This is a genomic window from uncultured Bacteroides sp. (assembly GCF_937912035.1).
In the GTDB taxonomy this organism is placed as follows: domain Bacteria; phylum Bacteroidota; class Bacteroidia; order Bacteroidales; family Bacteroidaceae; genus Phocaeicola.
This window is the reverse complement of the sequence record NZ_CALDPF010000039.1, coordinates 1-115,343: the sequence shown is the minus strand read 5'-3', so window position 1 is coordinate 115,343 and position 115,343 is coordinate 1. Positions and strand designations below refer to the sequence as shown.

At 39.4% G+C, this 115,343-nt stretch carries 77 protein-coding genes, 2 tRNA genes, 1 other RNA gene and 1 pseudogene (1 of these 81 running past the window's edge); 32 read left to right on the top strand and 49 right to left on the bottom strand.

Translation table 11 applies throughout. The annotated features are described in order from the left end of the window. The 10 genes from nuoH to Q0486_RS11435 all read left to right on the top strand — a co-directional run. Positions 1-390, top strand: the final stretch of a protein-coding gene (gene nuoH, locus Q0486_RS11480; RefSeq protein ID WP_299233336.1) for an NADH-quinone oxidoreductase subunit NuoH. It extends 699 nt beyond the left edge of the window; 390 of the gene's 1,089 nt are visible here — the last part of the coding sequence; its start codon lies off the left edge, out of view; it ends in the stop codon at positions 388-390. A 19-nt stretch (positions 391-409) separates the two neighbouring features. After that, complete coding sequence (locus Q0486_RS11475; RefSeq protein ID WP_299233333.1) at positions 410-910, top strand: NADH-quinone oxidoreductase subunit I; 501 nt, start codon at positions 410-412, stop codon at positions 908-910. 93 nt (positions 911-1,003) lie between these two features. Further along, positions 1,004-1,516: an NADH-quinone oxidoreductase subunit J gene (locus Q0486_RS11470; protein WP_299233332.1), complete on the top strand. Its 513-nt coding sequence runs from the start codon at positions 1,004-1,006 to the stop codon at positions 1,514-1,516. A gap of 12 nt (positions 1,517-1,528) precedes the next feature. Then, a complete protein-coding gene (gene nuoK, locus Q0486_RS11465) occupies positions 1,529-1,846 on the top strand; it encodes an NADH-quinone oxidoreductase subunit NuoK (RefSeq protein ID WP_235339033.1) in 318 nt (105 codons plus the stop codon). A gap of 13 nt (positions 1,847-1,859) precedes the next feature. Next, on the top strand, positions 1,860-3,749 hold the full coding sequence (gene nuoL, locus Q0486_RS11460; protein ID WP_299233326.1) for an NADH-quinone oxidoreductase subunit L: 1,890 nt from the start codon (positions 1,860-1,862) through the stop codon (positions 3,747-3,749). Positions 3,750-3,891: 142 nt separating this feature from the next. After that, positions 3,892-5,373 (top strand): NADH-quinone oxidoreductase subunit M, encoded by a 1,482-nt coding sequence (locus tag Q0486_RS11455; RefSeq protein WP_299233323.1) that lies wholly within the window; start codon positions 3,892-3,894, stop codon positions 5,371-5,373. Positions 5,374-5,547: 174 nt separating this feature from the next. Further along, complete coding sequence (locus Q0486_RS11450; RefSeq protein WP_299233548.1) at positions 5,548-6,999, top strand: NADH-quinone oxidoreductase subunit N; 1,452 nt, start codon at positions 5,548-5,550, stop codon at positions 6,997-6,999. Positions 7,000-7,252: 253 nt separating this feature from the next. Further along, positions 7,253-9,910 carry a TonB-dependent receptor gene (locus tag Q0486_RS11445; RefSeq protein WP_299233545.1) on the top strand — a complete coding sequence of 886 codons (2,658 nt, stop codon included), beginning with the start codon at positions 7,253-7,255 and terminating at the stop codon, positions 9,908-9,910. Between the two features lie 1,229 nt (positions 9,911-11,139). Next, positions 11,140-12,363, top strand: coding sequence for a hypothetical protein (locus tag Q0486_RS11440; protein ID WP_299233542.1), 1,224 nt, complete (start codon positions 11,140-11,142; stop codon positions 12,361-12,363). A 176-nt stretch (positions 12,364-12,539) separates the two neighbouring features. Beyond that, positions 12,540-13,511, top strand: a complete 972-nt coding sequence (locus Q0486_RS11435; RefSeq protein ID WP_299233316.1) for a type I phosphomannose isomerase catalytic subunit — start codon at positions 12,540-12,542, stop codon at positions 13,509-13,511. A 43-nt stretch (positions 13,512-13,554) separates the two neighbouring features. On the opposite strand, the gene Q0486_RS11430 is transcribed toward Q0486_RS11435, so the two are convergent. Continuing rightward, positions 13,555-14,688 (bottom strand): lactonase family protein, encoded by a 1,134-nt coding sequence (locus tag Q0486_RS11430; RefSeq protein ID WP_299233314.1) that lies wholly within the window; start codon positions 14,686-14,688, stop codon positions 13,555-13,557. A 113-nt stretch (positions 14,689-14,801) separates the two neighbouring features. On the opposite strand from Q0486_RS11430, the gene ssrA reads away from it, so the two are divergent. Then, positions 14,802-15,197: a transfer-messenger RNA gene (gene ssrA / locus Q0486_RS11425) on the top strand. 202 nt (positions 15,198-15,399) lie between these two features. Here the strand turns inward: ssrA and Q0486_RS11420 are convergent. Next, on the bottom strand, positions 15,400-16,857 hold the full coding sequence (locus Q0486_RS11420; protein WP_299233312.1) for an aminoacyl-histidine dipeptidase: 1,458 nt from the start codon (positions 16,855-16,857) through the stop codon (positions 15,400-15,402). Between the two features lie 16 nt (positions 16,858-16,873). Then, positions 16,874-17,887, bottom strand: a complete 1,014-nt coding sequence (locus tag Q0486_RS11415) for a lysylphosphatidylglycerol synthase transmembrane domain-containing protein (protein WP_299233311.1) — start codon at positions 17,885-17,887, stop codon at positions 16,874-16,876. A 105-nt stretch (positions 17,888-17,992) separates the two neighbouring features. On the opposite strand from Q0486_RS11415, the gene rsmA reads away from it, so the two are divergent. The 3 genes from rsmA to Q0486_RS11400 all read left to right on the top strand — a co-directional run bounded on the left by rsmA (position 17,993) and on the right by Q0486_RS11400 (position 22,136). After that, positions 17,993-18,802 (top strand): 16S rRNA (adenine(1518)-N(6)/adenine(1519)-N(6))-dimethyltransferase RsmA, encoded by an 810-nt coding sequence (rsmA, locus tag Q0486_RS11410; RefSeq protein WP_299233309.1) that lies wholly within the window; start codon positions 17,993-17,995, stop codon positions 18,800-18,802. Positions 18,803-18,842: 40 nt separating this feature from the next. Continuing rightward, positions 18,843-20,183 (top strand): magnesium transporter, encoded by a 1,341-nt coding sequence (mgtE, locus tag Q0486_RS11405; RefSeq protein ID WP_235327161.1) that lies wholly within the window; start codon positions 18,843-18,845, stop codon positions 20,181-20,183. Positions 20,184-20,336: 153 nt separating this feature from the next. Continuing rightward, positions 20,337-22,136, top strand: a complete 1,800-nt coding sequence (locus Q0486_RS11400) for a DUF349 domain-containing protein (RefSeq protein WP_299233303.1) — start codon at positions 20,337-20,339, stop codon at positions 22,134-22,136. 85 nt (positions 22,137-22,221) lie between these two features. Here Q0486_RS11400 and Q0486_RS11395 read toward each other — a convergent pair. Continuing rightward, positions 22,222-22,292: transfer RNA gene (locus tag Q0486_RS11395), tRNA-Gln, on the bottom strand. A gap of 263 nt (positions 22,293-22,555) precedes the next feature. Between Q0486_RS11395 and rsfS the strand changes: the two genes are divergently transcribed. The 5 genes from rsfS to Q0486_RS11370 all read left to right on the top strand — a co-directional run bounded on the left by rsfS (position 22,556) and on the right by Q0486_RS11370 (position 27,395). Then, entirely contained in the window at positions 22,556-22,915 is a 360-nt protein-coding gene (gene rsfS / locus Q0486_RS11390; protein ID WP_299233300.1) for a ribosome silencing factor, read from the top strand. Positions 22,916-22,983: 68 nt separating this feature from the next. Continuing rightward, entirely contained in the window at positions 22,984-24,954 is a 1,971-nt protein-coding gene (gene ftsH / locus Q0486_RS11385) for an ATP-dependent zinc metalloprotease FtsH (RefSeq protein ID WP_299233297.1), read from the top strand. Between the two features lie 69 nt (positions 24,955-25,023). Then, positions 25,024-25,863 carry a phosphatidate cytidylyltransferase gene (locus Q0486_RS11380; RefSeq protein ID WP_299233294.1) on the top strand — a complete coding sequence of 280 codons (840 nt, stop codon included), beginning with the start codon at positions 25,024-25,026 and terminating at the stop codon, positions 25,861-25,863. 80 nt (positions 25,864-25,943) lie between these two features. Then, positions 25,944-26,951 (top strand): M28 family peptidase, encoded by a 1,008-nt coding sequence (locus tag Q0486_RS11375; RefSeq protein ID WP_299233291.1) that lies wholly within the window; start codon positions 25,944-25,946, stop codon positions 26,949-26,951. Positions 26,952-26,969: 18 nt separating this feature from the next. Then, positions 26,970-27,395 (top strand): SufE family protein, encoded by a 426-nt coding sequence (locus Q0486_RS11370; protein WP_299233288.1) that lies wholly within the window; start codon positions 26,970-26,972, stop codon positions 27,393-27,395. A 130-nt stretch (positions 27,396-27,525) separates the two neighbouring features. Here the strand turns inward: Q0486_RS11370 and uxaC are convergent, their stop codons facing one another. From uxaC to Q0486_RS11345, 5 genes are all read right to left on the bottom strand, one after another. Beyond that, positions 27,526-28,932 carry a glucuronate isomerase gene (gene uxaC / locus Q0486_RS11365; RefSeq protein WP_299233284.1) on the bottom strand — a complete coding sequence of 469 codons (1,407 nt, stop codon included), beginning with the start codon at positions 28,930-28,932 and terminating at the stop codon, positions 27,526-27,528. A 2-nt stretch (positions 28,933-28,934) separates the two neighbouring features. Next, the gene (locus Q0486_RS11360) at positions 28,935-29,738 is read right to left on the bottom strand and encodes a sialate O-acetylesterase (protein ID WP_299233281.1); all 804 of its coding nucleotides are present in this window, start codon (positions 29,736-29,738) and stop codon (positions 28,935-28,937) included. A 21-nt stretch (positions 29,739-29,759) separates the two neighbouring features. Then, positions 29,760-31,235 (bottom strand): MFS transporter, encoded by a 1,476-nt coding sequence (locus Q0486_RS11355; RefSeq protein WP_299233278.1) that lies wholly within the window; start codon positions 31,233-31,235, stop codon positions 29,760-29,762. Between the two features lie 93 nt (positions 31,236-31,328). Continuing rightward, positions 31,329-32,513: a mannonate dehydratase gene (gene uxuA / locus Q0486_RS11350; protein WP_299233275.1), complete on the bottom strand. Its 1,185-nt coding sequence runs from the start codon at positions 32,511-32,513 to the stop codon at positions 31,329-31,331. A gap of 21 nt (positions 32,514-32,534) precedes the next feature. After that, positions 32,535-33,350 (bottom strand): SDR family oxidoreductase, encoded by an 816-nt coding sequence (locus tag Q0486_RS11345; RefSeq protein WP_299233272.1) that lies wholly within the window; start codon positions 33,348-33,350, stop codon positions 32,535-32,537. A 121-nt stretch (positions 33,351-33,471) separates the two neighbouring features. Between Q0486_RS11345 and Q0486_RS11340 the strand changes: the two genes are divergently transcribed. Next, positions 33,472-34,341, top strand: a complete 870-nt coding sequence (locus Q0486_RS11340; RefSeq protein ID WP_299233269.1) for an AraC family transcriptional regulator — start codon at positions 33,472-33,474, stop codon at positions 34,339-34,341. Here Q0486_RS11340 and Q0486_RS11335 read toward each other — a convergent pair. The 16 genes and pseudogenes from Q0486_RS11335 to Q0486_RS11260 all read right to left on the bottom strand — a co-directional run bounded on the left by Q0486_RS11335 (position 34,336) and on the right by Q0486_RS11260 (position 64,117). After that, entirely contained in the window at positions 34,336-35,898 is a 1,563-nt protein-coding gene (locus Q0486_RS11335) for an ATP-binding protein (protein WP_299233266.1), read from the bottom strand. The genes Q0486_RS11340 and Q0486_RS11335 overlap by 6 nt on opposite strands. A 315-nt stretch (positions 35,899-36,213) precedes the next feature. Beyond that, positions 36,214-41,823, bottom strand: a complete 5,610-nt coding sequence (locus Q0486_RS11330) for an alpha-2-macroglobulin family protein (protein WP_299233263.1) — start codon at positions 41,821-41,823, stop codon at positions 36,214-36,216. Positions 41,824-41,951: 128 nt separating this feature from the next. Then, a complete protein-coding gene (locus Q0486_RS11325) occupies positions 41,952-43,520 on the bottom strand; it encodes an ATP-binding protein (RefSeq protein ID WP_299233260.1) in 1,569 nt (522 codons plus the stop codon). Positions 43,521-43,740: 220 nt separating this feature from the next. Continuing rightward, positions 43,741-46,932, bottom strand: a complete 3,192-nt coding sequence (locus tag Q0486_RS11320) for an efflux RND transporter permease subunit (RefSeq protein ID WP_299233257.1) — start codon at positions 46,930-46,932, stop codon at positions 43,741-43,743. 13 nt (positions 46,933-46,945) lie between these two features. Then, entirely contained in the window at positions 46,946-48,433 is a 1,488-nt protein-coding gene (locus Q0486_RS11315; protein ID WP_299233254.1) for a TolC family protein, read from the bottom strand. Next, positions 48,414-51,494, bottom strand: coding sequence for an efflux RND transporter permease subunit (locus tag Q0486_RS11310; protein ID WP_299233251.1), 3,081 nt, complete (start codon positions 51,492-51,494; stop codon positions 48,414-48,416). Before Q0486_RS11310 ends, Q0486_RS11315 begins: the two co-directional genes overlap by 20 nt. A 15-nt stretch (positions 51,495-51,509) precedes the next feature. After that, the gene (locus Q0486_RS11305; protein ID WP_299233248.1) at positions 51,510-52,577 is read right to left on the bottom strand and encodes an efflux RND transporter periplasmic adaptor subunit; all 1,068 of its coding nucleotides are present in this window, start codon (positions 52,575-52,577) and stop codon (positions 51,510-51,512) included. A 110-nt stretch (positions 52,578-52,687) separates the two neighbouring features. Beyond that, positions 52,688-53,842: a 6-bladed beta-propeller gene (locus Q0486_RS11300; RefSeq protein ID WP_299233245.1), complete on the bottom strand. Its 1,155-nt coding sequence runs from the start codon at positions 53,840-53,842 to the stop codon at positions 52,688-52,690. A gap of 177 nt (positions 53,843-54,019) precedes the next feature. After that, a complete protein-coding gene (locus Q0486_RS11295; RefSeq protein WP_299233242.1) occupies positions 54,020-55,054 on the bottom strand; it encodes a 6-bladed beta-propeller in 1,035 nt (344 codons plus the stop codon). 185 nt (positions 55,055-55,239) lie between these two features. Then, a complete protein-coding gene (locus Q0486_RS11290; RefSeq protein WP_299233239.1) occupies positions 55,240-56,343 on the bottom strand; it encodes a DUF4221 family protein in 1,104 nt (367 codons plus the stop codon). A 117-nt stretch (positions 56,344-56,460) separates the two neighbouring features. After that, the gene (locus Q0486_RS11285) at positions 56,461-57,975 is read right to left on the bottom strand and encodes a 6-bladed beta-propeller (RefSeq protein ID WP_299233236.1); all 1,515 of its coding nucleotides are present in this window, start codon (positions 57,973-57,975) and stop codon (positions 56,461-56,463) included. A 4-nt stretch (positions 57,976-57,979) separates the two neighbouring features. Next, positions 57,980-59,116 (bottom strand): DUF4221 family protein, encoded by a 1,137-nt coding sequence (locus Q0486_RS11280; protein ID WP_299233233.1) that lies wholly within the window; start codon positions 59,114-59,116, stop codon positions 57,980-57,982. 175 nt (positions 59,117-59,291) lie between these two features. Beyond that, positions 59,292-60,476 carry a 6-bladed beta-propeller gene (locus Q0486_RS11275; RefSeq protein ID WP_299233230.1) on the bottom strand — a complete coding sequence of 395 codons (1,185 nt, stop codon included), beginning with the start codon at positions 60,474-60,476 and terminating at the stop codon, positions 59,292-59,294. Positions 60,477-60,793: 317 nt separating this feature from the next. Then, a pseudogene (locus Q0486_RS11270) lies at positions 60,794-60,967 on the bottom strand (efflux RND transporter periplasmic adaptor subunit); the annotation flags it as partial. 61 nt (positions 60,968-61,028) lie between these two features. After that, the gene (locus tag Q0486_RS11265) at positions 61,029-62,237 is read right to left on the bottom strand and encodes a 6-bladed beta-propeller (protein WP_299233228.1); all 1,209 of its coding nucleotides are present in this window, start codon (positions 62,235-62,237) and stop codon (positions 61,029-61,031) included. Positions 62,238-62,467: 230 nt separating this feature from the next. Further along, positions 62,468-64,117, bottom strand: coding sequence for a hypothetical protein (locus Q0486_RS11260; RefSeq protein WP_299233225.1), 1,650 nt, complete (start codon positions 64,115-64,117; stop codon positions 62,468-62,470). 408 nt (positions 64,118-64,525) lie between these two features. Here Q0486_RS11260 and Q0486_RS11255 point away from each other — a divergent pair, with 408 nt between their 5' ends. Continuing rightward, on the top strand, positions 64,526-65,767 hold the full coding sequence (locus Q0486_RS11255; protein WP_299233223.1) for a 6-bladed beta-propeller: 1,242 nt from the start codon (positions 64,526-64,528) through the stop codon (positions 65,765-65,767). A gap of 196 nt (positions 65,768-65,963) precedes the next feature. Here the strand turns inward: Q0486_RS11255 and Q0486_RS11250 are convergent, their stop codons facing one another. The 5 genes from Q0486_RS11250 to Q0486_RS11230 all read right to left on the bottom strand — a co-directional run bounded on the left by Q0486_RS11250 (position 65,964) and on the right by Q0486_RS11230 (position 79,920). Continuing rightward, positions 65,964-67,070, bottom strand: coding sequence for a 6-bladed beta-propeller (locus Q0486_RS11250; protein ID WP_299233220.1), 1,107 nt, complete (start codon positions 67,068-67,070; stop codon positions 65,964-65,966). 485 nt (positions 67,071-67,555) lie between these two features. Next, complete coding sequence (locus Q0486_RS11245; protein ID WP_299233218.1) at positions 67,556-69,367, bottom strand: silent information regulator protein Sir2; 1,812 nt, start codon at positions 69,365-69,367, stop codon at positions 67,556-67,558. Positions 69,368-69,387: 20 nt separating this feature from the next. Further along, on the bottom strand, positions 69,388-72,897 hold the full coding sequence (locus Q0486_RS11240; RefSeq protein WP_299233215.1) for a glycosyl hydrolase: 3,510 nt from the start codon (positions 72,895-72,897) through the stop codon (positions 69,388-69,390). A 23-nt stretch (positions 72,898-72,920) separates the two neighbouring features. Next, positions 72,921-76,106 (bottom strand): glycosyl hydrolase, encoded by a 3,186-nt coding sequence (locus Q0486_RS11235; RefSeq protein ID WP_299233213.1) that lies wholly within the window; start codon positions 76,104-76,106, stop codon positions 72,921-72,923. 103 nt (positions 76,107-76,209) lie between these two features. Continuing rightward, positions 76,210-79,920, bottom strand: a complete 3,711-nt coding sequence (locus Q0486_RS11230) for a DUF4450 domain-containing protein (protein ID WP_299233210.1) — start codon at positions 79,918-79,920, stop codon at positions 76,210-76,212. Positions 79,921-80,537: 617 nt separating this feature from the next. Here Q0486_RS11230 and Q0486_RS11225 point away from each other — a divergent pair. Together Q0486_RS11225 and Q0486_RS11220 are read left to right on the top strand one after the other, a co-directional pair. Further along, complete coding sequence (locus tag Q0486_RS11225; RefSeq protein ID WP_299233209.1) at positions 80,538-84,800, top strand: two-component regulator propeller domain-containing protein; 4,263 nt, start codon at positions 80,538-80,540, stop codon at positions 84,798-84,800. A 124-nt stretch (positions 84,801-84,924) separates the two neighbouring features. Further along, positions 84,925-85,368: a hypothetical protein gene (locus Q0486_RS11220; protein ID WP_299233206.1), complete on the top strand. Its 444-nt coding sequence runs from the start codon at positions 84,925-84,927 to the stop codon at positions 85,366-85,368. Here Q0486_RS11220 and Q0486_RS11215 read toward each other — a convergent pair. The 6 genes from Q0486_RS11215 to Q0486_RS11190 form a co-directional block, all read right to left on the bottom strand. Next, entirely contained in the window at positions 85,343-88,171 is a 2,829-nt protein-coding gene (locus Q0486_RS11215) for a TonB-dependent receptor (protein ID WP_299233201.1), read from the bottom strand. The genes Q0486_RS11220 and Q0486_RS11215 overlap by 26 nt on opposite strands. 147 nt (positions 88,172-88,318) lie before the next feature. Next, the gene (locus tag Q0486_RS11210) at positions 88,319-88,654 is read right to left on the bottom strand and encodes a hypothetical protein (protein WP_154045101.1); all 336 of its coding nucleotides are present in this window, start codon (positions 88,652-88,654) and stop codon (positions 88,319-88,321) included. Between the two features lie 39 nt (positions 88,655-88,693). Then, positions 88,694-89,008, bottom strand: a complete 315-nt coding sequence (trxA, locus tag Q0486_RS11205) for a thioredoxin (RefSeq protein ID WP_299233198.1) — start codon at positions 89,006-89,008, stop codon at positions 88,694-88,696. Positions 89,009-89,070: 62 nt separating this feature from the next. Continuing rightward, positions 89,071-92,868, bottom strand: coding sequence for a DNA polymerase III subunit alpha (dnaE, locus tag Q0486_RS11200; protein WP_299233195.1), 3,798 nt, complete (start codon positions 92,866-92,868; stop codon positions 89,071-89,073). A gap of 19 nt (positions 92,869-92,887) precedes the next feature. Further along, a complete protein-coding gene (meaB, locus tag Q0486_RS11195) occupies positions 92,888-93,991 on the bottom strand; it encodes a methylmalonyl Co-A mutase-associated GTPase MeaB (RefSeq protein WP_299233192.1) in 1,104 nt (367 codons plus the stop codon). A 49-nt stretch (positions 93,992-94,040) separates the two neighbouring features. After that, the gene (locus Q0486_RS11190) at positions 94,041-95,117 is read right to left on the bottom strand and encodes a DUF1573 domain-containing protein (RefSeq protein WP_299233189.1); all 1,077 of its coding nucleotides are present in this window, start codon (positions 95,115-95,117) and stop codon (positions 94,041-94,043) included. A 273-nt stretch (positions 95,118-95,390) separates the two neighbouring features. On the opposite strand from Q0486_RS11190, the gene Q0486_RS11185 reads away from it, so the two are divergent. Continuing rightward, the gene (locus Q0486_RS11185) at positions 95,391-96,755 is read left to right on the top strand and encodes a sigma-54 dependent transcriptional regulator (RefSeq protein ID WP_299233186.1); all 1,365 of its coding nucleotides are present in this window, start codon (positions 95,391-95,393) and stop codon (positions 96,753-96,755) included. A 318-nt stretch (positions 96,756-97,073) separates the two neighbouring features. Here the strand turns inward: Q0486_RS11185 and Q0486_RS11180 are convergent, their stop codons facing one another. The 9 genes from Q0486_RS11180 to Q0486_RS11140 all read right to left on the bottom strand — a co-directional run bounded on the left by Q0486_RS11180 (position 97,074) and on the right by Q0486_RS11140 (position 102,588). Beyond that, positions 97,074-97,742, bottom strand: a complete 669-nt coding sequence (locus tag Q0486_RS11180; RefSeq protein ID WP_299233184.1) for an RNA pseudouridine synthase — start codon at positions 97,740-97,742, stop codon at positions 97,074-97,076. An 80-nt stretch (positions 97,743-97,822) separates the two neighbouring features. Beyond that, positions 97,823-98,569, bottom strand: a complete 747-nt coding sequence (fabG, locus tag Q0486_RS11175; RefSeq protein WP_154045094.1) for a 3-oxoacyl-[acyl-carrier-protein] reductase — start codon at positions 98,567-98,569, stop codon at positions 97,823-97,825. Positions 98,570-98,605: 36 nt separating this feature from the next. Further along, positions 98,606-99,199 (bottom strand): TetR/AcrR family transcriptional regulator, encoded by a 594-nt coding sequence (locus Q0486_RS11170; protein ID WP_299233179.1) that lies wholly within the window; start codon positions 99,197-99,199, stop codon positions 98,606-98,608. Between the two features lie 310 nt (positions 99,200-99,509). Beyond that, entirely contained in the window at positions 99,510-99,716 is a 207-nt protein-coding gene (locus Q0486_RS11165) for a winged helix-turn-helix domain-containing protein (protein WP_299233176.1), read from the bottom strand. Between the two features lie 18 nt (positions 99,717-99,734). After that, a complete protein-coding gene (locus Q0486_RS11160) occupies positions 99,735-100,355 on the bottom strand; it encodes an outer membrane beta-barrel protein (protein ID WP_299233173.1) in 621 nt (206 codons plus the stop codon). A gap of 25 nt (positions 100,356-100,380) precedes the next feature. Further along, positions 100,381-101,004, bottom strand: a complete 624-nt coding sequence (locus tag Q0486_RS11155; RefSeq protein WP_299233170.1) for a DUF4136 domain-containing protein — start codon at positions 101,002-101,004, stop codon at positions 100,381-100,383. Positions 101,005-101,026: 22 nt separating this feature from the next. Continuing rightward, the gene (locus Q0486_RS11150) at positions 101,027-101,623 is read right to left on the bottom strand and encodes a DUF4251 domain-containing protein (protein WP_299233167.1); all 597 of its coding nucleotides are present in this window, start codon (positions 101,621-101,623) and stop codon (positions 101,027-101,029) included. A gap of 293 nt (positions 101,624-101,916) precedes the next feature. Then, positions 101,917-102,351, bottom strand: a complete 435-nt coding sequence (locus Q0486_RS11145; protein WP_299233164.1) for a nucleoside deaminase — start codon at positions 102,349-102,351, stop codon at positions 101,917-101,919. A 3-nt stretch (positions 102,352-102,354) separates the two neighbouring features. Further along, positions 102,355-102,588 (bottom strand): hypothetical protein, encoded by a 234-nt coding sequence (locus tag Q0486_RS11140; RefSeq protein ID WP_235328628.1) that lies wholly within the window; start codon positions 102,586-102,588, stop codon positions 102,355-102,357. A 73-nt stretch (positions 102,589-102,661) separates the two neighbouring features. Between Q0486_RS11140 and Q0486_RS11135 the strand changes: the two genes are divergently transcribed. Genes Q0486_RS11135 through Q0486_RS11125 form a run of 3 tightly spaced genes read left to right on the top strand, consistent with a single transcriptional unit; the run spans position 102,662 to position 105,123 of the window. After that, positions 102,662-103,027, top strand: coding sequence for a YraN family protein (locus tag Q0486_RS11135; protein WP_299233159.1), 366 nt, complete (start codon positions 102,662-102,664; stop codon positions 103,025-103,027). Positions 103,028-103,053: 26 nt separating this feature from the next. Further along, positions 103,054-103,791: a biotin--[acetyl-CoA-carboxylase] ligase gene (locus Q0486_RS11130; protein WP_299233156.1), complete on the top strand. Its 738-nt coding sequence runs from the start codon at positions 103,054-103,056 to the stop codon at positions 103,789-103,791. A gap of 18 nt (positions 103,792-103,809) precedes the next feature. After that, positions 103,810-105,123: an MATE family efflux transporter gene (locus Q0486_RS11125; RefSeq protein ID WP_299233153.1), complete on the top strand. Its 1,314-nt coding sequence runs from the start codon at positions 103,810-103,812 to the stop codon at positions 105,121-105,123. Here Q0486_RS11125 and Q0486_RS11120 read toward each other — a convergent pair. Beyond that, entirely contained in the window at positions 105,095-106,513 is a 1,419-nt protein-coding gene (locus Q0486_RS11120) for an AAA family ATPase (protein ID WP_299233150.1), read from the bottom strand. The two genes, Q0486_RS11125 and Q0486_RS11120, sit on opposite strands and share 29 nt — an antisense overlap. A 94-nt stretch (positions 106,514-106,607) precedes the next feature. Between Q0486_RS11120 and Q0486_RS11115 the strand changes: the two genes are divergently transcribed. The 3 genes from Q0486_RS11115 to Q0486_RS11105 are packed head-to-tail and all read left to right on the top strand — an operon-like array spanning position 106,608 to position 108,703. Continuing rightward, complete coding sequence (locus Q0486_RS11115) at positions 106,608-107,294, top strand: hypothetical protein (RefSeq protein WP_299233147.1); 687 nt, start codon at positions 106,608-106,610, stop codon at positions 107,292-107,294. Between the two features lie 15 nt (positions 107,295-107,309). Then, positions 107,310-108,128: a DUF3822 family protein gene (locus tag Q0486_RS11110; RefSeq protein WP_299233144.1), complete on the top strand. Its 819-nt coding sequence runs from the start codon at positions 107,310-107,312 to the stop codon at positions 108,126-108,128. Continuing rightward, positions 108,119-108,703 carry an RsmD family RNA methyltransferase gene (locus tag Q0486_RS11105; protein WP_299233141.1) on the top strand — a complete coding sequence of 195 codons (585 nt, stop codon included), beginning with the start codon at positions 108,119-108,121 and terminating at the stop codon, positions 108,701-108,703. The genes Q0486_RS11110 and Q0486_RS11105 overlap by 10 nt, the downstream gene beginning before the upstream one ends. On the opposite strand, the gene cls is transcribed toward Q0486_RS11105, so the two are convergent. The 3 genes from cls to Q0486_RS11090 all read right to left on the bottom strand — a co-directional run bounded on the left by cls (position 108,675) and on the right by Q0486_RS11090 (position 113,644). Then, entirely contained in the window at positions 108,675-110,120 is a 1,446-nt protein-coding gene (gene cls, locus Q0486_RS11100; protein WP_299233138.1) for a cardiolipin synthase, read from the bottom strand. The genes Q0486_RS11105 and cls overlap by 29 nt on opposite strands. 136 nt (positions 110,121-110,256) lie before the next feature. Further along, positions 110,257-113,136 (bottom strand): TonB-dependent receptor, encoded by a 2,880-nt coding sequence (locus Q0486_RS11095; protein WP_299233135.1) that lies wholly within the window; start codon positions 113,134-113,136, stop codon positions 110,257-110,259. Between the two features lie 94 nt (positions 113,137-113,230). Further along, positions 113,231-113,644, bottom strand: coding sequence for a hypothetical protein (locus Q0486_RS11090; RefSeq protein ID WP_299233133.1), 414 nt, complete (start codon positions 113,642-113,644; stop codon positions 113,231-113,233). Between the two features lie 110 nt (positions 113,645-113,754). Between Q0486_RS11090 and aroB the strand changes: the two genes are divergently transcribed. After that, complete coding sequence (gene aroB / locus Q0486_RS11085; protein WP_299233131.1) at positions 113,755-114,819, top strand: 3-dehydroquinate synthase; 1,065 nt, start codon at positions 113,755-113,757, stop codon at positions 114,817-114,819. 91 nt (positions 114,820-114,910) lie between these two features. Continuing rightward, positions 114,911-114,985 (top strand) — tRNA-Pro (locus Q0486_RS11080). The last annotated feature ends 358 nt before the right edge of the window (positions 114,986-115,343 follow it).

Here is a 115,343-nt window from a genome sequence, read left to right as displayed (position 1 = left end):
CCGTTCGACCTGGCCGAGGCGGAACAGGAACTGACGGCGGGCTACCACACCGAATACTCGGGTATGCACTTCGGATTCTTCTATCTGGCCGAATATCTTAACCTCTTCATTACGGCGGGCATCGCGGTGACACTTTTCTTCGGAGGCTGGATGCCGCTGCACATCGCCGGGCTGGACGGATTCAACACCGTGATGGACTACATACCCGGAGTGATATGGTTCGTGGGAAAGACTTTCTTCGTGGTGTTCCTCCTGATGTGGATCAGATGGACTTTCCCACGCTTGAGAATTGACCAGGTGCTTATCCTGGAGTGGAAGTATCTGATGCCTCTGTCGCTGCTGGTGCTGCTGGTGATGACTGTGATGAAGGTGTTCGGACTGGTATTTTAATAATCTAAAAACTGAAAAAATGAGTACTTTTAAAGATTATATAAGCGGATATGTATCCGGTGTGAAAAGCCTGCTCGTGGGTATGCGTACGTCGATGAAGGTGTTCATACAGAAAAATGTGACAGAACGCTATCCCGAGAACAGACATACCACTCTGTACATCCCGGAACGTCACCGCGCCATGCTGGTGATGCCCAAGGACGAAAACGGGAATAACAGATGTGTGGCGTGCGGATTGTGTCAGATGGCATGCCCTAACGGCACTATAAACATAACAAGCGAGACCCGCGAAACTGAAGACGGAAAGAAAAAGAAGGTCCTGCTGAAATATGAATACGATCTGGGGGCGTGCATGTTCTGCCAATTGTGCGTGAACGCGTGTCCGCACGACGCGATCCGTTTCAGCAACCATTTCGAAAACGCCGTGTTCGAAAGAGAAAAGCTGGTGATGACTCTTAATGAGCCATCGGTCAGCGAAGCTAACCAACGGTCAGCGAAGCTAATAATTAATAATGAATAATTAATAATGGGTGGATGATATTCTGACTAATAGTGAGGAACAATGACATCAACCAATTATTAATTATTAACTTTTAATTTTTAATTTACAAACATGTTTTCACTTTTTGAAATAGCATTCTATGTAGTGGCACTGTGCATAATTGTTTTCTCCGTACTTGCCGTCACTACCAACAGTATCCTGCGTTCGGCCACTTATCTGCTGTTCGTGCTGCTTGCCACCGGAGGCATATACGCCATTTTGGGCTACACCTTCCTGAGTGCCGTACAGCTAATGGTATATGCCGGGGGTATCATCGTATTGTATGTGTTCTCAATACTGCTGACACGTTCGTCGGGAACAATGAAGTATAAAATAGGCCGTGGCAAGATGATAAGCGTACTGCTTACTACTCTTGTGGGCATGGCACTGGTGATGTTCCTTATCGCCACAAACGGATTCGCCCTGAACATCATTCCCCAGGGAGTGGAGCTGCCGGTGGAGAAAATCGGCGAAGCGCTCATCGGAACAGAAAAATATCAGTTCGTACTGCCTTTCGAGGTAATGAGCGTACTGCTGCTGGCATGTATGATAGGCGCGATTATGATAGCCAGAAAAAGAAACTAAAAACAAAGGATTATGGAAATAGAAGTACACGTTATACATTATCTGGTGATAAGCACCGTGATGCTGTTCTGCGGAATATACGGTTTCTTCACAAGAAAAAACCTGCTGGCTCTGCTTATCTCGGCCGAACTTATGCTTAATGCCACAAACATCAACTTTGCCGTATTCAACAGATATCTCTTTCCGGGACAGCTGGAAGGACATTTCTTCAGTCTGTTCGGCATTGCAATCGCCGCCGCGGAAACAGCTGTGGCAATAGCTATAATAATCAATGTATATAGAAATATCAATAAGATTCTGACTGATGATATTTCTGAAATGAAGGGATAAAAACAAGAGAAATATGGAATATACAATACTTATACTGGCTCTGCCGGTACTGAGCTTTCTGGTCCTGGCCCTGGCAGGTATGAAAATGCCTCACAAAGTGGCAGGAGCAATAGGAACACTCTCGCTGGCAGCTATAACAGTTCTGAGCTATATCACAGCTATCGGCTATTTCGGCGCGCCACGTACTGACGAAGGATTGCTGCCTGTCTCCACTCCCTGGAACTTCCGGTGGCTGCCGTTCACTGAATCGCTGCACATCGATATGGGTATCATGCTGGACCCTATCTCGGTAATGATGCTGGTTGTCATAACTACAGTATCTCTCATGGTGCACATCTACTCTTTCGGGTACATGAAAGGAGAACGCGGATTCCAGCGTTACTACGCATTCCTGTCGCTGTTCACATTCTCTATGCTCGGACTGGTGGTTGCGACAAATATCTTCCAGATGTACGTATTCTGGGAATTGGTGGGAGTTTCATCCTATCTGTTGATAGGTTTCTATTATACCAAGCCTGAGGCTATAGCTGCCTCCAAGAAAGCTTTCATCGTTACACGTTTTGCCGATCTGGGATTCCTCATCGGTATCCTTATTTACGGCTATTACATGCAGACTTTCACTTTCACTCCTTCCGAAGAGCAACTCATGAAGGCAGGCATGGTGTTGCCTTGTGCACTGGGACTGATGTTCGTGGGTGGCGCAGGAAAGAGTGCCATGTTCCCGCTACACATCTGGCTGCCGGATGCAATGGAAGGCCCTACTCCTGTATCTGCACTGATTCATGCGGCTACAATGGTTGTGGCAGGTGTGTATCTTGTGGCCAGAATGTTCCCTCTGTTTATAGGATTTGCTCCACAAACTCTACATTGGATAGCTTACATCGGAATGTTTACCGCTTTCTATGCGGCTACAGTGGCATGTGTGCAGAGCGATATCAAGCGTGTGCTTGCGTTCTCGACAATATCACAAATAGGTTTCATGATGGTGGCTCTGGGTGTATGTACCGGTCTTGACCCGCACGAAGGCGGATTGGGATATATGGCATCAATGTTCCATTTGTTCACTCACGCCATGTTCAAGGCACTACTCTTCCTTGGTGCAGGCTGTGTGATTCATGCTGTTCACAGCAATGAGATGAGCTATATGGGAGGATTGAGGAAATATATGCCTGTCACTCATATTACATTTCTGATAGCTTGTCTTGCCATTGCCGGCATTCCTCCATTCTCAGGATTCTTCTCGAAGGATGAGATTCTTGCGGCATGTTTCCGTTTCAGTCCAGTAGCCGGATGGATAATGACAATAATCGCCGGAATGACGGCTTTCTATATGTTCCGTCTGTATTATTGCATTTTCTGGGGAAAAACAAATGACAACTATGCTCACCATACTCCGCACGAAAGTCCTGTGGTAATGACCTTGCCTCTGATGATTCTTGCGGCTATCACCATTGTTGCGGGCTGGATAATGCCTTTCGGACATTTTGTTTCAAGCAACGGACACGCATACGACATCCACATTGATACAACTGTAGCGGCTACAAGCATTATCATAGCTGTTATTGCCATACTGATTGCTACATGGATGTACGCCGGACAGACTCAGCCTGTGGCAGACATGCTCCAGAAGAGGTTCAGCCGTCTGCATTACGCAGCATACCGCCGTTTCTTCATGGACGAGCTTTGGCTGTTTGTCACAAAGAAAATTATATTCCGCTGCATCTCTACTCCGCTTGCGTGGTTCGACCGACACGTAATCGACCAGTTCATGAACTTCATGGCTTGGGGAACAAACGCGGCCGGAGAAACCGCACAACCTATACAAAGCGGAAAAATTCAGACTTACACAATGTGGTTCCTGGGAGGTATCATCATCCTTACAGCAGCACTGATAATGTTATAGGAGACAAGACTTCTTTTCTGTTACAAGACTTCTGTTACAAGGTTTAAGTTACAAGGGGACAAGCTTCTCCAGCCGGACTGCGACCTCATCAACTAAAAAGATCTTGTCAACTCGTCAACTAAAAACTAAAAAACTAAAAAAAATGAATATATTAAGTTTATTTGTAATCATCCCTCTGGTAATGCTGCTGGGCCTGTGGCTGGCGAAAGGCATAAATCAGGTAAGAGCGGTTATGGTGGCGGGTTCCACCATGTTGCTGGGATTGTCAGTATGGCTCACTGTAGCATATATAGGCCTGAGAAACGGAGGAGCTACAGAAGAAATGCTGTTTACAGCAAGCACACCATGGTATGAGCCACTGAATATATGCTATTCGGTAGGAGTAGACGGTATCTCTGTAGTAATGCTACTGCTAAGCTCCATAATAGTATTCACCGGCACGTTTGCTTCGTGGCGTCTGCAGCCGATGACAAAAGAATATTTCCTATGGTTCACTCTCCTCAGTACCGGAGTTTTCGGTTTCTTCATTTCTACAGACCTCTTCACCATGTTCATGTTCTACGAGGTGGCGCTCATCCCAATGTACCTGCTCATCGGAGTGTGGGGAAGCGGAAAGAAGGAATATGCAGCCATGAAGCTTACCCTGATGCTCATGGGTGGCTCGGCATTCCTGCTTATAGGTATTCTGGGCATATACTATGGTGCCGGAGCCGAAACAATGAATATTCTTGAGATAGTAAATCACAAGATACCAACAGAATTCCAGCGTATCTTCTTCCCGCTGATATTTATCGGTTTCGGTGTGCTGGGAGCTCTTTTCCCGTTCCACACATGGAGCCCTGACGGTCACGCGTCGGCCCCTACCGCCGTATCTATGCTTCATGCCGGTGTATTGATGAAACTTGGCGGTTACGGATGTTTCCGCATTGCTATGTATCTCATGCCTACAGGTGCCGCCATTTGGGGAGATTTCTTCCTCGTGCTTACTACTATCTCAGTAGTGTACGGAGCATTCAGCGCCGTGGTTCAGACAGACCTGAAATATATCAATGCCTATTCATCAGTGAGCCACTGCGGTCTGGTTCTTTTCGCGCTTCTGATGATGACCAAAGTAAGCGCTACAGGAGCAATCCTTCAGATGCTCAGCCACGGACTTATGACAGCACTGTTCTTCGCCCTTATCGGTATGATTTACGGCAGAACACACACACGTGACATCCGCCAGCTGAGAGGTCTGATGAAGATTATGCCTTTCCTTGCAGTGGGATACGTCATTGCCGGCCTTGCCAACCTCGGTCTTCCCGGATTGAGCGGTTTCATTGCCGAAATGACAGTATTTGTAGGTTCTTTCCAGAATCCGGACAACTTCCACCGTGTATGCACTGTAATCGCCACAATGAGTATTGTGATTACAGCAGTGTATATCCTCCGTGTGGTAGGAAAGATTCTTTACGGAACTTGCGAGAATCCGGAACATCTTAAACTTACAGACGCCACATGGGACGAACGCTTCACCGTGATATGCCTTATAGCCGCTGTAGCCGGACTGGGACTTGCGCCGTTCTGGGTAAGCGACGTAATAAGCCACAGTGTTGAACCTATTATTTCGGCAATAGTGAGATAATTAACAATGAATAATTAATAATTAAAAATGGGTGGATGCTATCAATTTTAATTATAAACTCTTAATTATTAATTGAGCAACATTCTTAATTATTAGTTTTTAACTTTTAATTCATAACTGATAAACATGTTTCAATTTATACCAATGCAGGCAGAAATCGGTCTGGCAGTCTTTATGGCAATAATCCTTCTGGCTGACCTGATCATGAAAGAGCCGCATCACAAGACATTGCAGACAATGGCTTGTACACTGCTGGTGATACAAATCATTCTGAACATACAGCCGTCGGCCGGAGAATATTTCGGCGGAATGTACCACTGCACCCCGATAGCATCTATAGTAAAGACAATACTCACAGCAGGAACACTGCTCGTGTTCATGCAGGCAGGCGAATGGATATCCTCGCCGGATTCGCGCCACAAGGCAGGCGAGTTCTACGTCATAACAATGAGCACTCTGCTGGGAATGTACTTCATGGTAAGCGCGGGAAGCTTCATAATGTTCTATGTAGGCCTTGAGCTTGCCAGCATCCCAATGGCATGCCTTATATCGTTCGACAAGTGGAAACACCACAGTGCCGAGGCAGGAGCAAAGTTCATACTGAACTCTATGTTCTCGTCAGGACTCATGCTGTACGGACTCTCGCTGATTTACGGCACATGCGGAACAACCTATTTTGCCGACATGACTGCCAGCATCACCGGCACACCACTGCAGATACTGGCCATGGTATTCTTCTTCGCGGGGCTGGGATTCAAGCTGAGCCTCGTCCCGTTCCACAACTGGACTCCGGACACATACCAGGGAGCGCCTACTGCAGTTGCCGGATATCTGTCGGTAATATCTAAAGGCGCCGCCGCCTTCGCCCTCATGAGCATACTGACGAAAGTATTCGCACCAATGTCCGACCGCTGGGAGCTGATGCTCAGCATAGTGATTGTCATCACGATAACACTGGCAAATATCTTTGCCATACTTCAGGACAACATGAAGCGTTTCATGGCCTACAGTAGTATCTCGCAGGCCGGCTACATCATGCTGGCAGTAATGGCAGGCAACACCCAGGGAACAACTTCGATGATATACTACATCACAGTATATATTGTAGCCAATCTGGCCGTGTTCGGTGTGATAGGAGCAATAGAGAGACACACCCTGGGCGAGAACTATGACAATGCGAACAATGTAGAAGGCGAACATCCCGAGAATGCGCTTTCACGTTCGGAAGAGACAGTGAAATCGGAATATGCCGTAAGCCGCGGTGCATACGCAGGACTCTACCGCACAAATCCCGGACTTACCCTGATAATGACTCTTGCCATGTTTTCCCTTGCCGGAATACCGCCGTTCGCCGGATTCTTCAGCAAGTTCTTCGTATTCGCGTCCGCTTTCAATGCCGGCCACTGGCTGGTAGTGTTCCTGGCGCTTGTCAACACCGTGATTTCACTCTACTACTATCTTCTTGTAGTAAAAGCCATGTACATCACTCCTAACGACAATCCGCTGCCATACTTCCGCAGCCCGCTGGCTACACGCATATCACTGGTAGTATGCCTGGCCGGAATAGTCCTGCTCGGACTGCTGAGCAGCGTATACGGAGGAATCGAAAAGATAGCCGGAATCTGATCCGCCGCATCCCGTACTCCGGGGAAACAATAATCAAACCATATCATACGGCCACAAACCGGATGAATGATAAAACGCCGAAGGAACTCTGATATCCTCCGGCGTTTTATGCTTAGACAAAAACCAATGTAACCGATATGTAACCGATACGTAAACACATTATAAACAAATGGAAACATCCAAGTAACACCGCTGCCATAATTTTGCCCTCGAAAACAAAAGGGTAAAAAGAATGAATGACATTAAGAAACTGATGCTTATATCTCCGGTGTTGATGACAGCAGTGACAGCACAGGCCATTGATTTCAAGGGAGTGATAATTGACAAAGCTACGGGCGAGCCGCTAATCGGGGCGACAGTACAGATAGAAGGAACCACAACCGGCGTGGTGACAGACATCGACGGTAAGTTCGAGATTAAAAACGTCGCAGACAAAGATGTACTGATAATCCAATACGTAGCCTACGAGACCCGAAGAATAACAGTCGACAAAAATGTAAAGGGGGAAACAGTAATAGCATTGAACACCGACAACCAGCAACTGGACGAGGTGACAGTGGTGGCAAAGAAAAACCTTGAGGGAGAACGCGCACTGATGATGGAGAGACAGAAATCGAGCGTGGCGATAGAGAACCTCGGTGCAAAGGAGATGAGCACAAAAGGTATTTCGAACGTGGCCGAAGGCGTGAAAAAGATATCAGGAATATCAATCGCATCGGCAGGACAGATAATAGTGCGCGGTCTGGGCGACAGATACAGCACCACCACACTGAACGGACTTCCGATAGCATCGCCTAATCCGGACAACAAACTTATCCAGCTCGACATATTCCCTACATCCACAGTAAAGAACATCACAGTGAGCAAGGTATATGAGGCAAACACTTTCGCCGACTATTCCGGAGCGCACATCGATATAGGTACAAAAGAACAGACAGGCGAAAATTTCTTCAACATTTCATTCAATACAGGCGGCAAATTCAATACTCTGGGCCAGGATATGTACCGCATGGATCACGAAGGCACTCTCTTCAGAACTCCAAAGCTGAACAGCACATATACAGAAATGGATCTGACAGATTTCGAAGATTATGCCCGCCACAACAAGCTTTTCAACACCACATTCGACGTATCGAAAAGAAAAGCCCTGCCTGAGTTCGGAGGAAACATAGGCTTCGGAAAGAACTTCGACCTGGCAGGAAACAACCTGAGCGTGCTGGCATCCATAGGCGTGAGCAACGGACAGCAGCTGATGAAGGACGCATACGTACGCACACTTGAAGCCACAGGAAACACACTGAACAACTTCTCGTACGACAGCTATACCAACGAACTGAAGCTGGCCTCACTTGCCAGCATAGGCTACTCGTTCAGAAAGCAGGACCTGCTGAGCTACACATTCTTCTACGCCCGCAACGCCTCGGACACATACATGCGCCGCGAGGGTGTGGACTACGAAGACCACAATCTGATAGGCAGCAACAGCGTGTCGCACATCTACAGCCTGCAGAACCACCAGCTTAGCGGAAAGCACTACATAAAGGACGCATGGAGCATCAACTGGAGCGGCTCGTACAGCAAGACATCGAGCGCCGAACCGGACAGACGCCAGGTGATGTTCGAAGTGCAGGACGACAACTCGCTGGAGCTCTTCAAGCTGAACCGCCAGGAGACGATGAGATACTTCGGATCGCTGGACGAAAACGAATGGGTGGCAAACCTCATGAGCGACTATAAATTCGGCGACAGCAACAAGATACAGGCCGGAGTGACCTATAAGGACAAACAGCGCGACTACAAGGCCACACGCTTCTACTACAACCTGAACAAACTGAACCCTACAATCACAGACATTTATAATCCGAGCGACTATATCAATCAGGAGAACATCGAGAACGAACTGCTCACCATCAATCTGGTGAACCAGCCGAAAGACCAGTACCGTGCAGGCAACAGCATCATTGCCGGATACCTCCTTGCCGACTACTATCCGATAGAGTCTCTTCTTCTAAACCTCGGAGTGAGATATGAATACTCACGCCAGTGGGTTGACTACCACACCGACGGCGGACGCCCCGAGAGAAGCGAGCTGAACACAGGTGACCTCTTCCCGGCAGCCAACTTCCGCTATCAGATGAACAGCGACAACAGCCTGCGCTTCTCATTCTCGCGCACAGTGACCCGCCCGTCGTTCATCGAGATGGCCCCGTTCCTCTATCAGGAATCATACGGCGCGTCGCAGATACGTGGTAACGCTGACCTGCAGAACGGCTACAACTACAACTTTGACCTCCGCTACGAGCTCTTCCGCCAGAACGGCGACATGCTTTCCGTAACCGCCTACTACAAGCACCTTGAGAGCCCGATAGAAAGAATCCAGGAACTCTCAGGAGGAGCCACAGTACAGTCGTTCCGAAATGCCGACAACGGTATGGCAGCAGGAGTGGAAGTGGAATTCCGCAAGGAGATAGTCAAAGACCTGCGCCTGGGAGCAAACGCATCATATATGTACACCAACGTGAAACTGCCCGAAGGCGGAGTCTACACCAACGCCCAGCGCGCCTTGCAGGGAGCATCGCCATATCTGGTCAATGCCGACCTGACCTACAGCCCGCGCATAGACGATGACAGACAGATATCAGCCGCCCTACTCTACAACCTTCAGGGCCCCCGCATACACACAGTAGGTATCTCAGGCCTTGGCGACGTAAAGCAGCAAGCCGTCCACACACTGAACTTTGCCGGAAGCATGAAGCTGAACAGCCGCGTATCGGTAAAACTCCAGGTCAACGACCTGCTCAACCAACCGGTAATCTTCCGTCAGGAGGTACCGAAGACAGGCGAGACACTGGAAGTGGAAAAATTCAAACGTGGAAGCAGCTTCGAAATAGGAGTTTCGTACACACTATAAGAGAAAAACCTGACTAAGGCGATAAGAAACAAACCTGACTAAGGTAAATTGAATAAGATAACATCAAAAACATTTCAAAATTAAAACTGTTTATGAAAAAGAATTGGAAACTTGCCACTCTTGCACTGGCAACCACAGGAATGATGCTCACAACAGCATGTACCGACGACACTATCGGCGACGACGGCAACGGCGACATCGCCAACAATATCCTGAACGCCGACATCACAGAAGACGTGACTCTGAAAGCAGGCGAAACCTACACCCTCGACGGAGGTATCCACGTAAAGAACGGAGCCACCCTGAAGATTGAGCCGGGAGTAAAGATCGAGGCAAAACACGACAATAAAGTAGACTATATCCTCGTAGAGCAGGGAGCCAAAATCGATGCGCAGGGTACAGCCTCACAGCCCATTGTAATGACATCCGAGAAGAAAGAAGCCGGAGCATGGGGCGGACTTCACATCTGCGGATACGCACCCACAAACGTAGGAACAGGCACATCAGAAATCGGTGACGCCACATACGGAGGCGACCGTGCCGACGACAACTCCGGCGTTCTGAAATATGTCCGCATGGAATACACCGGCTATGCCTTCAGCGAAGACAAGGAATCGAACGGTATCACATTCTACGGTGTGGGCAGCGGCACCACAGTAGACTACGTCCAGGCCTTCATGGGTTCCGACGACGGTTTCGAGTTCTTCGGCGGTTCGGTAAATATCCGCCATGCGGTAGTGACCGACTGCAGCGACGACTCCTTCGACTGGACAGAAGGCTGGAACGGCAAAGGCCAGTACCTCGTGGCATACCAGGGCAGCAAGGACGAGATAGGCTACGACTGCGACTGCCTGATGGAATGCGACAACCACAGCACCAACTTCGAAGCCACCCCGACGTCATTCCCTACACTGGCCAACGTAACCCTTGTGGGAAACGGCGGAGAGAAACAGGGCGTACGCCTTCGTGCCGGAACAAAGGTCAATCTCTATAACACCATCATCACAGGCAAGGGACAATGCCTCACAGTAGAAACCGCACCTACAGAAAACGCCCTGAAGAACGGCGAGTCAAAGCTCAACTACGTCACTATAGGTTCAGGTTTCACAAGCAAGGAAAACATCTACACACAGAGTGACTTCCTCTCTGAAGGAAATAACAACGAAGTGAAAGATCTTGGCCCAACGCTTAAATCATTCTACGTCGGTACCGCCGAAGGAGGCCGGAATATGAGCACAGCAGATTCATTCTTCGATGCCGCAGAATATCGCGGAGCCGTTCCGTCGGACAACGACTGGACAGCAGGCTGGACTGCGGCCAGCGGTTCCAAACCACAGGAGATAGAAGAACTTAAAGGGGTAGTGACATCAGATGTCACATTGGCTGCAGGAAAGACATATTATCTGACAGGCGACTACACAGTGAAAAGCCCTGCCACACTCACCATAGAAGAAGGAGTGACAATCATTGCCAAACATGACAACATTGTAGACTACATCCTCGTGGAACAGGGAGCCAAAATCAATGCTACAGGTACTGCCGAAAAACCTATCGTAATGACTTCGGAAAAGAAGGAAGCCGGAGCATGGGGCGGACTTCACATCTGCGGAAAAGCGCCAATCAACGTACAGGGCGGCAAGGGAACATCCGAGATAGGTGACGCGGCATACGGTGGCGACGACGCGGCCGACAACTCAGGAAAATTGAGCTACATCCGTCTGGAATACACCGGCTATGCCTTCAGCGAAGACAAGGAAGCCAACGGAGTGACATTCTACGGAGTGGGCAGCGGAACCACAGTAGATCATCTGCAGGCATACCGCGGTTCTGACGACGGTTTCGAATTCTTCGGAGGAACAGTCTGCGTGAAATACATGATAGCCACAAGCTGCAGCGACGACTCGTTCGACTGGACAGAAGGATGGTGCGGCAAAGGCCAGTTCATGGTGGCATACCAGGAAAACGAAAAGTCATTGGGCTATGACTGCGACTGCCTGATGGAATGCGACAGCAACGACAAGGACAACTCGCTTACACCTGTCTCACATCCAAAATTGTCGAACCTGACACTTGTGGGCAACGGCAGCGACAGCCGTGGAGTACGCCTGCGTGCCGGCACCGAAGTAGAACTCTACAATGCCATAATCACAGGCAAGGAGCAGCCTCTCACTGTGGAAACCGTAAACACTGAAAACGCGCTGAAAAACGGAATATCCCGATTGAACTACGTAGAGATATCAGGAGTATTGTCATCAAAACAGAACATCTATACCAACGAACTTTTCGTGAAAGCCGAAGGCAACAAGACAAACGCCACTTTCACTCTTGAAAACAAGTTCATCGGCACAACAGACGGAGGAAAAGACATGTCGGCCGACTCATTCTTCACAAAAACCAATTACAAGGGAGCCGTTCCGTCCGGCGACAACTGGACCGCAGGATGGACTCTCTGATCCTCCAGAAACACGGAAATACACATATCCCCACGGGAAAACACACACCGGGACCGCCACCACACTGTGCGACGGTCCCGGTTCTTTTGTCAGAAAATTCTCCAAACCTAGGTCACGGTAAAGAATTTTGACGTATCTTTACGTCCGTAATCATAACCTGATAAAACCATATAATTATGTATCCACTCAAATTCAATCCCATCCTGAAATCAACAATATGGGGTGGCGACAAAATCATTCCATTCAAGCACCTTGACTGCACACAGCAGAACGTAGGCGAAAGTTGGGAAATATCCGATGTCCCCGGCGACGAATCGGTAGTAGCAAACGGGACTGATGCCGGAAAGAACCTGACCCAAATGGTTCAGGAATATAAAGGAGCCCTGGTTGGTGAATCAAACTACACACGCTTTGGTGGCAAGTTTCCGCTTCTGATAAAATTCATCGATGCTCAGGACGATCTTTCCATTCAGGTTCACCCTGACGACGAGCTCGCCATGCAGCGACACAACTCCATGGGCAAGACCGAGATGTGGTACGTGATAGACAATGCCGGAGGCCGCGCACACCTGCGCTCAGGCCTGAGCCGCAGCATCACACCGGAACAGTACGAACAGATGATAGCCGACAATACCATTTGCGACGCGCTGGCAGACTATGCCGTCCGTCCCGGCGATGTGTTCTTCCTCCCTGCAGGACGAATCCACAGCATCGGAGCCGGATGTTTCATAGCTGAAATACAGCAGACTTCCAACATCACTTACCGGATATACGACTTCAACCGTAAGGACAAGAACGGCCGCACACGCGAGCTGCACACCGAACTCTCAAAAGAGGCAATCGATTACAGTGTGGAACAAGACTACCGTACCGCTTACACTCCATGCAAGGACCGTCCTGTAGACCTGGTTTCATGCCCATATTTCACTACATCAGTATATCATCTTTCGCAGCAGATGACCGTGGATTATTCAGAACTCGATTCATTTGTCATCTATATCTGCATGGAAGGATCATGTTCCATAAAAGACGATGAAGGAAACAGCATCCGCATGCAGGCAGGCGAATCAGTTCTTTTCCCGGCCACAACCAAGAATCTTGAAGTGATGCCCGAAGGCGAAGTCAAGTTCCTTGAGACTTACGTATAACATATCATAACAGGAAACAATCCCCCCACGAGGGGATTGTTTCTTATTCTATCCACCTGACACAAACCGGAGCTTTGGCCGGTATCCTTTTTCCTGTATCGACAGGCATTCCCGTATCCTTATCCACTTCGTATATTTCTATAGCATTCTCATCGCGACATGCCACAAGAATATACCTCCCGTTTGGAGTAATGGCGAAATTGCGCGGATGCTTTCCCGTCGGGCAATAACCTGTACGTTCTATTTTGCCTGTCTCGGCAGAAACTCTGAACACTGCCAGTCCGTCCCCCTTTATACGGCAGGATGCATAAAGGAATCTTCCGTCGGGCGACAAATGTATATCAGCACTTCCCTCTCCTCCCGCCGTATCGGCCTTTACTGTCTGGATTATCTCTGCCATACCGCCGTCTTCCGTATCAAGCACCACAACATCGCCGCTCAGCTCGGTTATCACGTATGCACGCTTCCCGTCCGGATGAAAACACATATGCCGCGGTCCGCTACCGCCAGGCAACACTATATCTTCCTCACCCGCATATGTATAATCGTCCGCACGAATCACCCTTATTCTGTCAGTGCCCAAATCGCATGCCCAGAGGCGTGTACTGTCAGGCGAATAATACACCGAATGAATGTGTGGCTTCTCCTGTCTGGAAGGATGTACGCCCCTACCCCGGAAATTCAGGACTTTCCGCCGCGCCACATTTCCACTGCCGTCGGCACCAAACACCGTCAGGCTTCCGCCGGAATAATTCGCAGTGAAAGCCACGCCCCTCTTCCCGTCAGCCATAACGAAACACGGCGAAGAGCCAAGAGTCTTGTCATGCCCTGCCACGGCCAGCGTCATGCTGCCGGGACTATACTTCAGCGCATAGATATAAGAATCGTCACCTCCACCTTCAGCCACTGAGTATATGATATTGCCGGCGGTCAGTCCGGAAAGAAACGAAGGATTAGATATTCCGCTGATACCTCCCTTGCAGGCATAGCCGGCATCATCCTGCGAGAATGTGAATATCCTGACGCCTTCCTCATTCTGCGGGGAATAGCTGCCGGTAACGAACACCAGCGAATCCTGATTTGCGGAGTCCGCCCCCCTTCCTTTGTTATTTACCGGTGTACATCCCATAAACAGCAACGAAGCGGATAAGAAAAAAATTTGGTTCCTTTTATTCATGATATTAAGGGTTAAGAAATATGTTGAGTGGGCAAAAATATATATTTTATCTATAGGAATTGGTACTTAGAGAGTTTTTTATTATTTTTGCAGACAAATTAATACTAACGTCTGGGCTTGTTTGGTTTTGACAGCGAGAGATGTGGTATGTAAGCATGCAGTGCGTCAGTGATTTGCACTATAATCTCAGTTACTGAACAATTATCTGGCAACGAAAACTATGCTCTCGCTGCTTAATCGAAGTACAGTAGATTAGCTTTATTTCTGTCACAGTGACAGAAACGAGACATCGCTCAAAAGCTCTTGTTCCGAAGCGTTTGATATAGCGGTGCAGCAAAATCGGGAATAGCTTGAGTCTTGTCCTGCGGCTCCGGTGAAATTTAAGGACTAAGGTATAAGTGGGTGGCTCTGGTCTTGCTTATGCACGAAAACCGAAGGCAGAGATAAGCATGTAGAAAGCATATGGCTTCCTTGTTTGGACGAGGGTTCGACTCCCTCCAGGTCCACGAAGTAATCACCCGATTTTTACTAAAAGTAAAGGTCGGGTGATTTTTTTATCAAGACATAGTTAGCGTAACACGTTCGTGTTACGCGCGTTGCACGAACGTGTAACGCCAATTAAGACAAAGCGTAATATATCATAAAACAAGCCAGCCAATTCATAATGCACTGACTATGAATTGGCTGGCTAATTTTATTTGAAATTTCAGCTTATTTTACCGGAGTATTCTCTAAAGTAGCTATAAGGAAATCATAGAATTTCTTTACTGAAGGGATATGGCAACGTTCTTCCGGAGTGTGAGGACACTGCAGTGTAGGCCCAAATGAAATCATATCCAAACCTGGCATTACAGCACCGATGATACCGCATTCCAGTCCGGCATGTATAACCTTCACTTCCGGTTCCTCTCCAAATTGTGCCTTATATGAAGCCTTCATCGCATGAAGGATTGGAGAATTGACATTAGGTTCCCAACCTGAATAACCTCCTGAACGGACTACATGCATACCTGCCATTGAGAAACAGCTTTCAATAGCCGTATTACGATAGTCCTTCATCGATTCACGTGAACTACGTGTCAGAACTTTTACAGCAGCTTTACCTCCACCAATTTCTACAATAGCAAGATTTGATGAAGTTTCAACTGTATCAGGTATAGTAGGGATAAAACGTTCCACACCATTAGGGCAAGCAAATATAGCATCAACAAGATTATCTCTGATTTCATCAGGAACCATGAACTTAGGAAGTTCCACACGTTCAGCTGTGAAAGTGATGCCATCCTCGATAGTAGCATACTCATCACGCCATACCTGCTCACATTCGCCAACGAATGCCAATACGTCTTCAACCTCTGTTTCCGGAACAGTTATAACTACTTCACATTCGCGAGGAATTGCGTTACGCATGTTTCCGCCTTCCCATGACACCAGGCATGCCTCATCGTATGTGATAACCTGATTGAGGAAACGCGCCATCAGTTTGTTGGCATTTGCATGTCCCCATCCGATCTGGATACCTGAGTGTCCGCCGCGCAAACCTTTCAGTGTAACCTTAAGTGCTACATCTTCAGGATCAGTTTCCTCTTCTTTATATTCCAATGTAGCAGTAAGGTCTTCGCCACCTGCACAGCCTATGTAAAGTTCTCCTTCGTCTTCAGAATCAAGATTGAGCAGAATATCTCCTTCTATAGTGCCCGGTTTAAGTCCGAAAGCTCCATACATACCTGTTTCCTCGTCTGATGTGATAAGAGCTACCAATGGACCATGTTTCAGAGTCTTATCCTCCATAATAGCCATTATGGCTGCTACACCCATACCGTTATCAGAGCCCAACGTTGTACCTTTGGCCTTAACCCATTCGCCGTCAATATATGTCTGAATAGGGTCTTTTTCAAAATCGTGGTTTGTCTCTTTATTCTTTTGTGGCACCATATCCATGTGTGCCTGAAGAATTACTGTCTTAAGATTTTCCATTCCAGGAGTGGCAGGCTTACGATAGATAATATTTCCAGCCTCATCCTGAAATGTTTCAACACCTGCATTCTTGCCAAAATCAAGCAAGAAAGCCTGAATTTTTTCCAGATGTCCTGATGGGTGTGGAATCTGAGTTATAGAATGAAAATGTTTCCACACATTCTGTGGAGCTAAAGAAAGAATTTCGCTCATAGAGTTAGTTTTTTGATTATGAGTTTTTTGTTTTATATTGTTTGTTGGTAAGCGGCAAAGCCACTAATCCATATATTCCTAACAAAATTAGTAAAAAAGTTTGGATTCCATGCACTAATAATGCAAATATTCCTGCATCGTCCTTACTTATGCCATACATCATCATCATTGTTATTATAGCAAAATGCCATGGACCGGCTCCGTTCGGAGTAGGAACAATAACCGCAATGCTACCTACAACAAACATTACAAGACCTGCCATAAGCCCTAAATCGGACGAAAAATCAAAGCTGAAAAATGTGACATAAAACTGAAGAAAATAGCATAACCATATCCCCAAAGTATAAAAAATAAACAATGACATATTTTCGACATGTCTGAGGGACATACAGCCCATCCATATATCATTCAGAATACCTTTGACCCTTACAAAAATGGACAACTTGCTGAACATGAAAAACGCAAGGACAACAAGCGCTATGATACATATAATAGTGATATAAAAATTAGTCGACGTGAAAAGATGAAAAACAAAAGACGAGTCAGTGCCTGTTTCCTTTATAAATCTGGCAAACACCCCGGACTGCAAAAGTAAAGTGAAACCTGTTATAGCCACCACACACAAAGAATCAATGATACGTTCCGTAACTACTGTACCAAGAGATTTTGAAAACGAAACCCCATCATATTTTGCAAGTATTCCACAGCGTGACACCTCACCTACACGAGGAATGACGAGATTTGCCGCATACGAGACAAAAATGGCATATACACTATTCGACAATTTGGGATGTTCGCCAAGCGGTGCCAAAGACAAGTTCCACCGCCATCCACGGAACAAATGTCCAAGGACTCCGAAAACCAGTGAAAAAAGCATCCACCAGTAATTTACACCACCGGAAAGGACAGAATATACCCGCTCGAAATCAAATCCTTTATATGTCCATACAAGGATTGCTGCCCCAAGAATGAGAGGCAAAACAATCTTCCATATTTTATTTAATAGTTTTTTTGACTCACTTCGTTCCAAAATCTGAATTTATTTAGATATTATTATGTAACTTTGCACAATGCAAATATACAATGCTTAACTGAATATACACCATATAATCATAAAGAAATATTTTAATACGGAATGAAATTAGTTAAACCAAAGAAATTTCTAGGACAGCACTTTCTGAAAGATTTACAAGTTGCTAAAGATATAGCGGACACAATTGACACGTGTCCTGATATTCCTGTATTGGAAGTAGGTCCGGGAATGGGCGTGCTCACACAGTTCCTGATTCCTAAAAACAGGCCCTTGAAAGTAGTGGAACTGGACTTCGAATCAGTAGCTTTCCTAAAAGAAAACTTTGGAGAGTTGGGCGAAAACATAATAGAAAAAGATTTCCTGAAAATGGATCTTTCAACATTGTTCGACGGAAAGCCTTTCGTACTGACCGGCAACTATCCGTATAACATTTCAAGCCAGATATTCTTCAAAATGCTTGACAATAAGGAAATAATTCCTTGCTGTACTGGTATGATACAGAAAGAAGTGGCCGAGCGTATAGCTGCTAAACCGGGAAACAAGACATACGGAATACTCAGCGTAATGATTCAGGCATGGTATGATGTAGAATATCTTTTCACTGTACACGAACATGTGTTCAACCCTCCTCCTAAAGTGAAAAGCGCGGTAATAAGAATGACCCGAAACGACACAAAGGAGTTGGGATGCGACGAAAAACTTTTCAAGCAAATAGTTAAAACCACGTTCAATCAAAGAAGAAAGACTCTGAGGAATTCCATATCACCTATACTTGACAAGGGAAATCCTTTGAGCGCTGATCCAATTTTCAACAAAAGGCCTGAACAGCTTTCTGTTGAAGAATTCATAGACTTGACTAACAGAGTAGAAAAAGCCTTGGCTGAAAATGCGCTTATAAGCACAACCGAGTAAGAAAACTTTTATTCACCAAACCATTAAAAGTTAAAACAGGATGAACAGCGAAGAAATCAAAAAAATCACGGAACTAATAGAGAACAAGGAGCCAGACAAGGTAAAAGAGCTTCTTAATGATTTACATCCTGCCGATATAGCAGAACTCTGCAATGAGTTGAACGCAGAGAATGCAAGATTTGTCTATCTTCTGCTTGACAATGAAACCGCAGCAGACGTTCTCGTTGAAATGGACGAGGATGCACGTAAGGAATTTCTTGACATACTGCCATCGGAAACAATCGCTAAACGTTTTGTAGATTACATGGACTCGGACGATGCCGTAGACATTATCCGAGAAATGGACGAAGACAAGCAGGAAGAAGTCCTTTCACACATCGAAGACATTGAACAGGCCGGAGACATCGTAGACCTTCTGAAGTATGATGAAGATACAGCCGGTGGTCTCATGGGTACGGAAATGGTGATAGTGAAAGAGAACTGGAGTATGCCCGAGTGTCTTCGTGAAATGCGTATTCAGGCAGAAGAAATGGACGAAATCTACTATGTATATGTAGTGGATGACGACGAACGTCTCAGAGGTGTCTTCCCACTAAAGAAGATGATAACCAGCCCATCAGTATCGAAGGTGAAGCATGTAATGAAAAAAGATCCCGTATCAGTACACGTAGATACACCGGTGGAGGAAGTTGTACAAATCATTGAAAAATACGACCTTGTAGCCGTGCCAGTAGTAGACAGCATAGGACGCCTTGTAGGACGAATAACCGTAGACGACGTAATGGACGAAGTACGTGAGCAGGCTGAACGTGATTATCAGTTGGCATCAGGTCTCTCGCAAGACGTTGAATCAGATGATAATGTATTCAGACAAACCACAGCACGACTGCCGTGGCTGCTCATAGGTATGCTGGGAGGTATCGGCAACTCTATGATTTTGGGTAATTTCGACACCACATTTGCAGCTCATCCGGAAATGGCTTTGTATATCCCGTTGATTGGTGGTACCGGAGGAAACGTAGGTACACAGTCTTCAGCCCTTGTAGTACAGGGATTGGCCAACAGTTCACTGGATTCGGCAAACACATTCAAACAAGTTGGTAAAGAAGCTGTTGTAGCGCTGATTAACGCTTCGATTATATCATTATTAGTATATATATATAATTTTGTCAGATTCGGCGCAAGCGCAACAGTAAGCTATTCCGTATCAATAAGTCTGTTTGCAGTAGTTATGTTTGCTTCCATATTCGGGACACTGGTTCCCATGACATTGGAAAAGCTTAAAATAGACCCGGCAATAGCTACAGGACCGTTTATTTCCATTACTAACGATATTATAGGTATGATGCTATATATGGGAATTACAGTTCTACTGTCGTAGAATGATTTACTAATATCCGTTCCTACAGTTAAAAGGTTATTTTGACTATCCAAAGTAAAATAACACAAATAAAATTATGTTTTTTAAATATTATTTCTTTAATTTGTATTTATAACATTTTAAAAAGAAATTTTCTTAAATATCTATATACGCATGGAAGTAAATGAAACAAACCGTCCGCTAACCGAAGAACAGACTAATACAGCTGAGACTTTGGTTCCTACTGTTGAACAACCAACAGAAAACGTTAAGTATGAACCTAAAGAAACAAAAGAAGAGGTAATACAACGTTTAAAAGAAATAAATGAAAATGCTTGCGAAGCAGACAAACAGGAAATAGACTTGCTGAAACAAACATTCTACAAATTGCATAAGTCAGAGCAAGAAGCCAACCGCAAGACTTTCATCGAAGCCGGCGGAGATGCCAATTCATTTATTCCTCAATCAGATCCGTTAGAACCTGAACTCAAATCCATATTGTCGGAAATAAAGGAAAAAAGGAATTCCATGATTGCAGCTATAGAAAAAGAGAAAGAAGAGAATCTTCAGAAAAAGCTTGATATCCTTGAAAAAATGAAAAGTATCACAGAATCATCAGAGGATGCCGGCAAGAACTATAGCGAATTCAAAAACCTTCAGCAGGAATGGAACGAAATAAAACTTATTCCAGCAAATAAAGTCAATGAAATCTGGAAAACATATCAGCTCTACAACGAGAAATTCTATGACATGCTCAAACTAAACAATGAGTTTAGAGAATACGATTTCAAAAAGAACCTTGAGCTCAAGACCCGCATTTGCGAAGCCGCTGAAAAACTGGCTGACGAGCCTGACGTAATTTCTGCATTTCATCAGTTACAGAAACTGCATCAGGAATTCCGCGAAATTGGTCCTGTAGCAAAAGAAATGCGTGAAAGCATCTGGAACAGATTCAAAGCAGCCTCTACAGCTGTAAACAGACGCCACCAGAAGCATTTCGAAGATCTGAAGGAACAAGAACAGAACAACCTTGACCAGAAGACTGTCATTTGCGAAATAGCAGAATCTATGGAGTACGACAAGTTTACGACATTTACAGACTGGGAAGACAAGACACAAGAAATACTTGCACTGCAGGCTAAATGGAAAACCATTGGCTATGCTCCTCAAAAGATGAACCTGAAAATATTTGAAAGATTCCGCGCGGCATGCGACGATTTTTTCAAACGCAAAGCTGAATTCTTCAAGTCAGCCAAGGAAAACATGGCTTTGAATCTGGAGAAGAAAAAAGAACTTTGTGAAAAGGCTGAAGCTCTTAAAGACAGCACAGCATGGAAAGAGACTGCAGAGGTACTTGCCAAATTACAGAAAGAATGGAAGACAATCGGTCCTGTACCTAAGAAATACTCTGATGCCGTATGGAAGAGATTTATCGGTGCTTGTGATTATTTCTTTGAACAAAAATCAAAAGCAACATCGTCACAGCGTTCAGAAGAGCTTGAAAACCTCAACAAGAAAGAGGCTATCATTAAACAAGTAGCAGAACTTGAAAAATCTGAAGTTTATGATGAAACTATTGGAGAAAAACTAAAATCCATAATAGCAGAATGGAACAGTATCGGCTTTGTTCCTTTCAAAGAAAAAGACAGATTATACAAGGAGTTTCGCAATCTTGTAAACAGCATTTTCGACAAGGCCAACATATCCGCAACAGAAAAGAAACTGAACAGCTATAAATCGGGATTAAGCAAAGAAAACAACCTTTATAAAGAAAGAGAAAAACTGGTAAGAATTTACGAAAGAATCAAGAATGAGATAAAGACTTACGAAAACAATCTTGGTTTCCTGAATTCATCATCAAAGAAAGGAAACTCCCTGGTGAATGATATTGCCAGAAAGATAGAAAAGCTTAAAAACGATTTAAATCTGACATTGAAGAAAATCGAAGCAATTGATGAAACAATGAATAATTGATATATAAAAATAGCGAGTAGGAATACTCGCTATTTTTGTTATGGTCATAATACAAAAAAAGAGCAACCGAAGCTGCTCCTTTAAGTTGGGTTACTAGGATTCGAACCTAGAAAAACAGGACCAGAATCTGTTGTGTTACCATTACACCATAGCCCAAAATCATTTATATTTGTCAACCTTTTTTGTTTGACGCTGCAAAGGTACAACTTTTTTATTATCTACAAACGTTTTCATCCTTTTTTTTCAAAAAAAATCATCTTTTTTCATTTTTCTCCTCTTTAAAGAATGATTAAAAGCGTAATTCACTCTAAAAAATCCAAAAACAAGAAGAAAACTTCATCTATATTTCGTGGAATACGGAAAAGCAAGTATATTTGCCATATATTATGTATTAAACAAAATATTTATATATTAGAATAATGAACGAAACAAAAGAATTACTTGATAGAATAAAAGAAGGAATACAAGAGAAAAAAGGCAAAAACATCGTTATAGCCGATCTTACAGATATCGAAGATACAATATGCAATTATTTTATAATATGTAATGGTAACTCACCAAGCCAGGTAATGGCAATCACAGAATCCATAAAAGATTATGTAAGAGAAACAACCGGAGTAAAACCATCAGCAATTGACGGAACAAAAAATGCACAATGGATAGCAATGGATTATAATGATATTATCGCTCACATATTTTTACCGGAACAAAGAGACTTCTACAATTTAGAACATTTATGGGCTGATGCCAAACTGACAAGAATTCCAGATTTAGATTAAACAATTACAACTAACTAAAGAATAGGTAAATTTACATGAACAACAATCAAAATAAACCAAAAATCAATATGCCAAGACCAAACTTAAGCTGGCTATATATAATAATTGCTATGACTATGGCCTTTTTATATATCACCAGTGATGAAGGAAGTATGAGTAAGGAAATTACTTATACCGAATTCAAAGATATGGTTAAAAAAGGATATGCAGACAAAATCATTGCATACGACAATAACTCCGTAGAAATGTACATAAAGCCTGAAAACATAGTTGATGTTTTCAAGAAAGATGCACCTAAAGTTGGAAAAAGTCCATCTGTAAAGATACAAGTAGGTTCTATGGAGTCATTAGACAAGTTCTTGGATGAAGAACAAAAAAATGGAAACTTTACAGGTTCTATAAGATATGAAAAAGAGAACGAATATTTCGGAGTTATATTCTGGAATCTGTTGCCAATAATTTTTTTCATAGGATTATGGATTTTCATAATGCGAAGAATGGGAGGAGCCGGTAACGGCGGTGGAGCCGGTAACGTATTCAATGTTGGCAAAAGCAAGGCACAGTTATTCGAAAAAGGAGCAAACAGAGTAACATTCAAGGATGTTGCAGGTCAGACTGCTGCAAAACAAGAGGTTCAGGAAATTGTAGAATTCCTGAAACAGCCACAAAAATACACAGAATTGGGAGGTAAGATACCTAAAGGAGCACTGCTTGTAGGCCCTCCGGGAACAGGTAAAACACTTTTGGCAAAGGCTGTTGCAGGTGAGGCTGATGTACCGTTCTTCTCAATGTCAGGTTCCGATTTCGTCGAAATGTTTGTCGGTGTAGGAGCATCAAGAGTACGCGACCTGTTCAGACAGGCTAAGGAAAAAGCGCCATGTATTATATTTATAGATGAAATAGACGCTGTAGGACGTGCCAGAGGAAAGAATCCAAGTATGGGAGGTAATGATGAAAGAGAAAACACTCTTAACCAGCTTCTTACAGAAATGGATGGTTTCGGCACAAACAGTGGTGTTATCATTCTTGCAGCTACAAACCGTGCCGACATATTGGATAAGGCATTGCTTAGAGCCGGTCGTTTCGACAGACAGATACATGTGGATCTGCCTGACCTGAACGAAAGAAAAGAAGTATTTGGAGTGCATATACGTCCTCTTAAACTTGATGAGACAGTAGATATAGATTTATTGGCACGACAGACCCCTGGATTTAGTGGAGCCGATATTGCCAATGTATGTAACGAGGCTGCTCTTATTGCCGCAAGACACAACAAACCTTCTGTGAGCAAAGATGATTTCATGGCTGCAATAGACAGAATTGTCGGAGGTCTTGAGAAAAAGACAAAGGTCATGACTGCTGCTGAAAAGAGGTCAATAGCACTGCACGAAGCAGGTCATGCCACAATATCATGGTTCCTTGAATATGCAAACCCACTTATAAAAGTAACTATAGTACCTCGTGGAAGAGCATTGGGTGCAGCATGGTATCTGCCGGAAGAAAGACAGATTACCACAAAAGAACAGATGCTTGATGAAATGTGTGCGACACTAGGCGGACGTGCTGCAGAAGAATTGTTTATAAAACAGATTTCTACTGGTGCAATGAACGATTTGGAAAGAGTAACCAAACAGGCATACGGAATGATTGCTTACGCCGGTATGAGTGATAAACTTCCAAATCTATGTTATTACAACAATGATGAATACAGTTTCAACAAGCCTTATAGCGAACATACAGCAGAGCTTATTGATAATGAAGTAAAGCTGATGATTGCAGAGCAGTATCAACGCGCAAAAGATATTCTTACACAGCATAAAGAAGGTCATAACCGTCTAGCTGAGCTTCTTATAGAAAAAGAAGTTATTTTCGCCGAAGATGTTGAAGCAATATTCGGAAAACGTCCATGGGCGTCACGTTCAGAAGAGATAATGGCAGAAAATGAAAAGAATGATACAAAAAGTATCGAAGATAAAAGTAATGACGAAACAAAAGGGCTGCCATCAAATAATGAGAGTGATACTCAAAAGGATGAATAACCTTTATATAAATAGTATAATATATTCAGTTGATTAATATTTTAAGGCAATAATAATATTCCCAAAGCCATGAAAGGTAATTTTATAACAAGAGCATTAACAGGTGCTGTCTTCGTAGCTGTATTAGTAGGATGTATATTAGGAGGTCCAATCACTTTTTCCATCCTATTTGCTTTAATATGCGCCTTAACCGTAAATGAGTTTGGGAATATTATACAAAAAAACGGATTTGCGGAAATAAACAAACCTATTTCCATGCTTGCATCAGTATTTATGTTTTTTGGATTTGCTTATCTGGGAACATCACCTGGAAGCAACGAAATCCTCATTCCATACCTGTTTCTGATAATGTATATTTTAATAAGCGAACTATACTATAAGAAAGAAAATCCGGTAAACAATATTGCATACTCGCTAATGACGCAAATGTATATTGCCTTGCCGTTCGCTTTATTGAATGTATTGGCTTTCCAGACATCAGAAGAGACTAGCATGTCTGTCTATAATCCGATACTTCCTCTATCTATATTCATTTTTACATGGGTTAATGACAGCGGAGCATACTGCACAGGTGTACTTTTCGGAAAACATAGACTGTTTGAACGCATATCTCCAAAAAAATCATGGGAAGGATCATTTGGTGGAGGAATTTTCAGTATTATTGCCGCTATCATAATTGCTCAATATTTCCCCATACTGTCATTGGCAAAGTGGATAGGACTGGCATTGACAGTTGTGGTTTTCGGAACATGGGGCGACCTTGTAGAATCATTGATTAAGCGAAGAATCGGCATTAAGGACTCGGGAAACATACTTCCTGGACATGGCGGTTTGCTAGACCGTTTTGACAGTACACTAATGGCTGTACCTGCAGCTGTTTTATATCTCTACATAATATCATTATTATAACATGATAATTAATCAACAATCATTAATTAGCTGTAACGGTTGATTAATGATTTTTTTATAACATATAAAATCAATTTCCAATGAACATATTCGGAAAAGTATTATCAGGTTCGCTTATTCTAATTTATGCTGCATCCGTTACGGCATGCGGCAGCAGCAAGAAAAGCGATTCAACCATAAGCAAGGAAGAAACAGCATCCAATGTTCAAGTACCTGCTTTTAATGCCGACAGTGCATACAGCTATGTTAAGGCCCAAGTAGACTTCGGACCACGTGTTCCAAATACTAAAGCTCACTTAGAATGTGGAGAATATCTGGCATCAGAACTCAAACGTTTCGGCGCAAAGGTATACAACCAATATGCTGATCTGGTAGCATACGACGGTACATTGCTCAAAGCACGCAATATAATAGGCGAATATAATCCTGAAGCAAAGAAAAGAGTCATACTTTTTGCTCATTGGGACTGCCGTCCATACGCAGACAGTGACGAAGAAAAATATCATCATACAGCCATAGACGGGGCAAACGACGGTGCCAGCGGTGTAGGAGTATTACTTGAAATCGCCAGACAAATTCAAAAACAGTCTCCCGCAATAGGTATTGACATAGCTTTCTTTGACGCAGAAGACTATGGTATACCTGAATTCTATCAAGGTAACTATAAGGCAGATACATGGTGTCTTGGTTCCCAGTATTGGGGCAGGATTCCTCACGTTCCAAACTACAAAGCCCGCTATGGAATACTTCTGGATATGGTAGGAGGAAAAAATGCTACTTTCTATTATGAAGGATATTCACAGCGTACAGCCAACAGTGTAATGAAGAAAATCTGGAATGCCGCACACGAACTTGGCTACGGAAATACATTTATAAAAGAAAAAGGTGGAGAAATAACAGACGACCATATCTATGTAAACCGATACAGGCAGATACCTTGTGTGGACATTATTCATTATGACACAAGTACCAATACAGGATTCAATCCTACATGGCATACCATAGGTGATACAATGGAGAATATAGACCGCTCCACCCTACAGGCTGTAGGCCAGACAGTTCTCCAGGTAATTTACAATGAGAAATAACATAAAAACAAGATAACGATGAAAACAATAAACGAACTTCAGGACGAAGTAATAGAAGAGTTTAGCGATTTCGATGATTGGATGGACAAGTACCAGCTATTAATAGATTTGGGAAACGAACAGGAACCGCTCAATCCGGAATACAAGACAGACCAGAACCTTATCGACGGTTGCCAAAGCCGTGTATGGCTTCAGGCTGATATGGAAAACGGAAAGATAATATTCCAGGCAGAAAGTGACGCCTTGATTGTAAAAGGAATCATAGCTCTCCTCATAAAGGTCGTATCAGGTCACACCCCTGACGAGATTCTTGAATCTGATTTGTACTTCATTGAGAAAATTGGATTGAAAGAACATCTTTCTCCAACAAGGAGCAACGGACTTCTTGCTATGGTGAAACAGATGCGTATGTACGCACTGGCTTTCAAGGCTAAGAATGCTTGAAAATAATGGGATATAAACAAAATAGAAATCTTTAATAAAAAGAGAGTATTAATAACAATAGTTCATAAAACAGCCGCCGCATTATCCGGAATTTCCGGTAATACGGCGGCTGTAGTTTTTATATTATCTCTTAAAGATTCAGATAACTTTTGGCATTGCAATAGCAGATATCTTCTATCATACCTTTTATTCTTCCCATTTCGGATTCAGGAAGTATTCCGTTCACAACGTCATTACCAATCATATTACACAAGATCCTGCGGAAATATTCATGACGAGGATATGAAAGGAACGAACGAGAGTCTGTAAGCATACCTACAAAACGGCTCAACAGTCCCTGCTCGGACAAGGCATTCATCTGGCGGAGCATTCCTCCCATTTGGTCGTTGAACCACCAGCCTGAACCAAACTGCATTTTTCCAGGTACACTACCATCCTGATAGTTAGCTATCATCGCCGCCACCATATCATTCTCAGCAGGATTAATATTATATATAATTGTCTTTGCCAACTTACCTTCTGAGTTCAGACGGTCGAAAATCTTAACCATAGCCTCAGCACATCTGAAATCACCGATAGTATCAAACCCTGTATCAGGACCAAGCTTGGCCATCATTCTTGAATTGGTGTTACGCAACGGTCCGTAATGATACTGCTGCGTCCATCCTGCCTCAGCATTCATCTCCGAGAGGATAATCAAAAGAGCTGTCTGATATTTTGTTTTTTCCTCCTTAGTCAGCTCGTTACCTCCATATACTTTGTCGAATATTGCCGATATTTCTGCCATAGTATAATCAGCCGCAGGTATATCCGCAAGACCGTGGTCAGCAAGTTTACATCCGTGGTCAGCAAAATACTGATGACGTATTTTCAACGCCTCAATCAAATCATCAAATCTGGAAATTGTCACACCGCTAGCCTGTGAAAGTTTTTCCAAATATGCTCTGTATTCAGAAGCCGTAGTAACATTCATAGCCTTATCCGGTCTCCAGGCAGGCAAAACCTTAACTTCAAAACCTGAATCAGCAATAGACTTATGATACTCCAGTGTGTCAATCGGATCGTCGGTTGTACATACCGACTCTACATTATATCTCCTCATCAATCCGCGAGCCGAATATTCAGGTGTGGCAAGTAGTTCGTTACATCTCTCGTAAATTCTTCTTGCCGAAGCAGGATTGAGAGTCTCGCCTATTCCGAAAGCTGTCTTCAGTTCCAGATGAGTCCAGTGGTAAAGCGGATTGCGCAATGTATATGGAACTGTTTCAGCCCATTTCTCGAATTTCTCCCAGTCGGAAGTTTCCTTACCGGTTATGTACTTTTCGTCTACACCATTCGCACGCATTGCACGCCATTTATAATGGTCGCCACCAAGCCATATCTCTGTAATGGAACTGAACTTATAATCATCTGCAATCATCTTCGGATTGAGATGACAGTGATAGTCTATGATAGGCATCTTTTCCGCATGTTCATGATAAAGCATCTTCGCCACATCACTCTGCAGAAGAAAATCCTCATTTATAAAATCTTTCATATTTACTTCAATAAATCTATAACTTTATATGCATATCTCTTTCCTAAAAGCAACTGTCCTCCGGTATCAAAATGAGGATCAAACTCATCCTTATAAGGCTTTATTCCTTCAGAAGTGACAAAGCCTGAATTCGGAATAAAATCCGGGACAGTAGTTATCATTTCATTAAAAGCCTTTGTCCCTTCCGGACGTTTGGTCCAACCATCCCATCTGGATATCTGACCTACCACTACTGGCAAATTTTCCATTCCCAAATCTGTTCTTAAATCTGTGATAAGTTTCTGTAGCTTAGCCATATACTTATCTGAAGAAGCACAGTCCGTCTCGCCCTGATGCCATAAAATAGCTTTTACTACACCATACTTCATCGCTTCACGGATTCTTGAGAGAGTCTTTTCGTAATATCCGTCTTTACTGCCTTTAATCCAGGAATTGATAGACGAACCTCCGCGTGCATTGACCACCAGGCCTACATCACTTTTAGTCAGTCTTGAAATCGTTATACCGAATTCATAGGCAGGACTTAATCTTTGCATTGAGATGTCTTTACGAATATTTGAATATCGGTTTAACGGATTAACTGCTTTCTCAAAAACTCCATCAGAATTCAGTAGAAAAACATTATCCAAAGTGTCTGTAAGTTCAGGCGGCAGTACAGCACGACCAGCCATATTCGATTGTCCTATACAGACATATATATCCAGATTCTCCTGTTTATTATTACTTGCATTGAGAATCAATACATTCAATCCAAAACACAACAGGCAGAATTTTGCAAGATCAATTCTTTTAATAAAAGAGAACATTCAATTATACGTTTTTTATTACTATACTTCAATTATCTTATACTTCGGAACAAGTATCTTTATCATTATCCAGCTGAACAGATAAGCTACGGAAGCTATAAGGAATACTATCATATAACCGGCATGAATACCTTCAAATCCCATGAAAGCCATATTTGTTTCCTTTGAGTAAGTAAACAGGATACCGGAACCCTGATTGAACAGCAAGCTACCGATACCACCTGCCATACCACCGATACCTGTAACTGTTGCTACAGCCGATTTTGGGAACATATCGCTCACCACCGTATATGTGTTGGCACTCCAGCTCTGATGCGCAGCACCTATTATACCTATTATGATGATTGGGAACCAACATGATATATTTCCGAGCGGTTGAGCAAAAAGTCCCAGCAATGGGAACAGCGAGAAGATAAACATAGCGCGCATACGTCCTGCAAACGGATTCATGCCAAGGCGCGTGATAAATACCGTAGGCAGATAACCGCCAATGATAGAAAGCATTGAAATCAGATAGAGAGTAAAGATAAGCAGCATACCCATAGTAGAGTCTGAACTGTAGCCGTAAACGTCCTTCACGTATGCAGGTGCCCAGAAAAGGAAGAACCACCACACACCATCAGGAAGACAGCGTCCGAATATAACAGCCCAAGTCTGACGGAAAGTGAAACATTTCCAAAGACTGATACCTTTCTCCTTTTTCTCTTCTGATGCAGGACTGGAAGCCTCGGATGCTTCAGCCAGACGATCCTGCTCGATATATTCCAACTCAGCCTTGTTCACTTTCTTATGTTTAGACGGAGCATCATACATTTTCACCCAAAATCCCATCCAGAAGAAACCTAAAGCACCGATGATAAGGAATGACATTTCCCAACCCATATAACGTGCTATGACAGGAATAGTGAAAGGTGCAAGCAAGGCTCCAAGCTGAGCTCCGGCATTGAACACACTGGTTGCGAAAGCACGGTCTTTCTTAGGGAAATATTCTGCAGTCACCTTTATGGCGCACGGAAAGTTACCTGACTCTCCTACTGCCAAAATCGAACGTGCTGCAAGGAATAGCCATATACTTACAGTCGATACACTCCATATCACCGTACCTGCCTTTTCAGCAGCCTCTATAGCCTCACGCGCACCTTCGAAAGTGAAAGCCCAAGTGCCTGTAGATATTCCGGCAGTAAGAATTCCGCAGAAAGTGTGAAGACAGGCACCTACAGACCATATACCTATAGCCCACAAATAACCTTTCTTTGTTCCAATCTTATCAACAAATTTTCCAACGAAAAGCATACTGATAGAATACAGTATAGAGAAGAAACCTGCTATTGTTCCGTAATTTGCGTCAGTCCAGTTAAATTCCGGAGCAATGAAATCCTTCCATGTCAGAGAAAGAACCTGTCGGTCCATATAGTTTATCGTTGTGGCGATAAACAGCATCAGGCATATCGTCCAGCGATAATTTGTCATTTTCATTCTATTATCTTGTGAATTCATGGTATTATTAAATTAAGAATTAAAAATTAAGAATTAATAATGGGGTGGATACGACATTATTAATTCTTAATTTTTAATTAGTCATTATCTATTTTAAACTAATCCGTTTTTCAGTTCATCATCTACCACAGCCATCATACCTTCAACCTGTCCAAGGGCAAGCATACGTCCGTGGAATGAATATCCAGCATTGTAACCCTTGTCTTCGTCGCCAAGCATCATACGTCCATGGTCAACACGCATAGGCAATCCCGGATTTTCCTTTTCAAATATTCTGATAAGGTCAACCAGATGTCCGCGTCCGGTCAGATGAGTACTTTCGATGAAGTTACCGCCAGGCATAGCCGCTGTACTGCGCAAATGTACGAAGTGTGTACGTTTGGCAAATTTCTTTGCAAGTTCGCGTGTATCGTTATGCTCGCCTGCACTCAACGAACCTGCACAGAAAGTCAGTCCGTTGTGAGGATTGTCAACTGCATTAAGGAACCAGGCTATATCCTCTTCGTTTGTAACGATACGAGGCAATCCGAGAATCTGGAAAGGAGGATCGTCCGGATGTACACACATGTTAACACCATATTCCTCGCAAACAGGCATAATTGCAGCAAGGAAGTAACGCATGTTTTCACGCAATGCATCACGGTCTATACCTTCATAAAGTGAAAGCAGACGCTTGAATATAGCTACAGGGTTCTTATCTCCTTCGCGGATATTTCCGTTTACGAATCCCTGAGTCTTAACGATGATAGCGTCGATAAGCTCATCTTTTTCAGCTTCTGTGATAACCTTGTCAAGTTCTTCTACCTTGCGGAGCTCTTCTTCAGAATAATCTTTCTCAGCTCCTTCACGCTGAAGAATCTTTACGTCGAAATATGCGAAACGCACCCTGTCGTAGTACAATGAGCTTGTACCGTCCGCCCAAGGATGCTGCAAGTCAGTTCTCACCCAGTCGATTACCGGCATGAAATTGTAGCATACTGTCTTTACACCACATTTTCCAAGATTGGCAAGGCTGACTTTATAGTTTTCAATAAGCTGGTCGCGTTCAGGACCTGCATATTTTATAGCTTCGCATACAGGAAGACTTTCCACTACCGACCATCTCAATCCGTATGATTCGATATACGATTTCAAATCGTTGATAGCTTCAACAGTCCAAATCTCGCCGTTTGGAACATCATGCAAAGCTGTTACTATTCCTTCTACTCCTATCTGACGCAGCATGGAAAGAGTAATCTTATCCTTCTTTCCAAACCATCTCCAAGTTTTTTCCATCATAATCGTATGAATTTTAAAGATTTATACTCCACTGAATGCACTGAAGCCACCGTCGATAGCCAACGTAGCACCAGTAATAAAGCTGGCGGCATCACTGCAAAGGAACTGAACAGAGCCGTTAAGTTCAGAAATATCACCGAAACGTCTCATCGGAGTCTTTGCTATAACCTTCTGGCTGCGTTCTGTAAGCGAGCCGTCAGGATTAATAAGAACAGCACGGTTCTGGTTGCCGATAAAGAATCCCGGAGCAATAGCATTCACACGAATCTTATCACTGAACTTGATTGCCATTTCCTGTGCCAGCCAACGTGTGAAGTTTTCAACTGCACTCTTGGCCATTGAATATCCCGGTACACGTGTCAACGATTCGTATGCAGCCATTGAAGACACGTTTACAATAGCACCGCTCTGCTGTTTAGCCATGATTTCGCCGAATACCAGACATGGATAAACTGTTCCATAAAGGTTAAGGTCCACCACTTTATTAAGGTCTTCCACCTTCATGTCGAATATATTCTGGTCAACAGTCAACGTACCTCCAGGAATATTACCACCGGCAGCATTGATAAGGAAATCCACACGTCCCCATTTTGAAAGAACGGTATCTTTTACAGAACGAAGACTCTCGATGTCAAGCACATTACATACAGTACCTGCCACATCATCACTAACTGCTTTCAGACGTTCCAATGCAGCATCTACCCTGTCCTGATGAGCACCGATAATTATAACTTTAGCTCCGGCTTTCAATAGACCTTCAGCTATATTACTACCCAAAACACCGGAACCGCCGGTTACAACGGCTACCTTACCGGTAATGTCAAACATGTTATTCATATACGTATAAGTTTTAAATTCTTCTTAATGCAAAATTACTACAGAAAGAATTAAGTATATATACATATTTTTGCAAGATATTTACTTATATTTGCACCTAAAGCAAATCTCAATACATGCGATGAAAAAGATAGTAAACGAGCAATTACACATTTCGGATTCGAATCCCATAAAGGCTAGGGCATACGATTACAAGTCGTTCACTTATCCATGGCATTTCCATGGAGAATACGAAATTCTTTACGTAGAAAAAGGCTACGGACAGTGTATTATAGGTGACAATTTTATAGACTATTCGGACGAAACCGTACTTTTGTTCGGCTCTACACTTCCACACTGTATGCATAACCCGCCTGAATATGCACAAGACGATAATTTAAGGGTGAACGGCACGATTATACAGTTTGAGAAAGATTTCATGCAATACTCCTTTACACACTACATACAGTTTATCAATATCAACAATCTTCTTAACGAATCGAACAGAGGTGTGAAGATTTCCGTAAAGAACAAGCCTGAGATTTCATCATTACTTAAACAGATTCCCGAAGCAGAAGGTATGGAACAGATAATTCTTTTTCTCCAACTGCTGCAATCGCTGTCGATGATAAAAAAGAGGGAATTTGCCGCATCGCCAAACTATAATCCTGTACCTGCCGAATTCAAGAACAAGAAAATAGAAAAGGTTGTGGCATACATAAACAAGAAATATACCGATAACATAACTCTAGATGAAATAGCTTCATACACAGCCATGAATCCATCTGCTTTTTGCAGATACTTCAAGGACAACACGGGAAAGACACTGAAACAATACATCACCGACATGAGGATAGGATATGCCTGCAAACTTCTATCCGATGATCGTCTTAACATTTCAGAAATCAGTATGGAGTGCGGTTTCGAGTCGGCTGTCCATTTCAACAGATGTTTTAAAGGGGTTACAGGAGTTACTCCGACAGAATACAGAAGGAAGATATTGGAGTTATAATATTTTCCAGTCCTCTATTGTTCCCGTCTCGGAAGAAAACACGGCACCTATCTTATATAGTTTGCGGCTGTCCGATTCATATTCGCGTGCGTAGCCTTTTTCTTCTATCTGGCGCATAGCCTCATCTGCCGTACCGTCAAGCTTGAACTCAAAGATATATACATAATCCGGAGTTTCTACTATACAGTCCACACGACCTTGGTTCTGCACCTTTTCCGTATAAACTGTATAAACACTTATAAGGCGCATTATCAGATAGAAGGTATAGTGGAAATAACGTTCCCTCTCACGTTCGTTCTCCTTACGGCGCATGGTATAAGGAATACTTGCTAGAAAAGATGTCAAGCCGGTACGGAATCCTTCCGTGTCACCTTTCCGCAAAAAAACTGCTGCTTCCCTTATCCAAGGATATATCATATCACCATTATTAAAATACTTTGAGGCTATCAATGAAAGAAACCCTTCTTTTACCTCTTTGTTAGGATAATCCAGAAGGAACAAGCCAAAATCTATATCAAACTCCTTTATTGTGAGATATCCACTCTGATAAATCATCGGGAGAGGCTGTTCCACGTCAGCCTTGTAGTCGATGAATTCCTTCGGGGCATAATACTTTCCCGTGATGTCGTTCATGTTCTCATTAGAGTGGGACAGCAGACGGATAAGATATGAAGGTGTGCCGCTCTTGAACCAGTAGTCCGAAATTCTTTCCGCATCAAAAGCGTTAAGCAGGCTGAACGGATTGTATATGTCTGTCATGAGGTCACTGAAGTGATATCCGTCATACTGTGCTTTCAGCCGTTCACGCATCTCTTCGTATGAGCATCTGTAAACCTTGGCCATATTCTCTATAGGTTCCCTGAAGGTAGCGTCCAGCTCCTCTTGCGTTATACCGCAAAGGGCCTCATACTTGCCATGCATACTGATATCCTTAGGCTGATTGAAACCGCTGAACACGCTTACCTGCGAGAATTTTGTCACTCCCGTCAGGAACACAAACTGCAGATGTTCGTCAGCCCTCTTAAACACTGAATAGAAACCTTTCAGAATATTGCGGTGCTCCTCCTCAAGATTCCTGTCAACGTCCAGAACGTCCAATATCGGTTTGTCGTATTCATCTACAAGCACCACTGCGCGGTTTCCACTCTGCTCGTGGACATATTTCAGAATCTCAATGAAACGCATGCCCAACGGCTGTTCACTGTCTGTTTTAAAACCCGTCTCACGTTCCCACGAACTGATATATCCGCCTATCCATTTTTCCAATATGCCTTTTTGGGTAAAGTTTCCTCCGTTGAAATCCAAATGGAACACAGGATAAACCTTCCACTCCTTTTCCAGACCGTCTATTTTCAACCCCTTGAAAAGTTCTTTCCTTCCTAGAAAATAGTTCTTAAGTGTTGATAAAAGCAAGCTCTTTCCGAAACGGCGAGGACGGCTCAGAATGTATATCTTTCCTTCATGCGCCAGACTATAAACCATATCCGTCTTGTCTATATAGACATAACCGTCTTCGATTATCTGGTCGAAACTCTGCATTCCGATTGGGTATTTCATATTATTCAATTAAAAATTAATAATAAAAAATTAAGAGCTAAGGTAACTGGTTGATAGGTATCGGTTGTTGGTTATTGGTTCCTAACCAAGATTCTCATATACTTTTACAAAAATAAAGAAAATATCCGAAAGCCTGTATTTATCTTCCGTTATTTATTTCCACGTAAATTCCTTTAATAAACAAACATACGAGAATCTGGTATAATAAATCTGTCGAAGGCTCTATTATGAGCAAAAGAATTAATCTCCACACGGCCGTGTGGAGTACTCGACACGAACGTGTGGAGATCTCCGCACGACCGTGTCGAGGTAAACTTATTTTATCGTAATAACTGAAGATTCCCCATGTGAACCGAATTGCGGCGCATAAACTGATATGACAGATACCGGACCTGAAACATATTTCCCTGAACGTGCCACGTATGCATCATAACGTATAGTATAGGAACCTTTACGCATACGGTCGATAAAAAATTCTACAGACGCATCTTTATTTACACGATAGAATGAAAGACCTTCTGCCCAAGAATAAGAAGAGAGCTGGGATGCAACCTCAAGACATGAAGGTTTCTCGTCCTTTATCCGTACAAAATCCATATCACGGTCTGCACTTACTGTTATGCATACCGTAACTTTATCGCCTATAGACAAAAAGGAAGACGATGAAACTTCTTTTCCATCGCATAAATACTTGCGTTCTATTCTCAAACCTTCACCATTGTATGATTTCACTTTTTCGATGTTTTCAAGACATTGTGAACAGACAGAAGCCCATCCGGCACCTGTACCTTTTCTTGAGAATTCAATATTCTCTGTTTTCCTGATATCAGAATCCTGCAATGATACAGAAACATGTCCTATCGCATCATCCGGTGTGGTATAAGTTTTACCCGTAACCTCTGCTGTAATAGCAGAGCCTGAATCAAGCACATCACTTCCACTTGCCAGAAACGCATAAATGGCATTTACAGATGCAACCGGAGTATCCCAAACCTGTACCTGTTTCTGCTTCAGCAACCACAGACGCATATCGTCAAGCAAAATTTCTTTATTATCTCCCAAACGCATGATGGCTTCCATTGCAGACACATGAACCGGTATTCTGTAATCGAACGAAGAATATCCGGCCTTGTATGTATCAAAATATGAACCCATCTCATCATTGCTTACCATATATTCCATAACAGACTGTAGAAGGACTTTCGCTTCGTCTTTCTTTCCTGCCGCGTCCATAATGGTGGCCAATACCGATTTTTCATTTATGTCGAGCGATGCAGACTTTCCAACAAAATAGTCAATGAAATAATTGTTTATCCTGGCATCTGCAGAAGTTACAGCCTCATCGTCTATAGCACATATATACAGATAGCTCATAATCATATTCTGAGGCACGTAAGCGTTCTTGTTTTCAAGCATACTGTCATGACACCCGGCAGCTTTGGAAACCAGATATCCAAGAGCTTTCTTATACATATCGTTCATCTGATAATTGAATGATACTCCCAAAGCCTTGAGTCTGGCCAACGACTCCATTATCCGAAGAGTGATGTAAGAACTTGAAGTCATACCCTTGAACCATGGCCACGAACCGTCAGCCAACTGTAACTTGGCAAGACTGGCAACAGCCGTAGAGAGTCTGTCGTTCATTGCGTTTACATCGAAAAGCATTGCAATACGCTGTTTTTTCGAAGCGTCATCCTCAGCATCAGCCAACCATGGGGTTTCTTCGATGATGATATTTTTAAGTTGTTCATTCTTTGACAGTTCCGACCATAAATCCTTTTCATTTTTTCCCTGTGCCATCCATGAATCGAACACTTGCCTGATTTTAGGATTGGATTTCACAATATGCAAAGACAATGAATTGGCATAAAGAGCCGTAGCCCACGATATTGCATCATCAGACGAAGGTGTTCCAAGCACAGGCAAGGCCTGAATGACATACCACTGTGGATTTGCCGTCATTTCTATGGTCAGTTTCCTGTTTGTAGCAGTATTGCTACCACCGTTGAACAAGCCACCCGTAGAAACTGTTTTGTTTTCATCGCCTCTCAACTGAACAGGAATATTCTCTACAATTATCTGTTTGTCAGACAATACCGGAAGGTAATGACGCTCCCCGTCGCTGAATTCGCCAGCCTCAGCCATGACAGTACAAACCAGAACATCCACACCTTCGGAAACCTTATAGTTAAATGTCACAACTCCTGTCTCCCCTTCACGTACACTGAAAGTATCTGTCTTGGTATAGACAACCTGTCCGTTGACCGGATTGGAAAGAGTCATAGTGACTTTTCCGTTGATATCCTCATCGGACATATTGATGAGAGATGATGAAATGGACGATTCATCACCTACCCTGACAAAGCGAGGCATATTAGGCTGCACCATAAATGGCTTGGAAGTGGTAAACGACGCCTTTACAAATCCGTAATCCATGTTCTGCGTATGTACAAAACCATTGAAAGTCCATTCGGTCAATGCATCAGGCATTACGAACGACATAGTCACTGTTCCGGCAGAATCTGTACGCAGACGCGGGTAGTAGAAAGCGGTCTCAGAGAAATTCTCACGAAGGGCATGAGACACATTTCCGTCAGTTGCCTCTACGGCATCTTCAACAGGCAGATTCATATCCGCTTCCTCCACTGATGCTTTCCTGTTATAACTCTGTCCAGCCATATCAAATGAAGCTTCTTTTGCCTGGAATATATTATTTGACGGTGCCTTGGCTATAATCATTCCGCGCGAAGCATAATATCCCCATGAGAAAGGTATAAACTGTGTAAATCCGTCACCATAGATAAGATCGATTCCATTGCTGCCGTTTACATAAGCGTAAGCCACACGCATATAAGGATTGTCATACACATTCAGACTCTGCATCCATACACGCGGTATCTTTCTTCCAAAATACAATCCGAAATGCCAACCGTGGGAATAAAGTTCGTCAAGAGAAGCATCGTAAGCAGACGCCAACATAGAAGCATTGACAGGCTCCCCGTCTTTATTCCTTACCGTGAGTTTCCATTCCTCCTTCTGTCCGGGAACAAGCTTGTCTCTGAATGTTTCCCATGAGACGTTGAGCTTCTTCTCAGGTTCAGGCTTTACAAGACTTACCACCTTCTTATACAATACTCCCTGACGCATAAAAGAGAAACATACAGTTATACCGTCACCATATTCTTCCTTATATCTGTAGCTGAACTTCTGTATTGAATTAGAGAATGTTATCCTACGGCTTTCAAGTCTTTTTCCAGCCGTAAACACATCAAGCATCATATAGACATCACTCTCGGAGCTGCCTATATAGAAATTGACAGACCTACCTTCATCAAACGAATCACCGTCCTGATAGAACCACTCTACAGTCCGGTAAGGAGGAATACTGTCTGCAAGGGAGAACAAAACGAAATCCTGAGTTTTTGTAACCTCACGTCCCTTGGAATCTGAAGCGGAAATCCTGATACGGTATTTCCCTGAAGAAAGAGAATTGAATGAGTAAGGCACAAATGAATTCTGAGCCTTTTCCTCACCACTGAACACAGCCTTGCCTGATATCTTGCCTTCTTCATCAAGCTTGAAAACAGAATATCTGACAGTTGTTTCTACCGGCATCCTTTCGCAATTGAAAGCATCAAAACGGATCTTACCGATTCTTTCTTTTGCCACTTTGGAAGGCAAATCAGAAATACTCAAATCGAGCGATTTATCACCGACAGATACGGAATACTCTCCTACCTGAGTTTCACCGGAAAGGCTTGTTACCGTAGCCTTTACATTAAATCTGTAATACGCATAATCTGCAGTCTGCAAATCGCCGTCAGGCTTATCAAGACAGAAATCTATATGGAACTTGCCGTCGGCATCAGTCATTGTTTCGCCTATGGAAATTTCCGTTTCAGTACCGTTATATCTCCACCAAGTATTCTCCATACGGACTACCCTATATTCCACCTTTGCCATGCGCAGAGGAGCACCGGCAAATGATGCAGCCCTGGCCTCAGTATGTACCGAATCGCCAAGCGAATATTCACTGCTATTTTTCTCGAAAACCACATCGAAAGTAGGACGCTTATACTCTTCCACTCTTATACCGCTATATGCATTGTCGGCCTTTACTCCAAAGTATCCCGGCAAAACATTCTGTTTAAGCACAAACTCTGCACTGTAAACTCCAAAGTCGTCAGTTACAACCTTTTTCTTCTCCACCTCCTTACCATTGGTATCGGTCAGACTTACAGTCACTTCTTCCACCTTAAGTACAGAAACGGAATCACCTTTTTGTACATATTTAACTCCTGACACATATACCATCTGTCCCGGACGATAAATCGAGCGGTCCGTGAATATAGTTGTCTGCTTTCTTGTTTCTTCGTTTGTGCTCAGGAAATGCTCTCCGGAATAGAAGCTTGAGATATTCATAAAATCATTACCGGAAGTACGGACACTGAAATATTCAAGTTTATCCTTGGCGGTACTTACCACTACGCAGCCTTTTTCATCAGTGGGATAAACATTCTTCAGTTCGTATTTACCATCGTTCAATGCGTATGAAAGTATCTCCGCTTCGGGAACCGGATGACCAGTCATACGATCGACGGCAACTAGTTCTTTTCTGTCGCCCGGCAATGGAATTACAATACACTGATAAGGAGATACATATACTACCTCATAGCAGACTGCCTCTGGCTTCTGCTTTGAGAAGAGCTTCATCATATATATACCGTCCTCAGGCAATTTATACTTCAATCTGGTAGTTCTTGATTTATAATCAGCGGTTGCCGGAAGGGTATAATTATTAACAGCCACACGGTCACCATGTTTTCTGATCAACTGCTCATAGTTCTTTCTATCACGCAGTCTTTCCGATACCGGCGACAAACCTAGCCTGTAAGCTTCTATCGTCACACTGGTCAGGTTTCTGTATGAAACTTCTATATCCGACCGATATCCGGGATATACAAACGGAATACGTATCTCCAGGCTTGGAGACTCTATCTCCTTAATCGTATTATTCAGTTCGTCAGTCCATTCCGTATTTGGATATAAAGCAAGAGCTTTTTTCAATTCAGACATAGCCTCAACCTTTTTCCCTTGAGAACTATACTTATTGGCAAGCTTCAGCATAATATCACAATAGACTTCCACATCCTTATATTCAGATGCCAGACTATCTAACATTCTCACAGCCTCATCCGGAGAAACTTTATCCTTCGAATAAACACAATTGTCAGAAAGATAGACAAGACGTGCCTCACGTGTCAGCGCTTCAGCCGCTCTGTCACGATAAGGGCTTTCGGCAAAAGAATACAAATCTATCAGCGAATCATAAACACCTAATATCTCATTGTGGATTTTCTGTTCATTTCCTCTAGCCGGAAGTGACAACAGTGTACGTACAGCCTGACGGGCCAGGAAATCATACATATTGTCATCAAAATATTCCTTGCTCAATTCTTTAGAAACAACCACAGGATAATATAAAGCCGCAGAACGTGATGCCAACAAATCCTTTTCCCTCAAAGACAGTTGCAAACATGAAATGACAGAATCAACCTCAGAAGGTGATACCGCTGCATAATTCATAGCCATAACGCTGTTAAGCACAGCTTTTCCCACTGCATCCTGTTCCGATGCAGCCCACTTCTTCAGCATGTCTTTCTGTTTATGGATACTGTCGGAACTCAACCTTACCTTATATTCTGAACATACCATAAAAGCCTTTATCATCTGAGGTATGTTCTTCTTAGCTAATGCCAATGAGAAAATGTTTTCAGATTTTTCTATTACGGAACGAGGGAGATCCTTTTTCTGAAGCGCTTCCACTTCCCTCCACATTTTGTCATAATTCTGAGCTTTAACCGATACCGGGAGGACGATGCCTATCATCATCAGTCCCACAAAAAAACAAATCTTCTTCATATAATTTGATTTGGTTTCACCTATATGTCTATATAAAGAAACAATTTATAAACCTAAATGCTGCATTTTTAATGCTAAAAGATGTATAAATCATGTTTTTTCTTTACAACTCAGAAAATAGAATTGACTTACATTATAACCGTTTTCCATTCTCCGATAGTCCCCGTTTCTGACGAGAATACAGCACCTATTCTGAATAGTTTCCGTGAATCAGCAGCATATTCTCGGGCATAACCTTTGCTCTCAATCTGTTGCAAAGCTTCATCTGCTGTACCGTCCAGTTTGAACTCAAAGATGTAGATATGTTGAGGTGTTTCTACAATACAGTCCACACGTCCCTGGCTCTGTACCTTTTCCACATATACTGTATATACACTTATTAGCCTCAAGATGAGGTAAAAGGTGTACTGAAAATAACGCTCCTTTTCTGTTTCATCCTCTTTTCGTCGCATGGTATAAGGTATACTGGCCAAAAAAGAGGTAAAGAGTGTACATAATGTGTCCGATTCCCCAGCCTCCAACGCATCCACTACATCGTCTATCCAGTTGGACAGTTGTTTCTTAGGTTGCAGATACGATGCGACCAATGCGGTCAGAAAACCATTCTTGACCTCGTTGTTCGGAAAATCCAGCAGAAACCTGTTCCTTCGCATGTCGTAGTCTTTAATAGTCAAGTAACCGCTCTGGTAAATCATCGGCAATGGACGTTCCACATCTGCCTTATAATCGATGAATTCTTCCGGTGGATAATATTTTCCTGTAAGTTCATTCATGTTCTCCTTGAAGTGGGCAAGCAGGCGTATCAGATAAGTCGGTGTACCTGAACTGAACCAGTAATTGCGAAGCTGAAGACTATCCAAAGCATTTAACAGGCTGAACGGATTATATATATCGGTCATGGATTCGCTGAAATGATATCCATCGTACTTCTGTTGCAGGAGGGATTTCATCTCTTCTGTAGAGCAACGGCATTTGGTAGCCATGGCAGCTATCGGTTCGGCAAAATAACTGTCAAGTTCTTCTTGCGTAATTCCGCAGAGTGTTTCGTAGCGGGTATCCATGCTTATGTCCTTGGGTTGATTGAACCCGCTGAATACGCTTACCTGCGAGAACTTGGTAACTCCTGTCAGCAATACGAACTGTAGATGAGTATCAGCTACCTTAAATACGGAATAGAAAGCCTTTAGGACATTCCGGTGACGGTCTTCCAATGTGTTATCTGTGTCCAGCACATCAAGTATCGGCTTATCATACTCGTCAATAAGTACAACAGCTCTATGTCCAGTCTGCTCATGTGCAGCCTCCAGTATATCCCGAAAACGGAACCCGATTCCTAACTCTTCATTAGCGGCCAACCCATATTGTTTCTCCCATCTTTCCATATATTCTTTTAAAACGCCTTCCAGTTCGCCTGGATTCATGAAGTTTCCTCCGTTGAAATCCACGTGGAATACCGGATGTACATTCCATTCCTTCTCCATCTTCTCCATAGCCAACCCTTTGAACAGTTCCTTTCTTCCAAGATAGTAATTCTCCAGAGTAGATACCAACAGGCTCTTTCCAAACCGGCGCGGACGACTCAGAAAATAGATACTCCCTGAATGGGTAAGGTCATAAATCAAGTGGGTCTTGTCAACATAGACATATCCGTCTTCAATAATGCGTTCAAAACTCTGTATTCCGATAGGATATTTCATGGCACTTCAAATTGAATTGTTCATAATTTGCGCAAGGACATTTCCTGTGAAATATGTCTCAGTATCTGCAAATATAAGTCTTTTAATCTTTCATACAATAAAAATCGGTACTTTTGTGGTATTTCAATAGGTACTTTAGTGGTGTTTAAATCGGCAATTTAAATAAAATGAAAGACAACGTTTCTTCATAAGAGTAAGATAGTTGAATAATTTTAATGCCCTATCTCTTTATCGCCTTCCTTATTGTCCCAGACACGCTCAGTACCGGCAGGTAGATAAAGATACCTATTACCGACATCACCAGTCCGCCTATTGTTCCGGCAGCCAGAGGGAACCAGAACGGAGTCTTGTCACCTATCATAAACGGCACGAATCCGAGTATGGTTGACATCACTGTCAGGAAGATTGGGATGACCTTCACATTCCATGCCTTGGTATAGGCCCTGAGCGGAGAGAGTTTCGGAAAGTTCCTTCTTATGGAATTATACTCGTTCAGGATATAGATACTTGCGTTCACCGTAATACCGCATAGCAGCACGAAGGATGCGAAGCCTCCCTGGTCGAAGTTCAGGCCGAACAGATAGAACGTGAGGAATACCCCAATATACGATACCGGTATCACGAAGATGATGGCAAGCGGCTGGCTCAGCGAATCGAACAGAATAGCCGATATGAAAAAGATGATGGAGATGACTATCAACAGAAGCCAGTATTGGCTGTTGTCATCCTTGCCCCAGCTCCAGTAGGCGCTGTCACTTTCCACGGTATAGCCCATAGGCAGACGTTTCTTCAAGAGTTCAACATCCTTCTCCAACAGCTTCCTTCCCTGTTCCGACGAGCCGATATACTCATATTGCAGACACAGACGGTACTGCTGGTTCTCCTTCGCCACCTGTTTGGGTGCCTGGCTTTTGGCAAGCACGGCAAGGTCGGACAGCTTGTACTGTTTCCCATTCACCACAAACGGAACGGCCATGAACGCCCATACGTCATAGTCACTGCTCTGTCTGGATGAAAGACGCAGATACTCCAGACTGTTGTCATAGATGATACTTCCAGCCAACTGGTCGCGCATGAATACTGGGCGCAACACGGCAAACAAGTCGTATGAGGTAAGGTTCTCCTCCGCCATCCTGCGCTTGTCGAACTCAAGATAGAACTCCGTATAGTCGTCCTTCCACCATGAGAACTCGGAGTTTATGGTCACTTCCTTTATACGGCGGTGGGTAAGCAGCTGTTTCTTCATCTCCTCTGCCCAGTAGCTAAGCTCATCATAGTTGTAGCCGTACATCTTCACGCGGAAACTTCCTGCCGATTCGCGCACGTCGTTGCTGAATCCCTGGTCCTGAAGTCCGTAAATTGTCCAGCTTCCGCCTCCCAGGGTAAGCGTCTTGCTGATTACATTCGACTTCAGCACGTATGGGAATCCCGTATGGCTGTGCTCCTTCTTGAAATATACCTGGATACTTGCCCGGCGCGCATTATATACTGAAGTCTGGAACTGGCGTATCTCCTTGAACTCGCTCAGATAGGTCTCCATCCTCTTTATAAGCGCGTTCATCTGTTCCAGCGTACTGCCGTTGGGAAGTGTGGCATTGATATACAGCACCACCTCACTCTCGTCACGGTTGAAGTAGCTGCCGTCGTACACCTTCTCCGCGAACAGACGCAAAGAACCGCCAATAACCTTGTCCACTATGGGCTTTATGTCTTCCCTGTAGATCTGGTTGTCGAACACCTTGTTGTACCATTCCGCCCATCTGCCTTTCGTCTCCGCATCCTCTATCTTCTCGGGAAGCATGAACACGGGAAGTCCGAAACCCAATACAAGCAGTATGAAGGCAACGGCCCTGTACCGGCTCAGAAGTATTATCATGCCACGGTAGAAACGTGTGAAATATACCGCGCCACGCTTTACCCACATACGGACATGGCGGGGTTTTCCCTCGGCAAGACCTATCTTCTCTATCATAGGCGGCACGAAGAAAAGCGCAACCAACAGGGAAATACCCAGATTGATGATAACCACGGCTGCGAAGTCCTGAAGGTTCAGGCGTATCTTCTCGTCGAGGAAGAATATGATGACCAGTGCACCGATGGTAGTCAGTGTAGCGGCCAGCACCGACATGAAGGCCTTCAGGTTGCGCCTCCTAAGGATATGGTCGGTCATCACGATAATATTGTCTATCACTAAGTTCAGGGAGATGGTGATACCGGCCAGTGAGTAAAGCTGTATCTCCAGTCCGAAGGCATAATAAAGTATGGCGGCAACCGCAATATTGACGGTTAGCCCGGTAACAATCAGGAACAGATAACGCATGTTCCGTGTGATAAGCGCCACGAAAAGCAGCAGTATCAGCACGGTTATTCCCGTACGGAAATAAATGGTATCAAGTTCCTTCGATATGTATTCGGTGGCATCATAGCCGGTATGTATCTCATATCCGGGAGGCATCACGGCTTCAGCTTCGGCTATGACTTTCTTCACCTCCTCTGCCAGTGCAAGCTGGTTGGCGGTCTCGGATGCGGTAATGGAGAGGTAGATAGAGTTGAGCCCGTTGATACGGTAATACGATGTGGGCTCCTGCTCGGTACGTGTCACCCTCACCAGACGGTCGAGCGGGACCATGTTTCCGTCCTTCGACCTGACGGCAATCTCCGACGGCACGAAACCGTCCGCGCTGCCCTCCGTGGTACGTACAAGCCTTATCCATTCGGAAGTGCCGCCTTTCTCCAGTTCGCATATACCGAGAAACTCCCTGCCGTAACGCTCGGTGATGGCATCCAGAATATCCTGTACCGATATACCGGTGCTTTCAAGTTGCACATTGTCATACACTATTCTCCATTCCATGGGTGTGGCACCGCTTAGTTCCACCTTATACACCCCGTTCAATGCCGAAAGCAGGGGCTTTATGCGCTCTTCCCCGTACTTCTGTATCACTATCGGAGTGGCCGGAGCATTCAGCGTATAGGTCATGAACGGACGCGACGCGTTGTCATCGCTTCTCTGGGTGGAGATGAGCGGGTAGCTCACACCGTCGGGAAGCTGCGACCACAACTGTCTGATAAGTGTGGACACCTCAAACCGTGTGGCATCTATATCCGCATGTCTGTCAAGCTCTATCCTTATATATCCGCTCCCGTTATCGGAAGTGGAGGTGATGTTCCTTATACCGTTCACCCTCGACAGCATCCCTTCCAGGCGGCTGGTCACCTCCGTCTCCACCACCCTTGCAGAGTTGCCCGGCATGGAGAAAGAGACCGAAAGCCCGGGCATGTCACGTGAGGGCGACAGCTTGACCGGAAGCAGCGGCACAAGCGCAATACCCACCAGTGACAGGCATACAAACGTAACTATCAGTGTAAACGACGACCACACAAGCGGACGTTCCTTATTCTTTTCCTTCATACTCATCCCAATGTCATCTCAACAGGTTGTCAAAATCAAAACGGTCAGAAAGCGACATGCCCGACTCGAAGTCATGCAGCGTGAGCTTGCGTATCTTATAGTAGTTCAGCCAGTAGTTCTGCATGGCCTGTATATAGTTCTTCTGTGCCTCCTGCTGGCGGTTCAGTGCAAGAGTCAGACTGTTGATGTCGGCCTTGCCTATGATGAACCTCCTGCGTGTCTGGTCGTATGCCAGTTCGGCAAGGTCGAGTGCCTCCTCTGCGCTGGCTATCATATCCTGTTGCACGCTGAAGTCGCTCACCGTCATCATCACATCCTCCTCCAGACTTATCTCCTCCTGACGGGCGGCAATCTTCACCACATTCAGGTTGTTCTTAGCCATATTGTACTTGCCCTTGCGTACGCCCCAGTCCACAAGCGGAACAGATACGGTAAACGACACAAGGTCCTGTTGCAGCATATTGCGGTAAGCCGCGCCGATATTGTCGGCCACCTGGTTGAAACCCACACTAGCGTTGAAGCTGGCGTTGAAGCGCGACTCCTTCTTAGTGCGGTCAACCTCACGCTCGGCCTCCAGTACGTTCTGCCTCTGTTCCAGATATGCAGGATTGTTTTCACGGGCAAGAGCCATGGCACGGTCGGCAGGTATGTCGATATAACGAGGACGGGCAGGCAAATCCACCTCTATATAAGAGTTGCGGTCCATATTAAGGAATGTGGCAAGCGCCGACATGGCACGCTTGCGGGCTATCTCAGCATTCTTCAGCGTATTTCGCGCGTTCACCCTGTCCAGTTTCAGGGTAAGAAGGTCGGCCTGTGATATGGAAGCGATTTTCTGCCTCTGCTCGCCTATGGCATACAGTGTATCAGTGGTGGCCACATTGTCCAGTGCAAGCTTATAGTCAGCCTGTGCCATGGCAAGGGCGAAGAAATAGTTCACCGCCTCTTCCGATACACTCTCGGCATTATACAGATACTGCTTCTTCACCTTCTCGAACTTCAGCGGCTCTATCCTCCTGTCCCACCTGAAGGCGTTGAAGCCGAGCAGGCTCTGCTGGTATCCTATACGGAAAGGCACTGTAGAGAACTGAGTGGAATTTGTATCACCGAAATTGCGCATATAGTCAAGCTGCGTGTCAACATAGAACGTACCGCCTAAAAGGTCGAAGTTCTGCGCAAGGCTCAGTCCGGCAGAAGCGCTGAGCATCTGCTGCTCGCGGTACACGTCGATATCCTGCTGCGAGTCATAACGCTGCGTGATGTACCTGTAATACTGCGCCGGAGTCATGTTCAGGGTCAGACTCGGCAGTCGCGCCGCCTTATAGCTGCGATACTCCCAGTATCCCGAAAGATACATGTTCTGATAACGGAAAGCCGACAGCGAGCTGTCGTTGGCCATGGTTATGGTCTCCTTCAGGTCCAGTCTTAAGACACTTTGGGCCTGTACTCCCGCACCGCAAAGTGCGAGAAGGAAAAGTATGCTATTTCTTACAGTTCTCATGTTTTCTATATATAAACCAGTAAATAAGAGGAATTACAAAAAGGCTGATCACGAGTCCCACCATCATGGTGCCTATCATGGCAACCGAAAGCGGACGCTGCATTTCCGAACCGAGGTCGGAGGTGAAAAGCAGCGGAACCATAGCGAACACCGTAGTCAGCGTGGTCATGATGATGGCCCTGAGCCTTCTGTGGCCTGCCGTATGTATGGCATCAAGCAGGGGCATTCCTTCCTTGCGCAACTCGTTTATGGAGTCGAGTTTCAGGATGGAGTCGTTCACCACGATACCGCATGAAACGATGATACCGATGGCCGACATAAGGTTCATGGTATGTCCCGTAGCCCACAGCAGCACCAGTCCGAAGGCTATATCCATAGGTATCTCGGCAAGCACGATAAGCGGCTGGAGGAAACTCTCGAACTGTGCGCACAGTATGAAGTACATGAGCAGCACCGATATGAGCAGGATTACCGTCAGCTCACCCATCATCTTCCTGTTGGAGAAGAAACTTCCGCCGAATGACACATCCCAGCGGCTGTCACTGTCCACTGCCCTGCGCACGCCGTCCATCACCTGAGGCACATTCCCCACATTATAGAAGTTCACGGGGATATACTCACCGTTGCGTCCGGCGGTAATCTCCTTCAGGTCCTCGTCGGGAACGATACGTACCAGCTCGCGCAAAGGGATATGGTTCCTTTCCCTTGTAACTGCATCAGCATTGGTCTCTACAAGCGTTTCCGCAAGGATACGGTTCACACTCATCTCCCTTCCGGCTATACCTATGGGAAGATACTGCTGGTATGAGCGCAAGGTTGAAACCTGGTTGTCCTTCAGTGCGGTACGCAGCACCCTTACCACCTCGTCATAGTTCACATTATATATGAGAAGACGGTTACGGTCAACCTCCAGGTTAAGCTGGCTGCGGAACGGAGTACCGTCAGGCATATAGCCTGTCTCTTTTGCGATATCCGCCTCAATCTCCCTGACATCCGAAGCTTCGGGAGTCGAAGTGCGGTCGGAAGCCCGGAGCTGTGCCACAAGGTCAGGCTCCCCTGTCACGAAAAGTTTCTCGAATATGGTAACAGGCGGCGAGAAAGTCACCGTTGCTGCCGGATATTCCCTGCGTATCCTGCTGCCAAGCATTTCCGTAAGGGCAGGTATACCCGAAGGCTCCGCTGTACGGAAATAAAGCTCGGCCTCGCCGGAGGAGAGTTCGTTCTCCGTACCGAGCAGATAGTCCTGCATACCCACGTATGCCGTATGCTCCTCCACAAGCGAATCCGTCATGGTAAGTATTGCGTTCACCCTGCGGTTGTTCTCGTCCACATGTATGTTCTCGTTCCATTCTATGCCCACCACAGTCTCGTTCTGGTCAATCTCCGGCATACGTTCCTTTTCAATCACCATGAACATCAGCACACACAGCGGCAGCGAGACTATCGCAAACGCCATAGTTATCTTCTTGTGTGCAAACACCCACCCGATGCCGGCATCATAGAAACGTGTCAGCCATTCGTTCTTGAGCAGATTCTTGAAGTTGGCGGTAAACCAGTTGTGCTTCCTTATGCCCATACGGTAGAACAGCACATACAGCACAGGCAGCAGCATGATACCCGTGAAATAGGACACCATCAGTCCTGAAGTGATTGAGAACGCCTCGTCCATGAAAATCGCTCCTGCAATACCGCTCATGAATACCAGGGGCACAAACACCGCAATGGTGGTAAGCGACGAGCTCAGCATCGGAGTGATCATCTCCGAGGTTCCCGCCACTGCCGCACGTTTCAGCGAATAGCCCTTCTCACGGTACTGCGACACATTCTCCGTCACTATTATGGCATTGTCTATCATCATACCCACGGCAAGAATCAGTCCCGAAAGCGAGATCACATTGAGCGAGATCCTGCATATATAGAAAAAGAAGAAGGTGATGACAACGGATGTAATCATGGTAATGCCTATGACAAGCGGCGAACGCACGTCACCGATGAAGAACACAGCCACGATGAATATGAACAGGAATCCAAGCGTGAAGTTCTGCTGCAGGTTGGATATGGTATAGTCAAGCAGCTCGGTCTGGTTGCGCGAGATGCCGAACTCTATGTCGGGATATATCCTTGTGAAATAGTCTGTAGTTTCCTTCAGTTCCTTACGCAGATTGTCCATGTTCTCCTCGCCCTGCTTGATGATGGCGAGAGTCACGGCACGCTTCCCCCCCGCAAGCGAGCGTCCCGTCTCGTTTCGGGTAACGGTCTGCACATCGCATATGTCGCCCAGACGTATCACCAGCCCGTTACGGTTAAAATAGATGTCCTCCACATCCTCCGGAGTACGGAGAATTGAGGCTATACGTATGTTGTATTCATAGTAGCCGTCGCGCACAAGCATGCTTCCCGGCTCCACATTGTTCGATGACAGTATGGATTCAAGGTCGGCCAGTCCCATGCCGAGGCTCTCCATCTTCCCCATGTCCGGCACAATGCGCAGCATCTTCTGCGGCACACCTGTCATATCGGCCATTGCCACCTGTGGCAGCTGCTCGATACGGCGTTTCACCACATTCTCGGCCAGGGTACACATTTCGAGGAATGCATCCCCGTCGGTCTCCTGATACGGAACCGCATCCTTCAGTGTCATGTTAAGGTAGAACACGGGAATGTCCGTAGCGCTCGCCTTGATGGCCTTCGGACGCACAGCATCCCTTGGCAGGCTGTTCATTGCGGCATCAATCTTCTCGTTCACCTCTATGAAGGCAAGGTCGGTGTTCGTGCCGAAGTCGAACGACAGGCGTATGATACCCGACCCGTCGCGTGTCTCGCTCCTCATCTCGCTGAGTCCGGACACCTGCATGAGCTGTCTTCTCACGGGGGCCACCATCGTGTTCTCCAGCTCACGGGCGGAAGAGTTCTCGCCGGTAACCTGCACGGTTATCTGCGGAATGTCTATATCGGGAAGAAGCGATACGGGCAGCGAGAAATAAGTCACCAGTCCCACTATGAAGCAGGCCGTGAAAGCCATGAGTACCGCTATAGGTCTCTTAATCAGAAATCTTACCATAGTACGGACATGTTTTTAAGGTATAACTTTAACAGGAGCCTCATGTGCAAGGTTCACGTTTCCGGTAACAATAATCTGCGCCCCTTCCTCCATGCCGTCACCTGTCACGGTATATTCGGTCATGTTCTCCAGTCCGGTACTGATATAGTTCCACATCGCCTTGCCGTCCTTCAGGGTAAATACCACCTGCTTTCCTGTACGCAGCACCACGGCAGTCTTGGGCACTACAAGCTGGTCGGGAACAGAGCGTTTCACGCTTACACGCACGTTCATACCATCGAACAGTCTTGCACCGCCGTTCACCTTCGCCCTTACACTCACAAGTCCGTTATCGTCCACCAGCGGATTTATTTCCGACACTGTACCGCTGCATGCTCCGGCAGTTCCGGCAAAGGGAGTCACATCCACCCTGTCGCCCCTGTTCACAAGCGGCAGCTCGCTTTCCAGCACCTTGAAGGCTATTTCCATACCACCGCTTCCTATCACACGACAGAAAGGCTTCGAACCGTCAGGACGGTTGAAGCTGCGCGATTCAAGATTGGCCACAACCCCGTCAAACGGTGCGGTTATCACAGCCTGTTCAAACTCGTACCTTGCCATTTCGTATGCGGCACGGCTCTGTCCGTAACCGCTCTTCACTTCTGCAAGGCTGACTATATCCTTGGGGATTTCCTGCATACGGTCCGGTGAATACCCCTGACCTATCAGCACATCCTTCATCTCCAGTTCCGACTGGCGCATCGCTATCTCCGCCTTCTCCAGACTGTTCTTCAGGGTGAAAAGGTCAAGTTCGGCTATCTTCTGGCCTTTCCTTACATGATCGCCGTTCTTCACATATATGTGTGCCACCGACTCCGATGTAACTCGGAACGAAAGGTCGGCATACTGCGAGGCCGTCACCTTGCCGTTACTGACCAGTTCATGACTGAACGCTGTCTTCTTCAGTGTCATTACCGTGACCTCATTCACCTGTGAGGGCAAAACTGTTTCCACTCCTTCCTTTCCGGAAGTATCATCTTTTTTCTCGCCGCAGCCTGCCAACATTCCGGCGGCAAGCAGCACATATACGTAGTGTTTTCTCATATTTCTTTATTATATTTATAGTAGCCGGCCATTAAAGCGAATGCTTCTCTGGTTTAACAAACTTTACTTTCTGTAGCTTTCATTCCTTTAGAAGATATACCATATATCTATTACTGGAAATTCATTACTAGTAGTATCGGATTCTGGTCGTCTGTATAATGGATTTTATCTGCCATACCCTTCTGTTCATCTTCAGAGAGATTCTTACGTGCATATTCCATAATATCCGAAGGCTGTAAAGGTATAACAATTCTGTTTCCGTCCTGAACAAATAAAGTGATATCAGACAGATTTACAGGATAGTCATAAAGTTGGTCAACTATTACGGTTCCTATACATGACTGCCTGTTGTCTGCTGATTTAGGGACAAATGACAAGCGATATTGACCTTTATAGAAATATCCAACCCAATATCCTTTGTCAGTATTCATGAAACAATCTATACCATAGGCAAACCTGTCTTCTTTGTGTAGTTTCTGAAAGAAATCCATAATATTCTCATAATTGTTGGCAAAAAAGGATGACGGTATGTTCCTGCCTCCAAAGTCCATAACAAATTCCGGTTTACACTTTTTTGAAGTCAGGCTGTATACAGTATCATTGAATAGTTGTGTAAAATAGCACCCATCTTCCGACCTGTGAAAAATATTCTTCGATTTTACAAACAGATATTCTGCCTTGTCCCTATCTATCTGATGCAAACCGTTCATGTTTTCATGAGATCCGATTTCAAACGAATGAATCTGGAAAGAATTATCATTCCCCAGATCATTTCCTGTGTATACATACATAGTATCTTCTGATAGATATATATTTTCCATCCATAGATTCCTGTCTATACATGCGGTTTGTTTGTTATTCCATGAATATCGTCCTATCTTCTTGTTGTTCCTACTCATAATCCAAACCTGTTCACCATCTATCTGGAAGTCACTAATGTTGTTGTATTCTTCAGGGCCGTTACCCTGACGGCTTATACATCCCAGACATTCACCCGATTCAGAAAATCTGTATAATGAAGAAGGGTCTGCCAGATAGACAAAATTGTCTTTAATGTAAATTCGGTTTATTTCATTTAGAAGCAACGAATCGGATGTTGGCAGAATTATAAGTGAGCCGGAAGCAAACTCTGAGAGTTTCACTTTCTCTGCTGTAGTTTCTGTTTCAACTTGTAGCGTTGTACATACATTCTGTGAGTCTTCTTTACCAAATTGACATCCGTAAAAAGCTATTACGGATATTGCAAATAATATTTTCTTTACCATAGTTCTCTTATAAATATAATTAATTTAAAATGATCAACAATTTGCACACTTAGCAGAAACACAAGTTCTTGTTGAGCCAGGACAACAATAGTATCTTATTCCGTAAGAATTTCCATATAATGTTCCTTGATTTCATTCCGATTCCTCTTTATATAGAAACAGGCTCTAAATTTTACTTCATTTAATCCTGAATTTAAATATTTTACCAGGCTTTCCAAAAACGAGGCAACTATCCTTCATACAGACAAGATTACCGATCGACTCTATCATATTCTTGTCGGCGTAAAGTAATTTGTATGGTTCTTTTTCTGGATATCTGAATAACATTATATAACATTTTTCTTTACAGAAGAAAGAAATGGAAAAATCATTGCCGTCAGAAACGATATTTGTGGAATAAATCTTCCCTTTGTCTACAATTCTGCGCATAAGTTCCAATGGGTTGCTTTTGTCAACTCCAGAAAAATCAGGCCATAGATCTCCGAAATTCAAATCACAAAACAATTCGGCCTTTCCATCATAACATTTGTATATCCTAGGTTCAACAGCCGGCAAATAAAGTACAGTGTCATTTGCAATTCCGGCAAAGACATTATAACTGGCAAATGTTACATTTTCTATTTCACCGGGTACAGGCAATACAGTCTTTTTCTTTTCATCCTTTTCATATATTAGCTTGTTCTTGTTTTCACCATAAGCTACATTACCTCTATCATACCACACGACGCCGTCTTTGCTCTCTTCCTGAAAAAAATGACTTGATTGTTTTTCTGCATCTTTTTTGTATAGGAACGAAAGATTCTTATCCAGAAACAGTCTTTGCGATTCAGAATATGTATCCAGAAGTATTATTCCCGATGATGTGACATCAAAATCTACAACACTGACAAATTCACCGGGACCGTTTCCTCTATTTGTAAATGAGTTGATAAGAAGCCCTTCAGAGTTATAGTGATAAAGTCCCGGATCTTTCCATGAGTCTAAAACCAGAATAGAATTCCCAGTCCATTTTACCTTTGTCATATCACCCGGGAAATGTTCCGACAGAGAATCATTTAGGCACATTACTTCTAAAGAAGATGTTTCTTCCTTCAAAGAAATTGCATTGCACAGGTCTACATCTACTGTATATGAACTTTTTTTAATCTGTACATTAGTACATGATGCTATAATAGGAATTAATATAGCACCGGTAATTTTAAATAAGTGCATTTTATAAAATTCTAAATCTTATTTGTTATATAAAATTGTTTATTCACACACAAAGCAACAAATCCCCGATTTGTAGTGCTTCAAAATAATAATTAACTTTATATCGGTAATATCTCCTTTGACTTCGTCGATTTTCAATTCTTGGATTGGTTAGGTTTAACTTTTATATTATACAATCTTTGCCATCACAAATCCTTAATTTCCACTTTGGCAAATTGTATGTGATTTTCGTCCGATGGATTCTTATACTGGATATAGATAATGCCATCCATTACAAAATATTTCTCCGAGAAATTATCCGGGAATCTATATTCTCTCGAAGAACGTCTATTACCGTCCATAACAATCAAACCAATTGAGCGTTTCTTGTCAAACATATTCGATTTTGGACCATAATGAATACGAAAATACTTTCCGCTGTTTGAGTCATAATGAGGTTCGCAATAGCGAGGACTTAAGCCCTCAAATTCAAATTTCTTACGTGGATTTTTAAGCGATTTTGCATCCAGTGGAGACAACTCAGCTGGAATTTCCATCGATGTCATGTTTATACTGTCCGTGACACCGCTCTGCCTGTCATACATATAAATATATGATGAGCAGGGAAAATTATATAATATCATGTCAGGGTAACCAGAAATACCAGGAAATACAAGTCCCTGAAATCCTTCAATCTGTGAAACAAGTCGTGAAGGATAATTAACAGGTATTGAAGAAAGCTTATTCTCGGATATGTTATATTCCATTCCAATATTGTAGGTCGACAAATTCTCTGAAGATACATTTACAGGGTATAAAGGTATAGTAACATCTGATTCTGTAACCGAGAGATTTGTCAATCCCCCCATTGTAACTCCTGTAGGTTTCATAGAGTATTTTTTTGTATCAATTGAAGAATACGGAATTCTGTTGATAACCTTACCTTTATATGATACTGCTATTATACCGCTTTCATCCTCCAGTACTGCGCATGATGGGTTAAAACAAAAGCTTGAAGCCGGCAGGACCCCATCGGCACCTTCCTTGTCCAGAGATATGGAGAAATTATCATTGCCTGAGAGGCTGATAAAGTCAAAGCTGTGTGTCAGATGATTATACCCTCCGGCAAAAGATGCACCATTGAATTTACAGGCTGAAAGTTTTGTATATGAATTCAGCAATGGATAATCTATAACTACTGATATAGAGTCATAGTTGTCAAGAGTATAAACTTTTCCAGAGTCGGCAGAGTGACTACAAGAAAGAAGCAGCAGGCACGCCACAGGGAAGTATAAATATTTTCTTTTCATAAATGATATCGTTTTTTTTAAAATAGAATCGGTAACTGTCTATTTGTAATAGTATAAATCCATTTTTTCATTCGTAAAAATTAAGTCATTCATTACACAATCAACATTATAATCAAATCAATAATATGCTATTTGTAAAACAGGATTATCGTACATTTTAAACATTTTATATTTTTCATTTATTTCACTAGGGAAATTACCTTCAAGACTTTCAATATCAATACTGCCTATAGCTACACCAGAATCAACCCATGAAGGCCAAAATGAAGCGCCATTGTCTATATCATTGGCTATACCCTTCAAATCACGCCCTTTCGAAATAGTATAAAAAGACTTTGAATTAAGATTATATATGACACGATTATGTTCCTTATTATAAAAATAAGACATATAAACCCAATTTTCTATACGTCTTGCATTAAGTTCAAATAAATACTGAGAATCCAGATTCTTATTATATAATTCGGTATTTACAGCTATGTCCTTAGGTAATAAATGGTCTCCTTGCTCTATACAAAAATCCTTGTAAATATGATTGTTTTCAGATATTATATAGGTTGTATTATCAAAAGGAACTTTTATATAAGATTTTCCAATTGAATTATAAAATTCGGCCATGCGGAATAGATCTATCTTTATATCATCTTTTTTTTCAAATTTATTCAATGTGAATGTTTTTATATAATCTGAATTCTTATCGAAAAGAATCAGTCTATCAACATTATCATCAGACATATACCACGGCTGATAACCAATAAAGCAAGAGTCACTTTTGAATGTCACATCAACAATTTCATTAGGTATTTTAATACTACTTATATAATTACCAGACATACTATATTCCTTTATTTCATGTCTATAGATATCCAGCATATATACAACACCTTTTTTATCATCAATATCAAAATTAACGACACTCAGGTATTCTTTCGGCCCTTCACCTTTCTTTCCTATTAAATTCAAGAAGTTTCCATCTTTATCAAATCTAAACAAGCGTTGTAATCTGTCAAGCACGAAAATATCATCATCCGAAATTTTTACAGACAGTAATATATCTACAGGTAAATCTTTAGGTGTCTTTAAAGGGACATACTCTAATCGCTTAACAACAGAACTTAAAGTTATATCTTTGTTTTCTTTATCAGTCAGATAATCACACAACTTTATTGTGTTAGCAGGTTTAGAGTCCAACTTCTTTTTTATTTCTTCTATAACATCTACTTTTTGTTCAGGAGAAACATAACACCAATCGGTTACTCTTTTGTCTTTAATATAACAAACAACAGGATATATATTATTAATTCCTTTTTCTATAACTTCAAATCTGTTTTCTTTATCATATAGAATATTTTTACTCAAAGATGCCTGATTTCCTAACTTATGTTTTAATAGCTTCAACGTTTCTATTCTTGTAAAAATAAATAATACATCAGAATGTCCACTATACTCTTTGGCAAAATACTCACTATTCGATATGCATCCTTCACAACCTGCCCCAGGGATAATTACACAATATGAGTAATCAGTCTCAGCCTTTTCCAAGTAATTTTCCAATTCCCTTATTGCTGGCTCATCTTTCCGGGAAACACATCCAAATACAATGAGTAAAATAAACAACAAATAATATTTCATATTTCTATCCTTTTATATATTGAAATAATGTATAAACTGCAATATCCTCATTCTTATCTTTATTCAAAATATATAACCCATCAGGAGATACAAAATGCTGGTCTATTACATAAGAATCACCTATATATTGTTCGCCCAATTTATTGAAAGATTCATCAAATACCATTATAGACCAATTTTTTCTATTTTGAAGAAGCGGATCAGAATCTAAAGTCCAATCATCAAGTCCAATACCTACAAAACGATAATAAATATTTCTCCACTTATCATAGCAGATGGAGCCATAATGAGTATATTGTGCAAAGTAATAATATGATTCACTTTCCGAAAAATAATCACGACCTTTTTCAGTTAATGGTAAAGGTATTGTATCTGCATATATACTCCTTACCGAGACAAAACGTGACTTTCTATTAGAAGGATTCAAAAGTAGCATCTCTGGAGAAGCCTTGAATCCTACCAATATTTCATTGCCGTTATTCTCACTACACATATCCGGTACCCAGTAATTCAAAGTTCCCATATTGTTTTGTGCATACAGCTTTGGATAGGCTCCAATAAATCTACTAATTCCTTTATTAAAATCAACCTCCAGAATCGGAAAACGTTCCTCTCCTGCTTGCATTTCATTTGGATACTCTCCTAAACGAAAACATGAAAAATACCATTTACCATTCACAAAGGCTCCTCCATCCAATCTACATCTCGGATATTGTTCTATATGTCCTTTACTTACATTTACTGGAATACTCAAAGTGCTAGTATTTCCTTTATCCCACATATATATAGTTGACTTTTTTATTCCATTTGCTATTGCAAAAGCTGTATCAGAATTATAAGCAAAGAATTCACCTTTAGCTCCTTCAAAAACTTCCTCATAACTTTTCACCCCAGAATGATAATCATAAACTCTAATTATTTTTTGACTTTCATTTCCTTGCACAAGATATGATTTCCCATTGCTCTCATAATAGCGTATATGACCTGAAAGTGGATAATCCAACTCATCCATTAACAACTGTTTCACACCTTTAATTAAAAGTATAGAATCACTTTCAATATTCAATTTACTTTCCGAAGCTTTCTTTAACTGACAACTAAAAGTGACAAGGCTTAAAAAGAAAATTAAAATGTACCTCATAAAAATATAAATGATGCTATATAAAACATATTTACCGGATAGTCATGGACTTACAGATATAGAATCATAGTCTTCTAGAATATTTACTTTCCCAGAATCATCCGAATTACTACAGGGTATAAACAACTTGCACACCAATAAAAACAATAAATATATTTTTCATAAAACTAAAATATTACTTTTCAGATATGAATTTACATTTAACCAAAATAGGATTGGAAAACTCTGTCACGTTTTTACTTTTCAACCAAGTTTCCATCTTCTTTTGATTCGTGTCTTCATTCTTACACTCAACAAGTTGTTCAGCTGTCACAATAAAGTAAAAATAATCATTGTCCATACAGAAGTTCAAATTGGAAGCATCCAAAGAAAAAGGAACAGAGAAATTATAATTGTCATGGAAGGTTGTGAATGTTGTATTCTTTCCGTTCTCTTTTGTATGGAAAGTCATATAGAGCTTACCTTCTTTAATACATGCTACAGCAACAGTATTTGCATTTGCCGAAAATGCCGGAATCTCAAACACATATCCGTTTTTATTGGCCGTCTCTACAAATTCCATAATGTCACGGAAATTTCTGGCGTAAAAGTCTTTTGGTGCAAGGCCTTTCCCCATATCCAATACATAAGCCGCCTGCATTCCCTTACCAGGTCTGATTCGATAAATCGTATCAGATGGAGAATAATGATATAATATATCTTCGCCATCTGCAACCAGATTTTTCTCATCTTCTATAAAGAAATATTCTGCAAGATGTTTGTCAATCTTATCATACTCTTCTATCTTACCCTTATTAATATCAAGATGAATGACTTTTGAATCACTTGCATCAGACGTGAGATTGTTATTATAGAGCCAATAATTGTCTTTCCCAGCTTTGGTAAACATAAATGACATGAAAGGTATTGATACTGAACGCTTATGATTACCTTCCATATCATATACCACTATCTTTTTAGCGTTGTTATCCAACAGTTCAATCTCTCCTGTAGAAGAATCCACATTGGCATCAAATACTGAAGCATAACCGTCAGGGCCATTACCAAGTTTTGAAATTTTCAGTTTACCTTTACCTGTCTCTCCATCGAAGAGGAAAAAGGACTTGTCAGATATAAAATAAAAATCCTTCTCATCACTAACCTTTAAATGGCTTACTCTAGAGAACATATATGTATCACTTGTTTCAAGAGGTACATACATTATTGTATCAAAAAATTCAGAAGCCTTTAATGGTTTTGAACTTTCAAGATTGATTGAAATAAGATTGGCATTATCTGATAGAACTTTTTCTTGTTTGGGTGAACATGCAAATAATGTAGAGCAACATGCCAATGTAAATAAATAATGTTTCTTTTTCATATTGTGTTTTTTATAAAGATTTAAATCCTCATTGTTGATAATACGTCGTACTTTATTGATTGCACAAATCAACTAAAAAAAATAGTTATACAACTAATTTTTATAGTTAATGTTGTTTAATACCTAAAATATTTTTTTAGAGAATTCATTGTTTACGGAATGTCATATCAAATTAACGTTAAATCAATACATTTGAGGAAATTAAATTATAGATACACAATTATCACAAATCTAACTATGGAGGTATTGTCTGATTGATCATTATACTATATATAAATTATGCTATCTATTACAAAATTAAGGTAAAAAAATAATCTTGTCACCTTGCCGTTACTAACCAGCTCATGGGTGAACGCGGTCTTCTTCAGTGTCATTACCGTGACCTCGTTCACCTATGAGGGCAAAACCGTTTCCACTCCTTCCTTTCCGGAAGTATCATCTTTCTTCTCACCGCAGCATGCCAACATTTCGGCGGCAAGCAAGCAGCACATATACGTAGTGTGTTCTCATTTTATTGATATTATTGGTATTTCAAATTTAAACTATATAGTATCAGTTTTTAAGTTTAGCGAAAAGCACAATATTATTATCATTTTCATCAATATCTTCCAATAATGTCTGAATACGTAATTTTACTATATCTGATACTTCCTCGTCTTCCAAAGCTTTTTCCAACTCATCCTTCAAGGCAAGAGGCTCCATATTCGATACGTAATATCCATTAAAGAAATTCATCCTGCCTGGTATATTAAGGAAATCGTTCTTCAAGCGCACAAAGCTACCCTTCAATGTAGTTTTATCTACAATATAATATGCCGGGGCAGAACCTTGCCACATATTTTCGGCCACTTGTACTGGAAAAGAAGCATCTCCTATAAAATGATTGGGTAATTCATAATATATATGCCAAGGTATTTGACTCTGACTGTATCTTACAGTGAATTTAGGTTCAAGAATATTCTTTTCATAATTATAATGATATAGAGAATCTTGACGTGCCTCCGGGAAAATAGTAATAATCATTACATCATAATCTGAAGTACTTCTTGCAGCATCTACTTCGTTACTGTAATCTCTCGGAACGGAAAGATGGCGTGAAGGCACCGACTGTAATATATTTCCATGCATATCCTGTACCCAAACCACGTCATTGACAATGCTCTCAAAAGGCAAAGCTGTAACAGTTACTGTAGAATCGGCTGTATTGACCCAGAATTCTCCTTTCGGCACACGTGCTACAAGCGGAATGCTTGGCAGCGGGTTTCCATTAAGGTCAAATACAAGAATCCTGTCGGATTGCCAAGGAAGAATATAGATACGGTTATGCTTCTCGTCAAGCTGTTCTGCATAGGTATTCTTGTATTCATCAGGTCCTTGTCCGTAAGAACCTATTGTACATATAAACTTACCGTCACGTTTAAATAATTTATAAGGTACCTGTTTATTGTTACTCACCAATATATAGTTGTCGGAAACAGTAGTTCTCACCCATCCTCCAACCAAAGCCTCATCACTGTTATCCAGCCTTACAACATTCAAGTCTTCCGTGAGCATGCTCAATGGTATGTCTATTGTATCCTTGGATTTAGAGATGTCGCATACTATAAGCTCTCCCGTAGGAAGAGATACTTTTTCTGCTATGACAGGCATTTCATCAACACCTCCTTTAATTGAACTACTACATGAAGAAAACATACAGGCCAATACATAAAATAAAATCCCCTGTATCGATTTTACCAACAAAAAATGATGTGTTTCCATAATGAAAATTTTTGAATTATTTGTAGGCAAAATTAAGTTTAGACATCCAAAAGTGCAAAATTTCGATTGGACAATTTATTATGTAAACCCAGAGATAACAACCACATTATCAATAAATTATTTAAAGGCATTGATTATAACACGCTGGACATTGTATTATTATTTATGCCAAACAGACAATAAAAACACAAGAAACATATCAAGATTTTGAAAGATTCCGATTATCAATATTAGAAGTCTTTTAGATACATATCAAGACTTATATTTTCATCTTCAATATTAAACTTTTCAGTCTTAATCCTGAATTTTCTTTTAGATATGGCAGACTTACTTACACAATATATATCCGACAAATCCTGCATATTAACATTCAACTTCACAAGACAACAGAAAAGAATATCTTTCGTGGTCAATAAAGGATAAGCCTTCTCCAAACGAAGAGAAAAATTATCGAAAGAAGTATCTACTGTCTGTTTTATTTCATGCCATTCATCTTCTGTAATGATTATCTTTTTACCTTTTTCAATCACATCTTTGTCATTTGCCAAAGAAGGTAATTTTCTGTAGAACGATAAGCGTCGGAAAAGCGATTCACGCAAAAGCACAATTTCAGCTTCTTTCTTAAGAAGCTCATTATGATACTTTAAAATCTTAGCCTCCTTCTCCATTTTGTCCTGCTGTATTTTCATTCCTGTAACTATACGCTCACGCTTTACACGGAGATAATAATAGACATATATAATAATAAAAATGGCAATAACCAACAGCAGGACAAGCAATAGCAACCGCTGTTCCTGACGTTTTATACGTATCTGATAAAGTTCGTTCTCAAGTTGTGTCTGTTTGAATATATCAATGGAAAAACCTGATGAAATATTACTCTCTACATCTTTTTGCAACAATCTGCTTTTCTGCATACTATTATATGCTTCATCATTATATCCCATAGACAGAAAATAATTCATAAGCCTTTTTGAAGCAAGAGAAGCCAACAAAGGCAGATGACCTTGTTCTGTAATTCTATAAAAATAAACAGCAGAATCTTGCATACCGGCCTGTTCATACATGAGAGCCTTCAAATACGTATTCCTAGTAGATGTTTCTCTATTACCATCATCCAATAATTCATTTACTTTCAACGCATCACTCCACCTTCCATGTTCTTCCAACTTGGATAAATAATGCCTGTTTACATAGTTTATTCTTGAAAGAACATTTTCATTTCCTGTTATATATTTTTCAATGATATACGTATATATACTGTCCATTTCATTATGTTTTTTCTGCATTGAATATGCATCCATTGCCTGTAACATAACGCGTATATACAACAATGAATCGGAAAGGTTTTTTACACAATTCTCTCTTATCGCATTAATATTATTTATAACATAATGAGGATCATTTTTCTTTATCGCGATTTCATTTCTATAAAAGGTTAGAAGCAAGCTTATAGTATCTGCAAAAGCAGGAAAATTTTCAGTAATTCTATTAATAGTGTTCAATGTAGAGTCAGGCCAGTTTTTGTAAGAGAAACGGATAAGATCATGTATCATCAACTTTCTGATATACTGTGAATCGGATAGTAACACAGCTTCTTTCCTTGCCTCCGCCAACAAAGAATCCGAGCTTTTACCTGATGAATAGAAATTCATCACTTCTTTAAGATAACAATATCTGATTTTATCACGACCGAGGAAAAGTTGTGGATTTTCAATTTGAGACAGATATATATTTACGCTGTCCATATTATGTCCCCATAGTTTTTCTGCCTTGTCCAATAATGAAGTAGGATTATTAGAACAGGATATAAGCTGAATTGATAAAATACATATAGTTGAAACTATGTAAACAAATTTGAATACTGAATAATCTATCATCTGAAAATAATATATTTTATGTATGTACAAATTAAGAACAGAGCCACCTAACATTTTGTAAAATTACAATAAAAGCAGACAATTATCCCTTTTTCTGAATAATTTTGTGCGTTTCGTTAAACCTGTTCCCTTTTTTAGGAAGTAGAAAAACTTCAAGTTCTTTTCCAAAGAACTTCTGTACTTTGTAGGATAAAATAGTGAAAACATTTCTCTTACCAGACCAAAATTGATTGAGAAATACTTTTATTAATCTTCTTTATTTACTGTTTTTTTATATTTTTAATCCGATAAAAATGTCATGAAATTTAGATAATAATTCTTTTAGCGATATACTTTTTATTTATGATAACCATTTTTTTAGTATATTGCACATAAATTTTAATCTTCATACAAAACATTATTATGAACATGAAAAACATAATTATGAAAAGGTTAGCCTTGTACAGTAAACTCACATGCCGAATAACCTTATGTACATTCGCACTTCTGCCCATCTTAATGACCTCATGTAAAAACAATGACGGTGACAATGCCAAATGGATAGACAAATGCAGTGTCATTGCCAACCGGACGGTGGTGAATGGCGATACTGTGATAACGTGCGATATGTCTGCCGTGAAAGAATCCATACGCATACCGTTCAGCACGTTCTTTGATACGCTGGAGGTCATCAAGCTGGACAACAGCAATGAAGATGCATTGGTGAGTGAGTCTAACATGATAACCGTGACAAACAATTATCTGGGTATAAATGTTGCCTACTCCCCCTATAAACTGTTTACCCGCCAGGGAAAGTTTATATGTCGTGTAGGAAACATCGGACAGGGTCCGGGAGAATATAATCTGATTTATTCCAGCCAGATTGACGAAGCAAACAATCGTATTTACCTATTGCCATGGACTACAAAACAACTTCTTGTTTATGACTTGAAAGGAGACTTTGTAGAAAAAATACCGCTTCCTTATTTGGTACATAAAGGAGTGTTTCACGTTAACCATGACGAACATCAGGTGACTGTGACGCATCTTGCTTCTAAGGGTGATCCTGTTGTCTGGAAACAAGACATAAAGGGAAACATTCTGTCCGAAATTAAATCACCACACATGATAGCACCAAGCTATAGCAACGAAATCAACTTGTATAAAGGAGAAAATACTGCCTTGACATTTTCAATACACCATTATATGCCGACTGTGGATTCATTATATACTTACCGCACGGACAACAACAGACTTATCCCGCTATTTACAAGTGATTTTGGCAGCGAAATACTAAGTCATACCTTTAAAGATTGCGGTAATTACTATCTCACGGACATCTACGGTCCCAACACCGACCCGAAGACCATGCATCTGTACACCGGTATGGTAGTAAAGCGGATTATCGTTGATAAGCGGACCCTGCGAGGCGCGGATTATAAAATGGTCAACACTGAACTGGGTGGAATAGCTTTGGAAAGCAAGCGCTGGTTCATGAACGAATACGGATACACATTATGTTGGGATCCGGGCGACCTGCTGGACCTGATAGATGAACGGCTGTCTGACCCGAATATACCCGATGCAGACCGTAAGTTTCTGAATGCCTGGAAGTCTAAAATTTCGCCGGATGATAACGGCTATGTGATATTGGGAAAGAAAAAAGAATAAACACCTCGGCAAGTCTATCGCTAGTTATGCTAAACGTAACATACTGGTTCAGCAAAATAATAGCGACTACAACTATTAGGCTTATAGTGGCAGTCGCTATTGTTGTATTAAGGTTAAGACTTATAATTTTCCAGATGTTTACGGATATCGAATATTTCCAGATATTTGAATTTTCTATTCACTAATAAAAAATTAGCTATTTCAGTTTTGCTATTACAAGCACTGGATTATCATCATAATCCAACGATTTAAGACTTTCCTTTTCTTTAAAGTCTTTAATATCATCTATTACTTCAGCTGCTTCTTTCAAAGAAACCAAACAGTTAGAATCACTCCTACTTCCAATAAGCGGCTCAAATGTTAAACCATTTAGAATATCATCCTTAAAACCAGGTTGATTATCATCCAACGTATTATACTCTCTTTTTGTCGCCTTGTCATATACAAAATAATTCAAAGCATTCTTATAGGCATAAGTAATTATTATCAATTTATCACTTTCAAATATATCTCTGACACACAAAGATTTTGCATATTTCTGAATATCTTTATAATCCTCTTTACCATTATTATTTCCACCACCGATAATTTGGTAAGCAGGTGTCATATTTAGATGATTATCCAGTTGATAAACATACTCTGTAACAGCATTTTTATAGAAGTTTTTTCCCCCATATTGATAAAAGAAAGGAAAGTTAAATAAAATAGTATTATCTTTCTCTGATTTCACTGTAGTAGGTTGTTTATTAATTATTTTTCCTTTCTCATCTATCAGGAACAGTTCATCTATTTTTTTATTTCCTCCTATTCTATTATACATAAAATTATAACATATAAAATTATTTCCTTCCTTTGTCAAGGACCAACTTACTACTTTCATAGGAATCTTTTCTATAAACTTTCCATCATAACTATATTTATTAAATCGCTTTGCATTAGCATCAATAATATACACATACTCCTTATCCGCATAAAAAGAAATAGAATAAATATATTCTTCAGGTCCTTCTCCACGCGTACCTATAGTATTAAGGAATTTGCCATTACAATCAAAACGATAAAATTTCTGTGCCTTTTGGTCACAAACAATAATATCTTTTTCACCTACAAATACTTGTAATTCATTACTCAGCAAACATTCATCTGTTGTTTCTAAAGGAACATATTGCAATTTCTCTACAAAATTACTTAAAGGGAAAGAACTATTTTTATCTAGATTCCCAAGTAAATCAATTGAAAACTTCTGTGAAAAAGAAAATAAGGGAAACAAACCCAGGCAAATTATTAAAATAAAGCTTTTCATATGCATCTAATTTAAATTGTTTTCCAGGTAGAAATTTCATTGAACTTCAAATTGAAATGTTCATAATCTGCACAAAGACATTTCCTGTGAAATATGTCTCAGTATCCGCAAAGTTAAGAAATATTTTGAAAATCAAAATTTCCACACTATATTTTTACTGTAATGAAAGGAACAGAAAATATATAAACGTAAATGCTGTATTTATAATGCCAAAAGATATATAAATCATATTTTTTCTTTACAACTCAGAAATATAGAATTGACTTCAATTATTTGTTTTTGTGGACTTAATTCACGGAATTCTTCGCATAGCATTATGATTTTGTCAACTTTTTTTAGTTCAAGTCATTCAATTTTTATTTTACATAGTACTTTTTCAGGAAACAAATTGTATAAAAGAAAGCCAACTGATACATTACATTTTTATGTATGAATCTGTTGGCTTTCATGTTATTAAAAAAATCCTCTAAAAATATTTAATATAATTATTCTCCTAAATAATATGATGGAACCGGTGATTGAGGATATCCCATTGAACGATGACAAATGTAACTTCTATATATTGCATCCTGCATAAGAGTAATTCTTTTATCATTTGCAGAAATATTAGTAGTGTATATCCTTATTTCTCCTGGTAAAGATGTAATAACTTCTTCTCTCCAGTCACCATATAAATCGGCTATCATGATAATAGAACCTTCGATTCCTTGAGTTAATACTTTATCTTTCCATTTAATGATATTTGAAGCATTATTGCTTGTTGTTTGAAATGTTTCCCTTACTTTATCTGAATCCCACCATATCCAATTTCTACATCCTGGAATATTACCGTTTATCTGTAGATATTTTCCATTAGCGCTTAATAAATACCTATCAGTACTTCCTCCTTTTCTGTCTTCACTGGCAAAACACTCAAGTCCAGGTAAACTAGTATCAATATCAGTAACCATTCCATCACCTACATGGTAAGTATCTCTGTTTATATTCCAAATTTGTTTACCTGTTGCTGCATCTACAGTACATACACCTCGACCGTTTTTTTGCCAAGGTTCAAGACATAAAAAAACTTCCAACCCTGATCTTGTTGGATCAATGTCAGTAAGATATGCTTTATCTGAATGTCCCAGACCTGTAGACCATAACAAAGTACCATTATCATCAAGCATACAAGAACCAAGTAAAATCTCATCTTTTTGGTCATTATCTACATCTCCACATACAATATTATGAGCCCCCATACTTCTTATAATAGGATTTTCTTCATCACCATCCCATCTCCATTGTTTTGTCATTTTTCTCCCATCCCATTGCCACGCATCAACAACCATAAGTTTATAAGTTCCTCTACATGCCAATATTGACGGAGTTTTTCCATCTAGAAAAGCCATTGCTAATTGATTTCTATTTTGTCGTACCAAATTACCATAACGCTCATTACGCTCTGGCCAATTTACACGAGCTAACTCTTTACCAGTCATACCATCCCAAATACTCAAATATTCATCTCCGGAATCTACACGTCCCTCACTATTACGAACGGCATTTTTGGGGGCTGTTTTTATAGCAATCTCTGCCTTTCCATCACCATTGAAATCATAAGCAATATAAGGAGAATACCATATACCAGGTTCAATTCCTAAACCTAAATCTTTACTCCAAAGCCAAGTACCATCATGTAAATAAGCCTCTATTTGATAAGTTTTTCCATCTTTATTTCCAGAACTTCCAGGATCAACATTACTATCTGGAGTACGTATAATATAATCATAATATCCATCACCATTTAAATCGGCTACAGCTACTTTTCCGGCTTTCGTATTCTTTTTAAGTTTAATAGATTGATAGTTTCTCAATTTATCAGAATATACAGTTATTTTATTTCCTTGATGAATTTGATTATCTTCTCCAACAAGTCTCACATCGTATACAGCTGGTTCATTACTCAGATGTTGATCTATAAAATCACAAGTCTGTAATAATGGTTCTTCTGTCATACGTATAAACTTCCCTTTAGTTTTTTTATATACATGATAAGCTGAATGTGCTCCATCTGTTTCTAAGAATCTCCAACTTAAATAAACTCCATTACCGTCCACCGTTGGAGCAGCGACAAGACCTCGATTTAGTTTTTCTTTTACTCTTGTAGAAGCAAATCCTTCAACTGCAGGTTTCGCATAATGATTAGGAGATAAAACTTCATAATAATATGTACGTTCACGAAGATCTTGAGATTTAATAAAACTTACAACTGTAATATTACTTATCAGTAATACAACAAAAAACAGTCTTTTTATCATAACCTGTAATAAATATTAAATTATTTATATGTATAAGTTTCAACAAACACTTTACCTAGAATTCCAGAAGGAGCTTTTCCTGAAAATGGAGAAGGAATAGTTTCATAATGATTGGCAGCAGTATTATAAACTGTAAGTTCTATCAGATTATCACTACTTTTCACATAATCAGTTATATCAAATTCCCAATCAGGACAAACTCTTGAACCAACATATCTTCCGTTTACTGAGAGTTCTACAGAAGAAGAAACATTGGAAATACGTAAAATGATACGTTCATTTTTATTTATAGAATCTGCTAACTTGACCGTCTGTCGATAACGCAATCCACCAGAATAGTTTCTTAAACCATACATCTGTCCCCAGTCACCTGTACATATTAGTCCCTTACCTGTCTGCTGCACCAGTTCCGTATTAAAAGCTGCTCCAGCTTTGACTCCGAAAGGTAAATCAATACGTAAAAGGACATCTACCGGATGTTCGGAAGATTTGTCCAATACAACACTTGCTTTGCTTCCACTTTGCTGTACTTCCACCGGTTTACCAGAAACCCAAGCCTGCATTTTTCCATTGACATCGACAGAAAAACTCTCAAGTCCCGGAGCGGATTTAAAATAATACCAACCATATCTTTCATTTCCACCGTATGGGTCATAAGCCAATATAGAAGAATCTTTGTACCAAGATAGTGTTAAACGTTCAGCTACAGATGAATTACACCTTGTATCACGTATAAAGAAATAAGTAATAACAGGTCCATCATAACAAAGTACCAAACGATTTATTCCTTTGTTCAAATGAATAGTATTCTCACTTGAGGACAACTTATTTCCGTTTATAAAACAACGTGAAGGTTTAATTTTTCCGGAAACTATTTCAAAATATCCGTCATAAGGAGCATTCACCGTTGTGTATAAATAATAATTTCTACCTTCTGGTTCTTCCAAACGTGAAGAACCTGTAGACTCTCTCTTGAATGTTCCAAGACGAATAACTTCCGGATTCATTTTCATCTTTAAGCCATGATATCCCTGATGACCTGCATCATTTAGGACACCCCATTTACGTGATAGTACATAAGGCTTCCAGTTATTAGGAGCAGATTTTAAATTAGAAAGATATTCATCAGAGAAGAATTTATCGGTTGCACCACTACACAGGAACTCCTCTCCATAAGTGTAAGTAACTTCTTTCCATGAAGCTAGTTGATTTGGAAATTCTTTCCAATTTAGTAATAAGCTATCAGAAAGATTATAAAGATAATGACGAATTTCCGGACGTAACTTTTCAGGAGTACCAGGATAATGAAAATCGCCAAAACGGTTATCTAAAACCGGAACTATATCACATTCCCATTCTTCTTCTAATGCTACTGATTTACTAAGATATGATGTTTTCCAAACTGATGCATCACTAAAAGGAGTAAATACTATAATCTGGAATGAGGTGGTTCCTTGAGGCATACGGACAATTGTTCCATCTTTTGTTTCTTTCACATCATTAAGTTTATATTTCTTTCCTTCAAATACATCCCAAAATTCCACTTCTCCCTTGGATCGGAAGAAACATTCGACATTTTTACCAACATTATATATACCATAAATTTCTTTATCATCTATATGCCGATGGTTAATATAAGGTTTTACAACATCTCCTTTTGATAATAGTTTAAAATCTCGTACAAATTGTGTATCCAGTAAATGTAGCAAAGAGTCTGGAGTTGCATACGAAAAATATTTTTCTCCAGAAGTCATTGTCTTCAATAACCCTTCAATATATTTTTTATCCTTACCATAAATTTCAGTAGCTTCCGGCAGTTCTCCAATATTAATAACAATTCCTCCATTAGCTGCGAATTCACCTAACTTTCTCAATGACGAGTCTTTTATGGCTTGCATGGACGGTATGACAATAGCCTTATATCTTTCTCCAGAAATTTCAAGCATACCATCATTGATGTATGCTTTTTGTAAAGAACTATAGTCAATATAATCAAAATCTATTCCATTACCATAAAGTTTTTCACCTATCTTGAATGCGACTTCTGAAGATGTATTCCCATAACCTGCAACTTTGGGCTCTACAGGATAAAGTACCCCAACATCACATCTATGGTATCCTTGTGAAAAAAGATAACTGAGACGCTCTACTGCTTCAAGTGACTTATCCATTGTTTTCCAATAAGGCATTCTGAAATGATTACATGGAGGAGCCCATTCCCACATAGACCCAGGTGTTGCATAATACAACCCATGAAGACTAAGAAGATTATATCCCATTGCAAAATTAGAAAATATTGCATCCATAAGTCCTTCAGAAGTAGTTCCCCAACCACTTGAATAAAAACCTTCTAACCATACACGAGGACGTTCATACATGTGTGATATAGAAGCTGCAACTTTAGCTTTAATAATATCTTTTCCTAAACGAGGCTGATCTGAACCTGGACCCTGATTCCAACGTTGAGTTCGAAAATAATCTCCAAATTCTTCAACTTTACGTCCTCTACCACCATGATCGCATCCATAAATTAGATTGCGGTCAGCATGCCAACGATATACAGGAATAAAAAAGTTTTCTTCTGATAATGCTGTAAAAACATCATTATAATCCAAACGAATCTTAACTGTCTTAATTCCAATATCCATAATCAAAGCAGCTAGATATGGTCTGATATCATACCCCTTACGTTTTTGAAACTCTGAAGCAAAACGCTCATCCCAAGTAAATCCTTTAAGATTAAAGTTCAGTTCATCCGAAAAAAAGAAATTTAAATTTCCTTCTGACTCTTTAGGAAATTTATCCTCAAAACGCTGAAAAAAACATCTTACGTATTCTTTTCCGGATAATGGATGCATAGGATTATAAGTACGATCATTCTTTTGAAAGTAAGTGGCTACAACCATCCAATGTTTATGCTTACTATTCCACATTAGATGATTTCCTGACACCTTGTCTGTTAAATCCACCATCTTACCAGAATTCTGTAAATCAAAAGCAACAACAGAAATAATATTATCCTTAATATCCATTCTCAAATGCCCATCTGTAATCTCTACCCTATCAAAAAACAACTGGGAAGCAATAATATCAGGATGCAAGCTACGTACTTCATCCAAAGCATAACCCTGCCCCAAGCCCAAAGTATAGTCACTGACTGATACTGTCATATTACGCTTAGCAGCCTCTTTCATAAACCAACCAAACAGGTCCCACCACTCATCAGAAAATTGTGCTGGCTGAGATTTCAAACTACTACCCCAAAAATATCCTTTACGATCGTCTGTATGTGAATAATTAATCTGCAAACTGGTTATTTTCTTTTTGGCCAGTTCATCGAGTTGCCAGGTCAAACGTTCACGAGTTAATGTATCAGCTTGCCACCAATAAAAAGGGACCTCACCATATCCTTCCGGTGGAGTTTGAAAAGAACCAAATAAATCCTTTATATTTTCTCTTAATGGATAGCCCTTTTGAGCATATCCATTAAAAGAGATCAATAATGCAAAAACTAAAAATATTTTTTTCATAATAAATTAAATGATTATTTTTATTAATACAATAATAATACAGAACCTTCAAGTCCGGCATTTTGTAAGCCGGATATTTGTGATTTAAAAAGTTCCGGATTTTTCATGATATCAAGATTATATTCCCCATTTAAAACCCCTACAAGACTATTATTCCAGGAATTAGTTACTTCAAGTCTGATTTCATTCTCACCATACTTTATATAATCAGTAACATCAAGTCGCCATGGAGCCCCCCATATAGATCCAACTCTTTTCTCATTTATATAAACTTCTGTAAAACATCTATTAGGTAGAATTTCGATATATTTTGTTTTTTGACTTCCATTCCACTCAAAACGGTTTGTATAAATTGCTGTACCTGAATAATAACAAATCTCCGGATTCTTATTTTTTGTCCAAGATTCTAACTTACTTACATTAAAGTTTCTTTTTACACCATTTGGTAAACTATACTCCACATTCCACGTACCTCCAATTTCGCGTTTATAATTACAAATAGGAAGTTTTGGAAGTTCTTCATATTCATCTGAAAATATTATAAAACAAGATTCTTGAGAACTGAGATTCAGTTTCACATTACCTTTATCATTATCTAACTCATATCTTTTTCCTGTAACAGCATCCCACAATTGAGCTTTAGAATATTTTGTTCGAAATCGATAATTATCAGAAATTTCATTTTCATGATGATTATGCAAGAAATAAATATCACAATCATTAGTCTCCCGATGTGCAAAATGTATCTGTTTACCTTTTACATCTGGAGATATTCCAGCCTTACAAAGCGCCTCATTTAATGTCATATCTGAAAAAATCATTCCTTTTCCATAAGGCTTACCTGACCATAAGGTATCTACCAATAAATTGTACTCTACATCTTTACTTAAATCATTTTTACAAGGTGATTTTTTAGGACGGTTTCCATAGACCTTGGCACCTTCTTTTACCATTGAAGCTATTTTACGAAGAGCTTCCAATGATATTTCCCCTGAACGAGGTAATATCATCATAGAATATGATTGCCCAGAAGGCAGACTGATACCATTAACATCAGCAGACATTCTGTTTAAAAGAGCATCTTCAGTAAAAGCATCAAAATCATACCCAGAAGGTATCTTTGGTAATCTATGAGTCAGTATTCTGGTAGGTGCATTATTTCCTAAAAAAACACATAAGTCAATAACCGGACGTCCTTGTCTCATAACATAACTAATCCTTGCTTGATAGTCCCAAAAATCGCGGCTTTTATTCCACCATGTATTATTTCTTGTATAGGTAGAATAAACTCTTCCTCCTGCGTATCCTGGAGCACAACTATCAGGTTGATGCGCAGAAGCACAACCAACAAATTCATTAATACCAAATGAATAGGCTACATCTGCAATACTTTTCATATCACAAGGCATTGTATTGATCTTTCCATCAGTGAAAGCCTCAGCAGAAGCGATTGGCTTGTCGTAAAGATGTGCAGCAGAAGAAGATTCTTTTATATCATAGTTTCCATCTGGATGTATCAACCAAAACTCTCCTTGAGGTTTCTGAACCTTACCTTTAGCAACAATAGGTATTGCTACTATACACTGTGCATTTCCTGTTGCCTGTGCAGTAAATGTAAGCTTTTCCTTTCGACATAAAGTATCAAAAGTTCCGTAATACCGCTCCGCTATCAAATCTGCAATAGTTAATCGAACATCATACAAAATACTTTCTGAACTTCTTACATTCTCAACTATATAACCTGCCATGACAGGTAAATATGGCGTTAAGTCATACCCACGCCTTTCCTTAAATGCCTCTAAAAAATCATCTGTCCAATTTTGTGACCCTGCTTCGTGACTATCCATTACCATTCCTTGAACATTATTAATATGATGATTGCTTAATGAATCAAGTATCTGCCTAAAATAGTTATCGAATTGTAATTCTGCTGCAGCTACCGACATTTTATCGCATTCTAATCCCATTAGATTCTCTCTTCCATGCTTTAAATTTCCACCAGTTGGGACCATACAGAATCTTAATATTTTCCAATTTCCTTTTGGAACCTTCCACCTAAGCCGACCGTTTTTTCCTACAAATTTTGTTATATCCAAAACTTTATCAACTCTTATTGATTCAGAATTAGTGTATTGAGGAGATTCCATTGAATGTTCTATATAGTCTGAAATATATGCAGCTTTATATTCATATTCATTAATTCTAGAATCTGAGCCAAGAACCATATTACCTATTCTTAAAGGTAAACCTTGAACCGCTCCATCCCAGCCAGATAATTTTATCCGATAGAATCTTGCTCTAACAGGCAAAAATGAAATTGTTTTCCGATTATAAGATTCGTGAGCTCTATAAAGTGGTTTCAAATCACAAACCTTATAAAAAACTTCTCCGTCTTCACTTGCTTGTAATTCGCCTATAGGAGGTAATATACGATATCCAGTTCCTATAAAATTTTCCTGAGGTTCTGCAGGTACATTGGTTGCACTGGTAGTAGCCTTTCCAGAACTACCTATCGAATAACTTATACTTCGCAATGTCACAGGCTTTCTATAATCTATATTTATCAATAACGGGGTTGAAGAAGCGGATAAGTTAACTAATTTTGTTCCACACAAAATATCCTTTACTTCAACCTCTTCTCTGTTAGAAGTTATCAATCCCGTATTCCTATCATCAAAAGTAGGAATAGCAAGAATTCTTACATCTTTATAATAATTATACCTATTTTGAGGATTAATCAATACTGTATCAATATACCGACCTCCATTTATAAATGTTTCCAAGCAATCCAGACGTTTCATTGCATACTTAGGAGTAATCCAAGGTCCTCCAGCAACAAAACCATTAGAAACATGGAATTCCAAGCTTAATCCCAATTTTTTTGTGGTCCTGGCAATAGTATACAAATTTTGCCACCACTCACGACTCATCGCTTTTTCAGTACCTGGTTGCGATTCACCATGAACCTGGTCATAGAAAACGACTCCACCAAGACCTACCTTCTTAAATGATTCAAGGTCTTTTACTAATCCTTCATGAGAAAAAGGAATCTTTCCATGAAACCACCACATTTTAGTCCGTGCAGAATCCTGTATATGCAAGAAACCGTATTTTACCTGTTCCAAAGTTCCTCCCGGGAAACATTTTCTTTGAGAATAACTCAAAAAACAATTACCCAATAATAATAAAAAGACGATTATTTTCTTCATAATAATTAACTTACAGAATACTAATTCTTACTTTTATTATATACTCAGAAAATACTAATAATCACACTAATAAGATTCCTAAATATAAATTTATAGTTGCAAATTATTCACATCTCACCAATGTAGCTGACATCAATCCGATGACAACTTCATTAGCAATAGTTCTTAGAGTTAGTTTATCCAATTCTTTTTTATTATCAAGCGGCAAATCAAGAATTGTTGCCATTCCTCCATCTATATAAATCGGATTATTCGACATACGTTTTCCCAAATTTCCGGCATGATACGTACTAACTTCACCGGTTTTCAGACGCACTCTGTAAGGACGTGGTTCATTACTGTAGAATGCCGCACCATCTATAAAAATGTCCTGGTCAAGAGGTAACAGATTCTCAGGAAGGACTAGATTAAGTACATCTTTTGTTCCATCCTTATACTGAACACTAATCGTACCATTCAGAATATGTGACTGCATGTGATAAGTTGAAGCAGCAACCATTAAATATACTTTTGAAGCATTTCCACTTAAAGGAACTGAAATAGAATCAGGATAATTATCCCACAAAGTTGTAAACGCTATATTATTACTTCCTGACAATTTAGGAGTTCTAAAAGGTACACCTTGAGGTGTTGTGTAAACTCCTTCTTTTACATGAGCACGCAGTCCTGAATCATCTATTAATGAAAGATCATTCGGATGACACCATTGTCCCATACCCTGCGTAGGTACGCATAATGTGGTATAAGGCCAACGTGGAGACAAATACTTATCGTACTCAAAGATATTATTTACCTCATCATTGAATAATGTATCCATATTTATAGTTTCATAAAGAAGTCTTTCTTGATTATGAATATTCCAGTTTATTGCTTTCAAAATATATTCTTTATCTTGTGTTTTCACTACAATACGATTCATACCCATAGAGGCAACAGGTGCCATATAAGTAAACTTCTGACTACTTCCCGCAGGTATATCTACATTAGTCACGATACTATTTCCATTAACCTGTAATTTTCCAACAATATTACTATCTGTATTATTAACCAATGTAAAATTCAAAGAAGAATCATCTTGATTATTCAGTATTTCCAAAGGTTTCAATATATGCATATTCAAAGGGAGCCACCAGTTAAAACCTTCTTTTTCACACTTAACAAAAAGTGTACGATATCCTTCCTCTCCTCCAACTACTCCATTCAATAAACCGCCTGTCAAAGAAGAATCTGTCAAAATATGTTGAGGGTCAAACACATCAACAGCATCATCAATCTTAACTTCAAATCTGTCTCCATAAGCCTTCTCAACAGAAATCTCACGTGGTATGTCACGAACTCCTTTCCAAACTATCTCAATATTATAATCATCAGATTTCCCTGCTTCTATAAATATACGAGGTACTTCAATACTATTATCTACTACACGGTAATCTGTTTTTTTACCATTTACTAAAATATAGTCTATCTGTTTACCATATACTTCTAATTCCAGAACCAAATTACCTTGTTTCTTCAAAGAAGGAACAAAACGATAATTATCTTTATTACCTTCACGTCTAAATTCATATTTCATATTAAGTGTCTCAAGAGATGCATATTTCCAATCTTTAGGAAATCCAGGACGTATTAAAATACGATCATTCATCAAATCGGGAAGTATACCAAACATTCCTTGAACCACAGTTCTTACACCTACAGCTACAGGATCTGCAAAATCACGATACATTTCTCCACGAGCAGCATCATAATATGATATCTGAGTGATATTTCCTGGTCCAGAGCCAAAATACATTGCATCCAAGATTGCCCCTTTGAACATCTTAAATGCTTCTTCAGATCTACCTGATTGCCAAAATGAATAGGCTGTATGTACTATTTCACCAAAAGCAACGTTATTAATAGACCACATATATGGTTGCCAGTTGGTTGTACTTATTACATAATTATCTGTTTCATCGAAACCGGTTGCTACAACAGGAATATGTGGTATATAGTTATCTACATAACGTGTAGCCTGGTAAGCCTTAAAAGCATCGTGTATATCAGAATCAATCGAATGATATACCGTCCATACTGCTGCATTTTCGTGTAGCAACCTATTCCCCATATTATCCTTAAATTCTGCCCACCAACCTTTTTGTGGTATCCATAATGTTTGGTTTATAGCATTTAGAATTCCTTCTGCTTCATTTTTATATGGTGTAGCATCCTCTCCTATTTTTTGGGCTATCTCTGCAGCCATTTTATTAGCCCGATAATTGTAGGCTGATGAATGGGTTACAGCACCACCATTATACTGCAAAGCATCTGACGCCCAAATACAACAATAAGCATCATAGAGATAATCATTATCAGGATCGAATGTCTGTTTTTCCCAAGCTAAATGTCGTTTAATTACTGGGAAAACCTTACGTGCATAGTCCATATCTCCAGTCCAATTAAGATGCCATAAAAGTTCATCTATATAAACTAGGTTCATATCATAATGATGCATAACATCTGTACGATTTGGATTACGGCATATATAACCATTACTATACATCGGAGTTCCCCACTTTTTCAGAGAACGTGCACCATGTAGTTCACTATCCTGCATATGTGGTAGAGTAGTTGGAACATTAGTTACCTGAGCTGCTGCATAGCCATCAAAATGCGTACGGGCACGTTTGTGCATACCTATCAAATCTCCTAAGTAAGCGGCTCGCCATCCTGTCAACGGCATACGCCAACCAATTGCACCATGAAGATAACCAGGAGACTCCCATACCGCATCTTCTGCTCCGGCAAAAATTCCACCTAGTGTGTTAATATATGGATCAGGAGTATTGATTTTCATTCTTCCTGCTATTTTTTTTCGAAAATCTTGTGCTGATTTAAAATCTTCATCCAAAATCTTTTCCTTTTTACAACTCTTTGGATTAATCCATTTCATATAGCGATTATTTTCATCAATAGGGAAAATAGCTATTAGAACTGGAGTATCTCCAGCCTTTGAATTTACTAAAGTATCCAGTTGATCGATATATTTCGCATTTGCAATCCGAAAGACAACATCTTCGGGGAATATACCTGTTATTTGTTCAGATTCCTGTGCTATCTGTTTCTCTATTTTAAGATCTTTCAAAGCTTCTTTATTTTCATAAGCTTCATCTTGCGAAACTATTTTACTGCCTTTACCATAATAGTTAGTAACACGATTATTCTCTATTACAAAATTGTTTCCTAAACAATTCTCAGGCTTTATATAGAAACAATCTTTCCGATCGGCTCCTAAATCACCTTCACGTGAAAATCGCTTATTACTGGCACCTCCATAAACTGCTACCAACTGTAACCCCTGAGGTAAGTTATTACCTCTAATAGCAGAAATCATACCGTCAGCATCACTAAGAGCTAACATATCAATCTTCAATTCACCATCTTTAAGGTATCTTTTATCTTTAAGTATATAACTACGCTCACCTGATCTAAACCTAGATTCTATATTCTGAAGATCTTTGAGCCATAACAATGTGTCTGGTGTTTGGAGAGCCATGTATATACTACCCCCAAGCCGTGGCATATAAAGTCCTATTTCCGGATAGTCACTGGTTTCGAATCGAAATCCTGTGTTTGTACCATAAATTGCACGAGTAAACCGACGGTCACCATTCTTTCCCACAAAATATTCCCCATCTGGAGTGTAACGTAAAGTACGTTCTTGGTTATGCCAAAAAGGTAATTGTTCTGTCTGCTTGTCTGTTGAACACGAGGCTAAAGTCATTAAACTTATTAGTACCGTTACATAATTGTGCTTAAAGATAAAACGTTTCATAAATTAGATAATGTATTAAAAATAGACTTATTATGTTCTAAATGTATATCACAAAAATACATATTCATTTTCTTTCCCAATGTTTTGAATAAGTAGGGATTTGTACATTTAAGTAGAAAATTATGCACATGTGTACAATTATCCATTATTTGAACAAAAAAACATATTAAAAAGCTACTGAAAAAATTAAATTTGTGCACATTTAAATTTACTATGTATAGTTGGTATATTTTTATACGTACACAAACTGGTCCAATTATATTTCTTATAATAATATATTTAATGAAACGATTTTAGAACCATATAATCATGAAACATTATTTTTTACATGTTCTCTGATTAATTAAATGACATAGACTAAATCGCCAACAAATTACTTGTATATGTTCAAAAATTTTGCGAATATTGCATCAATGTTATCATATAAAATCTATCAACAAAAGTTTAGTTAAATATAATTCACTAAATATCAATAAAATGTATAATTCCATACATAAATCTTTTAATTAATATAATTCTACCAACTGATTATATATAAATTAATAGAATAGTATTAGGGGATCTAGGAGTAATTTTTCATTTACAAACTAGGAGTAAAATTAAAAATAACATCTAGTATGAAGAAGTTATTATGTTTTGTCACTATAATATTAGGAGTAATATTTAATATACAAGCTACGCTTGACATAAGTTCTACATTTTTGTCAACAAAAGATGGATTACCTAGTAATCATGTGCGCTATATCTTTCAGGACAATAAGGGTTTTATCTGGTTTGGGACCCAAAATGGTTTAGCGCGATATGATGGCTACTCGTTTGTTTCAGTAACATCAAAAAATAAGCCCTTTTTGGCAGGAAAGCGTATTGAGCGTATTGAAGAAGACAAACAAAAGTGCTTATGGTTATTTATTTCTCCGGGATATATAGCTTGTTATGATGTTAAAAAGGAGGAGTTTATTGACTTTATAGGAAATGGAAATTTTATGTATAAATTCAGATTTCGCATGGAAACCTCAAATGGAGATACTTGGCTTTGGAATCGTGATGGTGGATGTTGTAGAATTACAATAAAAAATGGGGATTATGTTTCAGAATTTTATAATACAAACAATAAAAAATTATCTTCAGATGAGATTATGCAGATTCGCGAAGACAAACTGCACAATATCTGGATTTGCACAAAAAATGGAATAACCAGAGTTTGTAATACAAATGTTGAACATCTTGGATATGGACACCCTTTTAGTGATATTTTATCATATGAAAATAAAATCTTTTTAATAACACCTAATGCAGAAATTTACAAGATAACAGAAAAAAACAATTTAAAAATAATTTGTAAAAATCCTTATTCAAAAAAAAACGTAAACCTGACAACGACTTTTAGTTGGAAACAAAATTGGGCAATAATAACATCTTCAGGAGGATACCTTTTTAATCTTGAAAGTGAAGACTTTTCTAAACCTGAAAGCATAAATTTTCCAGACGGAAGAATCGCTACAAAAGAAAATGGATATATTTGGTTATACGATAGAAAAGGAGTAATTCGTTATATAAATACAAATAATGGAGATTTCGCTGATATTAACATACCATATATGAAATGGGGCAAGAATCCTTGGTGCAGGGTTGTAGTTGATTCACATGGTCTTGTTTGGATAGCAACATTTGGGGACGGGCTATACATTTATAATCGTTCATCAAAAAAACTAAAACATATAAATTATCGTATTGGTCATAAAAACTATATTAGTTCTAACACACTAGAATTCATCACTAAAGATAATTCTGGTGCGATTTGGATAGCTACAGAACAAGCTGGGTTATCATGTCTTCGTGTGATGCAATATGATATTGACTTTATTTATCCTGCAAATGACGAAGTTACTAATAAAAATAATTCTATAAGATTGATATATCAGGTATCCGATAGAAATGAGATTTGGGTAGGAAATCGTAGCCAAAAGTTATTCCGTTTTAATAATCAAATGAACAAAGTCATTGAAACAAATAGTTTTCCAACGAGTATTTATGCAGTTCAAGAGATTAATAAAAAGGAGATTTTGTTAGGAACAAGTGATTATGGAATAATAAAAAGGAGTATAGATAAAATTAACAAAACTATTTTACCTTTCAATTCAGAAAAGCGAGTATTCAGTTTTTGTCGCGATTATAAAAATCGTATTTGGGTTGCTGTCTTTGGTGAAGGTTTAGCGTTAATTCCTTCAAACGGTGCTACTGATTCTTTAAAGTTATTTCTAAAAGATAATTTACAACAAAAATACGTACGACATATAGCAACAGATTCTTATGATAGAATTTGGGTTGGAACAGATAATGGTCTCTATATTTTTCATCCTGACTCATTGATTAAAAACTCACAAAACATCTACCAATATAATTCAAACAATGGATTATTAACAGCTGATATAGTAAAATACATATATAAAGACAGTAAACAACGTATGTGGGTAGGTACATTTGGAGGTGGTGTAAACTTATGTACTTCATTTAATGATATAAAAAACTTAAAATTTAAGCAATACACAACTCAACATGGCTTAGTAAATAACGTAGTACAGTCAATTATTGAGGACAAGAAAGGTAATATATGGATTTCAACAGAATATGGACTTTCTAGATTTATTGTTGAGAACGAACATTTTGACAATTTCTTTTTTTCTTCGGTAATGTCAGAAAATGTCTATGGCGAAGGATCATCCATATTATTATCAGACGGTCGTTTGGTTTTTGGTACAGAACATGGACTACAGGTGTTTTATCCAGACAGTATAAACTCTACAGGTGTAATTCCTAATGTAGAACTAACAACACTTAAAGTTAATGGAAACACTGTGTATCCAAATTCTACAAATTCTCTATTATCATATTCTGTTTCCTATACCGATCAGATAAAATTGGAATCCAATCAAAATTCATTAAGTATAACTTTCTCAGCATTTGATTACGGTGCTACTGTTCCTACAAAATATTCATATAAACTTGAAGGTTATGACCAGTACTGGAGTATACCTTCAATATCCAACATTGCTAATTATCAAAAGTTACCTCCAGGAAAATATCGCTTATGGATAAAAGCTTGCAATGATAAAGGACAATGGATAAATGGAAAAATGATATTGAATATAATCATCAATCCACCTATCTGGCTTTCTAGATTAGCTTTTATCTGCTATTTTATAATAGCTATTGTCATTTTTATTCTTTCGTTTCTACTTATAAAACGTTTCAATACTTTACGTAATCAGATTATTATAGAAAAACGAATGACTGATTATAAAATTAAGTTTTTTACAAACATTTCTCATGAGTTTCGTTCTCCATTAACTTTGATAAAAGGTTCTTTGGATAGAATGGAAAATATTGGTATTACCAATGAGTATGAATATCCATTCCGTGTGATGAAAAAAAGTATTTTCAGAATGATGAGACTTATTGAACAACTTATGGAATTTCAGAAAGTACAATTAAATAAACAATTATTACATCTTAGAAAAACAGATATAAATTCTTTTATCAGTCATATATACGAATATTATATAGAAGCTGCTAATGATAAACATATCAGTTATCACTTACAATTTGGTGATTTGGAACAATACGTATATATAGACCAAGATAAAATTGATAAAATCCTTCATAATTTATTATCTAATGCACTGAAATATACTCCAGATTATGGTTGCGTGGATTTCAATGTTACAGAAAATAGAGAAACAAAAGAAATTATTATGACTGTTTCAGATACAGGTATTGGGATTCCTGCTAATAGACAACATGAACTTTTTTCCCGCTTTTCACAAAGTAATGTTTCTACTGATAGCATAGGAATAGGACTACATCTCAGTTTAGAGTTAGCCAAAAGACATGGAGGAAACATTTCTTTCAGTGAACGTAATGGCGGAGGTTCCATCTTTACATTAACTATTCCAATTGATATAAAAAAATACAATGAAACAGACTTTATTAAAGAAAAAGATTTGGAAAAACACATAGGACAATTAGTCGTTCAATCATCCAATGAAAGTAGTTCTTTTGTTGAATTGGAAAATAAAATTCTTACGAAAAAAACAAAATCTCGAATTCTAGTAATAGAAGACGATACAGATGTTAGAAAATATTTGGTGCATGAACTTACCAGATGGTTTGATGTACAAAGTGTTTCAGATGGTACTTCAGGATTAAAAGCTGCACGCACCTTTGAAGGAGATTTAATTATTTGTGATATTATGATGCCAGGACTAAATGGTCTAGAGTTAACATCTCGTTTAAAGAAAGATATATACACTTGCCATATTCCTATAATTTTACTTACAGCCATGAGTTCCGAGAATGATCATCTAAAAGGAATACAAAGTGGTGCCGATGCATACATTACCAAACCTTTTAGCTTAAAATTGCTCTTAGCACAAATTATACAAATATTAGAAAGGCAAGAAATTCTCAGAAAAAGTCTAAATGTAAATCCGTCTTGTATTGAGAACTTAGAATCTTTAGATGAGCTAGACAGTGCCTTCGTTAAACAATTGGAAGAAATCATTTCTTCATCAATATCTGATCCTACTTTTTCTGTAGACAGTTTTGCTGAACGTTTAGGAATAGGACGTACATTATTTTATCGTAAAGTAAAGGGAATTATGGGTATTACACCTAATGATTATATACGAAAATATCGTATGAACAAGGCTATGGAGTTATTAAATGAAAGGAAATATAATGTTAGCCAAGTTGCATATATGGTTGGAATGAACGATCCTCATTATTTTGGAAAATGCTTTAAAGAACATTTTGGTATAAGTCCATCGATATATTTACGTCGGAAATTTAACAACGAAATTGATTCTTTAATTGATGATTAGCCAACATAAAACTTAATTCAGATTAAATTTTATCACAACATAAATATTAACCATACCAGATATTACCTCTTTAAAGGAGTTTTTTTATTTTTGTAGCAATAAAATAATTAAAACAGCAGACGATATGAAAACTTTCAGTTCACAAATGTCGGAAAAGGCAAAGGGTTGTGTATGGATGTCTATGATGTATTCTGTAACAGCGATAGTATTATGTATTGTTCTGGTACTATTGTCAGAAAAAAACGTTGACAATCTCATTCCATTCATATCATGTTTCATTTTCATGGCTCTGTCGTCATGCATTCGAATATATCACATAGAATATAGCATAGCCGATGAATATCTCAGTATCAGAGATTTCAAATACAGATCCATCAATATATTAGACATAAAGGAAATAATAGCTCTGAAAGAGAAAAAAAGATTCACTCTGAACATTCCATATGATACTGTTATAATTGAGAAAAGCGGAAAGAAAACATATATATCTCCGGAGAACAGGAATATGATGCTTGAAATCATAAAAGGAATTAATCCGGAAATCACTTTTTCTTCTTCCCGCCCATGACATTATATCTGTAGATAAAATGCGCCATAACGTAACTGTTCACTCCATTGTACTCTGTTATGGAGCGTACATTGGAATTCAAGCTTCTTGAAATATTACTTTTTTGGGCAAGCATATCGTATGCTTCGATACTGAATATAGCCCTGCCTTTATAAAAGGATTTTGATAACCTGGCATTCCACAACAGTTCATCTCGATTAAAATAGTCATCATCATATCCTCTACGGCATTGATTCACAATTCCTGACATAACACTGATACTCCACGGCAAATTAAATGTAGCAGATAAACCGTATGAATAGGTATATGGTTCTTGATTTTTCTCTGGATAAATCTTATTCTTTTCAAATGTATAACCAATAGATGAATTTGCAGACAGTTCCATAAGATCATTTCTGAACACACCACTCAAATGCCCTGTAATACCCGTTTCAGATAAAGTATTCTTCATTGTTGATTTGGATGAACTTTCATAAATGTATCCCACACTATTCCTGTATCTGAAAGACGTATTGGCATGGATAGTGAACTTTTTATTTTTCAGTGCGGTATTAAATCCAGCTGACAGATTTCCATTCCAATTACCATTTATATTCTTTGGCATAGTGATACGACCTCCAGTCTCTTCATTATACATCGTGCTGTTACTGATACTGTTTTGGATAATTGAAGCATTAGCATTTATAATGACAGAACGCTGATGATCATTATTATAAGTATTCATCCCAAGACGTATGTTATGTGAAAATGAAGGTAATAGTCCGGGATTACCCACACGTATATTCAGAGGATTGGAATTATCCTCTATAGGAAGCATAGACTCCATATCTGGCTGGGAGCTCTTGCCGTAATACTTGAACTGTAACTGACTCACTTTCGAGAAACGATACTTAAAGTCTATTTTTGGAGCAAAATTAAACACCTGTCTTGTAGTATCCATATAAGCTTCACCAAGACGATATGACAAGACAGATTTTTGCGGCTGCATGGTTATACCGACACTTAACTTATACTTTTTCTTGGTAACACGTACAGTCATCGAAACATCATGATTAAAATACTTATAATCAGCATCTTTACCAAGGCTGTCTATCATATATGACTCATATCCTTGTGGTAGTTCTTGTTCTAATGACCAATCATCATAGTCAATAAAATCATACGTTGATTTTCCACTAAAACTGTTTTTATATAGAAACTGATAACTGAACTGCAGGAATACTGACTGTACTACAGGTTCACTGTAAGTGATCTGCGCACTATAGTTTCTGCTCTCTGTTTCGGTTGATATATACTGACGACGATATGCCACAGAATCTCTTCCATAAATATCTTTAAGACGATAATAAGTAGTTTCCGAATCTCGGAACCTGCTATTGTCTGAATCGCTTATTCCAGCACCAAACCTCAAACCTATATTTCGTCCGTTATTTCCAATTTTCCTGTTAAACATAAGAGAAGCACTACCATTAAGTCTTTTATTCATTGAAGAATTGTCAACAGTTGACGCATTTATTCGTATTTCTCTTAAAGTCTGTTCCAATTCCTCATCATCACCAGGAAGAATATGATCAGAAGGGTTATCTACTAATGTTTCTAGATTTTTATTGAAGCTTCCTGATATATTATTCTGGTCATTACTATCCGATGAATATGAAAACGATGGTCTGAAAAGTATAGTAGTAAACTTATTTGGTTTCCATTCCAGTCTCCAATCGGTCTTGATATTACCCGAAGTACTCTTATTAATATTTTTGGAATTGGAGAAAGTACTTTTTGATGAATAAAACCTTTCTGTAGAGTTAATTCCACGCACATCCTTATCGTTTCCTCTCCACTGTATGCTTCCTCCAATTTCAAGTTTTTCATTCTTAACAGCCATGTTATATCCTGCATTATTAGAAGACAATAGACCGTTATTCTGTTTCCAGTTTGCACGCGAACTGTTTGAGAAATTTCTGTCACCAACATTATTTGCCGACATTACAACAGAATGTTGGGTATTCTCAATAAAACGATTCAGCATTGCTTTAGAAGAATATCTTTCCTCTGTACCACCTGCTACATCCAGATTACCGAACCAACCCTTGTTCTTCCCTTTTTTAAACTTTATATCCAGTACCACCTCATCGTCGCCATCATCAATACCGGTCATCCTCTCCATATCAGATTCCTTGCTATATGTCTTCAGCTGGTCTATTAGTTCAACCGGCAAATTCTGTAGCCCTGTCTTCAGGTCACCACCAAAAAACTCTTTTCCATCAACCATGATTTTCTTCAACTCACGGCCATTAATCTTGATTTTACCGTCATCATCCACTTCTGCTCCTGGTAACTTTTCTATAAGTTCCTCCAAAACCGCCCCTTCGGTAACCTTATAAGCAGAAGCATTATATACAACTGTATCTTCTTCCATCTTAACAGGTGGAGCCTCAGCAGTTACTACAGCCTCATCCAACATTATCGCGTCAAATGAAAGTTTCAAATTTCCAAAATGAATATCATTTTTGGGTAATGACTTGTAATATATATTTTTACTGAAAGAATTATATCCAATATACGAAACTACTACGCAGTAACTACCAGCCTTTGAAAAAGGCAGACTGAACGAACCATCCTTTTTTGTAACTACACCAGCTACAAGAGATGAATCAGGCATAGCCAATAACTGAACTGTAGCATATTCTATACCAATACTTGTAGAAGAATCTGACACCACCCCTTTTATTGTCACAGCATTCTGTGATAGCACATTAACATGTAATGATAAAAAGAAGAATAATATCAAGTATATGTTTTTCATTAGGAATGACTTATATAAAGAAATAACTTTGAATGCCTATTTTATTGTATTAGATTGAAGTTCTTTTAAAAGGTTTAATCATTGCACTATAAAAAATGCTTCAAGATACATGAAAATACCTTGAAGCATTTTTATAAGAAATTTTTATTATTCTACACCACCCAACTGGTTTCCATATTCCATTTCACCCTGAACAACGAAAAATACATCGTCCGGTTCGTAAGGTCCCATACCGTCTTCGGCAGATTCCTTAATTATATAATTAACAATCTCATCCTGATCGATATTGATATATCCTTCTTCATCCGGCTGAGCGTCAAGACATCCACTATTTGTATAATATTCCACTATAAGGTCGAATATATAATACAAATCATCGTCTGTGAACTTCTCTTTCAAGTCCTGAGGCAAATAGTTCTTGATAAACTCAATCGTCTTTTCATCATCCTCGTCTTCCAACAAGAATTCGTTGTCTGTTGCCATAGTTGTCAGTATTTAATGATTAATAAAAGTCCGTTACTATCAGAGGATAGCTTTCAGTTTTTCAGCCAAAGCCTGCTTGGTAGTTGCACCAACCTGTTTTTCAACCACTTCGCCGTTCTTGATGAAAAGTACTGTAGGGATGTTACGTACTCCGAACTGTGCAGGAAGATCTGAGTTTTCGTCAACATCACATTTACCGATGTTTACTGTTTCTTTATATTCTTCAGCAAGTTCTTCGATATATGGAGCAATCTGCTTACATGGACCACACCATGTTGCCCAAAAGTCCAATACTACAGGTTTACCCTCTGCCATTATCTCTTCAAAATTCTGATCTGTAATGTTAAGTGCCATTTTTTCTATCTTTTTAAGTTTATAAATTCAATTGTTTATATGTTATTCGCAACAAATATAGACTAATTTATTTTATAGTCCAACTGTGATTGCGATTTTAAATAATTAATCAAATCTTTTTGTACAGAAACTTTGATGGAACGTGAAGAAAGATTTACATACATCTGTCCGTCATCATCCATAATATAAAACAAGAGTTCAGCATTTCCTGGATTCTGCTTTACAATGGAACCGAATTCAGTGATAAACTCATCATCAATTGATGAAAGAGGTGCTTTGACTGTTATTCTCTCAATTACTTTTTCCTTCACATCGGGCAGAAGCTCGATTGTATTGATTTTAACTTCCCACTCATCCTGCTTCCATTGTTTAGGCTGGCATTTTCCATGCATATATAAAAACATTCCTTCGCTGAAAAAGTTCTTCTTTTCAACCCATTCATTGCCAAAAAATGCAAATTCCGACACTCCGGAATAGTCTTCAACCTTCGCTACACCGTATGGCTTACCATTTTTGGTATATCCTTCACGAACACCTGTCACTATTCCACCAAGTATTAAATCCCTGTTCTGCAATGGTGTCAAATCGGCTAGATCAGCCATGTGCACATTACATACATTCTCCAATACTACTGCGTATTCATCTAAAGGATGAGCTGAAAGATATATTCCTACAAGTTCACGTTCACGATTGAGTCGCTCCAAGTCACTCCATGCGGCTGCAGGTACGATCTCTGGTGTGGCAATCTCTACAGCCATTTCTCCACCAAACAGTGAATTAGTTGCAGCAGCCTTGTCTACCTGATATTTGTTTCCATATCTTACAAGAACTTCCACAAAAGTTTCTTCTTTTGCATTCTTTACGAAGAAGTCTTCACGCTTTATACCCGGGAAGCTATCAAAACCTCCTGCCAAAGCCAGGTTTTCTATATTTTTCCTGTTACATGAGGAAAGATTCACTCTCTGTACAAAATCGAATATATTCTTGAACTCTCCATTTTTTCTGCGTTCTTCAAGGATACTCTGCACTGCCGACTCTCCTACTCCCTTAACAGCTCCCATACCGAAACGTATGTCACCACGGCTATTAACAGAGAATTTAAGCTCACTTTCGTTTACGTCAGGTCCCAGCACATTGATACCTGTAGCCTTACATTCGTCCATCAGTTTTGTGATTTCAGTGATGTTGGCAATGTTTCGGCTCATTGTGGCAGCCATGTATTCAGAAGGATAGTTAGCTTTCAAGTATGCAGTCTGATATGCTACCCACGAATAACATGTGGCATGAGACTTGTTGAACGCATACGAAGCGAATTTTTCCCAGTCAGCCCATATCTTTTCAAGTACCTGTGGGTCATGACCGTTCTTCTTTCCACCTTCGATGAACTTAGGTTTCATGTGATCCAGCTTGTCACGAAGCTTCTTACCCATCGCCTTACGGAGGGCATCAGACTCACCACGGGTAAAGTCGGCAAGCAGACGTGACAGCAACATGACCTGCTCCTGATATACCGTAATACCGTAAGTATCTTTAAGGTATTTCTCCATGATTGGTATATCATATTCTATAGGTTTACGTCCATGCTTACGGTCGATAAAATCTGGGATATAATCCATAGGCCCCGGACGATAGAGGGCATTCATGGCAATAAGGTCCTCGAATGTTGATGGTTCCAGCTCACGCAGATACTTCTGCATTCCGGCAGATTCGAACTGAAATGTTCCGATTGTACGTCCGTCACCATACAACTTATATGTGGCAGGGTCGTCTATCGGTATTTCGTCTATATTCAATATTATACCCTTACTATGCTTTATATTTTCCAGTGCTTCCTTTATGATAGACAGTGTCTTCAGTCCAAGGAAGTCCATCTTGATAAGACCGGTATCCTCGATTACAGAACCTTCATACTGGGTGACAAGCATCTTCTCGCCTGTTTCCTTATCATCGGCTGTACTTACAGGAACCCAATCAGTGATGTCGTCACGGCAAATTATAGTACCGCAGGCATGCACACCGGTATTTCGTACGTTACCCTCAAGCATCTTCGCATACTTGATGGTGTCTCTCAAAATAGGGTCAGTAGAAACTTCGGCAGCTTGAAGTTCAGGTACGTATGCTATAGCATTAGTAAGATTCAGCTTCTTGTCAGGAATCTTGTCAGGAACCAGTTTACACAGTCTGTCCGATTCCGATAACGGAAGTTTCTGTACGCGTGCCACATCCTTGATAGCCAATTTAGTGGCCATTGTACCGTATGTAATGATATGCGCAACCTTTTCCTGTCCGTATTTCTCTGTTACCCAATTCAGGACACGTCCACGTCCGTCATCATCGAAGTCAACATCTATATCAGGAAGAGAGATACGGTCCGGATTAAGGAAACGCTCAAACAGAAGGTCGTACTTGATAGGGTCAATCTGTGTAATACCAAGACAGTATGCCACAGCCGATCCTGCTGCAGAACCACGTCCCGGACCGACAGACACGTCAAGCTTGTTTCTTGCGGCAGAGATAAAGTCCTGCACAATAAGGAAGTAACCAGGGAAACCCATGGTCTTCATAATATGCAACTCAAACTTTATTCGCTCGCTTACTTCTTCATTTAGAACTTCACCATAACGACGTTTCGCTCCGTCGTATGCCAGTTTTGCCAGATAATCGGCTTCAAGCTTGATACGGTATAATTTTTCATAACCTCCAAGCCTCTTTATTTTGGCATTGGCCGAAGCATCATCCATTACAACATTACCGTTCTCATCCTGAGTAAACTCATCAAACAAGTCTTTTTCTGTAAATTTCTTACGGTATTCCTCCTCCGTTCCGAATTCTTCCGGAATAGCGAAAGTAGGCATAATAGGCGGATTGTCAATAGAATAGAATTCTACGCTATTGCATATATCAACAGTATTTGAAAGTGCTTCAGGAACGTCGGCAAAGATTTCGTTCATCTCTTCACGAGTCTTCATCCATTCCTGCTTGGTATATAGCATACGGTTAGGATCGTCAAGATCCTTTCCTGTACTAAGACAGATAAGACGGTCGTGAGCTTCAGCATTCTCTTCGTCGACGAAGTGCACATCGTTTGTACAAACAAGCTTTATATTATATTTCTTGGAATATTCCAGCAGTTTCGCATTTACAGTCTGCTGCAACGGATAAGCTTCATGGTTTGCTCTTTGCACAGTAGCTTTATGACGCTGAAGCTCAAGATAATAGTCATCTCCGAAAAGATTCTTATACCAGCGTATAGCCTCTTCTGCTTCTTCAAGCTGTCCTGCCGTTATTTTTTTAGGAACTTCACCTCCAAGACAAGCAGAACAAACGATAAGTCCTTCGTGATACTTTTCCAATTCAGCACGGTCTGTACGCGGACGCATATAAAACCCTTCTGTCCATGCCTTAGAAACGAGCTTGATAAGATTATGATACCCTTTCAGGTTCTTAGCCAATACTACAAGGTGGTAACCGCTCTGGTCTTGCTTACCATCCTTGTCTTTAAGCCCGCGGCGTGCCACATACATCTCACATCCAATAATCGGCTTGAACAGTCTGTCCTGTGCCGCCTGCAACTGTTTTCTGCATTCAGCCAATTCCTCTTCAGGATTTTCAGATTCGGCCTCTCCTTTTTCCAGAGCTGCTATTTTCTTCTTCAAATCCTTGATTTCGCCATTTGTCCCTCCGTTTTTCTTGTTTACATAATTGAAAAACTCCTTGATACCGAACATGGCACCATGGTCTGTGACAGCTATACCTCTCATACCATTGGCTATAGCCTTATCTACCAGTTTTGGTATGGAAGCCTGCCCGTCAAGAATAGAATATTGGGTGTGAACATGTAAATGTACAAAGTCCTGCATATCTTATATAAAAATCTTTTTACTTCTTCAATTGGTTAAAATAAACATCAAGCAATTTCTTGGCTGCCGTGAACGATGTAGCCTGTCCGTTAAGAACTTCTTTTTCCTTTATTTCAAGCATATCGGCAATCAATGGGTCCTGATAGAAACTGTCGCGAAGATGCTCGTTTATTGTTTCATACATCCAATATTTTGCCTGCTCATTTCTCCTGTAATCAAAATATCCGTTCTTCTTTACAAAGTCGATATATCCATACACCATATCCCATATTTCCTTTATTCCTATATTGTAAAATCCGGAATATGTCAGAACCTGAGGTGTCCATCCTGATTCAGGAGCAGGAAAAAGATGAAGTGCGTTACGGAAATGTGCGGCAGCAAGTTTAGCCTTTTCAATATTATTTCCGTCGGCCTTGTTTATTACTATTCCGTCGGCCATTTCCATTATACCTCGCTTTATTCCCTGAAGTTCGTCACCTGTACCTGCAAGCTGTATTAAAAGGAAGAAATCTACCATAGAATGAACAGCTGTCTCACTCTGGCCTACACCTACTGTTTCAACAAAAATCTTATCAAAGCCTGCTGCTTCGCACAGAATAATCGTTTCGCGTGTCTTGCGTGCCACTCCTCCCAACGAACCTGCTGACGGACTAGGACGAATAAATGATTTAGGATGAACGGACAGTTTCTCCATTCTTGTCTTGTCACCTAAAATACTACCTTTGGAACGCTCACTACTAGGGTCTATCGCTAGTACAGCAAGTTTACCGCCTTTTTCTTCAAGTACATGAAGCCCGAATACATCTATGGAAGTACTCTTACCCGCACCAGGAACACCGCTTATTCCAACTCTTACAGAATTGCCGGAATAAGGCAAGCATTTTTCTATGACTTCCTGAGCTATAGCCTGATGTTCCGGTTTTATACTTTCCACCAAAGTTACAGCACGGCTAAGCATGGTTATATCACCCTTTACTATACCTTCCACATATTCATCTACAGAAAACTGACGTCTTTTAGGTCTGTTTCTGAGATTTATATAAGGATTTACAGTCGAAGGCTGTTCAACGCCCTGATTGACAGTCAGCCCCTTATATTGTTCGTTGTTTTCAGGATGTTCCATAATGGTAATATTTTTGAAGGTTAATATCTGAAAATGTCTGACATCATAATCATTTTACGACATCAGCATTTATATTAATGGTAATCTTAGGATTCTTAGGATCGTTCGTTATCATCAAAACCCTTGGTTTACCTTTTGAACGTGATAGATTATTTGCCAACACCGTCACTTTCATTTTTGCTGATTCACCCGGTTTGATAATATGCTTGTTAAGCTTGACATTCAGAGCCATGGTAAACACTTGCAAGTCCAAAACTTCAAGATTTGACCTACCCTTATTGGTTATTGTAACAGTCTGAGTTTTCTTCTGTTTAGGTTTCAATCCGTGATAATCCAACGAAGTAGAACTTATTTCAACCATAGCCGGGTTAGCTTTCTGATATTCACTCTGAACCGAGAAATCCGGAAGAAGAACAACAGAAACCGGAATCTCATTTTCACTATTCACTTTGTCCCCCATAAACCTCGACAAATACACAGTAGTACGGGTTATACCCAATTTTGGAAGTTTATCAGTATCAAGTGTCACCGTTATTTTACCGTTTTTCTGCGAGCCAAGAACTTCAGGCTCAGCCTTGGCTGAAAGATATGGAGGCAAATGCATCAAAACAGGACTATAAGCTTTATTCGATGTATTAGCTACAAGGATCTCCAATTGTGGTTTCTCACCCTTATTGACATCATCAAACACTATCTCATCCTTATTTGTCCTTACGGCACCATAACCGAATTCATGAGTAAATGAATAATCTTTAGGATCGGCAGTTACCTCACCGGTAAAATCCAGATATAAAGGAATATTAGACGCATTGCAATACACTCCAACTTCCTTATAAAACTTTCCGATAGCTTCTGCATCAAATACAGCTGTAATTTCACCTTTATCACCAGCCTGAACCGGTTCTTTTGTCCAATCAGCCTGCATACACCCGCACGAAACCGTTACATTTGATATAACCAGAGGTTTATTACCTGTATTTGTAAATGAATACTTCACCGTAACTGGATTTCTCCAAAGAATATAACCAATATCTTTCGACTGGGCATCAAAAGAAATTTTAGGCTGTGCATCTACAATGATTGAAACAAAGCTCAATATACTTATCAGAAAAAATAATCTTTTCATTTGCTTTAATCTTTAAAATAAATCGAAACGACATAAATACGGAAACAAAGATAGATAGAATTTTAATTCTTCACAAAAGTAGTCTTCGAATAAATCATAACATAAAGAAAAAGTAACTAAAGGTAAAATATCACACAAACCAAACATATAACAAAAACAAAAAATCATGTGACCACACATTTCATTAGATAATATTTATAAAAATAAGGATTGTAAAAACTATTGGTTGGAATTAATAGATTAACTTTGTAAAAATAAAAATATTAACAATATATGATTCCGTCTATTTTAATTGTCGAAGACGACCTCACATTCTCTACCATGCTAAAGACCTGGCTTGGTAAAAAAGGCTTTGATGTAGAAACTGCGGGCACGTGTTCAAAAGCCCGTAAACTTATTACGTCAAAGGAATTCAATCTGCTACTATCAGACTTAAGACTCCCGGACCAAGATGGTATGCAGCTGCTTACTTGGATGAGAGAACTTGATATAAATACTCCTTTCATAATGATGACCAGTTACGGAGAAATACAGAATGCTGTTACAGCTATGAAACTGGGAGCCACTGACTATATACAAAAACCTGTGCAACCTGATGAACTTCTGAAGAAAATTAATGAAGCATTGGATTCGTCAAAGGCAGAAAAGACTTCTACACAAAAAGGAAAGAAAAAAGAAAATACGACTGAAGCTTATACTAATAATTTTCTTGAAGGAGAAAGCGAAGCCGCACGCCAACTTTTCAGCTATGTAAATCTTGTAGCACCGACCCAAATGTCTGTATTAATAAACGGAGCGAGCGGAACAGGAAAAGAATATGTAGCCCACAGAATACATCAGTTGAGCAAACGAAGCGAAAAGCCATTCATAGCAATAGACTGTGGTTCAATACCCAAAGATCTTGCCGCATCCGAATTCTTCGGACATGTGAAAGGTTCATTCACCGGTGCCCTTACAGACAAGACTGGGGCTTTTGAAGAGGCAAACGGAGGAACACTCTTCCTCGATGAAATAGGAAACTTAAGTTATGAAGTACAAGTGCAACTATTAAGAGCCCTTCAGGAAAGACGAGTAAGAAAAATCGGTTCGACTAAAGAAATACAAGTTGACGTAAGATTGATTTGTGCAACAAACGAAAACCTGAAAGAAGCTATATCAAAGGGAACATTCAGAGAAGATTTATATCATAGAATCAATGAATTCACCTTACGTATGCCTTCACTCAAAGAACGACAGGAAGATATTCTTCTTTTCGCAAATTTTTTTCTAGACCAAGCAAACAAAGAATTAGACAAAGATCTAATAGGATTTGATACTGCAGCAAGCGCTACACTTCAGAAATATGAATGGCCCGGAAACTTAAGGCAATTAAAGAATGTAGTTAAAAGGGCTACTCTGCTCGCTAAAGGGGATTTTATTAGTCCAAACGAATTGGGAGAAGAAATAAGCGAAAGACAAACCATAGAAGAAAATCAAATAATTATTGGTTCCTCACTAAATAAGGAAGAAACCGAAAAACAATTAATCATCAATGCTCTAAAACAGACAGGAAACAACAAATCAAAAGCAGCAAGCCTACTTGGAATAGACAGAAAAACTCTATACAATAAATTAAAGCATTACGAAATTCCACAATAATGTGTAGAAAAATTCCACACACTCTACAAATATTCCACATACACAACTTTTATATATGTGGAATATTTTTTTATATAACAAATTGATAAACAAAACAATGCATAAAGAACATATTATCTGGCACAGCTTTTGCTAAACATTAAGCGAATAAGATTTAAAAATTAAATAAAGCTAGACAAAACACACAAAACCCAACCCCATAGAATAAATTTTCTGAGATTGTATATCAATATACATAAATCTACAATCTTATGATAATGAAGATGCCTATGTGTTAAAAACGGAAAAGAGCACGCTGTGAAGCATGCTCTTTTATTTTTATACACCAAAACCATTCCATAAATTTCCGGAAGGCAAATCAGCTGTTACATCTATAATTTCTTTTGACACCGGATGTACAAATTTTACTCTACGAGAATGCAGGCAAATACTTCCATCAGGATTGGAACGTGGAAATCCGTATTTCAAATCACCCTTAATCGGACATCCCATCTTTGCCAATTGGCAACGTATCTGATGATGTCGTCCGGTATGCAGATTTACTTCAAGCAGAAAATAATTTTGCGAATGCCCGATAAGTCTGTAATCCAAAATAGCTTTTTTGGATCCTTTCACTTCCTTATCATATGCATAGGATTTATTCTGCTTTTCATTTTTAATCATATAATGTACCAAAGTTCCTTCTTCTGCAGCCGGTGCATTCTTTACTATAGCCCAATAAGTCTTCTCCACTTCACCCTGTCTGAACATATCATTCAGGCGACTCAATGCCTTACTTGTTTTGGCAAAGACCACAAGACCACTTACAGGTCTGTCCAACCTGTGAGTAACCCCGATAAACACATTGCCAGGCTTATTATATTTTTCTTTCAAATACTGTTTTACGGTCTCGGAAAGAGGAGTATCTCCAGTTTTATCACCCTGGACAATTTCAGAGGCAGTTTTATTTACTATTATTATATGATTATCTTCGTAAACTACAGTCATAGGAATATATTTATAAAAAAACAGGCACAGATTTCATTATACCAACGAAGCCTGTGCCCAAACTATATCGTATATGAAAATTACATATTCATACCACCGTCAACCTGAATAACCTGACCTGAAACATATGCAGACAAGTCAGAAGCAAGATACAATGCAGTATTTGCAACATCTTCAGGAGTACCGCCACGACGCAAAGGAATACGTTTGTTCCATTCAGCCTTAACTTCATCAGAAAGCTGTGCTGTCATTTCTGTGATAATAAATCCAGGAGCGATAGCGTTTGCGCGTATACCACGAGAACCAAGTTCCTGAGCAATAGATTTAGCCAAACCAATCATACCTGCCTTAGACGCAGAATAGTTGCACTGACCTGCATTTCCGTGTACACCTACTACAGATGCCATATTGATGATGTTACCACTCTTCTGACGCATCATGATTGGAGTACAAGCATGTATGAAGTTGAATGCAGACTTCAAGTTTACAGCAATAACAGCATCCCACTGAGCTTCGCTCATACGCATCATTAATCCGTCTTTTGTAATACCTGCATTGTTTACAAGGATATCAATTGAACCGAATTCTTCCTTGATCTGTTCAACGACCTTTGCAGTATCCTCAAAATTTGCAGCATTCGAAGCATAACCTTTAACCTTAACACCGAAAGCTGCAATTTCCTTTTCTGTGTTCAATCCGTTTTCATCGATTACCAAATCAGTAAACGCAATGTTTGCTCCTTCTGCAGCAAACTTCAATGCTATAGCCTTACCGATACCACGAGCAGCACCAGTTACGATAGCAGTTTTTCCAGTTAATAATCCCATAATTATTTAGTTTAAAATATTACTGTCTTTATATTATTAATCATCAGCCTTGCATCCCAAAGCTCCATAAACTATCTTTTTGACATACCTCCACGATGTTTCGTCATCAAGTTCCTCGGCTATCTGTCCCCTTATAAACGGAACTTCTATACCTTTTATACAGAAATGAAGAATAGAAGCCGTAATTTCCACATCATCAATATCAAACACACCAGCCTCTTTACCTTCCTGAAGTATCTTTTTGAACAAAGCAACCTCCTTTATGTCAAAATCTTTTCTTTCTGCCTCCACCTTCCATATATCACGAAAGAAATCAGCTCTTAAAGTTCCATTCCTATAAACAATAGTCTTGGTAGTCTCCAGATGTGTAAATATAAGTTCCAATATTTTTTTCTCAGGCGAAATGTCTTTCTGTGCCACTTTATGCAGTGTTTGATATAACATTTCGATTTCAGCTTCAACCACAGCCATATATATTTCTTCCTTACTCTTGAAATATGTATATAGTGTCCTTCGCCCTTTTTTTGAAGCAATAGCAATATCATTCATAGTAGTATCCTCAACTCCTTTTTTTGCAAAAAGTTGTCTGGCAACATCCACTAGTTTGGCTCTGGTTTTTAATACTGTCATATTATCTTCATTCTATTGCACATCATCTGTATCTGTGTGCAAAAATACATCTTTATATCATATAATACAAATATATGGTAAATTTTGTTATTCACTCTACAATACTGTTTCATAGGCCGCAGATTCGAGCAAAAATAATGCTAAATCAGCTTCTGTAAACATAAAAAAAAAATTCCCTGTCATTCTAATTAAAACGACAAGGAATTTTAATGCAAACAACATGTTGTTTTAAAAAGGTTTATTAGCCTTATTTATCTTCCTTATTTTACACATACATAACTTATGAAGATAGTACCTTAAAAAAACACTTTCATGCGATACCATAAATTATTTCATCATCAACCTTCTTCTGATATATCTTGTTAACTTTCATCAAGCCACACAAAGCCATACATAAATCAACATCTGTAAGATTCGTTTTCTCTTTCAGCTCATTGAATGTACTTTGACCTAAACTTACCAAAACGTTGTAAAGCAACTTTGCTTTATCAACAAACATACCATTAATACGTATCATAATTGTATTTTTTGAAAGTTAGAAAATCAAACCTAGCCTGAAACCTGCATTATTCACTCCGTTCATATCATAAGAAAAAATCTTAGACTGATTAGTAGAATAACTGTAATATCCTGCTATATTGAAGCCTAATCTGCTATCCTTAAACGGAAATATGGCTACACCAATTTCCGGAGACAAATGGAATCCCCATGTGTCATCATAATATCTTGCTGTAGGCAGATCCGAATAAGCGTACATATAGTTTGCACCGGCCTTTATTCCAAAAAAAGGCTGGAAAGTTCCCGTAAATAACCTGTATCTTAAATATGCTCCAAACGGAATCTGATGCAGACAATGCTGCTGGTCAGTTGTTACTGATCCTGTCTCTCCTACCGGATATGTGGCTCTAGGTACATATTCATAATTCCTCTGGAAACTTACAAATCCACCAACTGAAAGAAAAGGATTGATGTAATATCCACCGTCAAAAGACATTCCATAACCACTTGGGTTATCTGCAAAATCGGTCGCAAACGGTGAACCATACTGCCAACCTACACTAAAATGTCCTCTGGTATATCCCTGTGCCAATACAGGAATCACACATATCAGAAACAGAACTATTGCAACTATCTGACGTTTAACTATAGTTTTCATATCATAAATATTTTAATTCATTAATCTATTTCTTTAAATATCCAGACTGAAGGAAACTTTGGTTTACTCCTCTAACTAAAAGCGAGGTATCCATATATTTTGATCCAGTTGACAAACCGCTAATATAAGAGTTCCATACTACAGGAAGTTTCTCTTCATCACCTTGCTCGGCCTTCAAATTCACCATATCTGTCAGTAGTGAGCCTTCACTGTATGAGTAGCTTACAGGATAAGGATAATACCAGTATCCCCAATTACCCCAAAACGACGGTGACCAATATCCGGAATACCCCCACCACCAGTATGGCGAATCAAAATATGACACAAAGTGGTGAGTATCATTTATGTATGTAAGCTGAATACCAAGATCTGCATCTTCCTTATTTTCCACTCTGGTATATCCCATAGCTTCCATATTATCAACATACATACGTACAATCCTATCGGCCATATCTCCTTCTATATAATCAGGTTCTATCTCATAACTTATAGCCATTATCTTGTCTGGAATATAGAATGTCGAATAATCCTTGAAGTTAAAAGAATTATCATAATTTGTATAAACCAGATAATCATTGTCCAATCCGTGTTCCTTCTCGCACGATGCCATTATCAGAACAGCAAACGATGCCAATAACCATTTTTTCATATCTGTAAATTTTAAGAATTAATTAAATTGAAGTACCTTTGAACACTTTCGATTGTTCAAAAGGAACAATTTTTCCAATAAGTTCTATTCTGTTTGAATTAAAATTCGGATTAATAGTAACATAAGCCTGATCACTTCCTTCGTAAAGAATAATATCAACTCTGGCAGATATTGCAACTCCCATTATATTCATAGATAATCGAATATTGTTTTTCCTGTCACGTGTAACTTTCACATCCGAAGTACGTCCGTCAAGCGTTATTCCTCCCAAGCCATTGAACCCAGGGTGAGCATTCATTGGCGAAATTTGCACAGCAGCCTCATCATCAAAAAGAGAAATAAAATTTGTATTCGAATTGACATAAACACTCTGACCATATTTGAAAACAATTCTGTCTGCCTCCAACACAAACTTTCGTTCTTCTAATGCTGTAGCTGATGCATTATGGTCAATCTGAAATTCACTAACTTCTTTTCTTCGTCTTTTGAGCGATTCTACCTGTTCTTTTTCTTTATACCACCTTTCTCTGTCTGCTTTCCTTCTTTCCGAAAAACTTTGGGCATTCAAAATTGCTGACGAGAAAAAGGATACAAATAAAAATATAAACAATCTGTTCATAATCTTACATTTAATAATTACACAAAATATTGAACTCAAATATCACATTATTGTACAATCATGCTTAAGCTTACAATCCTACAATTACATTTTTATCTGTTTCTATCTAGTAAATATAGATTTCACAGAAATACTGCCTGTAGAATTATCTTTTAATGCAAATATCAAGAATATTTAGTGGATTTTAAACAGAAGAAACACCCAAGCCGGGAAGATACATTCTGAAGTGTATTATTTTATGGAAGAAGCAAAAAATTATCTATAAAAAACAGCATTAGAAACTATAAAAAAAATCACCTTCTTTTCTTGAAGAAATCCTTCATCAAATCAGCACATTCGTCAGCTAAAATTCCGGAAACAACTACAGTCTTTGGATGAAGCGCATCCGGAGCATAACGCTGATATCCCCTTTTCTCATCAGACGCACCAAATACCAGTTTCCCAGTTTGTGCCCAAGCTATTGCACCGGCACACATCACACATGGCTCTACAGTGACATAAAGCGTACAGTCATTCAAATACTTTGCTCCCAAAGCATTTGCTGCCGCAGTAATAGCCTGCATCTCTGCATGAGCCGTAACATCATTCAAAGTTTCGGTCAAGTTATGTGCACGAGCTATTATACGGTCACGACAAACCACTACGGCCCCCACCGGAACCTCTCCCCTCTCTGCCGCACGCTCTGCCTCGACAAGGGCTTGCTTCATATAGAATTTATCGTCTGCCATATACTACCTGCGCATTTCATGTTCATTAAAAAGAGTAGGATAATCATCGTCCAACTGCTGATGGATATGAGACAATACGGTCTCACGAAGCCATCTCGCCTTGTTTGTTATCTTATATTTCTTGAGATAACATTCCACAATGCGGATTTCTTCTTCACTCATCAGACATACCATACGCTGCTTGCGCGGTGGAACAGATGACGGTACTCTCTTTCTTGTTTTACCTTTTGCTATCATTCAGTGTGCAAAATTAATCTACTTCCGGTTAATTAAGAAAAAATAAATAAGTATTTTTGCAAAAAATGACAAAATGGCTCAACATAACATTTTAGGAAAAACAGGAGAAGACATTGCATGTCAGTTTCTTCAGGAAAAAGGATACGAGATAAAGGAAAGAAACTGGACATGGAGAAAATTGGAATTGGATATAATAGCAAGAAAAGACAACTGCCTGATTATTGCAGAAATAAGAACAAGAAGTACCAATGTTTATGGTGAACCTGAATACACAGTGTCCGACAAAAAGATAAGAAGGATTATCAATGCTGCAGATGTGTATATAAAGAAAAATATGATTGACCTTAATGTAAGGTTTGACATTATATCCATAACCGGACAAAACGGAAATTTCAAGATAAAACATATTGAGGATGCCTTTATTTCTCCAGTATGGTAAAACAATACATTAATTAAAGATTTACAATGAATTATCCCGAACCTATATATATACCACAGACTATTTCTACAAACGTAAGTCTGGCAGAAATTTGTTCAAAAGATTGTACAAAAGACCTTACATCTGTATATTCATCTTTTCAAACCGACGGCAGAGGACAGCGAGGAAACAAGTGGGAATCAGAAAACGGAAAGAATCTGCTGTTCAGCTTTGTGGTTTTTCCGAAGGAACTGCCTGCCAGAGAACATTTCATACTGCTGCAGATTACTGCTCTTGCATTGTTCGATACTCTGTCGGAATACACTGACGGGATAAGCATAAAATGGCCCAACGACATCTATTGGATGGACAAGAAAATCTGCGGAACACTCATAGAAAACGACTTGAACGGCATGAACATAGAACGTTCCATCTCTGGAACCGGTGTAAATCTGAATCAGAAAGTTTTCAGAAGTGGCGCGCCTAATCCAGTCTCACTATCACAGATCACTGGACAGGAATATGATATTGAATCTGTTCTTCACAAAATAATGAACTCAGCAAGCGGCTATTATAATATGTACGAGAATGGAGAAAGTGATTTTATCCGAAAAAAATATTTTGATGCCATATACAGGAAAGATGGTTTCCATAAGTATAAAGACGACAATGGAGCATTTGACGCTACAATAGAGGATATAGAGAAAGACGGACGCCTCGTACTTAAAGACAGAGAAGGAAACGTGAGAAAATATCTGTTCAAGGAAGTGTCATACATTATATAATATAACAAACACAGAAACATGAACCAGACAAACAAGGAAATTCTGCAGATAGCCATACCATCAATCATTTCGAATATCACAGTACCACTACTGGGACTGGTAGATGTAACCATAACCGGACATTTGGGAGATGTTGCATACATAGGTGCCATAGCCGTAGGAGGTATGCTGTTCAATATGATTTACTGGATTTTTGGTTTCCTGAGAATGGGAACAGGAGGTCTGACATCACAAGCATACGGAAGTAGAAATAACAACGAATGCCGTAATATACTGCTACGATCAATGGGAATTAGCATTCTGCTGGCAACCATACTTATTGTGCTGCAAACACCCATTGTCAGCATAGCCTTTCTTTTTATTGATGCCAGTGCAGATGTAAAAACATACGCTTCGGAATATTTCCATATATGCATTTGGGGAGCTCCAGCTGTACTGGGGCTATACAGTTTCACAGGTTGGTTTCTTGGAATGCAAAACTCCAAGTACCCTATGTTCATAGTCATAACACAGAACGTAATAAACATTGCTGCAAGTCTTTTTTTTGTAAAGGGAATAGGAATGAAAATAGAAGGTGTGGCATACGGTACTGTAATTGCGCAATATGCAGGATTAATGATGGGTATTCTTCTTGGACTTAAATATACCAGAAAATATACATGGGACATATCTTCTGCTAATGTTTTCAACAAGAAAAGTATGTCTATTTTCTTCAAAGTAAACAGAGATATATTTTTCAGGACCTTATGCATAGTGGCGGTTACAGTGTTCTTTACATCGTCCGGAGCGGCATACGGAGATATTACCCTTGCTGTTAACACTCTGCTAATGCAGCTGTTTACAATCTTCTCATATATAATGGACGGATTTGCATATGCAGGAGAAGCTTTGGTAGGCAAGCATATAGGCAGCCGAAACAACATACTTCTTCGTCAGACAGTCAAACATCTTATTTACTGGGGAAGCGGAGTTGCAGTGTTCTTCACCTTATTATATACAATTGGCGGAAAAGACTTTCTACAGTTACTCACAGACGATACTGATGTGATAAAAAATTCATCCGAATATTACTATTGGGTACTGGCAATACCTTTTGCCGGATTTATGGCTTTCATTCTCGATGGAATATGCATAGGATCCACAGCGACAGGCATAATGCTGCGCTCTATATTGGTAGCTTCCGTTGTATTTTTCTCAACATACTATTTATCAGACAATGCGCTGGGAAATCATTCTCTATGGATGGCTTTCATTTTATATCTGTTCGTAAGAGGAAGTGTCCAAACTATACTAACCTATCGTCTTATTCAATCTGACTTTCGGGCCAGTTGACAAGATAAAGTTTCTCACTGGCTCGTGTCAAGGCGGTATATAACCAACGGTAATAATCGGGTGTAAAAGTATCTTCGGTAATATATCCCTGGTCTATAAATATTCTTTTCCACTGTCCACCCTGTGCCTTATGGCATGTTACAGCGTATGCATATTTCACCTGGAGAGCATTATAGAAACTGTCTTCCTTTAGTTTCTTCATACGTTCCCTCTTGTTGGTTATATCAGAATAGTCTTCCATTACGGCATTGAACAAGCGGTCGCTGTCTTCTCTTGACAGCGAAGGATAATCTGAATGAAGTGTATCGAGTAAAATCTTTAGTTCAAACTCAATATCATTATGGTCAGGAAAAGACAACACAACATCAGCAAACCTGAATCCATACATTTCTTGTGTCCTTCGCACACGACGTACCACTGCTATATCTCCGTTTGCAATAAAATCCATCTCCTTACAGTCTGTCGTCCAATGATAGTTATTCTTTGCTATCATAAGTATATCACCAGTATTCAATTCGTCTTCACGATAAAGAATTGTGTTTCTGATTCCTTTATTATAAAGGTAAGCCCGTTTGTTGGATCGACAAATTATCATAGTCTCATCCATACCAACCTCGCTATATGATGAGTTTATGGTTTCAATCAATTCGCTTCCAGAAACAGAAGATATGTCATCATAAGCCTTGAGTGATAATACAGGAAGATTGTATATATCATCTGTAAGCATTCTTTCACGAAGCATAGTTGCATTAAAAAGTATTCCGTTTCTACCAGAATATCGGATTACCTCTGTCAAAATACATTCTGTAACATCAAGTCCATAGCCACGCAACACGTCAGCACACAAAGCTGGACTTTCATCCTCGCCTACCGGAGGTAACTGCGCATCATCACCTATTATAATAAGGCGACATCCTTGACCAGCATATACATACTCTATCAGATCATCAAGCAGTCTTCCACTTCCGAATGACGCTCCTGAAAGTCCATCGTTAGAAATCATAGATGCCTCATCTACTATAAACAACGTATTCTTGTGAAGATTGTCATTCAACGAAAAATTATCTAAATCATTAGAAAAAGATTTCTGGCGATAAATCTTCTTATGTATTGTATAAGCAGAAACTCCTGAGTAATGAGAAAATACTTTGGCTGCTCTTCCGGTAGAAGCCATCAGCACATAACCAGCACGAAGTTCAGACAAAGTCTTGACAACGGCTCCAATCAATGTGGTCTTACCGGTTCCGGCATAACCTTTAAGTAATAACAAAGCATCATTTTGGGGGTTAAACAAGAATTCTGCTATACATTCTATAGCTTTTTCTTGCTCATCTGTTGGTTTGTAACAAAAATTTCGCTTAATTTGTTGCGTTAAATAGTTATTTAACATAAAAGTAGATAAAAAGATTGAGTAATATTTACGTTGTTCAAGTTATTTATTTTATTTTTGCGCTACGAATATAAACTAAAAAAATAATATTATCATGAAAACAGTTATTAATCTTGTTTTAGCAGCCTGCGTAGTAGGTCTGGTTTACATCTGCTATGGCAGTGTTATGGGTCCAATCAATTTTGACAAAGAAAGAGATTTAAGAGAGAAAGCAATCATCGCCCGTCTTATCGACATCCGTAAGGCACAGCAGGAATATCGTGGTATGCATCAGGGTGCTTATACAGCAGACTTTGACACTTTGATTGACTTCGTAAAAACTGCAAAACTTCCATTCATCCTTAAAGTAGGATCTTTGACAGATGCTCAGCTTGAGGCCGGTATGACTGAAAAGAAAGCAATGGCTATCATTAACAAGGCTAAAAAAACAGGTAACTATAAAGAAGTAGAAAAAGAAGGATTACAAAACTTCCGTCGTGATACAATGTGGGTAGCAGTACTTGATACTATCTTTACAAAAGGATTCAATCCAGATTCTCTTTGCTACGTTCCTTACGGTAATGGAGCTAAATTCGAAATGGCAGTACGTAAAGATACTATGAAATCAGGTGCTCCTCTTAATTTGTTCCAGGCACAGGTTGCATACGACGTATATTTGGAAGGTATTAACAGACAGGAATTGGCAAACTTGAAAGACATGCAGTCTAAGCTTGGCAAATACTGCGGTTTGAGAGTTGGTGATATTGAACAGCCAAACAATAATGCAGGAAACTGGGAATAACCAATATCATTATAAATGACAAAAGATTTAGATTTTAATAAATCGGAACAATATATATTATCCATCCGTCTTAGTACGGATGGATTTTCTTTTTCTATCTATAGCCCGATTATAGGAAGTGATTTCTACAGCCGTACATACCCTGTCAATACACAACGTTCTATGGCCGCTAATGTGAAATCATTTCTTTCTGCAACAGATGAACTTAAATATAAATTCAAGCAAACAAATATTCTCATTCACTCTAAAAGATATACAATAGTTCCTTTGGACTTTTTTGAAGATGAATCTATGGAACAAGTATTTTATCACAATGTAAGAGAAAAAAGGAATGAGATAGTATTGTGCAATGTACTTAGTAACAGCAATTCGGTTGTAATTTTTTCACTAGACAAACTGACTCATGTATTTCTTTCAGAACATTTTCCCAATGCAAGATTCTTTTCATCTATAAGTCCACAAATAGAATTTCTGACAATAAGAAGTAGGTTGGGAAATTGCAAAAAACTATACTTGAACATTAACAATGAGAACATTGACGTTATAGCAATGGACAATGGAAGACTAATGCTTGCCAATACTTACCAATCAGTTTCACCTAACGACATAAACTACTTTATTCTTAATATCTGGCAAAAGACGGGATTCGATCAGAATAGAGACGAATTACATATCACTGGAATTAAGGAATTAAAGAATATTATTATACCAGAATTGAAGAAGTATATTAGTCACGTTTATAGTATTAACCCACAAGCGGAATTCAACAATTCAGAAATCTCGAAAATAGAAAATATTCCGTTTGATGTACAATCATTAATATTATGCGAGTAATTAGCGGTATTTATAAGAGAAGAAGATTTGATGTTCCACACACATTCAAGGCAAGACCTACTACAGACTTTGCCAAAGAAAACCTGTTCAATGTATTGAACAATTATATAGACTTCGAAGATGGAGTCTCAGCACTGGATCTTTTTGCTGGAACAGGAAGTATAAGTATAGAATTGATTTCAAGAGGATGCGACAAGGTTATATCAGTAGAAAAAGATCCTCAGCACTTTGCTTTCATAAACAAAATTATGAAAGAGGTAAAAACAGACAAATGTTTCGTTCTACGAGGAGATGTATTCAAATATATTGAAAAATGTAATGATAAATTCGATTTTATCTTTGCAGATCCTCCATACGCACTTGAAAAGCTTCCTGATATTCCGGATCTTATATTCAAATATGGATTGCTCAAAGAGGATGGACTTTTTGTCCTTGAACACGGGAAAGACCTCAGTTTCACATCACATCCACATTTTATTGAGCATAGATATTATGGAAGCGTAAACTTCTCATTTTTCGGGTATAAAGAAATTAATTCAGAAATATCTACAACAGAGGTGAAAACAAGCGAATGACAGATTCTGTAAGTTTATTTTTGCCAGAACGTGAATCCCATATTTTCTGTGACAAAAGCATACACGATTTTACGTCATTATTAAAAATTTCTTTTAAAGCCAATGCCGTCTTATTATCATAAAAGAAGGCATTGGCTTCAAAATTATGTTCAAAACTCCTGAAGTCCATATTAGTGGAACCAACAGTTGAAATATAATCGTCGCTTACCATTAACTTGGAATGAAGAAATCCCTTTTTATACAGATATACTTTCACACCAGCCTCCAACATATCATCAATATATGACATAGTACCTTTATGTATAATCAATGAATCACCACGTTTGGGTATCATAATCCTGACATCAACTCCAGCTAGAGCTGCAGACTGTAAAGCCAATAATACAGGTTCTGTAGGAAGAAAATATGGTGTCTGGATATATATATAGTTCTTTGCACTGCTGATTGCCATAACATAGCCCTGCATTATATCCCGCCATTTACCAACAGGATCGGATGTTACAATCTGGGCTATGGAATCACTGTAACAAGCCTCAGTCTCATTACTACAGATGTTATCCATTTTTGGAAAATATTCAGGAGAAGTTATAAGCGATCTGTCAACGGCAAACCAGTCCGTTAGGAAAGCTGTCTGAAGTCCGTATACAGCCCTACCTTCAATTCTGACATGTGTATCTCTCCATATTCCCCATGACAATCCATACAAATATCTGTAAGCTATATTCATTCCACCTATATAGCCAACTTTACCATCAATAACTACAATCTTACGATGATTTCTATAATTTACCTTAGAAGTAAATGCCGGAAATCTGACTTTAAGGAACGACTGTACTTCGATACCTTCACAAAGCATTTGCTCAAAAAACTCATGTCTTACTTTCCAGCACCCGACATCATCATAAAGCACCCTGATCTTTACTCCCTGCCTGGATTTGTCAATCAAGGCATCTCTAAAAAGACGCCCCACTGAATCATCCTCAATTATATAGAATTCTATATGAATATGATGTTTGGCTGTATAAATTGATTTCAGTAGCGAAAGATACATGGAATTGGCATCAGTAAAAGTTTCAACACTATTACCTTCAAATGGCAAAGCATTATTTACCTTCTTGAAAAATGACATTATTCTTGTTTTGTCAGAATTAATATTTAGTGACTCCTGCATCTGATACTCAGACATAGGACGCTTTATGAGTCTTGAATAGCCTTTCCTGCTTATCAGACGCTCTTTTCTGTTGCTGCGTCCCAAAAAAAAATATAATACCAACCCTATTAATGGAAGAAAAAAAAGAACAAGTATCCATGCCATAGCCTTTACAGGGTTTCTATTGTCAAGCACAACAAAAACAACTGTTGACAGGATAACCAACATGTACGTAAAATAAAAAAGAGTAAAGAATATATCACTCATAATATTACAAAATCAGGTACAAAACAAAAATAAGTTTTTTTCTTCAATTAATATACTATTCAGAGGGTTTATATAACAAAAAACTGCATAAACCGATTAGAGATTTATGCAGTCATTATACCAGATTCTGATTTTATTATCTTCTATGTCCACCAAACCCAGGGCCATGTCCGGAAGGACCAAATCCTGGACCTCCCATAGGACGTCCTCCCTGTTTTCCTCCAAACAGATTAAGACGATATATGAAATGTACCATACAATAGCTATATATCGCATTATATTCTGTATCGGAACGCATTGCAGCTGATATTACACGACTGATATTACTCTGGTTTCTCAAAATGTCATAAAACTGTACACTTATTGTTGCAGCATTTCCCTTAAGGAAATTCTGGGAAATCTGAGCATTCCACAACAATTCATCGCGGTTCATAGACTCATCAGCATATCCACGTCTTGAATTCTGCGACAAATCTGTAGATATCGACATATTCCATGGTAAATTGATATTCGTACTGGCACCGTACGAGAACTGATAAGTATCCAAATTACTTGACGTCTGATAACTGTTTCTTGAGTGCATATAATTAATCGAACCATTCAATGAAATTTCCCACCATTCAGATCTGTAAGTACCTCTAAGTCTTTCTCCCAAATTAAGCTGTTTGGTAATATTCTTATCGGAATCTGTTGTAACTTGCTTACTGCTTATATAGCTGACCATATTACTATATCTTGTAGTAGTGAACGTATTAATGGTATACTTCTTGTTCTTCAAAGCAATATTTCCACCAACCATTCCGAAAATATTCCAATTACCGTTTATGTTCTCAGGTCTTGTAGTATATCCACCGGTTTGCTCATTATAAGTGCGGCGGTTGCTTATACTGTTCAACGTATTATTATATGTAAAGAAAGCCATGCATCCTCTTTGAGTATTAACATTAAATGTATTGTAATTTACTCTCAAAGTATTTGTAAAGGATGGTTTCAAATTAGGATTACCTTGTTTAACATTAAGAGGGTCAGTATTATCTTCAATAGGTAGAAGGTCAGTCATGCTAGGTTGGGAACTACGTCCTCTATAATCAATTCTCAACTGACTTGTCTTGGAAAATTTATATCTGAAATCCAAAGTCGGGGTAAAATTAAACACATTACGTACACTTACAGTATCCAACTCGCCTTTCTTATAGTCAAGCTCTGTATGTTGTGGCTGCAACGACATTCCTAAATTGAATTGAGATTTTTCGGTAATCCATCTGTAAGACAAGTCAACCTGGTGATTATAATAATCGTAGGCGGCACTTTTACTCAAATTACTGTTGTATATTCCATTAATATCACCTGCCAATCCCTGAGAAACAGTCCAATCATTCGGCATGTCAAAAGTTGAATTGTCTGATTGGTTTCTCTTATACTGGAAATTATAGCTGAACTGCAAAAACATGTTTTTACGTATAGGCTCACTGTATGAAATACGTGCACTATATTCATAACTCTTTGTAGGAGTAGTTATATATCGATTCAATATCTCCAGCTGTTCTTCTATAGGTTTCTGATAATAATTAGTTTCAGAAGTAGAAAACTGTTCGGATTCACTATTTGTAAAGTTATAACTTCCCCTGAAAGTTATATTTCTACCAGCTTTACCCAATCGTCTGTTATACATCAATGAAGCACCGTGAGTGAGAGAATTTGAACGTGACAGACTGTTCCTTATTATCGTATTGATAATATTCTCTTCAGGCACAAGCTCTGTCAAATTATTTGCGCCCATAAGTTCATCTGTAGAATATTCCGGATCCTCACTAAAAGTATAAGTTTTGGAATCTGTTCCATTATCCGTGTCTCCCAATTGGAATCTAGGACGGAAAAGTACCATAGTCATAGAATCAGGATTCCATTCTATTCTGAAATCTGCCGTAAGATTCAAATTCTTGTTGTTTTGAAGATTCATGGCATTAGTAAAAGAACTGGTATTGCTGGAAACGAATGTTTCAGATGCCTGTTTACTGCGAATATCTGAGTTTTTCAGATTAAAATTCACACTACCGTTGTTCCTCCATTTCTTTGTCTCAGTAGCGAAGTTTAAACCTCCCATGTGTATAGTATTCAAACCATTCTGACGTCTCCAACCGCCTCCTCCGCCTCCACCGGGGAAACCATTGTCGTTGACATTATTGGATGATCCTATGACTGTAAACTGATTGCCTCCATAAAAACGGTTCAACAAGACTTTAGCACTATATCTATCTTGAGTACCACCTGCGACATCTGCATTACCGAACCAACCTTTATTCATACCAGGTTTTACAGTAAGGTCAAGTACTGTTTCTTCTTCACCATCCTGTATACCTGTAGCCTTAGCCATATCAGACTGCTTGTCGTATGCACGCACTTTATCTATTATGTTAACGGGAAGATTTTTTAAAGCGATATTTGGATCATCGGCAAAGAATTCTTTTCCATCAACCATAATCTTTTTAATTTCTTTACCATTGATTGTTATTTTACCATCATCGTCTATTTCTGCCCCCGGAAGCTTCTTTACAAGCTCTTCCAATGCAGACCCTTCCGGCACTCTGTAAGCAGAAGAATTATACACAAGAGTATCTGCTACTGCAGTAACCTCAGGAGCTTGCGCTACAATAACAGTACCTTCCAACATAATAGCATCTGATGATAATTCTATGTTACCAACAGCAAGTCGTGGTTTCTGTCTGGATATTTCCACATTCTTATACACAGGCTTATACCCGACAAACGAAACTTTAAGCAAATACTTACCCAACTTGGTATTCAAAGAAAATTTTCCGTCCATATCGGTAATGTTACCGGTTATCATCGTACTGTCCTTTGGCGAAAGTACTTGCACTGTAGCCTGCATAACAGGCATCTTGTCATCGGCATCAACCACTACACCAGATATGGTTCCTCTAGAAGTTCTTCCCTGTGAGAAGATTAGCAAAGGAGTTAAAACTCCTATCAAAAAACACAAAACCCTAATTTTCATAGTCCCAAAACTATATCATTCCATATTAAATAATTTATTTTCAATACGCATTTGATAAATAGATGGGCAAAAGGTTTAAACCAATAACGTTTTTTTAGCTTTTTCTATTAAATCTACTCTCAATTTTACGTTTTTGTTGCAGAAATTCAAAACAGATAACATTCATTACCATATAATATATTCCTATTGAATTATCTGCACGCTGATAATCCAACTCTATTGCAGAGAATGCCAGAATAGCCAAATAATATATTCCCCAAATAAATAATGCAAAACTCATAGCCTTATTTCTTAGTGAAGATGTGACACTATCCTCATCTTTTGTTTTGGCCAAAAAGATGAAAAACAAAGATATCCAAATAACCGACTTTGCTCCAAGTTTGACGTATACAAAGCTGGCATCAGTCTGTACCATGCCGAACATATACATAAGCATAGGAACAAATACAGACATCAGAAGAAGCACATATCCCAAGATACGAAAAAATACCGGAAATATTCCTTTCATAATTATATATCATTTAGTTTAAAAATCGAATTACAAAATTAATTATTTGTAAATGCAAATATGTATTTTTCTAACTTTTTTTCTACTTTTGCCTTTAAAATAATTCAATTATGAGCAAACAGAAAATAATAATCTGCAATAACCTGAAAAATGACCTTGAAGAGGCTATTTTATCACATAAGTATGACAAATTGTTCATTCTGACAGACAATCATACTTTTTGTCAATGCTTACCTGTAATACAGGAGATTGATCAGGTAAAAAATGCAACACATATAACAATAGGAGTAGAAGACGTAAACAAGACATTAGAGACTCTGGCATACGTATGGTTGAAGTTGAGCAACGGTGGCGCTACACGTCATTCATTGATAATCAATCTTGGAGGAGGTATGGTTACCGACCTTGGAGGTTTTGCAGCTGCAACATTCAAAAGAGGAATTCAATTTATAAATATACCAACTACGTTACTGTCTATGGTAGATGCCGCTGTGGGAGGAAAAACAGGTATAAATTTCAACGGTCTTAAAAACGAAATTGGCGCATTTGCTCCCGCATCAGAAGTAATAATTGACAGTGTATTTCTAAAAACTTCAGATTACGAAAACATAATATCCGGATATGCGGAAATGTTGAAACACGGATTAATAAGTACTGAAGACAACTGGAAAGAACTGATTAAATTTGACTTCGACAAAGATATTGACTATAAATCACTACAAGAACTGATAGGAAAATCAGTAGAAATAAAAGAAAATATTGTAGAACAAGACCCCAACGAAAAGGGAATAAGAAAAGCTCTGAATTTAGGTCATACGATAGGTCACGCATTTGAAAGTTTCGCTCTAAAAACTGAGCATCCAGTACTGCATGGCTATGCCGTTGCCTGGGGATTGGTTTGCGAACTTTATCTTTCTCATGTTAAGCTTAACTTTCCAAAAGAAAAGCTTAGACAGACTGTTACTTTTATTAAAGAACACTACGGAAAGCTTAACTTCTCCTGCAAGGACTATGACACATTGTATGAATTCATGACTCATGACAAGAAAAACGAATCCTCCGGTTCTATAAACTTTACTTTATTAAGCAATATCGGTGAAATTAAAATAAACCAGACTGTTTCAAAAGAAGACATATTCGAAAGTCTTGACTTCTATAGTGAAACCATGGGTTGAAATCAGTATTTACTTGGGTATTGTGCGACATGCAAAAAGAATGAAATAATTTGCTTATTATAAAAAAAGCACTAATTTTGCATCCGCAATTCGGGATGTAGCTCAGCCCGGTTAGAGTACGCGTCTGGGGGGCGCGTGGTCGCTGGTTCGAATCCAGTCATCCCGACCGAGAATAAAGCATTGATAATCTGATGATTATTGATGCTTTTTAATTTTATATTTATTATCTTTGGATTGATAGTTATCGCACATAAATTCAGTACACTTCATACCGTTTTAAATCCAGAATAAAAAACGTCACGTTTGATTTAAAATGTGGTGTCATTTTAATTCGAATGCGGTGTCATTTTAAATTGAACACCATAGTTCTTTCAATACTTCTATAAAGCTGATTCTAAATTATATATTTATGGTGAACAAAATGCATGAAACAAAAAAGAGAAGTCTTTTAGACTTCTCAAAATTATTGGTTGCGGAGGCCTGACTCGAACAGACGACCTTTGGGTTATGAGCCCAACGAGCTA

Bases quoted from the DNA above. Each gene is read 5' to 3' on its own strand.
- aroB (WP_299233131.1), top strand. From the start codon at position 113,755: ATGAGCAAACAGAAAATAATAATCTGCAATAACCTGAAAAATGACCTT.
- Q0486_RS11370 (WP_299233288.1), top strand. From the start codon at position 26,970: ATGAAAACAATAAACGAACTTCAGGACGAAGTAATAGAAGAGTTTAGC.
- Q0486_RS11380 (WP_299233294.1), top strand. From the start codon at position 25,024: ATGAAAGGTAATTTTATAACAAGAGCATTAACAGGTGCTGTCTTCGTA.
- Q0486_RS11420 (WP_299233312.1), bottom strand. From the start codon at position 16,857: ATGAGCGAAATTCTTTCTTTAGCTCCACAGAATGTGTGGAAACATTTT.
- ftsH (WP_299233297.1), top strand. From the start codon at position 22,984: ATGCCAAGACCAAACTTAAGCTGGCTATATATAATAATTGCTATGACT.
- Q0486_RS11275 (WP_299233230.1), bottom strand. From the start codon at position 60,476: ATGAAAAAGAAACATTATTTATTTACATTGGCATGTTGCTCTACATTA.
- Q0486_RS11475 (WP_299233333.1), top strand. From the start codon at position 410: ATGAGTACTTTTAAAGATTATATAAGCGGATATGTATCCGGTGTGAAA.
- Q0486_RS11180 (WP_299233184.1), bottom strand. From the start codon at position 97,742: ATGACTGTAGTTTACGAAGATAATCATATAATAATAGTAAATAAAACT.
- Q0486_RS11105 (WP_299233141.1), top strand. From the start codon at position 108,119: ATGCGAGTAATTAGCGGTATTTATAAGAGAAGAAGATTTGATGTTCCA.
- Q0486_RS11165 (WP_299233176.1), bottom strand. From the start codon at position 99,716: ATGATACGTATTAATGGTATGTTTGTTGATAAAGCAAAGTTGCTTTAC.
- Q0486_RS11265 (WP_299233228.1), bottom strand. From the start codon at position 62,237: ATGGAAACACATCATTTTTTGTTGGTAAAATCGATACAGGGGATTTTA.
- Q0486_RS11190 (WP_299233189.1), bottom strand. From the start codon at position 95,117: ATGAAAAGATTATTTTTTCTGATAAGTATATTGAGCTTTGTTTCAATC.
- Q0486_RS11255 (WP_299233223.1), top strand. From the start codon at position 64,526: ATGAAAAACATAATTATGAAAAGGTTAGCCTTGTACAGTAAACTCACA.
- rsfS (WP_299233300.1), top strand. From the start codon at position 22,556: ATGAACGAAACAAAAGAATTACTTGATAGAATAAAAGAAGGAATACAA.
- uxaC (WP_299233284.1), bottom strand. From the start codon at position 28,932: ATGAAAGATTTTATAAATGAGGATTTTCTTCTGCAGAGTGATGTGGCG.
- Q0486_RS11325 (WP_299233260.1), bottom strand. From the start codon at position 43,520: ATGAAATATCCTATCGGAATACAGAGTTTTGAACGCATTATTGAAGAC.
- Q0486_RS11400 (WP_299233303.1), top strand. From the start codon at position 20,337: ATGGAAGTAAATGAAACAAACCGTCCGCTAACCGAAGAACAGACTAAT.
- Q0486_RS11315 (WP_299233254.1), bottom strand. From the start codon at position 48,433: ATGAGAACTGTAAGAAATAGCATACTTTTCCTTCTCGCACTTTGCGGT.
- Q0486_RS11430 (WP_299233314.1), bottom strand. From the start codon at position 14,688: ATGAATAAAAGGAACCAAATTTTTTTCTTATCCGCTTCGTTGCTGTTT.
- Q0486_RS11095 (WP_299233135.1), bottom strand. From the start codon at position 113,136: ATGAAAATTAGGGTTTTGTGTTTTTTGATAGGAGTTTTAACTCCTTTG.
- Q0486_RS11450 (WP_299233548.1), top strand. From the start codon at position 5,548: ATGGCAATAATCCTTCTGGCTGACCTGATCATGAAAGAGCCGCATCAC.
- Q0486_RS11230 (WP_299233210.1), bottom strand. From the start codon at position 79,920: ATGAAACGTTTTATCTTTAAGCACAATTATGTAACGGTACTAATAAGT.
- Q0486_RS11295 (WP_299233242.1), bottom strand. From the start codon at position 55,054: ATGCACTTATTTAAAATTACCGGTGCTATATTAATTCCTATTATAGCA.
- mgtE (WP_235327161.1), top strand. From the start codon at position 18,843: ATGAACAGCGAAGAAATCAAAAAAATCACGGAACTAATAGAGAACAAG.
- Q0486_RS11300 (WP_299233245.1), bottom strand. From the start codon at position 53,842: ATGGTAAAGAAAATATTATTTGCAATATCCGTAATAGCTTTTTACGGA.
- cls (WP_299233138.1), bottom strand. From the start codon at position 110,120: ATGAGTGATATATTCTTTACTCTTTTTTATTTTACGTACATGTTGGTT.
- Q0486_RS11160 (WP_299233173.1), bottom strand. From the start codon at position 100,355: ATGAAAACTATAGTTAAACGTCAGATAGTTGCAATAGTTCTGTTTCTG.
- Q0486_RS11135 (WP_299233159.1), top strand. From the start codon at position 102,662: ATGGCTCAACATAACATTTTAGGAAAAACAGGAGAAGACATTGCATGT.
- uxuA (WP_299233275.1), bottom strand. From the start codon at position 32,513: ATGATGGAAAAAACTTGGAGATGGTTTGGAAAGAAGGATAAGATTACT.
- Q0486_RS11455 (WP_299233323.1), top strand. From the start codon at position 3,892: ATGAATATATTAAGTTTATTTGTAATCATCCCTCTGGTAATGCTGCTG.
- Q0486_RS11290 (WP_299233239.1), bottom strand. From the start codon at position 56,343: ATGAAAAGAAAATATTTATACTTCCCTGTGGCGTGCCTGCTGCTTCTT.
- Q0486_RS11150 (WP_299233167.1), bottom strand. From the start codon at position 101,623: ATGAACAGATTGTTTATATTTTTATTTGTATCCTTTTTCTCGTCAGCA.
- Q0486_RS11185 (WP_299233186.1), top strand. From the start codon at position 95,391: ATGATTCCGTCTATTTTAATTGTCGAAGACGACCTCACATTCTCTACC.
- Q0486_RS11445 (WP_299233545.1), top strand. From the start codon at position 7,253: ATGCTTATATCTCCGGTGTTGATGACAGCAGTGACAGCACAGGCCATT.
- Q0486_RS11340 (WP_299233269.1), top strand. From the start codon at position 33,472: ATGAAAAAGATAGTAAACGAGCAATTACACATTTCGGATTCGAATCCC.
- fabG (WP_154045094.1), bottom strand. From the start codon at position 98,569: ATGGGATTATTAACTGGAAAAACTGCTATCGTAACTGGTGCTGCTCGT.
- Q0486_RS11375 (WP_299233291.1), top strand. From the start codon at position 25,944: ATGAACATATTCGGAAAAGTATTATCAGGTTCGCTTATTCTAATTTAT.
- Q0486_RS11335 (WP_299233266.1), bottom strand. From the start codon at position 35,898: ATGAAATACCCAATCGGAATGCAGAGTTTCGACCAGATAATCGAAGAC.
- Q0486_RS11090 (WP_299233133.1), bottom strand. From the start codon at position 113,644: ATGAAAGGAATATTTCCGGTATTTTTTCGTATCTTGGGATATGTGCTT.
- nuoL (WP_299233326.1), top strand. From the start codon at position 1,860: ATGGAATATACAATACTTATACTGGCTCTGCCGGTACTGAGCTTTCTG.
- trxA (WP_299233198.1), bottom strand. From the start codon at position 89,008: ATGGCACTTAACATTACAGATCAGAATTTTGAAGAGATAATGGCAGAG.
- Q0486_RS11355 (WP_299233278.1), bottom strand. From the start codon at position 31,235: ATGAATTCACAAGATAATAGAATGAAAATGACAAATTATCGCTGGACG.
- Q0486_RS11145 (WP_299233164.1), bottom strand. From the start codon at position 102,351: ATGGCAGACGATAAATTCTATATGAAGCAAGCCCTTGTCGAGGCAGAG.
- Q0486_RS11210 (WP_154045101.1), bottom strand. From the start codon at position 88,654: ATGGCAACAGACAACGAATTCTTGTTGGAAGACGAGGATGATGAAAAG.
- Q0486_RS11435 (WP_299233316.1), top strand. From the start codon at position 12,540: ATGTATCCACTCAAATTCAATCCCATCCTGAAATCAACAATATGGGGT.
- Q0486_RS11345 (WP_299233272.1), bottom strand. From the start codon at position 33,350: ATGAATAACATGTTTGACATTACCGGTAAGGTAGCCGTTGTAACCGGC.
- Q0486_RS11250 (WP_299233220.1), bottom strand. From the start codon at position 67,070: ATGAAAAGCTTTATTTTAATAATTTGCCTGGGTTTGTTTCCCTTATTT.
- Q0486_RS11330 (WP_299233263.1), bottom strand. From the start codon at position 41,823: ATGAAGAAGATTTGTTTTTTTGTGGGACTGATGATGATAGGCATCGTC.
- Q0486_RS11125 (WP_299233153.1), top strand. From the start codon at position 103,810: ATGAACCAGACAAACAAGGAAATTCTGCAGATAGCCATACCATCAATC.
- Q0486_RS11220 (WP_299233206.1), top strand. From the start codon at position 84,925: ATGAAAACTTTCAGTTCACAAATGTCGGAAAAGGCAAAGGGTTGTGTA.
- Q0486_RS11115 (WP_299233147.1), top strand. From the start codon at position 106,608: ATGAAAACAGTTATTAATCTTGTTTTAGCAGCCTGCGTAGTAGGTCTG.
- Q0486_RS11130 (WP_299233156.1), top strand. From the start codon at position 103,054: ATGAATTATCCCGAACCTATATATATACCACAGACTATTTCTACAAAC.
- Q0486_RS11440 (WP_299233542.1), top strand. From the start codon at position 11,140: ATGAGCACAGCAGATTCATTCTTCGATGCCGCAGAATATCGCGGAGCC.
- Q0486_RS11215 (WP_299233201.1), bottom strand. From the start codon at position 88,171: ATGAAAAACATATACTTGATATTATTCTTCTTTTTATCATTACATGTT.
- Q0486_RS11120 (WP_299233150.1), bottom strand. From the start codon at position 106,513: ATGTTAAATAACTATTTAACGCAACAAATTAAGCGAAATTTTTGTTAC.
- Q0486_RS11235 (WP_299233213.1), bottom strand. From the start codon at position 76,106: ATGAAGAAAATAATCGTCTTTTTATTATTATTGGGTAATTGTTTTTTG.
- Q0486_RS11260 (WP_299233225.1), bottom strand. From the start codon at position 64,117: ATGATAGATTATTCAGTATTCAAATTTGTTTACATAGTTTCAACTATA.
- Q0486_RS11360 (WP_299233281.1), bottom strand. From the start codon at position 29,738: ATGTTCTCTTTTATTAAAAGAATTGATCTTGCAAAATTCTGCCTGTTG.
- Q0486_RS11320 (WP_299233257.1), bottom strand. From the start codon at position 46,932: ATGAAGGAAAAGAATAAGGAACGTCCGCTTGTGTGGTCGTCGTTTACA.
- Q0486_RS11110 (WP_299233144.1), top strand. From the start codon at position 107,310: ATGACAAAAGATTTAGATTTTAATAAATCGGAACAATATATATTATCC.
- Q0486_RS11140 (WP_235328628.1), bottom strand. From the start codon at position 102,588: ATGATAGCAAAAGGTAAAACAAGAAAGAGAGTACCGTCATCTGTTCCA.
- meaB (WP_299233192.1), bottom strand. From the start codon at position 93,991: ATGGAACATCCTGAAAACAACGAACAATATAAGGGGCTGACTGTCAAT.
- Q0486_RS11155 (WP_299233170.1), bottom strand. From the start codon at position 101,004: ATGAAAAAATGGTTATTGGCATCGTTTGCTGTTCTGATAATGGCATCG.
- Q0486_RS11470 (WP_299233332.1), top strand. From the start codon at position 1,004: ATGTTTTCACTTTTTGAAATAGCATTCTATGTAGTGGCACTGTGCATA.
- nuoK (WP_235339033.1), top strand. From the start codon at position 1,529: ATGGAAATAGAAGTACACGTTATACATTATCTGGTGATAAGCACCGTG.
- dnaE (WP_299233195.1), bottom strand. From the start codon at position 92,868: ATGCAGGACTTTGTACATTTACATGTTCACACCCAATATTCTATTCTT.
- Q0486_RS11240 (WP_299233215.1), bottom strand. From the start codon at position 72,897: ATGAAAAAAATATTTTTAGTTTTTGCATTATTGATCTCTTTTAATGGA.
- Q0486_RS11170 (WP_299233179.1), bottom strand. From the start codon at position 99,199: ATGACAGTATTAAAAACCAGAGCCAAACTAGTGGATGTTGCCAGACAA.
- Q0486_RS11280 (WP_299233233.1), bottom strand. From the start codon at position 59,116: ATGAGGTACATTTTAATTTTCTTTTTAAGCCTTGTCACTTTTAGTTGT.
- Q0486_RS11305 (WP_299233248.1), bottom strand. From the start codon at position 52,577: ATGAGAAAACACTACGTATATGTGCTGCTTGCCGCCGGAATGTTGGCA.
- rsmA (WP_299233309.1), top strand. From the start codon at position 17,993: ATGAAATTAGTTAAACCAAAGAAATTTCTAGGACAGCACTTTCTGAAA.
- Q0486_RS11285 (WP_299233236.1), bottom strand. From the start codon at position 57,975: ATGAAATATTATTTGTTGTTTATTTTACTCATTGTATTTGGATGTGTT.
- Q0486_RS11225 (WP_299233209.1), top strand. From the start codon at position 80,538: ATGAAGAAGTTATTATGTTTTGTCACTATAATATTAGGAGTAATATTT.
- Q0486_RS11310 (WP_299233251.1), bottom strand. From the start codon at position 51,494: ATGGTAAGATTTCTGATTAAGAGACCTATAGCGGTACTCATGGCTTTC.
- Q0486_RS11245 (WP_299233218.1), bottom strand. From the start codon at position 69,367: ATGATAAAAAGACTGTTTTTTGTTGTATTACTGATAAGTAATATTACA.